114 protein-coding genes and 11 tRNA genes (1 of these 125 running past the window's edge) are annotated in these 115,343 nt (G+C 36.0%); 78 read left to right on the top strand and 47 right to left on the bottom strand.

The features are described 5' to 3' along the window. The 12 genes from sufB to ACFEMA_RS01865 form a co-directional block, all read left to right on the top strand. Nucleotides 1–780, top strand: the 3' portion of a protein-coding gene (sufB, locus tag ACFEMA_RS01920; RefSeq protein ID WP_411766269.1) for a Fe-S cluster assembly protein SufB. It extends 669 nt beyond the left edge of the window; the window shows 780 of its 1,449 coding nt (coding positions 670–1,449); its start codon lies off the left edge, out of view; it ends in the stop codon at nt 778–780. 13 nt (nt 781–793) lie between these two features. Next, on the top strand, nt 794–1,660 hold the full coding sequence (locus ACFEMA_RS01915) for an N-acyl homoserine lactonase family protein (RefSeq protein ID WP_411766268.1): 867 nt from the start codon (nt 794–796) through the stop codon (nt 1,658–1,660). 4 nt (nt 1,661–1,664) lie between these two features. Next, nucleotides 1,665–2,075, top strand: coding sequence for a hypothetical protein (locus ACFEMA_RS01910; RefSeq protein ID WP_411766267.1), 411 nt, complete (start codon nt 1,665–1,667; stop codon nt 2,073–2,075). 3 nt (nt 2,076–2,078) lie between these two features. Next, on the top strand, nt 2,079–2,831 hold the full coding sequence (gene sufC, locus ACFEMA_RS01905) for a Fe-S cluster assembly ATPase SufC (protein WP_411766266.1): 753 nt from the start codon (nt 2,079–2,081) through the stop codon (nt 2,829–2,831). A gap of 140 nt (nt 2,832–2,971) precedes the next feature. Continuing rightward, on the top strand, nt 2,972–4,285 hold the full coding sequence (gene sufD, locus ACFEMA_RS01900) for a Fe-S cluster assembly protein SufD (RefSeq protein ID WP_411766419.1): 1,314 nt from the start codon (nt 2,972–2,974) through the stop codon (nt 4,283–4,285). Beyond that, the gene (locus tag ACFEMA_RS01895) at nt 4,285–5,523 is read left to right on the top strand and encodes an aminotransferase class V-fold PLP-dependent enzyme (protein WP_411766265.1); all 1,239 of its coding nucleotides are present in this window, start codon (nt 4,285–4,287) and stop codon (nt 5,521–5,523) included. Before sufD ends, ACFEMA_RS01895 begins: the two co-directional genes overlap by 1 nt. 178 nt (nt 5,524–5,701) lie before the next feature. Next, nucleotides 5,702–6,760, top strand: a complete 1,059-nt coding sequence (locus tag ACFEMA_RS01890) for a zinc metalloprotease (RefSeq protein WP_411766264.1) — start codon at nt 5,702–5,704, stop codon at nt 6,758–6,760. Between the two features lie 117 nt (nt 6,761–6,877). Then, the gene (locus ACFEMA_RS01885; protein ID WP_411766263.1) at nt 6,878–7,357 is read left to right on the top strand and encodes a hypothetical protein; all 480 of its coding nucleotides are present in this window, start codon (nt 6,878–6,880) and stop codon (nt 7,355–7,357) included. 29 nt (nt 7,358–7,386) lie between these two features. Continuing rightward, entirely contained in the window at nt 7,387–7,809 is a 423-nt protein-coding gene (locus ACFEMA_RS01880; RefSeq protein ID WP_411766262.1) for a SufE family protein, read from the top strand. A 94-nt stretch (nt 7,810–7,903) separates the two neighbouring features. Beyond that, a complete protein-coding gene (locus tag ACFEMA_RS01875; protein ID WP_411766261.1) occupies nt 7,904–8,230 on the top strand; it encodes a DUF59 domain-containing protein in 327 nt (108 codons plus the stop codon). 3 nt (nt 8,231–8,233) lie between these two features. Next, complete coding sequence (locus tag ACFEMA_RS01870) at nt 8,234–8,740, top strand: DUF2480 family protein (RefSeq protein ID WP_411766260.1); 507 nt, start codon at nt 8,234–8,236, stop codon at nt 8,738–8,740. Nucleotides 8,741–8,912: 172 nt separating this feature from the next. Next, nucleotides 8,913–9,854, top strand: a complete 942-nt coding sequence (locus ACFEMA_RS01865; RefSeq protein WP_411766257.1) for a DUF3078 domain-containing protein — start codon at nt 8,913–8,915, stop codon at nt 9,852–9,854. Nucleotides 9,855–9,915: 61 nt separating this feature from the next. On the opposite strand, the gene ACFEMA_RS01860 is transcribed toward ACFEMA_RS01865, so the two are convergent. After that, nucleotides 9,916–12,201 (bottom strand): penicillin-binding protein 1A, encoded by a 2,286-nt coding sequence (locus tag ACFEMA_RS01860; protein WP_411766256.1) that lies wholly within the window; start codon nt 12,199–12,201, stop codon nt 9,916–9,918. A gap of 5 nt (nt 12,202–12,206) precedes the next feature. Further along, nucleotides 12,207–13,424 carry a GTPase HflX gene (hflX, locus tag ACFEMA_RS01855; protein WP_411766255.1) on the bottom strand — a complete coding sequence of 406 codons (1,218 nt, stop codon included), beginning with the start codon at nt 13,422–13,424 and terminating at the stop codon, nt 12,207–12,209. A 61-nt stretch (nt 13,425–13,485) separates the two neighbouring features. Here hflX and ACFEMA_RS01850 point away from each other — a divergent pair, with 61 nt between their 5' ends. Together ACFEMA_RS01850 and ACFEMA_RS01845 are read left to right on the top strand one after the other, a co-directional pair. Beyond that, nucleotides 13,486–14,436 carry an endonuclease gene (locus tag ACFEMA_RS01850; protein ID WP_411766254.1) on the top strand — a complete coding sequence of 317 codons (951 nt, stop codon included), beginning with the start codon at nt 13,486–13,488 and terminating at the stop codon, nt 14,434–14,436. A gap of 2 nt (nt 14,437–14,438) precedes the next feature. Further along, the gene (locus ACFEMA_RS01845; RefSeq protein ID WP_411766253.1) at nt 14,439–15,344 is read left to right on the top strand and encodes a type IX secretion system membrane protein PorP/SprF; all 906 of its coding nucleotides are present in this window, start codon (nt 14,439–14,441) and stop codon (nt 15,342–15,344) included. Between the two features lies 1 nt (nt 15,345). Here ACFEMA_RS01845 and ACFEMA_RS01840 read toward each other — a convergent pair whose 3' ends face one another. Both ACFEMA_RS01840 and ACFEMA_RS01835 read right to left on the bottom strand, forming a co-directional pair. Beyond that, nucleotides 15,346–15,816 carry a CYTH domain-containing protein gene (locus ACFEMA_RS01840; protein WP_411766252.1) on the bottom strand — a complete coding sequence of 157 codons (471 nt, stop codon included), beginning with the start codon at nt 15,814–15,816 and terminating at the stop codon, nt 15,346–15,348. After that, the gene (locus tag ACFEMA_RS01835; RefSeq protein ID WP_411766251.1) at nt 15,807–16,472 is read right to left on the bottom strand and encodes an NAD(P)H-binding protein; all 666 of its coding nucleotides are present in this window, start codon (nt 16,470–16,472) and stop codon (nt 15,807–15,809) included. The genes ACFEMA_RS01840 and ACFEMA_RS01835 overlap by 10 nt, the downstream gene beginning before the upstream one ends. A gap of 40 nt (nt 16,473–16,512) precedes the next feature. On the opposite strand from ACFEMA_RS01835, the gene dinB reads away from it, so the two are divergent. After that, on the top strand, nt 16,513–17,619 hold the full coding sequence (gene dinB, locus ACFEMA_RS01830; RefSeq protein ID WP_411766418.1) for a DNA polymerase IV: 1,107 nt from the start codon (nt 16,513–16,515) through the stop codon (nt 17,617–17,619). A 72-nt stretch (nt 17,620–17,691) separates the two neighbouring features. Next, on the top strand, nt 17,692–18,678 hold the full coding sequence (locus tag ACFEMA_RS01825; protein WP_411766250.1) for a hypothetical protein: 987 nt from the start codon (nt 17,692–17,694) through the stop codon (nt 18,676–18,678). Between the two features lie 21 nt (nt 18,679–18,699). On the opposite strand, the gene pyk is transcribed toward ACFEMA_RS01825, so the two are convergent. The 5 genes from pyk to ACFEMA_RS01800 all read right to left on the bottom strand — a co-directional run bounded on the left by pyk (nt 18,700) and on the right by ACFEMA_RS01800 (nt 23,003). Then, nucleotides 18,700–20,136 (bottom strand): pyruvate kinase, encoded by a 1,437-nt coding sequence (pyk, locus tag ACFEMA_RS01820; RefSeq protein ID WP_411766248.1) that lies wholly within the window; start codon nt 20,134–20,136, stop codon nt 18,700–18,702. Nucleotides 20,137–20,141: 5 nt separating this feature from the next. Continuing rightward, nucleotides 20,142–20,621: an IPExxxVDY family protein gene (locus ACFEMA_RS01815; RefSeq protein WP_411766247.1), complete on the bottom strand. Its 480-nt coding sequence runs from the start codon at nt 20,619–20,621 to the stop codon at nt 20,142–20,144. 133 nt (nt 20,622–20,754) lie between these two features. Beyond that, nucleotides 20,755–21,498 carry a ribonuclease III gene (gene rnc, locus ACFEMA_RS01810; RefSeq protein WP_411766246.1) on the bottom strand — a complete coding sequence of 248 codons (744 nt, stop codon included), beginning with the start codon at nt 21,496–21,498 and terminating at the stop codon, nt 20,755–20,757. Nucleotides 21,499–21,505: 7 nt separating this feature from the next. Further along, nucleotides 21,506–22,756, bottom strand: coding sequence for a beta-ketoacyl-ACP synthase II (gene fabF / locus ACFEMA_RS01805; RefSeq protein ID WP_411766245.1), 1,251 nt, complete (start codon nt 22,754–22,756; stop codon nt 21,506–21,508). Between the two features lie 13 nt (nt 22,757–22,769). Then, nucleotides 22,770–23,003 carry an acyl carrier protein gene (locus ACFEMA_RS01800; protein WP_008269813.1) on the bottom strand — a complete coding sequence of 78 codons (234 nt, stop codon included), beginning with the start codon at nt 23,001–23,003 and terminating at the stop codon, nt 22,770–22,772. 181 nt (nt 23,004–23,184) lie between these two features. Between ACFEMA_RS01800 and purN the strand changes: the two genes are divergently transcribed. Next, a complete protein-coding gene (gene purN / locus ACFEMA_RS01795) occupies nt 23,185–23,751 on the top strand; it encodes a phosphoribosylglycinamide formyltransferase (protein ID WP_411766244.1) in 567 nt (188 codons plus the stop codon). Further along, nucleotides 23,744–24,385, top strand: coding sequence for a viroplasmin family protein (locus ACFEMA_RS01790; protein ID WP_411766243.1), 642 nt, complete (start codon nt 23,744–23,746; stop codon nt 24,383–24,385). The genes purN and ACFEMA_RS01790 overlap by 8 nt, the downstream gene beginning before the upstream one ends. Nucleotide 24,386: 1 nt before the next feature. Here the strand turns inward: ACFEMA_RS01790 and ACFEMA_RS01785 are convergent, their stop codons facing one another. Together ACFEMA_RS01785 and ACFEMA_RS01780 are read right to left on the bottom strand one after the other, a co-directional pair. Continuing rightward, nucleotides 24,387–24,695, bottom strand: a complete 309-nt coding sequence (locus ACFEMA_RS01785; protein ID WP_411766242.1) for a type II toxin-antitoxin system RelE/ParE family toxin — start codon at nt 24,693–24,695, stop codon at nt 24,387–24,389. Continuing rightward, entirely contained in the window at nt 24,667–24,951 is a 285-nt protein-coding gene (locus ACFEMA_RS01780; protein ID WP_411766241.1) for a hypothetical protein, read from the bottom strand. Before ACFEMA_RS01780 ends, ACFEMA_RS01785 begins: the two co-directional genes overlap by 29 nt. A gap of 154 nt (nt 24,952–25,105) precedes the next feature. On the opposite strand from ACFEMA_RS01780, the gene ACFEMA_RS01775 reads away from it, so the two are divergent. Then, nucleotides 25,106–26,032: a PfkB family carbohydrate kinase gene (locus tag ACFEMA_RS01775; RefSeq protein WP_411766240.1), complete on the top strand. Its 927-nt coding sequence runs from the start codon at nt 25,106–25,108 to the stop codon at nt 26,030–26,032. Between the two features lie 114 nt (nt 26,033–26,146). Beyond that, nucleotides 26,147–28,045: an amidophosphoribosyltransferase gene (locus ACFEMA_RS01770; RefSeq protein ID WP_411766238.1), complete on the top strand. Its 1,899-nt coding sequence runs from the start codon at nt 26,147–26,149 to the stop codon at nt 28,043–28,045. 478 nt (nt 28,046–28,523) lie between these two features. Here the strand turns inward: ACFEMA_RS01770 and ACFEMA_RS01765 are convergent, their stop codons facing one another. Then, the gene (locus ACFEMA_RS01765) at nt 28,524–29,132 is read right to left on the bottom strand and encodes a superoxide dismutase (protein ID WP_411766237.1); all 609 of its coding nucleotides are present in this window, start codon (nt 29,130–29,132) and stop codon (nt 28,524–28,526) included. Between the two features lie 115 nt (nt 29,133–29,247). Between ACFEMA_RS01765 and ACFEMA_RS01760 the strand changes: the two genes are divergently transcribed. The 5 genes from ACFEMA_RS01760 to ACFEMA_RS01740 all read left to right on the top strand — a co-directional run bounded on the left by ACFEMA_RS01760 (nt 29,248) and on the right by ACFEMA_RS01740 (nt 38,779). Continuing rightward, nucleotides 29,248–32,379, top strand: a complete 3,132-nt coding sequence (locus ACFEMA_RS01760) for a UvrD-helicase domain-containing protein (protein ID WP_411766236.1) — start codon at nt 29,248–29,250, stop codon at nt 32,377–32,379. Between the two features lie 30 nt (nt 32,380–32,409). Beyond that, nucleotides 32,410–33,603, top strand: coding sequence for a glycine C-acetyltransferase (gene kbl / locus ACFEMA_RS01755; RefSeq protein WP_411766235.1), 1,194 nt, complete (start codon nt 32,410–32,412; stop codon nt 33,601–33,603). Nucleotides 33,604–33,728: 125 nt separating this feature from the next. Then, nucleotides 33,729–35,117 (top strand): OmpA family protein, encoded by a 1,389-nt coding sequence (locus ACFEMA_RS01750; protein WP_411766234.1) that lies wholly within the window; start codon nt 33,729–33,731, stop codon nt 35,115–35,117. 72 nt (nt 35,118–35,189) lie between these two features. Further along, a complete protein-coding gene (locus ACFEMA_RS01745; RefSeq protein WP_411766233.1) occupies nt 35,190–37,931 on the top strand; it encodes a PD-(D/E)XK nuclease family protein in 2,742 nt (913 codons plus the stop codon). Further along, nucleotides 37,931–38,779: an alpha/beta hydrolase family protein gene (locus ACFEMA_RS01740; RefSeq protein WP_411766232.1), complete on the top strand. Its 849-nt coding sequence runs from the start codon at nt 37,931–37,933 to the stop codon at nt 38,777–38,779. The genes ACFEMA_RS01745 and ACFEMA_RS01740 overlap by 1 nt, the downstream gene beginning before the upstream one ends. Here the strand turns inward: ACFEMA_RS01740 and ACFEMA_RS01735 are convergent. The 3 genes from ACFEMA_RS01735 to ACFEMA_RS01725 all read right to left on the bottom strand — a co-directional run bounded on the left by ACFEMA_RS01735 (nt 38,776) and on the right by ACFEMA_RS01725 (nt 42,142). Continuing rightward, nucleotides 38,776–41,130: a 7TM diverse intracellular signaling domain-containing protein gene (locus tag ACFEMA_RS01735; RefSeq protein WP_411766231.1), complete on the bottom strand. Its 2,355-nt coding sequence runs from the start codon at nt 41,128–41,130 to the stop codon at nt 38,776–38,778. The genes ACFEMA_RS01740 and ACFEMA_RS01735 overlap by 4 nt on opposite strands. Before the next feature lie 91 nt (nt 41,131–41,221). Next, nucleotides 41,222–41,295: transfer RNA gene (locus ACFEMA_RS01730), tRNA-Ala, on the bottom strand. Nucleotides 41,296–41,344: 49 nt separating this feature from the next. After that, the gene (locus ACFEMA_RS01725; protein ID WP_411766230.1) at nt 41,345–42,142 is read right to left on the bottom strand and encodes a universal stress protein; all 798 of its coding nucleotides are present in this window, start codon (nt 42,140–42,142) and stop codon (nt 41,345–41,347) included. A gap of 138 nt (nt 42,143–42,280) precedes the next feature. Between ACFEMA_RS01725 and ACFEMA_RS01720 the strand changes: the two genes are divergently transcribed. The 4 genes from ACFEMA_RS01720 (at nt 42,281) to ACFEMA_RS01705 (ending at nt 45,441) form a co-directional block, all read left to right on the top strand. Then, complete coding sequence (locus ACFEMA_RS01720) at nt 42,281–42,781, top strand: GNAT family N-acetyltransferase (protein ID WP_411766229.1); 501 nt, start codon at nt 42,281–42,283, stop codon at nt 42,779–42,781. After that, the gene (locus ACFEMA_RS01715; protein ID WP_411766228.1) at nt 42,778–44,109 is read left to right on the top strand and encodes an MATE family efflux transporter; all 1,332 of its coding nucleotides are present in this window, start codon (nt 42,778–42,780) and stop codon (nt 44,107–44,109) included. Before ACFEMA_RS01720 ends, ACFEMA_RS01715 begins: the two co-directional genes overlap by 4 nt. A 116-nt stretch (nt 44,110–44,225) precedes the next feature. Then, the gene (locus ACFEMA_RS01710; protein ID WP_411766227.1) at nt 44,226–44,678 is read left to right on the top strand and encodes a 6-pyruvoyl trahydropterin synthase family protein; all 453 of its coding nucleotides are present in this window, start codon (nt 44,226–44,228) and stop codon (nt 44,676–44,678) included. A gap of 10 nt (nt 44,679–44,688) precedes the next feature. After that, complete coding sequence (locus tag ACFEMA_RS01705; protein ID WP_411766417.1) at nt 44,689–45,441, top strand: UDP-2,3-diacylglucosamine diphosphatase; 753 nt, start codon at nt 44,689–44,691, stop codon at nt 45,439–45,441. Here the strand turns inward: ACFEMA_RS01705 and ACFEMA_RS01700 are convergent. Genes ACFEMA_RS01700 through ACFEMA_RS01690 form a run of 3 tightly spaced genes read right to left on the bottom strand, consistent with a single transcriptional unit; the run spans nt 45,438 to nt 48,849 of the window. Then, nucleotides 45,438–46,712 carry an MFS transporter gene (locus ACFEMA_RS01700; RefSeq protein ID WP_411766226.1) on the bottom strand — a complete coding sequence of 425 codons (1,275 nt, stop codon included), beginning with the start codon at nt 46,710–46,712 and terminating at the stop codon, nt 45,438–45,440. The two genes, ACFEMA_RS01705 and ACFEMA_RS01700, sit on opposite strands and share 4 nt — an antisense overlap. A gap of 1 nt (nt 46,713) precedes the next feature. Further along, nucleotides 46,714–48,405: a single-stranded-DNA-specific exonuclease RecJ gene (recJ, locus tag ACFEMA_RS01695; RefSeq protein ID WP_411766225.1), complete on the bottom strand. Its 1,692-nt coding sequence runs from the start codon at nt 48,403–48,405 to the stop codon at nt 46,714–46,716. A gap of 6 nt (nt 48,406–48,411) precedes the next feature. After that, the gene (locus ACFEMA_RS01690) at nt 48,412–48,849 is read right to left on the bottom strand and encodes an OsmC family protein (protein WP_411766224.1); all 438 of its coding nucleotides are present in this window, start codon (nt 48,847–48,849) and stop codon (nt 48,412–48,414) included. A 56-nt stretch (nt 48,850–48,905) separates the two neighbouring features. Between ACFEMA_RS01690 and ACFEMA_RS01685 the strand changes: the two genes are divergently transcribed. The 11 genes from ACFEMA_RS01685 (at nt 48,906) to ACFEMA_RS01635 (ending at nt 53,666) form a co-directional block, all read left to right on the top strand. Beyond that, complete coding sequence (locus tag ACFEMA_RS01685; protein ID WP_411766223.1) at nt 48,906–49,508, top strand: carboxymuconolactone decarboxylase family protein; 603 nt, start codon at nt 48,906–48,908, stop codon at nt 49,506–49,508. Nucleotides 49,509–50,304: 796 nt separating this feature from the next. Beyond that, a complete protein-coding gene (locus ACFEMA_RS01680) occupies nt 50,305–50,889 on the top strand; it encodes a tetratricopeptide repeat protein (RefSeq protein WP_411766222.1) in 585 nt (194 codons plus the stop codon). Nucleotides 50,890–51,028: 139 nt separating this feature from the next. Next, nucleotides 51,029–51,101 (top strand) — tRNA-Asp (locus tag ACFEMA_RS01675). A gap of 100 nt (nt 51,102–51,201) precedes the next feature. Further along, nucleotides 51,202–51,274 (top strand) — tRNA-Glu (locus tag ACFEMA_RS01670). Nucleotides 51,275–51,279: 5 nt separating this feature from the next. Continuing rightward, a tRNA-Lys gene (locus ACFEMA_RS01665) sits at nt 51,280–51,352 on the top strand. A 6-nt stretch (nt 51,353–51,358) separates the two neighbouring features. Next, nucleotides 51,359–51,431, top strand: a tRNA-Leu gene (locus tag ACFEMA_RS01660). Nucleotides 51,432–51,435: 4 nt separating this feature from the next. Then, a tRNA-Leu gene (locus ACFEMA_RS01655) sits at nt 51,436–51,509 on the top strand. A gap of 5 nt (nt 51,510–51,514) precedes the next feature. Beyond that, nucleotides 51,515–51,586 (top strand) — tRNA-Arg (locus ACFEMA_RS01650). 6 nt (nt 51,587–51,592) lie between these two features. Then, nucleotides 51,593–51,663 (top strand) — tRNA-Gln (locus tag ACFEMA_RS01645). A 77-nt stretch (nt 51,664–51,740) separates the two neighbouring features. Further along, nucleotides 51,741–51,813 (top strand) — tRNA-Phe (locus ACFEMA_RS01640). Between the two features lie 755 nt (nt 51,814–52,568). Then, the gene (locus ACFEMA_RS01635; RefSeq protein ID WP_411766221.1) at nt 52,569–53,666 is read left to right on the top strand and encodes a slipin family protein; all 1,098 of its coding nucleotides are present in this window, start codon (nt 52,569–52,571) and stop codon (nt 53,664–53,666) included. A 678-nt stretch (nt 53,667–54,344) separates the two neighbouring features. Here ACFEMA_RS01635 and ACFEMA_RS01630 read toward each other — a convergent pair. The 3 genes from ACFEMA_RS01630 to ACFEMA_RS01620 are packed head-to-tail and all read right to left on the bottom strand — an operon-like array spanning nt 54,345 to nt 56,350. Further along, complete coding sequence (locus tag ACFEMA_RS01630; protein WP_411766220.1) at nt 54,345–54,920, bottom strand: uracil-DNA glycosylase family protein; 576 nt, start codon at nt 54,918–54,920, stop codon at nt 54,345–54,347. Then, nucleotides 54,920–55,591, bottom strand: a complete 672-nt coding sequence (rsmI, locus tag ACFEMA_RS01625; protein WP_411766219.1) for a 16S rRNA (cytidine(1402)-2'-O)-methyltransferase — start codon at nt 55,589–55,591, stop codon at nt 54,920–54,922. Before rsmI ends, ACFEMA_RS01630 begins: the two co-directional genes overlap by 1 nt. Before the next feature lie 24 nt (nt 55,592–55,615). Next, nucleotides 55,616–56,350: a hypothetical protein gene (locus ACFEMA_RS01620; RefSeq protein WP_411766218.1), complete on the bottom strand. Its 735-nt coding sequence runs from the start codon at nt 56,348–56,350 to the stop codon at nt 55,616–55,618. Nucleotides 56,351–56,490: 140 nt separating this feature from the next. On the opposite strand from ACFEMA_RS01620, the gene ACFEMA_RS01615 reads away from it, so the two are divergent. The 6 genes from ACFEMA_RS01615 to ACFEMA_RS01590 all read left to right on the top strand — a co-directional run bounded on the left by ACFEMA_RS01615 (nt 56,491) and on the right by ACFEMA_RS01590 (nt 63,107). Then, the gene (locus ACFEMA_RS01615; RefSeq protein ID WP_411766217.1) at nt 56,491–57,138 is read left to right on the top strand and encodes a thymidine kinase; all 648 of its coding nucleotides are present in this window, start codon (nt 56,491–56,493) and stop codon (nt 57,136–57,138) included. Then, nucleotides 57,131–58,237 carry an alanine racemase gene (gene alr / locus ACFEMA_RS01610; RefSeq protein WP_411766216.1) on the top strand — a complete coding sequence of 369 codons (1,107 nt, stop codon included), beginning with the start codon at nt 57,131–57,133 and terminating at the stop codon, nt 58,235–58,237. Before ACFEMA_RS01615 ends, alr begins: the two co-directional genes overlap by 8 nt. Nucleotides 58,238–58,301: 64 nt before the next feature. Beyond that, nucleotides 58,302–58,703 (top strand): large conductance mechanosensitive channel protein MscL, encoded by a 402-nt coding sequence (mscL, locus tag ACFEMA_RS01605; RefSeq protein ID WP_411766215.1) that lies wholly within the window; start codon nt 58,302–58,304, stop codon nt 58,701–58,703. 180 nt (nt 58,704–58,883) lie between these two features. Then, nucleotides 58,884–59,873, top strand: a complete 990-nt coding sequence (locus ACFEMA_RS01600) for an aspartate-semialdehyde dehydrogenase (RefSeq protein ID WP_411766214.1) — start codon at nt 58,884–58,886, stop codon at nt 59,871–59,873. 132 nt (nt 59,874–60,005) lie between these two features. Next, a complete protein-coding gene (locus ACFEMA_RS01595) occupies nt 60,006–62,132 on the top strand; it encodes a prolyl oligopeptidase family serine peptidase (protein WP_411766416.1) in 2,127 nt (708 codons plus the stop codon). Nucleotides 62,133–62,198: 66 nt separating this feature from the next. Further along, nucleotides 62,199–63,107 carry an ABC transporter ATP-binding protein gene (locus ACFEMA_RS01590; protein WP_411766213.1) on the top strand — a complete coding sequence of 303 codons (909 nt, stop codon included), beginning with the start codon at nt 62,199–62,201 and terminating at the stop codon, nt 63,105–63,107. A 33-nt stretch (nt 63,108–63,140) separates the two neighbouring features. Here the strand turns inward: ACFEMA_RS01590 and ACFEMA_RS01585 are convergent, their stop codons facing one another. The 8 genes from ACFEMA_RS01585 to pdxA form a co-directional block, all read right to left on the bottom strand. Beyond that, nucleotides 63,141–63,593, bottom strand: coding sequence for a 3-oxoacyl-ACP synthase (locus ACFEMA_RS01585; protein ID WP_411766212.1), 453 nt, complete (start codon nt 63,591–63,593; stop codon nt 63,141–63,143). Further along, nucleotides 63,590–64,702 (bottom strand): NAD(P)/FAD-dependent oxidoreductase, encoded by a 1,113-nt coding sequence (locus tag ACFEMA_RS01580; protein ID WP_411766211.1) that lies wholly within the window; start codon nt 64,700–64,702, stop codon nt 63,590–63,592. The genes ACFEMA_RS01585 and ACFEMA_RS01580 overlap by 4 nt, the downstream gene beginning before the upstream one ends. Before the next feature lie 36 nt (nt 64,703–64,738). Continuing rightward, nucleotides 64,739–66,091 (bottom strand): acetyl-CoA carboxylase biotin carboxylase subunit, encoded by a 1,353-nt coding sequence (gene accC, locus ACFEMA_RS01575; protein WP_411766210.1) that lies wholly within the window; start codon nt 66,089–66,091, stop codon nt 64,739–64,741. 82 nt (nt 66,092–66,173) lie between these two features. After that, nucleotides 66,174–66,665 (bottom strand): acetyl-CoA carboxylase biotin carboxyl carrier protein, encoded by a 492-nt coding sequence (gene accB, locus ACFEMA_RS01570; protein WP_411766209.1) that lies wholly within the window; start codon nt 66,663–66,665, stop codon nt 66,174–66,176. Between the two features lie 30 nt (nt 66,666–66,695). Next, on the bottom strand, nt 66,696–67,691 hold the full coding sequence (locus ACFEMA_RS01565) for a beta-ketoacyl-ACP synthase III (RefSeq protein ID WP_411766208.1): 996 nt from the start codon (nt 67,689–67,691) through the stop codon (nt 66,696–66,698). 178 nt (nt 67,692–67,869) lie between these two features. Continuing rightward, on the bottom strand, nt 67,870–68,070 hold the full coding sequence (gene rpmF, locus ACFEMA_RS01560; protein WP_411766207.1) for a 50S ribosomal protein L32: 201 nt from the start codon (nt 68,068–68,070) through the stop codon (nt 67,870–67,872). An 8-nt stretch (nt 68,071–68,078) separates the two neighbouring features. Next, entirely contained in the window at nt 68,079–68,615 is a 537-nt protein-coding gene (locus ACFEMA_RS01555; protein ID WP_411766206.1) for a YceD family protein, read from the bottom strand. Between the two features lie 79 nt (nt 68,616–68,694). After that, a complete protein-coding gene (gene pdxA, locus ACFEMA_RS01550) occupies nt 68,695–69,735 on the bottom strand; it encodes a 4-hydroxythreonine-4-phosphate dehydrogenase PdxA (RefSeq protein ID WP_411766204.1) in 1,041 nt (346 codons plus the stop codon). Between the two features lie 59 nt (nt 69,736–69,794). Between pdxA and ACFEMA_RS01545 the strand changes: the two genes are divergently transcribed. Beyond that, complete coding sequence (locus ACFEMA_RS01545) at nt 69,795–70,385, top strand: riboflavin synthase (protein WP_411766203.1); 591 nt, start codon at nt 69,795–69,797, stop codon at nt 70,383–70,385. Here ACFEMA_RS01545 and ACFEMA_RS01540 read toward each other — a convergent pair. From ACFEMA_RS01540 to mce, 4 genes are all read right to left on the bottom strand, one after another. Then, nucleotides 70,374–70,610 (bottom strand): hypothetical protein, encoded by a 237-nt coding sequence (locus tag ACFEMA_RS01540; RefSeq protein ID WP_411766202.1) that lies wholly within the window; start codon nt 70,608–70,610, stop codon nt 70,374–70,376. The genes ACFEMA_RS01545 and ACFEMA_RS01540 overlap by 12 nt on opposite strands. A 368-nt stretch (nt 70,611–70,978) precedes the next feature. Beyond that, nucleotides 70,979–71,052 (bottom strand) — tRNA-Ile (locus ACFEMA_RS01535). Next, nucleotides 71,043–71,291: a GIY-YIG nuclease family protein gene (locus ACFEMA_RS01530; RefSeq protein WP_411766201.1), complete on the bottom strand. Its 249-nt coding sequence runs from the start codon at nt 71,289–71,291 to the stop codon at nt 71,043–71,045. Before ACFEMA_RS01530 ends, ACFEMA_RS01535 begins: the two co-directional genes overlap by 10 nt. Before the next feature lie 172 nt (nt 71,292–71,463). Beyond that, the gene (gene mce, locus ACFEMA_RS01525) at nt 71,464–71,868 is read right to left on the bottom strand and encodes a methylmalonyl-CoA epimerase (RefSeq protein WP_411766199.1); all 405 of its coding nucleotides are present in this window, start codon (nt 71,866–71,868) and stop codon (nt 71,464–71,466) included. A gap of 86 nt (nt 71,869–71,954) precedes the next feature. Here mce and rbfA point away from each other — a divergent pair, with 86 nt between their 5' ends. Both rbfA and ACFEMA_RS01515 read left to right on the top strand, forming a co-directional pair. After that, nucleotides 71,955–72,347, top strand: a complete 393-nt coding sequence (rbfA, locus tag ACFEMA_RS01520; RefSeq protein ID WP_411766197.1) for a 30S ribosome-binding factor RbfA — start codon at nt 71,955–71,957, stop codon at nt 72,345–72,347. A 62-nt stretch (nt 72,348–72,409) separates the two neighbouring features. Continuing rightward, a complete protein-coding gene (locus ACFEMA_RS01515; RefSeq protein WP_411766196.1) occupies nt 72,410–73,612 on the top strand; it encodes an ABC transporter permease in 1,203 nt (400 codons plus the stop codon). Here ACFEMA_RS01515 and dusB read toward each other — a convergent pair. Continuing rightward, entirely contained in the window at nt 73,609–74,601 is a 993-nt protein-coding gene (dusB, locus tag ACFEMA_RS01510) for a tRNA dihydrouridine synthase DusB (RefSeq protein ID WP_411766195.1), read from the bottom strand. The genes ACFEMA_RS01515 and dusB overlap by 4 nt on opposite strands. Nucleotides 74,602–74,652: 51 nt before the next feature. On the opposite strand from dusB, the gene ACFEMA_RS01505 reads away from it, so the two are divergent. Further along, nucleotides 74,653–75,210, top strand: a complete 558-nt coding sequence (locus tag ACFEMA_RS01505) for a hypothetical protein (protein WP_411766194.1) — start codon at nt 74,653–74,655, stop codon at nt 75,208–75,210. 141 nt (nt 75,211–75,351) lie between these two features. Here the strand turns inward: ACFEMA_RS01505 and ACFEMA_RS01500 are convergent, their stop codons facing one another. Then, nucleotides 75,352–76,593: a M28 family peptidase gene (locus tag ACFEMA_RS01500; RefSeq protein WP_411766193.1), complete on the bottom strand. Its 1,242-nt coding sequence runs from the start codon at nt 76,591–76,593 to the stop codon at nt 75,352–75,354. Nucleotides 76,594–76,648: 55 nt separating this feature from the next. Between ACFEMA_RS01500 and ACFEMA_RS01495 the strand changes: the two genes are divergently transcribed. Further along, nucleotides 76,649–77,755 (top strand): TolB family protein, encoded by a 1,107-nt coding sequence (locus ACFEMA_RS01495; RefSeq protein WP_411766192.1) that lies wholly within the window; start codon nt 76,649–76,651, stop codon nt 77,753–77,755. On the opposite strand, the gene ACFEMA_RS01490 is transcribed toward ACFEMA_RS01495, so the two are convergent. After that, nucleotides 77,752–80,169 (bottom strand): TonB-dependent receptor domain-containing protein, encoded by a 2,418-nt coding sequence (locus ACFEMA_RS01490; protein WP_411766191.1) that lies wholly within the window; start codon nt 80,167–80,169, stop codon nt 77,752–77,754. The two genes, ACFEMA_RS01495 and ACFEMA_RS01490, sit on opposite strands and share 4 nt — an antisense overlap. Nucleotides 80,170–80,313: 144 nt before the next feature. On the opposite strand from ACFEMA_RS01490, the gene lepA reads away from it, so the two are divergent. Beyond that, entirely contained in the window at nt 80,314–82,110 is a 1,797-nt protein-coding gene (lepA, locus tag ACFEMA_RS01485; RefSeq protein WP_411766190.1) for a translation elongation factor 4, read from the top strand. Here lepA and ACFEMA_RS01480 read toward each other — a convergent pair. The 3 genes from ACFEMA_RS01480 to ACFEMA_RS01470 all read right to left on the bottom strand — a co-directional run bounded on the left by ACFEMA_RS01480 (nt 82,100) and on the right by ACFEMA_RS01470 (nt 86,351). Then, a complete protein-coding gene (locus ACFEMA_RS01480) occupies nt 82,100–83,980 on the bottom strand; it encodes a cation:proton antiporter (RefSeq protein WP_411766189.1) in 1,881 nt (626 codons plus the stop codon). The genes lepA and ACFEMA_RS01480 overlap by 11 nt on opposite strands. Nucleotides 83,981–84,197: 217 nt before the next feature. After that, nucleotides 84,198–85,982 (bottom strand): SLC13 family permease, encoded by a 1,785-nt coding sequence (locus tag ACFEMA_RS01475; RefSeq protein ID WP_411766188.1) that lies wholly within the window; start codon nt 85,980–85,982, stop codon nt 84,198–84,200. Nucleotides 85,983–85,994: 12 nt separating this feature from the next. Continuing rightward, entirely contained in the window at nt 85,995–86,351 is a 357-nt protein-coding gene (locus tag ACFEMA_RS01470; RefSeq protein ID WP_411766186.1) for a DUF202 domain-containing protein, read from the bottom strand. Between the two features lie 186 nt (nt 86,352–86,537). On the opposite strand from ACFEMA_RS01470, the gene ACFEMA_RS01465 reads away from it, so the two are divergent. The 6 genes from ACFEMA_RS01465 to ACFEMA_RS01440 all read left to right on the top strand — a co-directional run bounded on the left by ACFEMA_RS01465 (nt 86,538) and on the right by ACFEMA_RS01440 (nt 93,805). Next, nucleotides 86,538–87,398 (top strand): MBL fold metallo-hydrolase, encoded by an 861-nt coding sequence (locus ACFEMA_RS01465; RefSeq protein WP_411766185.1) that lies wholly within the window; start codon nt 86,538–86,540, stop codon nt 87,396–87,398. A 9-nt stretch (nt 87,399–87,407) separates the two neighbouring features. Then, nucleotides 87,408–89,015, top strand: a complete 1,608-nt coding sequence (locus tag ACFEMA_RS01460; protein WP_411766184.1) for a S8 family peptidase — start codon at nt 87,408–87,410, stop codon at nt 89,013–89,015. Between the two features lie 6 nt (nt 89,016–89,021). After that, nucleotides 89,022–90,845, top strand: a complete 1,824-nt coding sequence (locus ACFEMA_RS01455; protein ID WP_411766182.1) for a M1 family metallopeptidase — start codon at nt 89,022–89,024, stop codon at nt 90,843–90,845. A gap of 57 nt (nt 90,846–90,902) precedes the next feature. Next, nucleotides 90,903–91,271 (top strand): ribonuclease P protein component, encoded by a 369-nt coding sequence (gene rnpA, locus ACFEMA_RS01450; RefSeq protein WP_411766181.1) that lies wholly within the window; start codon nt 90,903–90,905, stop codon nt 91,269–91,271. Between the two features lie 9 nt (nt 91,272–91,280). After that, nucleotides 91,281–92,915, top strand: coding sequence for a S41 family peptidase (locus ACFEMA_RS01445; protein ID WP_411766180.1), 1,635 nt, complete (start codon nt 91,281–91,283; stop codon nt 92,913–92,915). Between the two features lie 62 nt (nt 92,916–92,977). Next, on the top strand, nt 92,978–93,805 hold the full coding sequence (locus ACFEMA_RS01440) for an OmpA family protein (protein WP_411766179.1): 828 nt from the start codon (nt 92,978–92,980) through the stop codon (nt 93,803–93,805). 6 nt (nt 93,806–93,811) lie between these two features. Here ACFEMA_RS01440 and ACFEMA_RS01435 read toward each other — a convergent pair whose 3' ends face one another. Genes ACFEMA_RS01435 through rpiB form a run of 3 tightly spaced genes read right to left on the bottom strand, consistent with a single transcriptional unit; the run spans nt 93,812 to nt 95,608 of the window. Then, complete coding sequence (locus ACFEMA_RS01435; protein ID WP_411766177.1) at nt 93,812–94,258, bottom strand: GNAT family N-acetyltransferase; 447 nt, start codon at nt 94,256–94,258, stop codon at nt 93,812–93,814. 3 nt (nt 94,259–94,261) lie between these two features. Further along, nucleotides 94,262–95,173, bottom strand: coding sequence for a cation diffusion facilitator family transporter (locus ACFEMA_RS01430; RefSeq protein ID WP_411766175.1), 912 nt, complete (start codon nt 95,171–95,173; stop codon nt 94,262–94,264). Then, the gene (rpiB, locus tag ACFEMA_RS01425; RefSeq protein ID WP_411766174.1) at nt 95,174–95,608 is read right to left on the bottom strand and encodes a ribose 5-phosphate isomerase B; all 435 of its coding nucleotides are present in this window, start codon (nt 95,606–95,608) and stop codon (nt 95,174–95,176) included. Nucleotides 95,609–96,330: 722 nt separating this feature from the next. Between rpiB and ACFEMA_RS01420 the strand changes: the two genes are divergently transcribed. The 17 genes from ACFEMA_RS01420 (at nt 96,331) to ACFEMA_RS01340 (ending at nt 109,986) form a co-directional block, all read left to right on the top strand. Further along, nucleotides 96,331–98,562, top strand: coding sequence for a ribonuclease R family protein (locus ACFEMA_RS01420; protein WP_411766173.1), 2,232 nt, complete (start codon nt 96,331–96,333; stop codon nt 98,560–98,562). Nucleotides 98,563–98,719: 157 nt separating this feature from the next. Next, nucleotides 98,720–98,971 carry a hypothetical protein gene (locus ACFEMA_RS01415; RefSeq protein WP_411766172.1) on the top strand — a complete coding sequence of 84 codons (252 nt, stop codon included), beginning with the start codon at nt 98,720–98,722 and terminating at the stop codon, nt 98,969–98,971. Further along, the gene (locus ACFEMA_RS01410) at nt 98,968–99,267 is read left to right on the top strand and encodes a YbjQ family protein (RefSeq protein WP_411766171.1); all 300 of its coding nucleotides are present in this window, start codon (nt 98,968–98,970) and stop codon (nt 99,265–99,267) included. The genes ACFEMA_RS01415 and ACFEMA_RS01410 overlap by 4 nt, the downstream gene beginning before the upstream one ends. Nucleotides 99,268–99,565: 298 nt before the next feature. After that, on the top strand, nt 99,566–100,252 hold the full coding sequence (locus tag ACFEMA_RS01405) for a LysE family translocator (RefSeq protein WP_411766170.1): 687 nt from the start codon (nt 99,566–99,568) through the stop codon (nt 100,250–100,252). A gap of 94 nt (nt 100,253–100,346) precedes the next feature. Next, nucleotides 100,347–101,015, top strand: coding sequence for a DUF4304 domain-containing protein (locus tag ACFEMA_RS01400; RefSeq protein WP_411766169.1), 669 nt, complete (start codon nt 100,347–100,349; stop codon nt 101,013–101,015). Nucleotides 101,016–101,151: 136 nt separating this feature from the next. Beyond that, entirely contained in the window at nt 101,152–102,054 is a 903-nt protein-coding gene (locus tag ACFEMA_RS01395) for a nuclear transport factor 2 family protein (RefSeq protein ID WP_411766168.1), read from the top strand. Between the two features lie 15 nt (nt 102,055–102,069). After that, complete coding sequence (locus tag ACFEMA_RS01390; protein ID WP_411766167.1) at nt 102,070–102,609, top strand: pyridoxamine 5'-phosphate oxidase family protein; 540 nt, start codon at nt 102,070–102,072, stop codon at nt 102,607–102,609. Between the two features lie 90 nt (nt 102,610–102,699). Continuing rightward, nucleotides 102,700–103,491: a hypothetical protein gene (locus ACFEMA_RS01385; protein ID WP_411766166.1), complete on the top strand. Its 792-nt coding sequence runs from the start codon at nt 102,700–102,702 to the stop codon at nt 103,489–103,491. Nucleotides 103,492–103,549: 58 nt separating this feature from the next. Continuing rightward, entirely contained in the window at nt 103,550–103,966 is a 417-nt protein-coding gene (locus ACFEMA_RS01380; protein WP_411766165.1) for a RidA family protein, read from the top strand. 32 nt (nt 103,967–103,998) lie between these two features. Then, a complete protein-coding gene (locus tag ACFEMA_RS01375; protein ID WP_411766164.1) occupies nt 103,999–104,754 on the top strand; it encodes a DUF6090 family protein in 756 nt (251 codons plus the stop codon). Nucleotides 104,755–104,896: 142 nt separating this feature from the next. Next, nucleotides 104,897–105,283, top strand: coding sequence for a VOC family protein (locus tag ACFEMA_RS01370; protein WP_411766163.1), 387 nt, complete (start codon nt 104,897–104,899; stop codon nt 105,281–105,283). 200 nt (nt 105,284–105,483) lie between these two features. Continuing rightward, the gene (locus tag ACFEMA_RS01365; RefSeq protein ID WP_411766162.1) at nt 105,484–105,888 is read left to right on the top strand and encodes a helix-turn-helix domain-containing protein; all 405 of its coding nucleotides are present in this window, start codon (nt 105,484–105,486) and stop codon (nt 105,886–105,888) included. 32 nt (nt 105,889–105,920) lie between these two features. Next, nucleotides 105,921–106,316 carry a VOC family protein gene (locus tag ACFEMA_RS01360; RefSeq protein ID WP_411766161.1) on the top strand — a complete coding sequence of 132 codons (396 nt, stop codon included), beginning with the start codon at nt 105,921–105,923 and terminating at the stop codon, nt 106,314–106,316. A gap of 12 nt (nt 106,317–106,328) precedes the next feature. After that, nucleotides 106,329–106,877 carry a VOC family protein gene (locus ACFEMA_RS01355; protein ID WP_411766160.1) on the top strand — a complete coding sequence of 183 codons (549 nt, stop codon included), beginning with the start codon at nt 106,329–106,331 and terminating at the stop codon, nt 106,875–106,877. A 34-nt stretch (nt 106,878–106,911) separates the two neighbouring features. Then, nucleotides 106,912–107,667, top strand: a complete 756-nt coding sequence (locus ACFEMA_RS01350) for a DUF6090 family protein (RefSeq protein WP_411766159.1) — start codon at nt 106,912–106,914, stop codon at nt 107,665–107,667. Nucleotides 107,668–107,729: 62 nt separating this feature from the next. After that, the gene (gene chrA, locus ACFEMA_RS01345; RefSeq protein WP_411766158.1) at nt 107,730–108,851 is read left to right on the top strand and encodes a chromate efflux transporter; all 1,122 of its coding nucleotides are present in this window, start codon (nt 107,730–107,732) and stop codon (nt 108,849–108,851) included. A gap of 148 nt (nt 108,852–108,999) precedes the next feature. Further along, nucleotides 109,000–109,986 carry an amidohydrolase family protein gene (locus ACFEMA_RS01340; protein WP_411766157.1) on the top strand — a complete coding sequence of 329 codons (987 nt, stop codon included), beginning with the start codon at nt 109,000–109,002 and terminating at the stop codon, nt 109,984–109,986. A 137-nt stretch (nt 109,987–110,123) separates the two neighbouring features. Here the strand turns inward: ACFEMA_RS01340 and ACFEMA_RS01335 are convergent. From ACFEMA_RS01335 to ACFEMA_RS01320, 4 genes are all read right to left on the bottom strand, one after another. Next, nucleotides 110,124–110,194, bottom strand: a tRNA-Cys gene (locus ACFEMA_RS01335). A gap of 51 nt (nt 110,195–110,245) precedes the next feature. Next, nucleotides 110,246–110,608, bottom strand: a complete 363-nt coding sequence (gene folB, locus ACFEMA_RS01330) for a dihydroneopterin aldolase (protein ID WP_411766156.1) — start codon at nt 110,606–110,608, stop codon at nt 110,246–110,248. Further along, the gene (locus tag ACFEMA_RS01325; RefSeq protein ID WP_411766155.1) at nt 110,609–110,818 is read right to left on the bottom strand and encodes a zinc ribbon domain-containing protein; all 210 of its coding nucleotides are present in this window, start codon (nt 110,816–110,818) and stop codon (nt 110,609–110,611) included. It abuts the gene before it with no gap. A gap of 53 nt (nt 110,819–110,871) precedes the next feature. Beyond that, on the bottom strand, nt 110,872–111,273 hold the full coding sequence (locus tag ACFEMA_RS01320; RefSeq protein WP_411766154.1) for a DoxX family membrane protein: 402 nt from the start codon (nt 111,271–111,273) through the stop codon (nt 110,872–110,874). A 78-nt stretch (nt 111,274–111,351) separates the two neighbouring features. Between ACFEMA_RS01320 and ACFEMA_RS01315 the strand changes: the two genes are divergently transcribed. The 3 genes from ACFEMA_RS01315 to ACFEMA_RS01305 all read left to right on the top strand — a co-directional run bounded on the left by ACFEMA_RS01315 (nt 111,352) and on the right by ACFEMA_RS01305 (nt 114,256). Further along, the gene (locus ACFEMA_RS01315; protein WP_411766153.1) at nt 111,352–113,355 is read left to right on the top strand and encodes a glutamine--tRNA ligase/YqeY domain fusion protein; all 2,004 of its coding nucleotides are present in this window, start codon (nt 111,352–111,354) and stop codon (nt 113,353–113,355) included. A gap of 55 nt (nt 113,356–113,410) precedes the next feature. After that, nucleotides 113,411–113,905 (top strand): DUF1761 domain-containing protein, encoded by a 495-nt coding sequence (locus ACFEMA_RS01310; protein WP_411766152.1) that lies wholly within the window; start codon nt 113,411–113,413, stop codon nt 113,903–113,905. A 147-nt stretch (nt 113,906–114,052) separates the two neighbouring features. Next, nucleotides 114,053–114,256, top strand: coding sequence for a hypothetical protein (locus ACFEMA_RS01305; RefSeq protein WP_411766151.1), 204 nt, complete (start codon nt 114,053–114,055; stop codon nt 114,254–114,256). Nucleotides 114,257–114,289: 33 nt separating this feature from the next. Here ACFEMA_RS01305 and ACFEMA_RS01300 read toward each other — a convergent pair whose 3' ends face one another. Continuing rightward, on the bottom strand, nt 114,290–115,213 hold the full coding sequence (locus tag ACFEMA_RS01300; protein ID WP_411766150.1) for an SPFH domain-containing protein: 924 nt from the start codon (nt 115,211–115,213) through the stop codon (nt 114,290–114,292). Between the last annotated feature and the right edge of the window lie 130 nt (nt 115,214–115,343).

Here is a 115,343-nt window from a genome sequence, read left to right as displayed (position 1 = left end):
AGAACCTTAGTTATTGCTGATGAAGGTAGCTATGTCAGTTATTTAGAAGGTTGTACAGCACCTAGTAGAGATGAAAACCAACTGCATGCAGCAGTAGTAGAGCTTATTGCTTTGGACGATGCTGAGATAAAATATTCAACCGTCCAAAACTGGTACCCAGGAAATGCTGAAGGAAAAGGCGGTGTTTTTAATTTTGTGACCAAAAGAGGGATTTGTGAAAAAAACGCGAAGATTTCTTGGACTCAGGTAGAAACAGGAAGTGCTGTCACATGGAAATATCCTTCATGCGTTTTAAAAGGTGATAATTCAGTTGGTGAATTTTACTCTATTGCTGTTACTAACAACTACCAACAGGCAGATACAGGTACTAAAATGATTCATTTGGGTAAAAACACCAGATCTACCATAATCTCTAAAGGAATTTCTGCTGGTAAATCACAAAATTCATATCGTGGATTAGTTCAGATAAACTCTAGAGCTGAGAATGCTCGTAATTTTTCACAATGCGATAGTTTACTGATGGGTAACGAATGTGGTGCACACACCTTCCCGTACATAGAAGCTAAGAATAAAACAGCGCAGATAGAACACGAAGCTACAACCAGTAAAATAGGTGAAGATCAAATTTTCTATTGTAACCAACGTGGTATCGATACCGAAAAGGCCATCGCGCTTATTGTTAATGGATTTAGCAAAGAAGTATTAAACAAACTCCCTATGGAATTTGCCGTTGAAGCCCAAAAATTATTAGAAATCAGCTTAGAGGGTTCAGTAGGATAAAAACTAGCATACAATGAAACATATAATTTACGTATTCGCACTTTTATTGGTACTAAGTTCTTGTAAGAATAACAAATCACAAGAAGAAGTTACAGAGGAGGTAGAAGAAATTCAAAAAGAAGGAGTAAAGCTTTATGCATTGGATGGCGGGACGGTGAAAGCCAATATGCTTGAGCTTTTTTCGCAAGATACGACCTACCAAGGTCAGTCAAAAACATTTGCTGATGCCTTCTATATTATTGAACACCATGAAGGAAGATTACTTTGGGATGCAGGTTTAGCAGAAGGATTAGTGGGGCAAGAGCCTTTTACAACTCCAAACGGAGCTTTTACTGTATCCAGAAAAGATTCCGTAGTTTCTCAATTGGCTGAATTAAAATTAGCACCCGCCGATTTTGATTACATCGCGGTATCGCACACGCATTTTGATCACACCGGCTCAGCTTCAAAATTCGCTGATGCCACATGGTTAGTTCAACAAACCGAATATGATTTTATCACTAGTGAAGAGCAGAAAGAAGGTGATAACTATAAAGCTATTGCGGGTCTCACAAATGTAAAAACTTTAAATGGGGATTTTGATGTATTTGGAGATGGTACTGTAGTCATAAAATCAATGCCAGGACATACTCCGGGACATCAAGTATTGGCATTAGAACTAGAAAATGCAGGGACAATATTGCTGACAGGTGACTTATATCACTTTCAAGAAAACAGAGACAGTAAAGGTGTGCCAAGTTTTAATTACGATGTTGAAGCTACTTTAAAAAGTATGGAGGCTTTCGAGGCTTATGCTAAAGAGAATAATGCAGATGTCTATATTCAGCATAGTCCAGCTGATTTTAACCGTTTACCGAAATACCCAGCATATTTAGATTAAAACCATGAAAAAGCTTTTAATTTTTTGTCTTTGCTTAGTCAGTATCGTGTCGTGTAAAAATGATTCAAAATCTGACAGTGACATTGACTCAAGTTCAAAATCTTATGACCAAAACGACGGGCTAATTACGATGCGTGGTGATTTTATTTTTGATGAAAACCAAAATGCTGCAGTATTAAAAACACAAAATGATATTTACGGAGTAGTACTTGACGATGTGATGCATCAATTAAACGAAAAGGTAAAGCCCTTAAAAAAAGAATATACCGATATGGTGCCAGTAACTGTTAGAGTTAGACGTTTTGAAAAAGACACTAATGAAGAAGGCTGGCAATACAAAGTTGAAATAAAAGAAATACTAAAAATAGAAGCACCTGATCCCAATCAGGACGATGTTATAAAATTAGAAAATTAAGATATGTTAAAGATAAATAACCTTCATGCAAGTGTAGAAGATAAGCAGATTTTAAGAGGTATAAACCTTGAAGTCAACCCTGGTGAGGTGCACGCCATCATGGGGCCCAATGGCTCAGGAAAAAGTACTTTGGCTGCTGTAATTGCTGGCAAGGAAGAATATGAGGTTGAAAAAGGAGAAATCCTTTTTGAAGGCGAAGATATTGATGAATTAGCTGCCGAAGAACGTGCACACAAAGGCATTTTTATGTCCTTTCAATATCCTGTGGAAATTCCTGGGGTTAGTGTTACCAACTTTATGAAAACGGCCATCAACGAAACTCGAAAAGCAAAAGGTCTTGAGGATATGCCCGCCAACGAGATGTTAAAGCTAATTCGTGAAAAGTCCGAGATGTTAGAAATTGATAGAAAATTTTTATCACGTTCGCTTAACGAGGGCTTTTCTGGTGGAGAGAAAAAACGTAATGAGATTTTTCAATTGGCCATGATAGACCCAAAACTTGCCATCTTGGATGAAACGGATTCTGGGCTTGATATTGATGCCCTTAGAATTGTAGCAAACGGTGTTAATAAATTAAAAAGCAAAGACAATGCTGTTATTGTTATTACGCACTATCAAAGATTGTTAGATCATATTGTACCGGATTTTGTCCATGTGTTACATCAGGGACGTATTGTAAAGTCTGGCACTAAAGAATTAGCTCACGAGTTAGAGGCCAAAGGATACGATTGGATTAAGGAAGAGATTGAGGCATAGTTAGTCATTGTTTTGGTCATTGAGGTCTTACACTGAGTTTATCGAAGTGCTCTCGAAATGACCATTTAGATTTGATTACCATTTAAAAAATAATGAACGGACACTTCGAGAACCTCAGTTCAGTGTCCAAAGACAGAAATATGAATTTAAAAGAAAAATTAGTAGCGTCGTTTATGGCATTTGAGGAAATGGTGGATATAGATTCACCAGTCCACGATATACGTAGTGATGCTTTTAAAATATTTGAAGACGAAGGGTTTCCTACCAAAAAGCAAGAGGCTTGGAAATACACGTCCTTAAATTCTTTGCTAAAAACGGATTACAGTGTTTTTCCAAAAAAAGATGAAGTTTTAGAATTTAGAGATGTAAAACCTTACTTTATCCATGATATAGATGCTTATAAAATTGTGTTTGTAGATGGTAAGTATGCGTCTCATTTGTCTCAAACCACACACGATGGTATAGATGTTTGCTTAATGTCTTCAGCTTTAAGTAAGCCGAAGTATCGTCCAATTATTGAAAACTATTTCAACAAAGCAACTCAAGGAGATAGCCTTTCATCATTAAACACAGCGTTTTCTAGAGAGGGAGCCTATATCCATATACCAAAGAACAAATTGGTGGATAAGCCAATTCAGATTTTACATTTTGCAACAGGTAAAGAGTCTGCTTTAATGCTTCAACCACGTAATTTGGTTGTTGTAGATGAAAATTCACATGTTCAGATTATTGAGCGTCACCAAAGTTTAACGGAAAACCCTGTGTTGACTAATAGTGTGACCGAAATTTTCACAAATAAACGTGCTATTGTCGATTACTACAAAATTCAAAATGACAAACAAACGTCATCTTTAATAGACAACACATTTATAAAACAAAAGGACGAAAGTATTGCCAAGGTCCACACCTTTTCTTTTGGAGGAAAGTTAACCCGAAACAACCTCAACTTCTTTCAGCATGGTGAGCGTATCGACTCTACGCTAAAGGGAATTACCATTATTGGTGATAAGCAGCATGTGGATCATAACACATTAGTACACCATATTGAGCCGAATTGCGAAAGCCACCAAGATTATAAAGGCATTTTTGGAGACAATGCAACAGGCGTGTTCAATGGAAAGGTTGTTGTGGAAAAAGAAGCCCAGAAAACCAATGCGTTTCAGGCCAATAACAATGTCCTTTTAAATGACAAAGCGACCATTAATACCAAGCCTCAACTCGAGATCTTTGCGGATGATGTAAAATGTTCTCATGGTTGTACTATTGGTCAATTAGATGAAAGCGCCATGTTTTATTTACGCTCTAGAGGTATTCCGGAAAAAGAAGCTCGTGGTCTTTTAATGTTTGCGTTTAGTAATAATGTTTTAGATTCTGTAAAGATTCCTGAAATTAAACAACGTATTACCAAGCTTATTGCCAAAAAATTAGGAGTAAATATTGGATTTGAATTGTAATGGGCACATCCAAAACACATATTGAATTCGATGTTAAAAGCATAAGAAAGGACTTTCCTATATTAAAAAGAGAAGTTAGCGGTAAACCACTCATATATTTTGATAACGCCGCAACGTCTCAAACCCCACAGCAAGTTATTGATGTCATTGTCGATTATTACAGTAATTACAATGCCAATATTCACAGAGGGGTTCATAGTTTAAGTCAGGAGGCTACGGACAAATACGAGCAAGCTCGTAAAAAAATTCAAAGCCACTTTAACGCAAAACATGTCCATGAGATTATTTTCACTTCTGGGACAACCCATGGCATCAATCTTGTCGCCAATGGCTTTTCTAGCCTATTGAAAAAAGGAGATGAAATTATTGTTTCTGCGCTAGAACACCACAGCAATATTGTGCCTTGGCAGATGCTTTGTGAACGGACAGGTGCTACATTGAGAGTCCTTCCGATGAATGAGGATGGAGAATTAATACTTTCTGAATTTGACAACATTCTCAATGACAATACAAAACTAGTTTTTGTCAACCATATTTCGAATGCCTTAGGAACAATCAACCCTATAGAAACTATCATTGAAAAAGCACACAAGGTCGGTGCTGCTGTATTAGTTGACGGAGCGCAATCTTGTCCACATATAAAGCCAGACCTGCAAAAGCTTGATGTAGATTTTTACGTCTGTTCTGCTCACAAAATGTGTGGACCTACTGGTGTTGGGATGTTGTATGGGAAGCAAGAATGGTTAGAAAAATTACCCCCATATCAAGGTGGTGGAGAAATGATTGCAGAAGTCAGTTTTGAAAAAACAACATACGCGGGCTTACCACATAAGTTTGAAGCTGGCACGCCAAACATTTGTGGAGGCATCGCTTTTGGAGCAGCTATAGATTATATGAATTCCATTGGGTTCGAAAACATAGCGGCTTACGAAAACGAATTGCTAGGCTATGCCACTCAAAAACTCTTAGACATTGATGGTGTTAAGATTTATGGCACTTCAAAACATAAGACTTCAGTAATTTCTTTTAATGTTGGGAATATCCACCCTTATGATATCGGAACACTATTGGATAAGATGGGCATTGCCGTAAGAACGGGTCACCATTGTGCACAACCAATTATGGATTTTTATGGCATTCCCGGAACCATAAGAGCATCTTTTATGTTTTACAATACAAAAGAAGAAATTGACAATTTTATATCAGGTTTAAGAAAAACTATAGCTATGTTAAGCTAAGAGTTTCACTCACAAAATATTACAGAAAAGCACCTTTAAAAGGTGCTTTTTTTTGCTCTATGCAGTTCGTCGAAAACTTTAGGGTTTTCTTAAAATTTCGTTAATATTTTAAATAAATAATAATATATTCGGCAAGATTTAACCCAAAAATATATTAATAACCCAAAAATATATTAAAATGAAAAGAACCTTATTAGGAATGGCTGCAATGGCTCTTCTATTAACAGGCTGTAATGAAGACAGTACTGAATTACAAGAGCAACAGGCAAAAGTGGACATGAGTGATTTTTACCTCTATACTGATGCTGACGACAATGGCTCAACAAGCAGAGCAGCATTGGATAAGTCTTGTGCTTCTATGGCTGTTTTAAACAGACAGTTAGATGAAAACCCTGGACTCTATAAAAAGATGTTCGATATAGAAGCTACATCCAGACGATTTATCAATGGTAAAAAACCCGATGGTGCCGGAAATGGAAATGGCAATGGAAACGGTGGCGGAGGTAACGACGGAGGTGGCGGAGATCCACCTGTAGATGACGGACTAGGTATACTAAATATTCCTGTATATATCTATGTTGTTTACTCTAACAGTTCTCAGAACATTAGTGATCAACAAATCAATTCACAGATGACTGTGTTAAATAACGATTTCAATGATACGTCTTCAAGTAACACCTTGTATGGTGACCAAACTGCTGATATCGATATTACATTTGATTTACAAGTTGTAGATAGACAAGCTAACAGCACCTCTTCTTGGGGTACTAGTAATGCACTTAAAAATGCCTACCCAGCGCAACCAGGTTACTTAACCATGTGGGTTGCCAATATTGGGGGTGGTATTTTAGGTTATGCACAATTCCCTGGTGGAAATGCTTCTACTGATGGTGTCGTTATGTCTCCTCAGTACTTTGGTACAACAGGTACAGCTACTGCTCCTTTTGATGGCGGTCGCACCACAACTCACGAAGTTGGTCATTGGATGAACCTTCGCCACATATGGGGAGATGGAAGGTGTCGTCAAGACGACTTTGTATCTGACACACCAGATTCTGACCGTCCAAATTACGGTTGCCCAGGAAACCCTACACATTGTAAGTCTCCTGATATGACGGAAAATTATATGGACTATACAAATGATGACTGTATGCACCTGTTTACAGAAGGACAAAAAGCTAGAATGCGTGCTGTATTTGCTCCTAGTGGACCTAGAGCTGCTTTGGTAGGAAACTAACTCTTACACAACACAAACATAAATCTTAAAGAGCACTTAAATAAGGTGCTCTTTATGTTTATGGCATTATTATAGATAGTCTCTAAAATGTAATATCTTTACTAGAAACCTATTGTTATGAAAATTCTATTCAGTTTACTTACCCTCATTCTCATCACTAAAGAATGCAATGACTCAAAAAACAATTCTCTTACTGAAGAATCTCAAAACGCTAGCAAAATTGAACAAAACGATGATATGTTGATTACATACACCATCCAAAGTCGAGGTCTGTTTGAAGAAGTTGTAATTGCAAATAATACCATAAAAACTAAAAACGGAAGAGATGCTTCAAATGAAAGTACTGAAGCATTAGACTCAAAAGATTGGGAGGCACTTCAAAAAGAAATTAGTACTGTTAACCTTCAAAAATTACCAGAACTTAAAGCACCAACCGATAAACGCCTTTATGATGGCGCCGCCATGGCAACTTTAAAAATAAATAAGGGTGGTAAAGAAATTACGACTCCTACCTTTGACCATGGCTATCCTCCAAAGGCTATAGAATCACTTGTGAATAAAGTGTTAAGTCTTAAAGAAAGTGCTTCAAAAGACTAGATATTCGTACTTTTGTATAAAATTAAAGTATGAAGATTGAGGACATCCAGAACGATATTATAGACGAATTTTCAATGTTCGATAATTGGGAAGACCGCTATCAATATATGATAGATTTAGGGAAGTCTTTGCCGCTAATCGATGAGCGCTATAAAACCGAAGATAATATTATAAAAGGGTGTCAAAGCAAAGTTTGGGTACATGCCGAAATGGAAGATGACAAAGTCGTTTTTACAGCAGATAGTGATGCTATTATTACCAAAGGTATTATTGCGATTTTAATTCGTGTATTTTCTAATCAACACCCTAAGGATATTTTAGATGCTGATACAGAATTTATAGATCAAATAGGGCTTAAAGAACATTTGTCACCCACAAGAGCTAACGGATTGGTAAGTATGGTAAAACAACTTAAGATGTATGCCATTGCATACCAAACACAATTGAGTTAATTAAAAATTATAGGTCGGTGATTGAGGCACTCGAAATGACCTATTTAATTAAATACAACGGACACTTCGAGAGCCTCAGTGTCCAAGAAATAAAATGAGCGAAACAACAATAGACACTAACGCCTTGGGCGAAAAAATAGTACGGGTTTTAAAAACGATATACGACCCTGAAATTCCTGTGGACATTTATGAACTGGGATTGATATATGATGTATTCGTCAATGAGGATTACGAAGTAAAAATTTTAATGACCTTAACGACACCAAATTGCCCGGTTGCTGAAACTTTGCCTTTGGAGGTTGAGGAAAAAGTAAAATCACTAAACGATGTAAAGGATGCTGAGGTTGAAATAACCTTTGATCCACCCTGGTCTCAAGACTTAATGAGCGAAGAAGCAAAATTAGAATTAGGAATGCTATAACCAATGGCAGAAGAAATAATAAATAGAGTTGCTAACAGCAAACTTAAGGTTTTGGATCTGGAACAATGCTATCCTGAAGGGGAGCGTGTTCTTTTCGATGTAAAAGACTGGCTTTATGAGGGCTTTGTTTTAAGGGAAAAAGAGTTTAGAGCTGCAATAAAAGAACATGATTGGTCTCAATACAAAGATGTTTACGTTGCTTTATATTGCTCTACAGATGCCATTGTGCCAGATTGGGCTTTTATGTTATTGACCATACAGTTAGAGCCGTATGCAAAGGTGGTGGTTCATGGAGACTTAACACAGTTAGAAACACAGATTTTCAATAAAATTATTGCAGATTTAGATATCGAGGCCTACCGTGATGCTCCAGTTATCATTAAAGGCTGTGCCACCAAACCCATTCCGTTAAATGCAATCTTGTCCATAACCCAAAAGCTAAAACCCATTGTAAAATCGATTATGTTTGGCGAAGCTTGTTCTTCAGTTCCGTTATACAAGAAAAAATAATATATTTAACCGTTAGTAATGAAATTGACATGTCACATTGAGCGTAGTCGAAATGCATAAAATTCACAATTTCAATTGTTTTCGACTACGCTCAAACTGACATTTTGCAGTTTTTAGACATTAAATTTTAATTTCACTCAACGTTAATCTTTAATCACTAATAATCAACAGTATGAAAAACCTATGTCGTATCCTTTGTTTGTTATTTGTAACAAGCACTGTTAGTTTTGCCCAAACCAAAGAAGAACTTCAAGAAGAAAAGAAAGAAAAACAGGCTCAAGCTGATAAGTTTCAAGCAGAAGCTGATGCTCTCCAAAAACAAATTGATGCCTTACCAGGGTGGCGAGTTGGAGCTTTCGGTGTTATTGGCGGAAGTATTTCAGAATTTAATAATTGGTATGCTCAAGGCGCACCAAATAACAGTTCGGGGAATATTGGTTTTACATTAAATGCTTATGCAAACAAAATTGAAGAAGGCTATTTTTGGCGAAATGCATTAAACCTCAACCTTAAATGGGTAAAGTTAGATGACAAGGACGACCCAACGGACAATGATAGTTTTGAGCCACCCACAGATGTCTTTAACATCACTTCCTTATACGGTAAAAATATCACCCCTAAAATTGCCGCTTCTGCATTAATGGAGTACAGAACAACGATTTTAAATAATTTTAATGACCCTGGGTATTTAGATCTTGGTGTTGGTTTTACATGGACACCGATTGACAACCTTATTGTTGTGGTACATCCATTAAACTACAACTTTGTATTTAGTGACGAGGATGCTGTTTTTGAATCCTCACTTGGTGCTAAAATTTTAGCGGATTACACCCGGAAAATTGGTGCCATTAACTTTAAGTCTAATCTATCGATGTTTCAGAGTTATGAGTCTTCTAACTATTCTAACTGGACGTGGATAAACTCATTTTCTTACACCCTATGGAAAGCCATTGGTGTTGGTTTTGAATTCGGATTACGAAACAACAGACAAGAAGCCTTAAGCTATATTTTAGATTTGCCAGTTGAAGATGGTGGTGACCCTAATGCAACGTTTGATAGTGTTGACAATGACTTACAAACCTATTGGACTTTAGGGTTAGCTTATAGTTTCTAAAATAATTAAATACCTTTGTAAAAGGCCAACAAGATTTTTTTGTTGGTCTTTTATATTTCTGCTAATTAAACTCCTTTTCCTTATCCCGCTTTTTAAACAAGCGCTTAAAAAATCCATCACGGGTTTCTGGTTCGCAATCCAAATCCTCTAAAACGGTTTCACTTGTTCTCCCGAAATTTGCAGAGGTTATTTCTTTAAAAGTCCTATCTCTGTTCAGCTTTTGATAAAACTTTGCAAAAATAGGAAGTGCTGAATTTGCGCCTTGGCCTTGACCTGTTGTCCTAAACCCTATTTGGTGGTTGTCATTACCAACCCAAGTTACCGTCACTAAATTAGGCGTCAATACCACAAACCAGCCATCTTTATTGTCTTGTGTGGTGCCTGTTTTTCCAGCGATAGCGTTTTGTAAACCATAGGTACTTCTCAATCGTGTGGCAGTACCTTCGTTAACTGTGGTTTTCATAAATTCAATAAGCACCTCACGTGTATAATCACTGAATGCTTTAACACTCGCAATCTTAGGTTCAAATTCTGCAATGATGTTACCTTCTTTATCTTCTATTTTAGTGATTCCAAACGGTTTTACGGCAACCCCATTATTAACAAAACTCGAGTATGCCGATGCCAAATCCGCAACACTTAATTCTGCCGTACCCAAGGCTAATGAAGGTTCGTTGGGCAAATCTTTTGTAATGCCCATTTTCTTTGCTTGCTCTATAACGCTTGGCAATCCTGTTTTATCCAACACCTTTACCGAAATAGTATTAACCGATTTACTCAATGCTTTCTCAAGTGAATAATTAATATGCGGATCTTCTTCATCTTCTCCCGAATTACTTGGCGTCCAATCTTCATAATTGGTGTATGTTACCTCTGAAGGTGAAAAATTCGTGCAGGGTTTCATGCCGTTTTCTATAGCAGCAGCATAAACGATAGGCTTAAATGTTGAACCGACTTGTCTTTCACTCTGTGATACATGGTCGTACTTAAAAAACCGATAATCAATACCTCCGATATACGTTCTTATAGCACCAGAAGATGGATCAATCGACAACATCCCAGCATTTAAAAATTTTAAATAGTGCTGTAAGCTGTCTGCTACTGTAATGGATTGTATGGTATCCCCTTCCCAATTGAATAATTCAACATTCCGCTTCACATTTAAGGAGTCCTGAATCTGCTCTTCTGATAGTCCCTGCGATTTTAAGTTTTTATATTGAGGCAATTGTTTCAACATGTTCTTTACCATGTCTTTACTTTTTAGCCACGGTGCTGAATTACCATAAGCAGCTTCAAATGCTTTTTGAAGTTTTGTGATATGCTCTTTCATGGATGTCTCAGCGTATTGCTGCATCTTATAGTCTAATGTGGTATGGACCACCAAACCGTCTTTATACAAGTTATAACTGCCGCCTTCAGGATTTTTTAAAGTATCTAAAATAGATACTAACTGCTTTTTTATAGCTTCCCTAAAATAAGGAGCAATACCTTGGTCGTGGCTATAAGGCTTGTAATCCAATATAATCTCCTGCGCTTTATAAACACTCACGGAATCTTTTTCTAAATAGCCATAATTTGCCATTTGTTCTAAGACCACGTTTCGGCGCCCAATACTTCTCTCTAAATGTAATCTTGGGTTATAATACGTGTTAGCCTTTAAGGTGCCCACTAAAAGTGCTGCTTCGGACACTGTTAGGTCTTTGGCCGATGTATTGAAAAATTTTTGGGACGCACTTTCAATCCCATAGGTATTATCTGAAAACGGAACAGTGTTGAGATAAAGTGTCAATATCTCTTCCTTTGAATAGATATTTTCGATTCGTTTTGCTGTAATGGATTCCTTTATTTTATTGATTGGGGTACTTAGTAACCAATAGTTTTTACGTCCGAATAAATTCTTGGCTAATTGTAAGGTAATTGTGCTTCCGCCACCTGCAGATTTATCTTGTAGAATGAGATTCTTAATAAAGACTCTCAGCAAGCTCATGTTATCGACACCATCATGTTCATAAAAACGGGCATCCTCAGTTGCTACAAGGGCATCGATGAGATGTTGTGGGAAGTCGTCATAGTCTATAGGTTGCCGATCGTAAATAAAATACTTACCGATGAGTTCCTCGTTTCTATCTAAAAGTTGTGTTGATTCTTCCTGGCTTATAGAGCTCAGTTCTTCAGTCGTAGGCAATTTACCAAATGCTCCAAAATATATGCTTAGGTAAAATAGAATTCCGAAAAGCAAACAAGATGCAACACCAATAGATGTCCATCGAATCCATTTGTTTTGCATTCGTTTAGTAACCCAAACAAAAGCAGGATGATTTTTTAGCTGTTTTAGAAATGGATTCATCCGTTTTAAATTGAATCTATCTCTTCAACGTCTGGATATAAAAAGTTGTTGTACGGAAAGCGTGTGACATGGATTTCTCGAACTTCTTTATAAACGCGCTTTCTAAATTCGTCCATGTTTTCCTTATTGATTGCAGAAATGAACAAGGCATTATCCCCTAATCTACCCATCCACGTTTTTCTCCATTCTTCTAACGAATAATTGGCCTTGGTGCGTACTTCGATTAAATCATCTTCGTCGTAAGGTTCTGGTTCGTAAGCATCTATTTTATTGAATACCATGATCGTTGGCTTATCCTTACTTTCAATATCATCCAAGATTTGATTCACGGATTCGATATGTTCTTCAAAATTGGAGTGTGAAATATCCACCACATGAAGCAACAAATCTGCTTCTCTAACCTCATCCAACGTACTTTTAAAAGATTCAACTAGCTGTGTCGGTAATTTTCTAATAAACCCAACCGTATCACTGACTAAAAATGGAAGGTTACCAATAACCACTTTACGTACAGTTGTATCTAATGTTGCAAAAAGTTTATTCTCTGCAAACACATCACTTTTCGAAATGACATTCATTAACGTCGATTTCCCAACATTGGTATAACCGACAAGTGCTACTCTCACCAATTTACCACGATTACCACGCTGTACGGCCATTTGCTTATCAATAGTCTTTATCTTGGCTTTTAGCAAGGCTATTTTATCACGTACAATCCGTCTATCGGTTTCTATCTCAGTCTCACCAGGACCACGCATACCAATACCACCTTTTTGTCGCTCAAGGTGCGTCCACATCCCTTTTAATCGTGGCAACAAATATTCACATTGCGCTAACTCTACTTGTGTGCGTGCATAACTAGTTTGTGCCCGTTGAGCAAAAATATCGAGGATGAGATTGGTACGGTCTAGTATTTTACAATTTAAGATCTTGCTGATGTTCCGTTCTTGTGCGGGTGAAAGTTCATCATCAAAAATAACAGTGCCGACCTCGTGTTCATCCACAAACTCTTTTACTTGGTTCATCTTACCAGACCCTATAAAAGTCTTAGGGTTTGGCATATCTACTTTCTGTGTAAATCGTTTTAAAACTTCTCCACCTGCGGTATAGGTTAGAAACTCTAACTCATCAAGATATTCTTTCGACGTTTCCTCATCCTGTTCCTGCGTAATCACTCCGACCAATACGGCTTTCTCTAAATTAATATCCTTTTTTTCTAACATGCTACAAAGTTAAACAATTAGCTAAACTCAAATTAACGCATAATGACTTATATTTAACCTTATGACTGATTATAACCACTACACCATCGCTTTTTACAACATAGAAAACCTTTTTGATACTGTTGATGACGTTCATACAAATGACGACGATTTTTTGCCTTATTCTGCTAAACGCTGGACGGACAAACGCTATCAGAAAAAATTACGAAAGCTAGGGCAGGTTATTTCGCAAATTGGAAACGATGATGTCGATCTACCGCCTGTAATTGTTGGGTTAGCCGAGGTTGAAAATGAAAAAGTTGTTTCAGATTTAATACAAAGCAAATATCTGAAACATTACGACTACGGTATTGTTCATTACGATTCCTCCGACGAACGAGGCATTGATGTGGCTTTTATTTACGATAAAAATCGATTTAAAGTGCTTACATCAGAACCTTATACCATTCATTTAGAAAATGAGTTAGGAGAACGAGATTTTACAAGAGATGTGCTTTTAGTGACAGGTGAATTGGATGGTTCATTGGTTCATATTATCGTTAACCATTGGTCTTCTCGTCGCGAAGGGGTTCTAGAAACAGAATACAAGCGCTTGGCTGGTGCCGAAGTGGTAAATAGCATTATTGCCCAACTACAAAATACATACTCAAACCCTCAAGTTATTGTCATGGGTGACTTTAATGACAACCCGGATAATAACAGTGTGTTACGCATAGAGCAAACATCGAGCCTTTATAATCCTTTTAAAACCTTATGGACAGAAGAACGGGGAAGTCAGGCCCACTATTCGGAATGGAATCTTTTTGATCAAATCTTATTTTCAGTCAATTTTTTTGATGCTAATGATTCACCACTGGACTTTAAAAAGGCCAATATATTCGATTCAAAATTTTTGACACAGTATCATGGTAAATACAAAGGAGAACCGTTTAGGACTTACGTTGGCAAACGCTATAAAGGTGGTTATAGTGACCATTTCCCTGTGTATATTGAAGTGAAACAAAAATCTTAAACATGCTTTGGCGTTGTTTTATTTTTATTCTATTACCACTCGCCGTTTTTGGACAGCAAGATCCGCAATACACCAATTATATGTATGCCATGCAAGTGGTTAATCCTGCCTATGTAGGTTTAAACGAAAGCCTTTCTGTAGGGGTTTTATACAGAAACCAATGGACAGGCTTTGACGGAGCACCAGAAACAGGAACACTTTTTGGACATTCGCCTCTTAGTTCAAAAATAAGCGTTGGGTTATCAGTAATCGCAGATCAAATTGGGCCCGTTAAGGAAACCAATCTTTATACTGATTTGTCCTACACTATTGAACTTAACGAAACGCACAACCTAGCTTTCGGCATAAAAGCCGGGGCGACATTTCATAATATTGGCACAAATACACTAACGGTTTTCGATCCTAATGACCCCTTTTTTAATGAAAGGGTTAATAGCACAACACCCAATTTTGGGGCGGGTTTATTTTTTTATTCTGATAACTATTACGCAGGATTTTCAATCCCTAATTTTTTGAATGCAGTTCACCTCAACGCAAACAACAACCGATTAGGAACCGAAACACAACATTTTTTCTTTACTGGGGGTTATGTGTTTTCACTATCCGAAACCGTAAAATTGAAACCTTCTTTTTTGGTGAAATCTGCTTTTGAAGCCTCTACATCATTTGATTTAAATCTAAATACACTCCTTTACGACACATTAGAACTTGGCGCATCTTACCGTTATGATGATTCTTTTTCTGCGTTGGTAAATTTTGCAGTTCAGCCAAACCTGAAGATTGGTTATGCTTACGATGCCATTGTTTCGGACATCCAACCTTTTGCACCCTCATCTCATGAGGTCTTTATTTTATATCAGTTCGATACATCAGATGACAGAAGAATTAAATCGCCACGGTTTTTTTAAACTACCAACTTTTAAAAGGCTTTTTACTCAATTGAGAATTGTAATATTTTGTATCCCCAGTCACTTCGTTACCTAACCAAGATGGTTTTTCAAAAGACTCATTTTCGGTCTGTAACTCTACTTCTGCTAAAATCAAACCTTCATTATCCCCATAAAATACATCCACTTCGTAGATATGTTTACCCACTGGGATTTCATAACGCTTTTTGTCAATGATCCCCTTTTCGCATCGCAACAATAAGCCTTCCGCGTCTTCTTTTTTAAGTGGCGTTTCCCATTCAAATCGAGATAATCCATTTTCTGAAGATTTCCCTTTTATGGTTAAAATTCCTTCGTCATCTTTTAAACGAATCCTCACAGTACGTTCTGGATCTCGATTTAAAAACCCCTGTTTGATAGTATAAGATCTTACAGCCTGAGCCATAAAATCATTGGATGTTACTAAAAATTTTCGTTCAATTTCTATTGCCATGAATTAGACCAGGTTTTAAGAACATCAGATTTATAGATTCCTGAAGCAGGTGTGGCATTTGCCAAACTTATTATGGCTTTTGCAATCGTTTGTGGGTGAATGATTCGGTATTTTTTAAGTGGCCCAAATAAGAATGGGCGAATGACCTTCATGAGTATTTTGCCTATAGATTCCCCGATTCGTTTTTCTTCCCGTTCACCACCAATTAGTGAAGGTTGAACAATATAAGTGTTTTCAATATCCTGTTTTAACACATCATCTTCCATTTTTCCTTTTGTCCGATTATAAAATACAGAACTCTTTGGGTTTGCCCCCAAGGAAGACATGACTACAAACGTCTTAATTTTATTAGCCTTGCACAATTTTGAAGCGGTAACAGGTATACCGTAGTCTATTTTTGTATAAAGTTCTTTATCAGGTGTTTTGGTTTTAGTGGTACCAATACAGCAAAAAACTTCGTCAGCTTCAAAAGTGTCTTTATGCGACTCTAAATCCATCAGGTCTACAATATATTCTGTAATCTTTGGATGTGAGATTTCAATGCTGTTTCTATTAAACAATCTAATTTCAGAATATCTTGCATCGTTCAATAACAGTTTTAACAACCAACCGCCCGTTAAACCTGTAGAACCTAAAATTAGTGCCGTTTTACCCATAGATACATTGGTTTATATAAAGATATTATAAATTTGAATGATGGACGAACCTATTAACATTAGAAAGATCATCCATGTGGATATGGATGCATTTTATGCGTCCGTAGCACAAATGGATAACCCCGAACTTAGAGGTAAACCCATTGCTGTTGGTGGCGGTGGAAAACGGGGTGTAATTAGTGCAGCAAGTTACGAAGCGCGTAAGTTTGGTGTAAAAAGTGCCATGTCTGGTCGCTTAGCGGAAAAGCTTTGTCCTAATCTTATTTTTGTACGAACGGATTTTGAACGCTATAAAGAGATTTCAAATAAGATTCGAGCAATTTTTTTCGATTATACAGATCTGGTCGAACCGCTTTCCTTAGATGAAGCTTATTTAGACGTTACGGAAAACAAAAAAGGTCACCCAAGTGCATCACTTATTGCAAAAGAGATTAGGCATCGTATTTTTAATGAAGTTGGTTTAACAGCCTCAGCAGGTATTTCTATCAATAAATTTATCGCCAAAGTTGCCAGTGATTATAATAAGCCTAATGGACAAAAAACAGTTAATCCCGAAGAGGTTTTACAGTTTTTAGAAGATTTAGATATTCGTAAGTTTTATGGTGTTGGCAAAGTCACGGCTGAAAAGATGTACCAACTTGGCATATTTACCGGTAAGGACTTAAAATCAAAATCATTAGAATTTCTTGATGAAAAATTCGGAAAATCAGGAAGTTACTATTACCATGTGGTTAGGGGTGTTCATAACAGCCCTGTAAAGCCTAATCGAATTAGAAAATCCCTGGCAGCCGAACGCACCTTTAGTGAAAACTTATCGTCCGAAATTTTTATGCTCGAGAAATTAGAGCATATTGCAGCCGAAGTTTCAAGACGACTTAAAAAGGGTAATGTTGCTGGTAAAACCATTACTTTAAAGATTAAGTATAGTGACTTTACACTTCAAACACGTAGTAAAACCATAGCGCATTTTATAAATGATAGTGCTCTTATTCTTGAATATGCTAAAGAGCTTTTATACCAAGACAGCTTAAAAAATTCTGTACGGCTCTTAGGAATTTCACTCTCTAACTTAAATACTGAAGACAAAAAAAACGTCGAAAAGCCTCAAGAAAAATCAATTAGTGTTCAGTTAAGGTTTGATTTTTAATCACTAACTGGTCACAAGCAAAAGAATTGAATTTAAATTCTTAATTTTAAGTCACTCATCAATCTTCTAAACATGAAGCTCATAAAATTTCTTTTCCTAATCATTTTAGTATCATCCTGTAATAATTCAAAAAATGAAGGACTGACAACGGAAGAACCACAAGATCTGATTATTAACGATACTATTCAGCCAGTAGCTCCAGAAATTTTTTCAAAATTCAAAAGTATTAGAGATTTTACAATCAATTCTACAGAGGATGAAGCTTATTTTACATTACAAACCCCTTTAAGCGAAGTCTCTGTTATCATGAAACTTTTAAAGGACAATAGTAAATGGTCATCCCCAGAGATTACTACATTTTCTGGTCGTTACTCAGATTTAGAGGCTTACTTTTCTCCAGATAACTTAAGGTTATACTTTTCATCAAATCGTCCTGTTTCTCAAGATAGTACCAGCACTAAAGATTTTGATATTTGGTATGTTGAACGAAAGTCTACAAGCGATTCGTGGTCAAAACCCATTAATGTTGGTGCTCCAGTAAATACAAACGCTGATGAATTTTATCCCGCAATTACCAACTCCAAAAATCTATACTTTACAGCAATTACTGAAGAAACAGGACCTGGTGATGATATATTTATTAGCAAATGGGAAAATAATACGTACTCCAATCCAGAACAATTAAGTGATTCTATAAACACTAAAGGTGCGGAATTTAATGCGTACGTTTCGCCAGACGAATCCTTTATTTTATTTAGTGGATGGCGTCGACCAGATGGAATTGGTAGTGGAGACATTTATCTAAGTAAAAAAGTAAATGGCCAATGGCAAGGGGCTGAAAATTTAGGAAAGGCCGTAAATTCTAAGCAAATCGACTTTTGCCCCTACGTAAATTTGGAGACTCAAACGTTGTACTTTACAAGCCGCCGTTCGGGTTTGCAAAAACCAGATTCAGGATTTGTTAAAACGCAGGATTTAATGAAAGAGCTCAACAGATACGATGACGGATCAAGCAAAATATACAAAGTCGATTTTCAACTTGTCTTGAGCAACCTTTAGAAAAACAAAAAAGACTGGTCTTTATTTAACGTTGGTGATTTCCCTTACCCTTAGTGTATTAACCATCCCCTTTTCTGAAATTGGCATTGATGCTAAACTTATTGCCATATCCCCCTTTTTGAGAAAGCCTTCTTTTATAGCAATTCTATTGATATCTCCAACGGTTTCATCAGTGCTTACAAACTTATCATAATGAAAAGCTTGTACACCCCAAAGCAAACTTAACTGAGTTAATATTCTTTTGTTTGATGTAAACACTAAAATATACGCGGAAGGTCTCCATGCAGATATTTGAAATGCTGTATAACCACTATTGGTCAAGGTTGATATAACCTTAGCGTTGATTTCATTTGCCATATTTGCTGCATGGTAGCATATCGATTTTGTAATATATCGCTTTGTTCTAATGTGTGGTGGAGCGTGAGGCACTTCAATTAAAGAGGAGTCCTCAACACTTCTAATAATATTGGCCATTTGTCGGATGACTTGTACCGGATACTGACCTACAGACGTTTCTCCAGAAAGCATTACCGCATCTGCACCATCCATAACCGAATTAGCGACATCATTAACCTCTGCTCTTGTCGGAGTTAAACTCGTAATCATGGTTTCCATCATCTGAGTTGCAATAATGACAGGGATACGTGCTTTTTTAGCTTTAAGAACCAGTTGTTTTTGAATCAACGGCACTTCCTCTGCTGGTATCTCAACACCTAAATCTCCACGCGCCACCATTAATCCATCACAATACGCCACAATTTTATCTATGTTTTCTACAGCTTCGGGTTTTTCGATTTTAGCAATAATCGGAATTTTATGATCGCTATTGCCACTAATTAACTTCTCGAGCTGCATTAAGTCTTCGGCATGTCTAACGAAAGACAACGCAATCCAATCCACTTGCTGTTCAATAGCAAACAAGGCATCTTCAATATCTTTTTCGGTTAATGCTGGCTGTGAAATATTGGTGTTCGGCAGGTTTACTCCTTTTTTTGATTTTAAAGGGCCGCCTTGTATAACTTTTGCTTTGACTTCAGATTTTCTGTCTGTAGACACCACTTCAAAAATCAGTTTTCCATCATCCAACAAAATTCGCTCACCAGGATTGGCATCTTGAGGAAAGTTGTCATAGGTCATATAAACCCTATCTTTTGTGCCTTCAAAACGTTTGCCGGTAGCAAAAATAATTTCATCTCCTTCGTCAACGACCACTTCGCCCTTCATTACACCAACCCTTAACTTTGGGCCTTGTAAATCTCCTAAAATAGCAGCATTATACCCAAACTCATCGTTGAGCTCTCTAATCATTTTTATGCGCTCCTTAACGCCATCATAATCCGCATGTGAAAAATTAATTCTAAACACATTTGCTCCTTCATCGAGCATGGCTTTCAATATCTCTTTTTTACTTGTAGCTGGTCCTAAAGTGGCTACTATTTTGGTCTTTTTGTTGATCATTAACTTTAAAAAATTAAATATTCTTTATGTTTTACTGTAGATAAATCTACTTTATAACTTGTAATTATTTGGGGGATAGCCTGTAGTTTGCTCAGAATTTTTTTTTCACTGATATTCTGAATTTCATTAGAAATCTTGATAAAATAATCGACCTTTTTAAGCTCTGGGATAAGGTGATACGTTTTTACCGTTCTATCATTTTCTCCAAACAAAATACCAGAACTGTACAGACCATCTTTTTCTTTTTTACAAACATTTGCCACAAGGTTCCATGTGATGTAATCTGCTTTGTTTTCCCATTCGTAAATCACATATGACGATGAAAAATAATTGAAGTCTAAGTCGTGCTTATTTCGTTCTAATTTTATATTAAGACTTTGATTAAGTAAATACGCCAATCGATAATCTTCTAAACGGCAATGAATAGCAAAAAGCACATAATCTGCATCATAAAATTCATCCATCAATAGTTTGTGCAATGCCATATTTACATCTTATCGCCAGCGTAAATATAGTACATAAATAGCGTTATAAAGTTAAGATTTTATGAAACTTATGATCGTAAAATCACGAAAACGTTTTCGTAGAAGTGTTGGTTTTAGGTAATAAAACCCGTTCTTAAATCAGCTTGGTAATCTGTCTCTGAAATGCAAAAAAAGCGCGTTTTGAAGCTTTTTCTTCCGCCTTCTTTTTTGAAGTGGCTCTTGCTTTAGAAACGACTTTATCGTTAATACTTAGTTTAACGGAAAAATGCTTTAGTTGGTCATTGCCAGTATCCTCATATACCTCATAATCAAATGTGTTTTTCTCCTTTTGGCACCACTCAATAAGCAAACTTTTATAGCTAATTACCTTACCCTCTAGTTTTTCAATGTCCACATAAGGTTCAATCACATTTTTATGGATAAATTTTTCACAATACTTATACCCTCGGTCTAGATAAATAGCACCCACCAATGCTTCAAATAAATTGCCATGAATATTATTGCCAAAACTAGAATTAGGAATTCTACTTACCAATAGATTAATAAGATTTAAGTCTTTTCCTAATTCATTAAGGTGTTCTCTACTCACAACTTTAGATCGCATTTTAGTAAGGTAACCTTCATCACCATGAGGAACCTGACTAAATAAATAAGCAGCAATTACTGCACTTAACATGGCATCTCCAACAAACTCAAGTCGTTCGTAATTAATAGCATTACCCTTATTGTCTTTAATATTCATAGACCTATGGGTAAACGCCTTAATGTAAAGCGACTTCTTCTTTGGCTTAAAGCCTAATATCTTTCTTAATTGTAAAAAAAAATCCCCATCTTCTGAAGATCGGGACTTTAGTATGTTTAGTATTTCGAAACCCATTCGGGACTTAATCTATTTTTTTGAATAAAACACAAGCATTGTGACCGCCAAAACCAAAAGTATTACTCATGGCAACTTTAATATCTCGTTTTTCAGGAGTATTTAAGACCAAATTTAATTCTGGGTCAATATTTTCATCCACCGTTTCGTGATTGATAGTTGGTGGAACTACTCCATTTTCCATTGCCAAAATTGAAGCAATGGCTTCAATAGCACCAGCGGCACCTAATAAGTGGCCTGTCATGGATTTGGTAGAATTGATACTGATATTTTTTGCGTGATCCCCAAATACTTCTGAAATCGCCTTCAACTCAGCAACATCACCAAGTGGTGTAGATGTTCCATGGGTATTAATATGATCTACATCCTCTGGATTTAGACCCGCATTTTCTAAGCAATTTCGCATAACAGCCATAACACCTATTCCATCAGGATGAGGAGCTGTCATGTGGTAAGCATCAGAAGATAAACCTCCGCCTACAACCTCAGCATAAATTTTTGCTCCACGCGCTTTGGCGTGTTCGTATTCTTCTAAGACAATGGCACCTGCACCTTCACCAAGAACAAAACCATCCCGGTTAGCGTCAAAAGGTCTCGAAGCAGTCTCAGGACTATCGTTACGTGTTGACATAGCATGCATGGCATTAAATCCACCCATACCAGCAATAGTTACGGCAGCTTCGCTCCCTCCTGTGATAATCACATCACAATGTCCTAACCGAATTGTATTTAAAGCATCAATCATCGAATTCGCTGACGATGCACATGCAGAAACAGTTGTGTAATTCGGCCCCATAAATCCATATTTAATAGAAATATTTCCTGGAGCAATATCTGCAATCATTTTAGGTATAAAGAACGGGTTGAATCTTGGTGTGCCATCACCTTTAGCGTAGTTTAACACTTCATCTTGAAATGTTTCCAGCCCGCCAATTCCAGCTCCCCAAATTACACCTACTCTTAATTTATTTAGCTTATCAACGTCTAATTTCGCATCTATGATAGCTTCATCCGAAGCTACCATAGCGTATTGCGAAAATTTATCCATTCTTTTAGCTAACTTTCTGTCGATGAAGTCAGTGACTTCAAAGTTTTTTACTTCACAAGCAAACTGTGTCTTGAACTTTTCAGTATCAAAATATGTTATTGGTGCAGCACCACTTTTTCCGTTGACAAGACCATTCCAATAATCGTCCTTAGTATTGCCAATTGGTGTAAGTGCACCTAAACCAGTAACTACAACTCGCTTTAATTCCATAAAAATAAAGTTCTTATTTTGCTTCTTCTATATAAGAAATAGCTTGACCAACTGTTGCAATGTTTTCAGCTTGATCATCTGGGATTTGAATGTCGAATTCCTTTTCGAACTCCATGATTAATTCTACTGTGTCCAATGAATCTGCTCCTAAATCGTTAGTGAAGCTAGCTTCAGTAACAACTTCGTTTTCATCAACACCTAATTTGTCCACGATAATCGCTTTTACTCTTGATGCAATGTCTGACATAATCTTTTAATTTTAAGTTTTAATTAGACCGCAAAAATAAAAAACTTTATTTTAAAAAGTAGTTTTACTAATAAAATAAGCGTTTTTAATAATGCCTTATAAATATAAGTAATTCTTAATTGAGACCTAATTGTAATTAATTATTCTTTTTTTTGTTTGAATAACTAACCTTTGTCTGTACATGAAACGAATTGTAATCTTTGCGTCCGGATCTGGAACCAATGCTGAAAATTTAATAAAGTTTTTTCACAACAGAGAAACTGCTTCTGTTATTCAGGTATTGACTAACAATCCTTATGCCAAAGTTTTAGAACGTTGTAAAAATTTGAATGTTAGTGCTTTGTCATTTAATCGTGTGGCATTTTCAAAATCAGAGGATGTTTTAAATATTTTAAAGTCTACTAAACCAGACCTTATAGTTTTAGCTGGATTTTTATGGAAGTTTCCAGAATTTATTTTGAAAGAATTTTCTAATAAAGTAATTAATATCCATCCTGCGTTATTGCCAAAATATGGAGGCAAAGGGATGTACGGCATGCATGTGCATAAAGCTGTTGTGGCAAATAAAGAAAGTGAAACAGGGATAACTATTCATTATGTGAATGAAAATTATGATGAAGGAGCAATAATATTTCAGGCAAAATGTATTGTTTTACCATCGGATACTTCTGAAGACGTTGCTTCAAAAATCCATAAATTGGAAATGGAACATTTTCCAAAAGTTGTTGAAAAAACACTAAGTGAGTAAAAAAAAGAAAAAATATTATACCGTTTGGAAAGGCCATCACACTGGTGTTTTTGATTCCTGGGACGATTGCAAGGCCCAAATTAAAGATTTTAAAGGTGCGCAATACAAATCCTTTTCAACATTTGAAGCTGCAAAAAAAGCCCTTAAAGACAACTACAAAGATTACGTAGGCAAGACCAAGTCTTTTAAAAGTGAACTAACTGAAGAACAGCTTAAAAAAATCGGTAAACCAAACTTAAACTCCATTTCAGTTGATGCAGCTTCCTCAGGTAACCCAGGGAAAATGGAATATCGCGGTGTCGATACTAAAACGAAAAAACAACTATTTATTCAAGGCCCTTTTGAGGAAGGTACCAACAATATTGGTGAGTTTTTAGCTATTGTACATGGGTTGGCATTATTAAAACAAAAAAATAGTGATCGTATCATTTACACCGATTCCAAAACAGCTATGAGTTGGGTGCGAAAAAAAACCTGTAACACAAAACTTGAAAGAACTAAAAAAAACAAACCGGTTTTTGAGTTGGTTGACCGAGCCGTTAATTGGCTAAAAAACAATAGTTATAAAACAACTATCGTAAAATGGGAAACCAAAGCATGGGGAGAAATACCTGCTGATTTTGGGAGGAAGTAATTCAACTATTTTTTACCGATTTCTTTAAATCCTCAGGGTTACGATAATTGTTCCAAAAATATTCAATTTCAATAATCGTTTTATTAAGTTCCCTATAAAACATACTTGTGTGCTTGGTAATTACCGCTTCTCTACTTTCGTTATCAAATATTGAAACTTTAAACATTTTTGGGTTTGATTTAATTTGTGCAATGATTGCGTCTACCAATTCTATAAAGTTCATCGCATCTTTAGGTGTCCAAACCTCTAGCAAATAGCCTATTGTTGAATTGAATGAATCCTCAGCTTGCTTTGTCCACACTACTTTCATTCACTCTCTTTTTTGCGGCATTTATGACATTCTCGTGGCTTTTAACAAGTCCTTTGTCGCTTTGTGATTTACTAATTCTTAGAGCTTTTTTTATTTCCAAAGCTTTGGGCTCTGATAAAATATCGTTTGCTTTTTCTGTCAAAACATATTCCATATAGTTCTTCAGATTTCTACCTTGCTTTTTAGCTTTTTCTTCAAGCATCATAATGGTTTCTTCATCCAAAAGGACCTCTTTTCGTTTTTTATTAGCTTTCATTATGTATAATTTACGATAAATATACGTATAAATTACGATAAAACGCAAAATTTCAAATCCAGATTACTCATTGCAAATGGTTAATTTTTGATTTTTTAAGAAGATTCAAATCAAAAAAATCATGTACTTTTGCACCTTAATTCAAAGTGACTTAATGAGTAAATTAGTGATTGTCGGAACCGTAGCTTTTGATGCTATAGAAACACCTTTCGGGAAGACCGACAAAATCTTAGGAGGAGCTGGCACATTTATAGGGTTGGCAGCTTCACAGTTTAATGTTGATGCCTCAGTGGTTTCTATTGTTGGTGGGGATTTCCCTCAGGAATACCTCGACTTACTAGCTGATAGAAATATTGATATTTCTGGTATTGAAATCGTTAAAGACGGAAAAACATTTTTTTGGAGCGGAAAGTATCATAATGATATGAATTCCCGCGATACTCTAGTCACTCAATTAAATGTTTTAGAGCACTTTAATCCTATTGTACCTGAAGATTATAAGAATGCCGATGTTGTAATGTTAGGTAATCTTCACCCAATGGTTCAAATGAGCGTGCTAAAACAAATGTCCAAAAAACCCGAATTGGTCATTTTAGATACTATGAATTTTTGGATGGATTGCGCCCTTGTTGATTTACACGAAGTCATTAAGCATATTGATGTCATTACCATTAATGATGAAGAGGCCCGACAATTAACAGGAGAGTATTCATTAGTCGTAGCGGCAAGAAAAATCCACGCAATGGGACCAAAATATGTGGTTATCAAAAAAGGAGAGCACGGTGCTTTGCTTTTCAGTAACGATAATGTTTTTTATGCCCCAGCTTTACCTTTAGAGGAAGTTTTTGATCCAACAGGTGCTGGTGATACATTTGCCGGGGGCTTTGCAGGTTATTTGGCAAAAATGAATGACTTTTCATTTAAGAATATGAAAAAAGCAGTCATCTACGGATCGACATTAGCTTCCTTTTGTGTTGAAAAGTTTGGAACAGAGCGAATGATCCATTTAAAAAAAGATGAAGTTCATAAGCGATTAAATGAATTTAAACAATTAACGCAATTTGACATTGAACTCACATAACAAACTAACGCGCCAAATTTTGAGCGCGTTTTTTATTGACCATGTAAGTTTAATAGCAAACAGAAGACTAAGTGAGGCTATTAATAGAATATTTATAAAACTCAACACAACAACATGAGTGATGCTTTAAAACATGAGTGCGGTATAGCACTTATCAGACTTTTAAAACCACTAGAATATTATAAAGAAAAGTACGGTAGTGCTTTTTATGGGGTCAATAAAATGTACCTCATGATGGAAAAACAGCATAATAGAGGGCAAGATGGTGCTGGATTTGCAAGTATAAAGCTAGACACTCAACCAGGCGAGCGTTATATTAGTAGGGTGCGATCAGTTGCACAGCAACCCATTCAAGATATTTTTGCGCAAATTAACGACCGCATTAATGACGAGCTTACGGCACATCCTGAGTACCAAAATAATGTACAAGCACAGAAAAGACATATCCCTTATGTTGGCGAGTTATTATTGGGCCATGTCCGTTATGGTACTTTTGGAAAAAACAGTGTAGAGAGTGTACATCCATTTTTGAGACAGAATAATTGGATGCACCGTAATTTAATTGTCGCTGGTAATTTTAACATGACAAATGTTACCGAGCTATTCAACAATCTCATTAATATAGGTCAACACCCAAAAGAAAAGGCAGATACCATTACCATAATGGAGAAAATTGGCCATTTTTTAGATGATGCTGTTTCCAAGATATATAAAAACCTCAAAAAAGAAGGCTACAGTAAAGTTGAATGTTCTCCCTTAATTGCAGAGCGACTTAAAGTTGCTAAAATATTAAGGAAAGCTGCTAAAAACTGGGATGGAGGTTATGCTATGGCTGGTTTGTTAGGGCATGGAGACTCCTTTGTCCTTAGAGATCCTGCTGGTATTCGCCCAGCATATTACTACAAGGATGATGAAGTTGTTGTTGTGGCGTCAGAGCGGCCCGTAATACAAACTGTTTTTAATGTAAAGTTTGAAGACGTTATTGAATTAGATCCTGGACATGCTATTATTACTAAAAAATCTGGCGAGACCTCAATTAAAAAAATCCTGAATCCATTAGAACGAAAAGCATGCTCTTTTGAGCGTATTTATTTCTCTAGAGGTAGCGATGCTGAAATTTATCAGGAACGTAAAATGTTAGGAAGACTCTTAATGCCAGAAGTTTTAAAGGCCATTGATAATGATACCGAAAATACGGTTTTCTCATATATCCCTAACACCGCAGAAACGTCATTCTATGGAATGATTGAAACTGTAGAGGAACATTTAAACCAACGTAAAACTCAGGCCATACTTAATGGTGGTGGTAAATTATCGGCAGACAGGGTTAGACAGATTCTAAAAGAGAGACCCCGCATTGAAAAAATAGCAATAAAGGATGTAAAATTAAGAACCTTCATAACCGAAGATAGTAGTAGAGACGATTTAGTAGCACACGTTTATGATGTTACCTATGGAGTTATTGAACCAAAAGATAACCTTGTTATTATAGATGATAGTATTGTAAGAGGAACAACTCTGAAGAAGAGTATCATTAAAATGATGGATCGATTGCACCCTAAGAAAATTGTTGTTGTCTCCTCAGCACCCCAAATTCGCTATCCAGATTGCTATGGTATTGATATGGCAAATCTCGAAGGCCTAGTCGCTTTTAGAGCAGCATTAGAACTATTAAAAGACACCAACAAATATCAAGTGGTAGAAGACGTTTATAAAAAATGTAAAGCCCAAATTAACCTAGATGATAAAGATGTTCAGAATTTTGTAAAGGAAATCTATGAGCCCTTTACAAATGAAGAAATCTCAGATAAGATATCAGAACTACTTAGTGATGATGAGGTTAAAGCGGAAGTGAAAATTATATTTCAGCCTGTAGAAAATCTCCATAAAGCATGTCCAAAAAATCTAGGGGATTGGTACTTTACAGGTGACTACCCAACTGTTGGAGGTAACCGTGTTGTTAACAAGGCATTTATCAATTTCTACGAAGGCAATAAGGAACGGGCTTATTAATTGATTTTGTTAAGGTTATCGAAGAATTTTGCTTTTTATCTGAAAATTATGCGTTTCGTCTAATATTTAGTTTCCTATTCAAGAAATACATTTACATTGGTTCCACCATAACATAAGTAGGTTAAGTTCATGGTAGATTTGGGGCAAAAAAAGGTGATCACTTGATCACCTTTTTTTATTTGTAGTAATCCAAAAATTCATCAATTTCTATTAAGGCTCTGATTTTCAAATTGTCAAATATTAGTGTTATATCAAGTGCTTTTCTTCTTTTAGGCTAATTTCTAAGTATTTTGTCCAATATATTTCGCTTTTAATGCAAGGTCATAGTATATTCGCATTCACCATAACATAAGTAGGTTAAGTTTATGGTAGATTTGGGGCAAAAAGGGTGAACATCTGTTCGCCCTTTTTCATTTTACAACACTGCACAAAAAAACCAGACTCTCCGTCTGGTTCTTTATTCTCTATATCTTAAAATTTATTTTGCTTCTGCGTAGCGTCGCTCAACTTCATTCCAGTTAATCACTTTAAAGAATGCGTCGATATAGTCTGGACGACGGTTTTGATAATTTAAATAATAGGCGTGCTCCCAAACATCAATTCCTAAGATTGGGTAACCACCACAACCAACACCTGGCATTACAGGGTTATCTTGATTTGGTGTAGAGCAAACCTCTACTTTCCCACCTTTATGAACGCACAACCAGGCCCAACCAGACCCAAACTGTGTGGCAGCTGCTTTAGAAAAAGCATCCATAAAAGCTTCCTTTGAACCAAACTCAGCTTCAATAGCATCTTTAAGTTCGCCAGATAAATATCCTTTGTCTTCAGGATTCATCACCTCCCAAAAAAGAGCATGGTTAAAGAATCCACCACCGTTATTTCTAACAGCTGAATTATTCATGTCTAAATTCCGAAGTATATTGTCTATAGATTTACCATCAAGATCTGTACCTTCAATAGCTGCGTTCAATTTAGTTGTATATCCATTGTGATGTTTGGAATGGTGTATTTCCATTGTTCTTGCATCTATATGGGGTTCTAAAGCATCGTACGCATATTTTAATTTTGGTAATTCAAAAGCCATAATTATTTTCGATTTTTATTGGTTAATATTTCAATTCTATCAAATTTACGATTTTGAGGCTTATAAAGTGTAAATAAAATATTAAGATTCCCTATTTTGGTATAAAAATAATCTCTTGGCCAAACCTAACTTTACCATATACAATGCATCTGCCGGAAGCGGTAAAACCTATACTCTTGCAAAATCTTATTTAAAAATTTTACTGAGCTCGCCTCAACCAAATGCCTTTAGACATATTTTGGCAATCACATTTACCAATAAGGCTGTTAACGAAATGAAACAGCGTATCATCAGTATGCTTAAAGCATTTTCTTCTGAAGAAAGCCTTAGTAACCCCAATTCCATGTTTAAGGATATTTGCAAGGAATTAAATTTATCCCCAGAGCAACTTCACTCTAAGTCAGAGGCGATTCTGAATCAAATTATTCATAATTATGCGGCTTTTGATATTTCAACAATAGATGGGTTTACTCATAGGGTCATCCGAACCTTTGCCTTTGACCTTAAACTACCGGTTAATTTTGAAGTGGTCTTAGAACAAGACGACCTTCTAAATAAAGCAGTAGATAATTTAATTGCAAAAGCTGGAAGCAACCCTGAGCTTACTAAGGTTTTAGTGGATTTTGCCATTGAGAAAGCTGATGATGATAAAAGTTGGGATATTGCTTACGATTTTAAAGCGATATCCAAGTTGTTGGTTCAAGAGAATGATTTAAAGCACGTAAAAACTCTAAAAGATAAAACACTTGAAGATTTTAAGGCCTTAAAAAACAACCTGAGAAAGCAAATAAAAGCGTCTGAAAAAAATACAAAATCAGAAGCCGAGTCTGTCTTAACCTCAATATCAGAAGCGGGTCTTGAGCATAATGATTTTAAATCTGGTTGGCTGCCTAAGTATTTTTTAAAGTTAACGGAAGGTAATTTTAGTCCAGGATATACTGCTGGCTGGCAAAACGATTTAGTAGACGGCAATGAACTCTACCCAAAACGTGTTTCCGAAACCATTGCTGAGACAATTAATACCATTCAGCCTCAAATTGCTGAGTCATTTTTAAAAACAAAACACTTCGTTTTTAATCTTAAATTTTTAAAGGCCGTCCTTAAAAATATTACACCGCTCTCTGTCTTAAACGCTATTCAAAAAGAACTCGAAGCCATTAAGGTTGAAGAGAATAAATTATTGATTTCAGAATTTAATGCCTTAATCAGTGATGAAATTAAAGATCAACCCACACCTTTTATTTATGAACGTTTAGGCGAGAAGTTTCAGCATTATTTTATTGATGAGTTTCAAGACACCTCAACAATGCAGTGGCAAAATTTAGTACCACTAATCAGTAACAAATTAGAAGCTACTGACGGATCTTTAATGCTATTGGGTGATGCAAAACAATCTATCTACAGATGGCGCGGTGGAGAAGCTGAGCAGTTCATAGACCTTTATCAAGGTAAAAGCAATCCTTTTCAAATTGAAGCAACTGTTAAGCCATTAGATAAAAACTTTAGGAGTACAAGCACCATAGTAGAATTTAATAATGTTTTTTTTGATTATATCTCCGGTCATTTTTTTGAACATGAAGACTACATTCAACTGTATAAGGATTCTAGACAAACCGTTCAATTAGAGAATGAGGGCTATGTGAATTTATCATTTCTAAATATTGAAAAAGATGATGACAGGGAGCTGCTTTATTGCCAAGAAACATTGACTACAATAAACGAATGTCTTAAGGATAGCTTTGAACTAGGAGAAATTTGTGTCTTGGTAAGAAAGAAAAAAGAAGGTATTGCTATTGCAGAATATTTAAGTCAAAACGATGTCCCCATAGTTTCATCAGAAACCTTATTGCTCAATAACTCACCAAAGGTTAGGTTTTTGGTTTCTGTTTTAGAAGTATTGAACAACCCTAATGACGAGATGCGAAGAATTGAGTGTTTGCATTTTATGGCAGACTTACTTCAAATTGAAAACACCCATCTATTTTTTGAACGTTTTGTAAAGCTTCCTATCGATTCCTTTTTCAGTAAGCTAGAAGATTTTGGAATTACTCTATCATTTTCAGAACTCTTACAAATGCCACTTTACGAAACTGCAGAAACACTTATTAGGGCATTTAATTTAGTTGACCTTGAAAATGCTTACATGCAATTTTTCTTGGACCTGGTTTTTGATTTCGCACAAAAAAAGTCATCAGACTTGCAAGAATTCCTACACCATTTTGATGACAAAAAAGAAAAGTTGAGCATAGCTGTACCACTGCAGACCAATGCGGTACAAATTATGACCATTCATAAAGCTAAGGGCTTAGAATTCCCAATAGTTATTTTCCCGTTTGCCGATCTGGATTTTTACAGGGAAAAAGAGGCCAAAGAATGGTTTCCTTTAGACGCAAACTCTTTTAATGGTTTTGAAACAGCTCTCTTAAACTATAATCAAGATTTTGAAAATTATGGTGCTATTGGTGAGGATATTTACAATCGTCACCAATCCCAGTTAAAGTTGGATGCCATTAATTTACTCTATGTAACATTTACTAGGGCTGCAGAACGATTATACATCATCTCTAAAAAGGATTTAAAATCTAATGGCGAGGTTAATAAGCGAAGCTACGCAGGCCTTTTGATTGAGTATCTTCAACATGAAAATTTATGGAACGACAATCAAGATTGTTATGATTTTGGAAAAAAAGCAATGTTTAAAAAAACAAATGCAAGTCATTCAATTGAACTCGCCCCTACTCGGTTTATATCTACCCCTAAAGAATCCCACAATTTAAATATAATAACACAATCTGGTTATCTATGGGATACAGATCAAGGAGACGCCATAGAAAAGGGCAATCTGATTCACCTTATACTTTCAAAAATTAAAACTCAAGACGACTTCGACCTCGCTTTTGATGAATTGATTAATAATGGAACAATAAAGCATTCTGCCATTGAAGATCTAAAAAAACTAGTCACTTCAGTGATTACAAATGACACTATCTCAGAATATTATTCAGATGAGTACACTATTTATAATGAAAAGGATATTATTACCAGGGACGGTGGTATTTTTAGGCCAGACAGAATTGCTATTAGAGAAAATAATGCAATTGTTATCGATTATAAAACAGGAGCGGAAAGTGAGGCTCATAAATCACAAATTGAGTCCTATGCAAATCAAATAAAAGACATGGGGTATACTGTATCGAAAAAAATATTAGTATATACTAATGATGCGCTTAAAATTGTCAATGTATAATAGTAAATTTGTTTTTATAAAACATAGTTTATGTACGGATCGATACAACAACACTTACAGAAAGAATTAGAAAACATTAAAGAGGCGGGCTTATACAAAGAAGAACGAATCATTACTTCACCTCAAGGAGCAGAAATAACATTAAGTACAGGTCAAAAAGTACTAAACTTTTGCGCCAATAATTATTTAGGCTTATCATCACACCCAGATGTGATTAAAGCAGCTCAGGAGACCATGGAAACTCATGGTTTTGGAATGTCTTCTGTTCGCTTCATCTGTGGGACACAAGACATACATAAAGAGCTCGAACAAAAAATTGCGGATTTTTATTGTACCGAGGACACTATCCTCTATGCCGCAGCATTTGATGCTAACGGCGGTGTTTTTGAGCCTCTCCTTGGCTCTGAAGATGCTATAATATCGGATTCTTTAAACCACGCCTCTATAATTGATGGAGTTAGGTTGTGTAAAGCCTCTCGATATCGTTATCAAAATAATGATATGGCAGATTTAGAAAAACAGCTTATTGAAGCCAATGAAAAAGGAGCTAGACATAAAATTATAGTTACCGATGGGGTTTTCTCCATGGACGGCTTAGTGGCTCCGTTAGATGAAATATGCGATTTGGCTGACAAATATGATTCCTTAGTAATGATAGACGAGTGTCATGCTACAGGCTTTATCGGGGAAACGGGAATAGGTACTTTAGAAGCTAAAGGGGTTTTAGGAAGAATAGATATTATTACAGGAACATTAGGCAAAGCCATGGGAGGAGCCATGGGTGGTTATACAACAGCAAAAAAAGAAATTATTGAAATTTTAAGACAACGATCTAGACCATATTTGTTTTCAAACTCATTAGCGCCAGCAATAGTGGGGGCTTCTATCAAGGTTTTCGATATGCTTAAAAATGATACGTCTTTAAGAGATAAACTCGAGGCTAACACATCGTATTTTAAAAACAAAATGATTGCAGCTGGTTTTGACATCATTGATGGTGATTCAGCAATAGTTCCCGTTATGTTATATGATGCAAAATTGTCTCAGAAGATGGCTAACTTATTATTAGATAAAGGGATTTACGTTATCGGATTTTTCTTCCCTGTTGTTCCAAAAGAAAAAGCAAGAATCCGTGTCCAATTATCAGCTGCTCATACCAAGGAACATTTGGATAAAGCAATTTCTGCCTTCATAGAGGTTGGCAAGACTTTAAAAATTTTATAAAAATTTGCTCAAATCCGCAAAAATAGTGACTTATATCATTATTTTTTTATATTTGTCTTTGTTAATACTTTTTAACAACTTACTTTTGCTAACAATTAACACTTAAAATTTAAATTAATTAGAATATGAAAAATCTTAGCAGATTATTTTTTGTAATGGTGCTTCTCGCAAGCTTCAGTAATGCAAATGCTCAGGATAAAAACAACCCTTGGGCTTTTAGTCTTGGAACAAACGCTGTCGATGTCTACCCTGTTGGTGAAGATTTACCACAAGGTGAATGGTTCGATGAATATTTTAACGCAAACGATCACTGGAATGTTATGCCATTTCTGTCTCGCATAGCTATTTCACGCTATTTGAGTGATGGATTTACCTTTACAGCTGCTGGGTCTTTAAATAGAATTAGCAAATTTGGTGACGTTCTTGATGTTAACGGAGACGAATTAGTTAATAATGTAGATGATTTAACTTATTTTGCTGTAGACGGTACTGTTAGTTATAGTTTTAAAGATGTCTTTAACTCAAATATCATTGATCCTTATTTAGGAGTTGGTGGTGGTTACACTTGGGTTGATGAAATTGGAGCTGGTACTTTAAATGGAACTTTAGGCATTAAATTTTGGCTTTCTGAAAGTGTAGCTATTGACTTACAGTCTGCATACAAGCATTCTTTCGAGGATTATTTAGTAAAACATTTCCAGCACTCTGCAGGTATTACATTTAAGTTTGGTGGTGTTGACACAGATGGTGATGGTATTTACGATAATGAAGATGCCTGCCCAGAAGAAGCTGGATTAGAAATTTTTAACGGATGTCCTGATTCTGATAACGATGGTATTCAAGATTCTAAAGATGACTGTCCAAACACTGCTGGTTTAGCTGAGTTTAATGGTTGTCCTGATTCTGATGGTGATGGCGTTGTTGATGGAGATGACAAATGTCCTACTGTTGCTGGATTAAAATCTTTAATGGGTTGTCCAGATGCTGATGGTGATGGTATCGCTGACGGAGATGACAAGTGTCCAAACGAAGCAGGTCCTTCTGCAAACGGTGGATGCCCTTGGCCAGATACTGACGGAGATGGTGTTTTAGATAAAGACGATCAATGTCCAGATGTTGCTGGTACTGTTGCTAACAACGGATGCCCAGAAGTAACTCAAGAAGTACAAGATACTTTAAATGAGTACGCTAAAACTATCTTATTTGATTTAGGTAAGTCGACGATCAAAGAAGAGTCTGAAGAAGTATTAGCTGATATCATATCAATACTGAACAAATACCCAACTGCTAAATTTACAGTTGAAGGTCATACAGATAGTACTGGTTCAGAAAAGTTGAATCAAAATCTTTCTGAGTCAAGAGCATTATCTGTAAAAGAATATTTAGTGGACAATGGTGTTGACGCTTTCAGATTATCCTCAAAAGGGTTTGGTGAAGCTAAGCCAATTGCTACCAATAATACTAAAGCTGGTAGAGCACAAAACAGACGTGTTGAAATTAACTTAGCTAACTAAGATTAGTTAAACACTAAGTTTAATATATAGAAAAACGCTTCGGAAATCCGAAGCGTTTTTTATTTTTATCTAATGGTAACTTTTATAGAGGATGTCCTTAATGATTTAGACAAAAAAAGTCATAAATTACACCAAATACTGTTTATTCTTCCAAGTAGACGAGCTGGTACTTTTCTTAAGTACCAAATTGCTTCAAGGTCAAAAAGTACATTCTTTTCACCTAGAATATTAAGTATAGAGGATTTTGTTTCAGAATTATCAAACCTAACACCACTCAATAATTCTGAAGCTCTATTTCGTTTCTATAGTGTCTATAAAGGCTTAACAGATAAAGATCAATTAGAGTCTTTTGAGGCATTTTCAAAATGGGGGCAAATTGTACTTCAAGATTTTAATGAGATTGATCGCTTTCTTATTAAAGAAGAACACATCTTTGACTACTTAAAGGCTATTCAGGAAATAAAACATTGGTCTGTAGAACCCAATCAAACTGAGTTTACAAAGCGCTATCTAAGTTTTTGGAATAAGTTAAAACAGTACTACTCGGAATACGGATCCACTCTTAAAGACGATGGTGTTGGCTATCAAGGGTTAATTTACAAGGAAGCTGTGAATAATCTTGAGCCTTATATGAACTCATCTCACCTACATCATGTTTTCTTAGGGTTTAATGCGCTTAATAGAGCCGAAGAACAGATTATACAAGGATTACTACAAAATGATTTAGCTGATATTTACTGGGACATTGACGTTTCCTTTATAAAAAACACTATTCACGACGCTGGTCATTTTTTAAGAGACTACAAGAGCAAGTGGCCCTATTTTCAAAAAAATAAATTCAATTGGGAAACCAAACAATATCAAAACGAAAAATATATTGAAGTTTTAGGTTGCCCTAAACAAATTGGCCAGGCCAAATACGCTGGTCAACTACTATCTAAGTTAATTAGTGAAAAAACTCATAATTTCGAAAGCACAGCTTTGGTCTTGGGTGATGAATCTTTACTGACACCAATTCTTAATTCTTTACCTAAAGAAGTTTCTGCTGCAAACGTAACTATGGGCTTGCCTTTAAGTTCAATTCCATTAGCGTCTTTTTTTAATAAGCTTTTTAGTGTTCATAAAAAAAGTCCTTTAAAATTTTATTATAAAGATGTTTTAGAGCTCTTAGGTCATCCGATGTTGCAGTTTTTAATTTCATTTGAAGCGCTAAAAACCCACATACAATCACATAATATTGTTTATATATCCTCGGAGGAACTTAAAAGTATAGCTCCTCAGTATAAATCATTACTGACACTGCTTTTTGGGAGTTGGGATAACGATACAAGCAAATCTATTGAGAACTCTATTGCACTTATCTACAAAATTAAGGAGAGTCTTAATGCAAAAGAACAAAATGCTCGCTTAGAGCTAGAGTATCTATATCGATTTTACAGATTGTTCAATGAGCTATCAAGCATAAATTCAAAATATCCTTTTTTAGATTCAATTTCAGCTTTGCAAAGTGTGTATAAAGAACTTCTAGATACTGAGAAATTAGACTTTAAAGGAGAGCCCTTAAAAGGACTTCAGATTATGGGGATGTTAGAATCTCGAGTGTTAGATTTTGAAACTGTCATTATCACCTCGGTCAATGAAGGCATTTTACCTGCCGGAAAATCTAATAATTCCTTTATTCCTTTTGACGTTAAGAAGGAAAATGGGTTGCCAACCTACAAGGAAAAAGATGCTGTTTATACCTATCATTTTTACCATTTGTTACAGCGCGCCAAAAACATCTATATTCTTTACAATACAGAGGTTGATGCTTTAAACTCTGGTGAAAAAAGCCGATTTATTACGCAGTTAGAAGTAGAAGGTCTTCACAAAATTCATCACAAAATTGCTTCTCCTTCCATTCCAGTAATTGAGCATAACCCAATAGCAATTAATAAAAATGATGACATTATAAAGACACTGAAAGTTGTTGCTCAAAAAGGCTTTTCACCATCATCACTTACAAGTTATATCAGAAATCCTATTGATTTTTACCATAAAAAAGTACTCGGCATTAAGGATACAGAAGACGTAGAAGAAACTGTTGCTGCAAACACTTTGGGCTCGGTAATTCATAACACTTTGGAAGATTTATATAAGCCTTTAGTAAATACATTTTTATCTGTAGAGGATTTACTAAAAATGAAGGGGCAAATAAATGATCTTGTAAGTTTACATTTTAATGACATCTATAAATCTGACGCTATAAAACAAGGTAAAAACCTTATCATTTTTGAAATTGCTAAGCGTTATGTGTCTAATTTTATTGAAACTGAACTTGCACAAATAAAAAACGGTAACCGTATTAAACTGCTGGCAGTTGAGTTAGATGCTAAAATTGAAGTTCCGATTAAGGAACTCAACTTTTCTGTAAACCTAACAGGAAAAGTAGATAGGGTTGATGAGTATAACGGTGTTACTAGAATTATAGATTATAAGTCTGGCAAGGTAGAGCGACGCCATTTAGAAATCTATGATTGGCGAGAGATTATAAGAGATTATGATGCTTATAGCAAAGCGTTTCAGGTCTTGTGCTATGCCTATATAATGTTTAAAGACGGAACGATATCATTACCTGTCGAAGCGGGAATTATCTCTTTTAAAAATTTACAATCCGGATTCTTAAAGTTTGCAGAAAAAGAGGCTTCAAATTCAAGGTCAAAAAATTCTGATATTACGTCTGACACCTTAACTGCATTTGAAGAGCAACTAAAATCTCTAATTCTAGAGATTTGTGACCCACAAGTTGCGTTTGTTGAAAAAGAAATTAAGTAATGGAGCTCAAAAACTACATTTTAGACCGAAAGGATGAAAAACCCATTTTAATTGATGTTTTAAACACCTCATCAAAGCAACATAAACCTATTATTATATTCTGTCATGGGTATAAAGGTTACAAAGACTGGGGTGCTTGGCATTTAATGGCCAATTACTTTGATAAGGCTGGTTATTGCTTCATTAAGTTTAACTTTTCTTATAATGGAGGCACAATGACCCAGCCCATTGATTTCCCAGACTTAAAAGCATTCGGCGAGAATAATTATACCCAAGAATTGTCCGACCTAAAAGACATCATTGATTGGTCTGTATCTAAATTTGAAAATAATCCGTCTGTAGATCATAAAAATATAATTTTGATAGGGCATAGTCGTGGAGGTGGTATCTCTCTTATAAAAGCTGAGGAAGACACAAGAATTAAAGGATTAGTTTCTTTAGCAAGTGTATCGGATTATAAATCGAGATTTCCAAAAGGTGAAGCCTTTCAGCAATGGAAAAAAAGTGGTGTTTATTATATTGAGAATGGTAGAACTAAGCAGAAAATGCCTCATTATTTTCAATACTACAGAGATTTTGTGGAAAATGAAAAGCGCCTCACTATAAAGCGAGCAGCAAAAAAATTAACCATCCCTCATTTAATAATTCATGGAGAGAATGATACTTCCGTAAAGTTAAGCGAGTCCATAAATCTGCATCAATGGCACCCAAAAAGTCAGTTAGAAATAATTGAAAAAGCGGATCACGTATTTAATACCAAACAACCTTGGGATAAGCCTGAAATGTCAAAAGAATTAAATCTGGCTAGCAATTTAATTGTTGGTTTTTTAAATTCTCATTTTAATTAAGCAATTTTTAAAACAGCCTCCTTGTAACAATTTTCAATTTTTTGGAAAAGCAAGTCCCTATTCACAGGTTTGGTCATATAATCATTCATCCCAATATCCAAAACGCGTTGTCTTGTGGCTTCCATGGCGTCAGCAGTTACAGCAATTATTGGAATATCGTTTTTATTATCCCCAATATATCCTGAGCGAATTTTTTCTGTAGCCTCATAACCATCCATTACTGGCATCTGTAAATCCATAAGGATAATATCATAAACCCCTTTATTTAGCGTATCAAGGGCTTCCTGTCCATTATTAGCGACAGCAAACGTTACGTTGGGGAAGCTGTTCAGTAACTTACGCATTACCAGTTGATTCATTTTATTGTCCTCTACTATTAATATATGGTAAGCCTGTTCGCTTTTAGGGCTTGTTTCTATAGGCTCATCAGCTTTCTTTGTGAATTTAAGCGGTATTTCAATAAAGACATCTGTCCCTTTATTTAACTCACTCTCAATGGTAATATCCCCGTCAAAAAGTTTTACCAAGTGCTTTACAATGGTTAGCCCTAAACCAATACCTCCAAATTGTCGCCTATTGTCTAAACGCATTTGATTAAAGCTATCAAAAACCTGACGTTTATTGTTTTCATCCATACCGACTCCGGTATCCGACACTTGGAATGAGAATTTGCAGACCTCATTAGGCTTAACCAAACACTTCAGTTTAAATTTAATTTGCCCCTGGTTAGTGTACTTTATGGCATTAGACAACACATTATTGATAATTTGAATGAATCTAGCGGCATCCCCCTCAACCTCTACTGGTATTTCATGATCCATTTCAAAAACATACTTTAATCCTTTCTTTTCTGCTTCTGACTTCCAGTTATTACTGATTTGATTCAATAAAATTGATGGGTTAAATCTTTCGTGTCTTAGCTTAAGCTCATCCTTTTCAATACGCTCAAAATCTAATACGTCATTGACATTACTTAACAAACTAATTGAGGCATTTTTAATAATCTCGTACGTTTTTCGTTGCTCAGTGTTATTGTCTTTACTAGCCAATTCCGTTTCAACAACACCCATAATGGCATTAATTGGTGTTCTTAACTCATGACTAATATTGGACATAAAAAACGTTTTAAGCTCACTGATTTCTTCAGATTTTTGTAGGGCCAACTCTTGGGATTCCTCGTGTTCTAATCGTAGTTTTCTGATTAGGTTGGTCATTGACAACGATAGGAAAATAACCTCAAAACCTGAGCCGAATTTAGCGCTGTTTAAAGTGTAGAAATTATTTGGCAATAAGCTTAGGTTATTCATCACAAAACCCAATAAGCCAATGACCAAAAAGAAAATTCCGATTGAAAAATACTTGTCTACAGGCATCTTTTTATACCGAAGCGTGAATAACGATGCTAAAATTAATAATAAACTGTACAGCCCATTAAGGTTACTGATAGGGTATACCATCTCTAAGGCACTTGGACTTATAAAAACCATTGTGAACAAGGTGAATATAATACCATAAGCAATATTATATCCTTTTTTCAATGACTTTAGGTTACTGTCTATTTTTAAGAAGTATTCGCAATATTTTAAAAGGAAAAAATTAGAGAACAATGCTGTTATCAATACCATTCGACTATTTAAAAAGCCACCGTCAGGCAGAAGGTACTCATATATTAAACCGTCTAGTGCAGCTTGCAGAAAGCCTATAGAAAATACATAAAGCCCATAGTATAAAAATGTCTTCTCCCTAAGACTCGTATAGAAGAATAGATAAATAAGCCCCGCAAGACACAATATGCCATAAAAAAGACCTAAAAATAATTGCTGGCTATAATTAGTGCGCAGGTATTCTTCCTCTGTATATAGATCTAAGGGTAGGTTTATGGTTTCCCCATCGCTAGTGACAAATAAATAATATTCTTGAACTGAATCAGCAGGTAAATTTATTCTAAAGACCGTCTGCCTATGTTTGACTTGTCGCTCTTTAAAAGGAATTTGATCGCCACTTTTAAACGTTTTGATAGTATCATTAGCAATTTCATAAAGGTGTGCAACATCTGTTATCGGTCTAGCTGTCTCTAAATAATACGTCTTTAATTGGGGTGAGCTATTATGAAGCTTAAACCTTACCCAGTAATTATCAGATGTAAAACCAAGTGTGTGATTTTCAGACTCTAAAGGCATATACTTTAAGTCTGATGTTAGAATCTCATTTATCTCTAAATTAGATTTTGAAACTTTGGTGAATTCGGCGTATTCATATAATTGTCCTTTACTTTCATCGGGGTTAAAAGCAGGGTTTTGCGCAGGTAGAAATTGCGCAAATAAGTAGGTCACAATGAGTAGGGTTCTCATGGGAAATTAGTGATTTGGGACACTAAACCTACGAAAAAAATAATGAAGCGGTTTTTTAAACTAAAAAAACGACCTCAAAAGGTCGTTTTAGTGGAGCATATCGGATTCGAACCGATGACCTCTACGCTGCCAGCGTAGCGCTCTAGCCAACTGAGCTAATGCCCCAAATTAAATCTGCCTTTAGGGCTAATGCCCCGATTTGGGCGTAAATATATTATTTTAATCCACGTAAAACCAATACTGGTAAAGTAGAGCTGTGAAAATCTTTCTTAAGAATGGTGTTTTCTTCCCAAAGCTTAGTAAAAAACCCTCTTTTGCGGCGTACCACACATAACATGTCTGGGTTAATTGATTGGTAATGCTCCAATAAGCCTTGAAAAGTAGTAGCATTTTCAGATTCTTTAACTTCAGAGACTAGGCTCTTCAATTGGTCATTCAAATCAAAATCACCTTTATTATAAAAGGGAGTTTTCACTAACAACAAGTCTACTTGCACTTTAAACCTGGATGAGATATCTATAAGGGGTTTTAGCGCATTTTCTTTCTTAATGATTGCTGATTTCACAGCCATTAAAATTTTTCTAGGAGATTTATAGGTGTAACCTTCTGGAACAATTAATGCAGGGATTTGCGTTTGCTTTACAATTTTACCAGATGTTTTACCTAAATATACTTCGTCTTTAATGGAGTTCGTTCTTGGTTCAAGTATAATTAAGTCTACATTCAGTTGCTCACAAACAAACTCTAATGTGTCTATTAACTTCCCCTTAAATACTTTAGTTATGACCTCCACACCTTTAGTATCTATCGAAGCGACATGAGACTCCAAGAATGATTTACTTTCGCGCTCAAGGATATGGTCGACTTGTATCATTGTGCCCGCCTTGGTATATACATTGTATATTTGAACAACATAAACCTTAGCTCCGAATTCTTTTGCAAAATCAACTGCGTACTGCAAGTGACTTTGTGCATTTTTTGAGGATCCAACAGGGACAAGTATATTCTTCATTATTTAAAATTTGTAATTATTATCTTTTAATAACCGATTATAAAACTGGTTAAGGAATTTGAATTCATAAGTCTTTTATTGACTTTTATATATCCAAAAATTACATCTAAATTTACCGCACAAAAGTAAGCATAATTAATGATTAGATTAGCAACACCTGCTGACATCCCAAGAATATTGGAAATAACTAAGGCCTGTGCAAGTTATATGATTTCAATAGGTATTTATCAATGGAACTCGCATTATCCAACAAAAGCTGCTTTTCAAAATGATGTTGCTAAAAAAGAACTTTATGTAACTATTGAAAACAATCAAATTGTTGGTTGTGTCGTTATTTCAACCTTTATGGATGAAGAATATATCCCTATAAAATGGTTGACACCTAATAACAACAATATATACATTCATCGTCTTGCCATTCACCCTAGTTGCCAAGGCCAAGGAAAGGCTCAAGAGTTAATGACTTTTGCTGAAAATTTTGCCAAACAAGAAGGTTTTACTTCTGTCCGGTTGGATACATTTTCAAAAAACGAAAGAAACCAGAGGTTCTACGAACAAAGAGGGTATAAAAAGTTGGGTAATATTTATTTCCCCAAACAAAGTGAATTTGCTTTTTATTGTTATGAGCTAGTACTATGAGTATTATTTCCTCGAAGAATATAAACCGCCTTGCTATACCTGCATTAATCTCAGGGGTTTCTGAACCTATATTGTCTTTAACGGATGCTGCAGTCATCGGAAATATTGAATTTAATGCCACCGAGTCGTTGGCTGCAGTAGGAATAGTATCCACATTTTTATCTATGCTCATCTGGGTCCTAGGTCAAACACGCAGTGCAATTTCATCTATAGTCTCGCAATATTTAGGGGCAGGGAAAATCAATGCCATTAAGAATTTGCCATCTCAGGCTATCTTCTTAATTACGTCATTAAGTGTTGTTATTATTCTTGGCACATATCCTTTTTCGGAAGCTATCTTTAAACTATACAACGCTTCAGGAATGATTTTGGATTATAGTGTGGACTACTATAGCATTCGTGTTTTTGGGTTTCCATTCACATTGTTCACCATTGCCATATTTGGAACGTTTAGAGGCTTACAAAACACCTTTTACCCCATGGTTATTGCAATAACTGGTGCCTTGGTAAATGTATTATTCGACGTTCTTTTAGTTTACGGTGTTGGCACTACAATACCTGCGTTAAATATTAAAGGTGCTGCCTACGCCAGTGTCATTGCCCAAGTCTTAATGGCCGTTTTATCCGCCTACTATTTATTGAAAAAAACAGACATTCCCTTAATGGTTAAGTTTCCTTTCAATCCTGAAATAAAACGGTTTACTTATATGATCTTAAACCTGTTTGTAAGAACACTGGCTTTAAATGTCACCTTATATTTTGCAACAAGCTTTGCAACAGCTTACGGCACAAAATATATTGCTGCCTACACCATTGCCATTAACCTTTGGTTTTTTGGTGCTTTCTTAATTGATGGGTATGCAAGTGCAGGTAATATTTTATCGGGAAAACTTCTAGGAGGCAAACACTATAAAACTCTTATCGACTTAAGCAATAAGCTTATAAGGTTTGGAATTGCAGCAGGGCTCATAATCACTGCTACTGGTTTTATTCTTTATTATCCCATAGGAAATTTATTTAGTAATGACCCTGAGGTGTTATCAGCTTTTTACGATGTCTTTTGGATTATTCTAATTATGCAACCGCTATGTGCTTTATCCTTTATTTTTGATGGAGTTTTTAAGGGCTTAGGCAAAATGAAATATCTAAGAAACCTCCTCTTGGTCGCTACGTTTATAGTCTTTGTGCCAATAGTATTGCTTACAGATTATTTGGACTTAAAACTCTATGGTATTTTTATCGCATTAACCTTTTGGATTATCGCTCGCGGCATTCCGCTAATCATAAAATTTCGAAAAACATTCATTCCACTTGCTCAAAACCCTTAAATTTACCCCATCTTAATAGATTTAATAGTGTTACTTATGATGGGAAACATGCTTTTTTTGGTACTAGCAATTATTTTGATTGTTGTATATTTTGTCAATAGAAACCGAAGACGTTAATGAGCAATATTCGTATTACAAAACAGTTTTCGTTCGAAACGGGTCACGCCCTATATGGTTACGACGGAAAGTGTAAAAACGTACATGGACACAGCTACAGATTAGATGTAACTGTTATAGGCACGCCTATTTCAGACCCTAGTAATGTTAAATATGGTATGGTGATAGACTTTGGGGATTTAAAGAAGATTGTGAAAGAAGAAATTGTAGATGTCTTTGACCACGCTACTGTTTTCAATAAAAACACACCCCATGTTGAATTGGCTAAAGAGCTTGAAGACAGAGGGCATAATGTGCTATTGGTAGATTACCAGCCTACAAGTGAAATGATGGTTATCGACTTTGCTGAAAAAATAAAGCCTCGCCTTCCAAATACTATTACGTTACATTCTTTAAAATTACAGGAAACAGCGACCAGTTTTGCAGAATGGTTTGCTAGTGAAAATGACTGATATTCCACACATATCCATTCCTGAAGGAAAAAAAATATACTTTGCTTCCGACAATCATCTTGGTGCTCCAACAGTTGAAGCTTCTAGGCCTAGGGAACAAAAATTTGTATCCTGGCTCAATGAGGTAAAAGATGACGCTGCTGCTATTTTTTTATTAGGTGATTTATTCGATTTCTGGTTTGAATATAAAACTGTGATCCCAAAAGGATTTACGAGAACTTTAGGGAAGTTAGCCGAAATCAGTGATTCTGGTGTCCCGATTTATTACTTTGTTGGTAATCACGATTTATGGATGAATGGCTATTTTGAAGAAGAATTGGGTATTCCCGTTTTTCATAAACCCAAGGAATTTAAACTCGGAAATAAAGATTTTTTCATCGGTCATGGTGATGGTTTAGGCCCTGGCGACAAGGGTTATAAGCGTATGAAAAAAGTGTTTTTAAGTCCTTTTTTTAAATGGTTATTTCGTTGGGGACATCCTGATATCGGTATGCGTATTGCCCAATATTTTTCAGTAAAAAACAAACTGATTTCTGGCGATGAAGATGCTACTTTTTTAGGTGAAGACAATGAATGGTTGGCCATTTATTGCAAAAAGAAACTAGAAGAAAAGCACAGAGATTACTTTGTGTTTGGTCATCGTCACTTGCCATTAGAAATTCAATTGAACGACAATTCTAAATACATCAACCTAGGGGATTGGATTCAATATTATACTTACGGTGTGTTTGATGGAGAGAGCTTTGAATTGAAAAAATATTAAACGATGTCTTCTAGTTCATGTTCCTCAATATCTTTTTGAAGGTCCAATTCTCTTAAAGACTCATTTTTTACACCTATAACAGCCACAACTATCAAGGTTACCATTCCGCCTAAAACCACCGCTAAAGGAGCGCCAAAAATACGCGCAGCTATACCGCTCTCAAGTGCACCAAGTTCATTAGACGACCCAACAAACATTGAATTAACTGCACCTACACGACCACGCATATCATCTGGTGTTTTAAGCTGAAGTATGGTTTGACGTACCACCATAGAAATCCCATCAAACACCCCAGAAAAAAACAACGCCAAGACACTTAGCCACATCAGTTTTGAAGCCCCAAAAATCATCATACAAACTCCGAATCCAAAAACAGAAATCAGTAACTTTTTTCCTGTATTTTTTGTAATGGGAATATAGGTAGTTGCAAGCATTGTGATAATACTTCCTGAAGAAAGGGCTGCATTTAATATACCAAACCCTTTTGGTCCCGCATCTAAGATATCTTTTGCAAAAACAGCAAAAATCGCTACAGCCCCACCAAATAATACAGCAATCATATCTAAGGTTAATGCACCTAAAATAACTTTATCGTTAAATACAAACCTAAGTCCAGATTTTAAACTATCCTTTATTGATTCATTGATTCGTTTATTCAAAATTGGTTTCTTATCTATTTTAAAAACCAATAGTAATGCCAGCATTACTAATAAAAATATAATGCCTAATGTATAATGAACACCAATCCAGGCAATTAAAAATCCACCGCATAATGCTCCAAAAACATTGGCTCCTTTCCATGTGCTACTACTCCATGTCGCTGCATTTGGATAAGCTTTCTTAGGTACTAAAAGAGCTATAAGAGAAAAAATAGTTGGACCAAAAAAAGCTCTTAAAACCCCACCAAAAAACACGAGACTATATATGCCAATTAAAATTGTATAGGTACTCCATGAGGATTCAATACGTTCTGAGGTTAGCCAGTACAATCCAAAACTTATTAAAGAAAAGAGTGCTATGCAGAGTGTAAATAAGTTTCGTTTTTCTTTTTTATCTACAATATGACCTGCAAAAGGGGCTATTAAAAATGCTGGTAAAAATTCACAAAGACCAATAAGACCTAGTGCTAATGGGTCTTCGGTTAATGCATACACTTGCCATTCTATAACCACAAATTGCATTGACCACCCAAAGACCAAAGCAAATCGAACTATTAAAAAAATATTGAACTCTTTTATTCTTAAGGCTGCGTAAGGATCGTTTTTTGCCATATTATGCTTTTACATCTTTTAGCTTCAGTTGTAAGCTAACATTTCCGTTCCAGTGGTTTTCATCAATGGTATAAGCGGCCTTAAATGGTTTTCTGTTTGCAATAACATCTAGTTTTTCTCCCAATCCAAATCCAATTGCAACAATAGGCTGAGATCCTTTTTGTGTAGCGGTAAAGCGCAAATGTTTATCATCCTCGCCAACACATTTTCCGTAGCCTGTGTCATTGATATTTTGACTCATAAAAACCGGCGTCATATTTCCTGGCCCAAAGGGAGCGAACTGGTGGATAATCCGCATCAATTTATTATCAACTTGGCTTAGTTCTATTTCTAAGTCAATTTTTAATTCGGGGGTTAATAATTTGTGGTCGATGGTTTCAGATACCACAGCTTCAAATTTCGCTTTAAATGCATCAAAATTTTCAGGTGATAAGGTCAGCCCAGCGGCATATTTATGGCCGCCAAATTGTTCAATTAAGTGAGAGCATTGTTCTAATGCATTATACACATCAAAACCCGAAACTGATCGTGCTGAAGCTGCTAATTTATCTCCGCTTTTAGTAAATACGAGGGTTGGTCGATAGTATGTTTCAATCAATCTCGAAGCCACAATACCAATAACCCCTTTATGCCAATTTTCATTATAGACCACAGTAGTAAAACCTTCCTGTTCATTATTCTTCTCAATCTGTAGCAGTGCTTCTTCTGTAATTCGTTTATCTGTTTCTCGTCTGTCCGTATTGTATTGGTCAATGTCGACTGCATATTGTGCTGCCAAATTAAAATCCGTTTCCGTCAGTAGCGTTACAGCATGGTTACCGTGTTTCATACGCCCTGCTGCATTTATCCTTGGGGCAATTATAAATACAACATCCGTAATGGTCAGTTCCTCTTTTTTGACTTCAGCAATAATGGCTTTCATCCCTGGTCGTGGTTGGCTATTAATTACCTGTAAGCCAAAATATGACAAAGCTCTATTTTCATCTACAATCGGAACAATATCAGCCCCTATGGCTGTAGCGACTAAGTCTAAATATTCTACTAAATCCTCAGCTTTCTTCCCTTCGTTTGAAGCTAAAGCTGTAATTAATTTGAATCCTACACCACAACCACATAATTCCTTAAATGGATACTCACAGTCATCGCGTTTTGGGTCTAATACGGCTACAGCATCTGGAAGAATATCACCAGGCCTGTGATGATCGCAAATAATAAAATCAATACCCTTTTCTTTGGCATATTTTACCTTTTCAACCGCTTTAATTCCACAGTCTAGAGCAATGATAAGTGAAAAATCATTATCGTGTGCAAAGTCAATACCTTTATAAGAAACTCCATAACCTTCATCGTAACGGTCTGGAATATAAGTGGCAACTTGATTTGTTTTTGTTTTTAAGTATGAAGACATTAAAGCCACAGAAGTTGTGCCATCAACATCATAATCCCCGTAAACCAAAATTTTTTCTTGATCTGAAATGGCTTTTTCAATTCGAGATACAGCCAAGTCCATGTCTTTCATTAAGAAAGGGTCGTGCAAATCTTCAAAACTAGGCCTAAAAAAAGTTTTGGCAGACTCGTAATCTTCAATACCACGTTGAAGCAATAATGTTGCAACAACTTCATCGACTCCAAGTGCTTGTTGAAGCGCTTTTAATTTTTTAGGGTCTGGTTTTGGTTTTAGAGTCCAGCGCATAAATAATCACGTATTACGCTTAGTTCCTATGTGATAAACTATGTTTGTTTTTATCTCCGCAAAGCGTCGAAACATCTCCATAACTCCACAGTACTTTTCAACAGATAACGATACAGCTCTTTCACACTTCTTTTTATTCAGGTCTGAACCATAAAAGTGGTACTCAACTTCTACTGAATGATAATACTTTGGGTGTTCATCAGTTAATTCGCCGGCAACTTCAATTCTAAAATCATCGATATCTACTTTCATTTTATTTAAAGTAGAAATGACGTCTAATGCCGAACATCCTGCCAATGAGGACAACATCATGGCTTTGGGGCTTAGCCCAAAGCGTCCATCTTGTCCCTCCACATCCGTGTCCATAATTACTGTCTTTCCACTGGGATTATCAGACTCGAAAGTAAGGTCTCCTTTCCATTCTGTTACGATTTTATGCACCATGTTTGCTGTTTTTTTTGTTTCTTGTTCTATTCAAAAATACCACTAAAAATTTAACTATGGCATTAGTAACACCACTGTCTGCAGAGCACGATTTAGAAACTAAAAAGTTAGCAGAATTCTTCAACGAAACTCTTGGTTTCTGTCCAAATTCAGTCTTAACTATGCAACGGAGGCCAGCAATTTCGAAAGCATTTATCAACTTAAATAAAGCAGTCATGGCCAATGAAGGTCGTGTGACTTCAGATTTGAAACGTATGATTGCCTGGGTAAGTAGCAACTCTACAGGCTGCCGTTATTGCCAAGCGCATGCCATCCGTGCTGCTGAACGTTATGGTGCAGAGCAAGAACAGTTAGATAATATTTGGGAATATAGAACACACCCCGCGTTTTCTGATGCTGAAAGAGCGGCATTAGATTTCAGCTTGGCGGCTAGCCAAGTACCAAATGCAGTAGATGCAGACATCAAAAAACGATTATATGAGCATTGGGACGAAGGTGAAATAGTTGAAATGCTTGGCGTCATTTCCTTATTTGGCTATTTAAACCGTTGGAACGACTCTATGGGGACAACCATGGAAGAAGGTGCTATTAAAAGTGGCAACCAATACTTAGGGAAACACGGATTTGAAGTTGGAAAGCATGATGGATCGAAGTATTAAATTTGGATATAATAACATAAAATACGCATATTTGCATCACTAATGAGAAAAACAATAGTACATAAAGCACCTAAATTACTGATGTGTCAGTGGGACTATCGAGGAAATAGTATTGAATTATTTCAACGACAAGGACGTTATGTATCTATTTTTAATCATTAATTATATATGATTTAAGCACAAAAACTATAAATAGTACGAGCGTCCAAGAAATTGGACGCTTTTTTTATGAAAAAAATTACAAAAATTTGAAACTAGACTTTAAAAAATAAAATAGGACGTATTGAAGATTAAGCAATTGGGAGACAGACGCTTGCCAAAAACCTTCAACCATCTGCATAAAGCGGACAGGAATTCCCTTGCCTTGAAACAACTTAAATAATTGAAAATCAATAAATTAAGTTGAAAATTTATTTGGAAGTTTCAAAATTTCCATTTTATATTTGCAACGCAGAATTAAACAATTCGCAATAACATAAATAATAATATTAATGCTGAATTCATTTCAGTAAAACAAAGAAGCCATGCTAAAACAAATAGTAGCATTTCAAAATTTAAGCCTGCCTGACGGCAAGGCAGGTTATGACCTCGAGTCATTTACAAGGCTTCGGTATTTTCTGCCTGCCTGTCGGCAGACTGGTAGATAATTTATTTCCCAGAGAAGAATCCGAAGCAAACAAACTGTTTCGGATTTTTTATTTCAAAAAATTTAAGAATACATCAATCTGAACAGTTTTAAGAGCAGTACATAACGCGCTGCATTTAAAACAGTAATAAACTATTGAATGAAAATATCATGGAAAATAATTTACATAACATCCACTTGTTTAGAGCTATTGAAGCCTACCCATGGGAATTAGAAAAAGCGGTTGAAGCCTTAAATTATGCTTTGTCTTACGACCCGGAAAATGTAAAGGCTTTGCATTTAATGGCTAAAGTACACTATGAGCAATTGGGTGATAATGAAACCGCAAAACTCTATTTTGAAAAAGCTTTAGCTAGCAACTTTGAAACGCCAGATATATACCCAGATTATATAAGATTGTTGATTAACAACGAGGATTTTAATGAAGCCCAAAAGTTAATTGACTTCGCTAAAACTATAAAAGGTGTTGGTAAGGCTGGTATTGCTTTGGCACAAGGACAACTATACGAAAGCATCGCTAAGTATGAAGATGCTGAAAAGGTTCTTAAAGAAGCAAAACAATTAGCATTGAACGATGATTTTATCAGTTTTGTTGACACTGTTTTATCTCGAGTAAAAAAGAAGAGAAAGGTTCAGGCAAACGAAAATAGAATCATAGAAAATCAGGCTAAAAAAGAAGCTGAAGCAGAAACTAAAAATAGTTGGTTTCAGAATAGGCTGAATAATTTATTGTAATTAAAAGAAAGGAGAATAAACAAATCGGCAAGCTACGGTTTGCCGATTTAATGGGAATGCGTCAACGTAGGAGAGTTGAGCCAGTCTGTAAAACTGGAGCATAAGCTTAATAGGTTCGAATCCTATGATTCCCACAAATAGTATCGTAGCTCAATGGCTAGAGTGCTCGGTTGTCTCCCGAGAAGTTGCGAGTTCGAATCTCGTCGGTACTGCAAAATGGAGAGTAGGCAGATATTGGTTTGTTGCGCTTACCTGCTAAGTAAGTTTACCTTTTTGGTAAAGAAGGTTCAATTCCTTTGCTCTCCGCTTAATGCTCTATTAGCATAGTGGTTTAGTGCATCCGACTTTCTATCGGAAGACAAGGGTTCGATTCCCTTATAGAGTACAAATTGAGGTATAGCTTAATTGTTAAAGCACCGAGCTTTTAACTCGGGTGATTTAGGTTCAACTCCTAATACCTCAACAAACTGCAGGAATGGCGAAACGGCAAACGCACTCGACTTAGAATCGAGAAACTGGGAGTTCGAATCTCTCTTCCTGTACAATGCTCCACTAGCCCAATTGGAAGAGGCAAAGGACTTAAAATCCTTAAAGTCCAAGTTCGAATCTTGGGTGGAGTACAAATAAGCTTATGGTGTAACGGATAGCATTCAAGGCTACGGACTTTGAGGTATGGGTTCAAATCCTATTAGGCTTACAATAATAACCTGTGGTGTAATGGTAACACTCAAGATTTTGATTCTTGTATTATAGGTTCGAATCCTATCAGGTTATCTAGTGTCTATAGTGTAGGCTCACAAGAGAGGTGCATCCTCTGGGGTCAAGTTAGTCCCCTGATAGACACTTAAACCGGAACAGTAGCAAAGTTGGTCAATGCACCAGATTGAAGATCTGGCGATATAGGTTCGAATCCTGTCTGTTCCACAATTATAATATCAAGCTAGTCTTGTTGGGTGTTTCGGTATAGCACTATTGTATTATTCGATGCAGAAATGTATTTCGTTTTATGTTCAACTAGACTTGAAGGTTTGACTGTTAACCAAAAAATAGTCTTGACTCTATAGGTCGTGGGTTCGATTCCCACTCTCAGTATGTCTGAGGTAGTTCAGTCGGTTAGAACAATAGGTTTATATGTATCGGTTCGAGTCCGATCAAGATGTTCAGAATCTTGTAACTCAATTGGTAGAGTGCTACACTGTTAATGTAGAAATGGGTTTAGAAAACCCTCCAAAGCTTATCATCTTGTAAAACTGATAGCCAAGCAGTCCGTCACACTGCTCAATAAAAATGACGAAATAGTAGATTGTAGATTGGCTTAGATTCCTGCCTTCGCAGGAATGACAAAAGGGAGCAATCTTAGAAGTACTTTGAATTGCTGATTTCTAATCTCAAAAGTGATTACTGCTTTGATTAAAAGTTAAAGAACAAAACAGAACTGTTTTCTTTTTCGACTTGCTTTCATCGCACTGATTATGGCTGAAATTACTATGAGTAATTCCGTATGGAAAAGATGATTTACAATCTGCTATTTTATTAAAAAAACGAATTGAAATAATAATAAACTTCAAGTAGGTCTGAACTCGTCAGATCTATTTCGAAGGTGGTAATCCGTCCGTTACAAGAATTGCCAAACCGCCTTAATTGGCAAACACTAATGTTTAATTTTAAAAACAAAAACAATGTTACGAGTAAGAATTAATGCAGGAAAAGTAGGTTTAGTATTCAAAAGAGGTGATTACGTTAAGGTAATTACCCAAGGAGTAGACTGGTTATGGCTAAATCAACGTGTAAAAACGTTTGATTTAAGCACTATTTTCATAGCACCAGTAGCATTAGAGATCTTGTTGAAAGATGAGGTTTTAGCTAACATGCTAGATGTTGTTGAGGTAAAGGACGGTGAAATTGTTTTGCTTTACGAAAAAGGAAACTTTAAATCTGTTCTAACTTCTGGTCGTTATGTGTACTGGAAAGGTCTAATTGAACGTGAGTACGTCCGTGTAGATTTGAGCAAAATTTACATTACAGAAAAACTTGACAAATCACTATTTAGCAAATTAGAGATCAGTAAATACATCAGAACTTTTGAAGTTGCTACGTACGAAAAAGCGGTGCTTTTAGTAGATGATGTATATACAAAAACTCTAGAAGGAGGTACATACCGTTTCTGGAGAAATGACACGTCTATTAAAATTGCTAAAGCTGATTTGCGTCAGCTACAATTAGAAATTGCAGGACAAGAATTGTTAACTAAAGATAAGGCAGCAATCCGTATTAACTTTTACACACAGTATAAAGTTACAGACGTTGAAAAAGCGCTTTTAGATAATAAGGATTACGAAAAGCAATTGTACATTACTATGCAATTGGTATTGCGTGCTTATGTTGGTGCTTACACTTTAGATGAACTGTTAGAGCGTAAAGAGAATATTGCGGAAGCTGTATTTGAAGACGTAAAGACAAGTGCAACTAAGTTAGGTGTAACCGTATTGAACTGCGGTATTAGAGATGTGATTTTAACAGGTGAAATGAAGGACATCATGAACCAGGTTTTAGTCGCTCAAAAGAAAGCACAAGCTAATGTAATTACCAGACGTGAAGAAACAGCTTCTACACGTAGCTTGCTAAATACGGCAAAGTTGATGGAGGAGAATGACATGCTGTACAAGCTAAAAGAGATGGAGTATGTTGAAAAAATCGCTGATAAAATCGGTGAGATCACCGTTTCCGGTAATGGAAATATGGTAACACAATTAAAGGAGATTTTCTCTGGAAAATAAGTGGATGATAAAATTGCGCTAGGACTTATTCTGGCGCAATTTTCTATTGTTGAATGTTTTCAAAAATAAATTTCACCGCTGATTGCAACTTAAGAACCACTAACTCCTTAAACCTAGGGTTTTTAGAATGCTAAAGCCATTATTGGTAATCAAAGTCGGTATTAGTCTTTAATAAAAGGAAGTATTCAGATTGTCATTCCTGCGTAGGCAGGAATCTAGATTATTAGACTTATAGATCTTTAGATAAAATTAGATTGAACCTCATCAGAAATGGTGAGGTTTTTTGTTTGAAATACATATGACAACAGTCTAGATTAGCATTATTTAGAATAATGTTTCTCTCTATAATCACCATAAATAAAGGCGATTTGCTTCAGTTTTATTTTCTCATTGCAAACCATGTCACAGCAAACAATAAGTGGCTAATATACTTTAGCTTAAAAATTATGTAAAATGGAAACTTATTTAATTCTTAGCACAATATTTACTTTTTTAATAGGAATATGTCAAGCTTTAAGTTTGGGTAAACTTATACGATTACGGCAACATAAAAAATTACACCCTGAAGCAACGCTAAAAGATATCGAAAGTTTTGAAAAAAACACTAAAAGTAATTACAGTTTCAATTGGAAAAAGAAAAAGAAGAAATAGATTTATTTTGTGGAACAGGTGGTTTGATCATAGCTCTAAAAGTTCACCAATCTTCTTCCGTAACACAGGCACCACCAATTCCTCAAACCAAGGGTTTTTAGCACGCCAAAATCGATTGGTTGGTGATGGATGCGGAATTGGGAAAAACTGAGGTAAATAGCTTTTATACTCTCCAACCGTTTCCGTCAAATTCCGTTTCATCTTATCTTTTAAATAATAGGTCTGTGAATAAGCACCTATTAAAATAATGAGTTCTACATTTTTCATTTTAGTAAGCAACTTTTCGTGCCATTCTGGAGCACATTCTGGGCGTGGAGGTAAGTCTCCTGTTTTTGCTTTTCCTGGATAACAGAATCCCATAGGAATAATGGCAAAGTTTTCAGTATTGTAAAATTGCTCAATTGTAACTCCCAACCACTCCGTGAGTTTCTTACCACTTTGGTCGTCCCAAGGAATTCCAGATTCGTGCACCTTTGTTCCTGGTGCTTGACCAATGATGACGATTTTAGAGTTTGGATGTGCTGTAACTACTGGTCTTGGCCCTAAAGGCAAATGGGCTTTGCAGATGGTGCACTGTTTTATCTCTTTAAGAAATTGCTTCATTACTTTTTCCCTTCAACCACTACCACGAGCTCTCCTTTAGGTGGTTTATCGGTGTAATATCCTAACACTTCTTTTGCTGTGCCTCTTACTGTTTCCTCATAGAGTTTGGTCAATTCTCTAGATACTGAGACCTGTCGGTCTTCTCCAAAATACTCGCAAAATTGACCTAGTGTCTTTATCAGCTTATGCGGGCTTTCGTAAAAAATCATCGTTCGGGATTCTTCTGCAAGAAATAACAGCCTGGTTTGTCGTCCTTTTTTAACAGGTAAAAAGCCTTCAAAGACAAATTTGTCATTCGGTAGCCCTGAGTTGACCAGTGCAGGCACAAATGCTGTTGCTCCGGGTAAACACTCCACGTCTATATCATTTTCTACACAAGCTCTAGTCAATAAAAATCCAGGGTCAGAAATGGCGGGTGTCCCAGCGTCACTAATCAAGGCAATGTTCATTCCAGATTTTAGTTTAGACACTAGATTTTCAACCGTTTTATGCTCATTGTGCATGTGGTGGCTTTGCATTGGGGTTGAAATGTCGTAATGTTTCAAGAGTTTTCCTGAGTTGCGTGTGTCTTCTGCCAATATTAAATCCACCTCTTGCAACACTTCAACCGCCCTAAAAGTCATGTCCTTAAGATTGCCAATAGGTGTAGGAACGAGAAATAATTTACTCATTAAATAGTAATCTCTTAAGTGAATTTAGCCTAGCTGATTTTCTACAATTTGCAAAAAACGCTCTTCGTACTCTTCTTTACCTTCCCAGTTGTTATAATCAGGCTTTACCATTTCGAGCAAAAATTTATGGGCTTCTTTTACTGAGTTTTGAGTGTTAATTTGCCCTACTACACGATGGTAGTCTTCGCTCTTTCCATCAAAAAGATGCTTTATAAAAGCCAATTTATCGTTTAGTCCTATATGTAATCCCTTGCCTTTTAATTTATCGTTTAAGGATCTAGATTTTTTTTCAGCCTCTCTTTTTTGGGCTTCTTCAATGGGTTCAAACTCCGGTATGTCGGCAAAGTTTTCTAAGGTAATTTCTTTAGATTTTTCGTCCGCTACAGCTAAATCGACTAAGCGATCCACGGCTTGTGATTCTTGGGGCATTTGTGCCACCATATCCTTAATCTTTTCCATCACGGGCTCCATAATGTCATCGTCTTCAACCTCATCTAGGTTGACATACGTTTTATTACCTACTTCGATATTGTCACTGACCTTATTGTTAAAAGCCGTGTCCAACATATCAAAAAACGAAGAGTCATTGCCAATTGTTGGCATGTTATCTTCAAAGTTTTCGTGCGCAAATTTTAAGACGGTTAATTTTTCGTATAATTTTCCTACTTCATCATGCATTCTGTCCACATCTTCCTTACCCTTCAGCTTTAGAATCCTGTGTGCAATACTGACTAATTCTGATTCTAATTTCTTTTTCATTTTATGTATTGATCTATTGTTGATTCCATACCTTGAAATTAATACTTCAAGGTTTCGTTTATTTTACTTTTGATTTTAATAAATTTGCTTCACCTTTATCAAAACGAAGAAGGCTACCCTTTTAGTGTTAAAATTACGAAATGTTTCTCGAAAATACGGTAAATCATAAAGAACAATTTGGATGGATTGAAGTGATCTGTGGTTCTATGTTTTCTGGAAAAACAGAGGAATTGATCCGAAGATTGAAACGTGCCAAGTTTGCTAGACAAAAAGTAGAAATCTTTAAGCCCACGGTCGATGTAAGGTATGAAGAAGATAAAGTCGTCTCCCATGATGCCAATGAAATTCGTTCAACTCCTGTGCCTGCAGCAGCAAATATTCCAATGTTAGCGGACGGTTGTGATGTTGTTGGTATCGATGAGGCTCAATTTTTTGATGATGAAATTGTCCGTGTGTGCAATGATCTTGCCAACAAAGGTGTACGCGTCATTGTTGCTGGGTTGGATATGGATTTTAAGGGCAATCCTTTTGGCCCGATGCCCAACCTCATGGCCACTGCCGAATATGTGACCAAAGTGCATGCAATTTGTACAAAAACAGGAAACTTAGCACAATACAGTTATAGAAAAGCCAAAAGTGACGATCTAGTCCTTCTTGGTGAGGTGGACGAATATGAGCCTTTAAGCAGAGCAGCATTTTATAAAAGTATGTTGCGTGATAAGGTGCGAAACATGAAAGTGAATGATGCTGAAGAGTTAACTTCAAACGAAAAAAAACGCAATGCCTAAAGCGCAAGAAACTGTTCTCCAAATTGACCTTAATGCACTAACGCATAATTTCAACTATTTAAAATCAAAATTAAAGCCCAGCACTAAATTTTTAGCTGTGGTTAAGGCATTCGCTTACGGTAGTGACTCTGTTGAAGTTGCTAAGCACCTTCAAGGTTTAGAAGTAGATTATTTTGCTGTAGCCTACAGTAGTGAAGGAGTCGTTTTACGTGATGCAGGAATTACCAAGCCTATTCTAGTATTGCACCCTCAGCCTGCTAACTTTTCAACTATTATTGACCGTTGCTTAGAACCTAGCTTATACAATGCTAAAGTCTTAAATGCGTTCATAGAGATTGCTGAAAAGCATCAACAAAGCAACTATCCCGTTCATATTAAATTTAATACAGGGCTCAATCGTCTTGGGTTTTGGGAAAATGATGTCGATTATATAGTGTCAAAATTAAAGGCAACCGAAGCAGTCCTTGCTAAGTCTATATTCTCGCATTTAGCGGCCAGTGAAGATGAAAAAGAGTTAGAATTCACTAAAACCCAAATAGAAGGTTTTAAAAAAACAGCTGAAGAATTTGAAACTAAGATAGGCTATAGTCCCTGGCTGCATTTATGTAACACTTCTGGTGTCTTAAATTTTCCTGAAGCACATTTTGATATGGTTCGGTGTGGTATAGGATTATACGGCTTTGGAAATTCGTCTAAAGAGGATAAAAATCTAAAACCGATAGCTAGTTTAAAATCAGTTATATCCCAGATTCATCGTATTGAAAAGGGGGAAAGTGTTGGTTATAATAGAGCTTACATCGCAAATGACTTTGAAAAAACTGCTACAATTCCCATTGGGCATGCCGATGGTATAGGAAGGCAGTACGGTAAAGAAAAAGCAAGTGTTTATGTTAATGGAAAGCCCGCACCAATCATTGGAAATGTCTGTATGGATATGCTTATGATTAATATTACAGACATTGATTGCAACGAGGGAGATGAAGTCGTGATTTTTGACCAAGATCATAATGCAAATGACTTTTCTAAATCTGCTAACACCATTTCTTACGAAATTTTAACTGCTATTTCTCAACGGGTTAAACGGCAAATTTTAAAGTGAATTTAATTTCTGTTAAAATTTTTAACTAAATTAGAGCCTTAATCACTAACTAATAAACAATATTATGCTTAAAGAATTCAAAGAATTTGCAATGAAAGGCAACCTTGTCGACATTGCGGTTGGTTTTGTAATGGGTGCTGCTTTTAAACAAGTAGTAACATCTTTCACTGGGGGAATTGTTTCTCCATTAATTGGTTTGGTATTTAATGCTGACTTTAAAGATTTAAAATATATTATAGAAGAAGGTACAGCTAACGACGCTGGTGAAATGGTCGGAGAAGTGGCTATCCTTTGGGGAGACTTCTTAACTAACGTTATAGACTTTATCATTGTGGCCTTTGTAATGTTTATGGTTGTAAAAGCTGTGAACAGAATGAAGAAAAAAGAGGAGCCAGCGCCAGAGGAGCCAGCAGGACCTTCGGAAATTGATTTATTGACAGAAATAAGGGATTCCCTTAAAAAATAAAAACGTTTAGCTTACCGCTATACTACTTATATTAACCAAACCCTGACTTATAATGTCAGGGTTTTTCTTTTATGTATAATAAAATTGCACATTTCGTAATTATTGGCTTTAATTTTTATCTATTTATTGGCATAACGTTTTCTTGAAAATCTATAATTTTGACGTCTTAATTAAAATAATATGAAAATAGCAGTTGTTGGTGCCACAGGTTTAGTTGGTGGCGTAATGTTAAAGGTTTTGGAAGAGCGTAACTTTCCATTAGATGAATTACTAGTTGTGGCTTCGGAACGTTCTGTAGGCAAAAAAATGGAATTCAAGGGGCAACCTATTGAGGTTATTAGTATCCCTGATGCTATTAAACAAAAACCAGATATTGCACTGTTTTCTGCTGGTGGAAGCACGTCTTTGGAGTGGGCTCCAAAATTTGCAGAAGTAGGCACAACGGTTATCGACAATTCTTCAGCTTGGAGAATGGACCATTCCAAAAAACTTGTCGTGCCAGAAATTAACGCGTCTTCACTAACAAAAGACGATAAAATAATTGCTAACCCAAATTGCTCCACCATTCAAATGGTGATGGCATTGGCACCACTTCACACAAAATATGATATAAAAAGAATCGTGGTTTCAACATATCAGTCTGTCTCTGGAACCGGAGTAAAGGCTGTTGAACAATTAGAAAATGAAATCTCTGGGGTAAAAGGTGAAATGGCCTATCCGTATCCTATCCATAAAAATGCAATTCCGCATTGTGATGTGTTTGAAGAAAACGGATATACAAAAGAAGAAATGAAATTGGTTAGGGAAACTCAAAAGATCCTTAATGATAAAACTATCGCTGTTACAGCTACTGCTGTTAGAATACCAACTGCAGGGGGCCATAGTGAGTCCGTAAACGTTGAGTTTGAAAATGATTTTGACCTAAATGACGTTCGAAAATTATTGAGTGAAACTGATGGCGTGACCGTACAAGACAATCTAGACGTTAACAACTACCCAATGCCAATCTATGCCAATGGCAAGGATGATGTTTTTGTAGGTAGAATTAGAAGAGATGGCTCTCAACCCAATACATTAAACCTATGGGTTGTTAGTGATAACTTAAGGAAAGGGGCGGCCACAAATACAGTTCAAATTGCAGAATATCTTGTTAAGAATAACCTGGTTTAGTCAATTCCTTTAAAAAATTCTTAAAAAGCACTCAATAAAACATTCTTGGGTGCTTTTTTAGTTAATTTTAGTGGATTAAACCAAAACAAAATGAAACATACACTTACGGCACTAGTTGTGCTATTAACACTTATGTCTTGTAAAAACGAAAATAAAGAAGACACTAACGTCATTGCTGTGAATTATCCAGAAACAAAAATGGTAGATACTACTACTAACTATTTTGGTACAGAGGTCAAAGACCCCTACCGATGGTTAGAAGATGACCGAAGTACAGAAACCGAAGAATGGGTAAAGTCCCAGAATGTGGTTACAGGAGATTACCTTTCAAATATTCCGTATCGTGAAGAATTAAAAGAACGTTTATCTAAACTATGGAATTACGAAAAAGTTGGTGCTCCATTCGTTGAAGGGGATTACACCTACTTCTACAAAAATGATGGTTTGCAGAACCAATATGTTATCTATCGTTACAAATCCAACGAAGACCCAAGTACTGCTGAGGTCTTTTTAGACCCTAATACGTTTAAGGAAGACGGTACTATTTCATTAGGCGGTGCTAGTTTCTCAAAAAACGGAAAGTTATTAGCATATGCTATTTCAGAAGGCGGTAGTGACTGGAGAAAAGTTCTAGTGATGGATGCCGAATCCCGAGAAATCATTGAGGACACACTGATTGATATTAAGTTTAGTGGTATGTCTTGGTACAAAAATGAAGGGTTTTACTATTCAAGTTACGACAAGCCGAAAGGAAGTGAGTTATCTGCTAAAACAGACCAACACAAGGTCTATTACCATAAATTAGGCACTAAGCAGTCTGAAGACCAACTCATTTATGGGGGCACTCCAGAACAAAAACATCGATATATCTACGGTGGTGTAACGGAAGACGATCGTTATTTAATTATATCGCCAAGAGTTTCAACGTCCGGAAATAAACTCATGATTAAAGATTTAACGAAGCCGAATTCAGAATTTACCACCATTTTAGATCATACGGATAGCGATTCAAACATCATAGAAAATGTAGGTTCTAAGCTCTACATTATGACGAACTTGGACGCCCCTAACCAGAAAATTGTTACGGTTGATGCGTCTAATCCCACTCCAGAAAATTGGGTAGATTTTATCCCAGAAACTGAAAACGTATTAAGCCCTTCAACTGGTGGTGGCTACTTTTTTGCTGAGTATATGGTGGATGCCGTGTCCAAAGTCTTACAATATGATTATAATGGCAACTTGGTAAGAGAAGTTGAGTTGCCTGGTGTCGGTTCTGCCGGTGGTTTTGGCGCTAAGAAAGAGGAAGACCATCTCTATTATTCATTTACCAATTATGTAACCCCTGGTAACATTTATAAGTACGATATTGAAGCAGGTACCTCAGAGTTATATCGTAAGCCAGATATTGATTTTAATCCAGAAAATTACGAAAGCAAGCAAGTCTTCTACACTTCTAAGGATGGTACAAAAGTGCCAATGATTATTACCCATAAAAAGGGAATTGAGCTTAATGGAAAGAATCCTACTATTCTTTATGGCTATGGTGGCTTTAATATCAGTTTAACCCCTTCATTTAGTATCGCCAATGCCGTTTGGATGGAGCAAGACGGCATCTATGCCGTACCAAACCTAAGAGGTGGTGGTGAATACGGGAAAGCCTGGCACGATGCAGGGACCAAAATGCAAAAACAAAACGTCTTTGATGATTTTATAGCCGCTGCGGAATATCTAATTGCCGAAAACTATACATCATCAGATTTTCTAGCTATTAGAGGTGGCTCTAACGGCGGATTGCTGGTTGGAGCAACAATGACGCAACGCCCTGAATTAATGAAAGTCGCTTTGCCGGCTGTAGGTGTTTTAGACATGTTGCGTTATCACACCTTTACCGCTGGTGCTGGTTGGGCTTATGACTACGGAACTGCAGAAGACAGCAAGGATATGTTTGAGTACCTTAAAGGCTATTCGCCTGTCCACAACGTTAGTGAAGGGGTTGAATATCCTGCAACTTTGGTAACTACAGGAGATCACGATGATCGTGTGGTACCTGCTCATAGTTTTAAGTTTGCTGCTGAATTGCAGAGTAAACAATCAGGGAGCAACCCAACCTTGATCCGTATTGAAACAGATGCTGGTCATGGAGCTGGTACGCCAGTAACCAAAACTATTGAGCAGTATGCCGATATTTTTGGTTTCACTTTATATAATATGGGCTATGAAGTATTACCAAGTAAAACCAATGAAAAGGTAAAAGGGTAATAAGGCTTTAAATCTTTTAAAAAGTCGTTCTATAAGGAGCGGCTTTTTTTATGGTATTTTTACACTATGCTACAGGTTAAACATCTCTCATTTGGATATTCAAAAAAAAGCGTACTAAAAGACATTAACTTTACAGCTGAAGTTGGGGAAAATATTGCCATCATTGGTGAAAGTGGTTCTGGAAAAAGTACACTACTAAAACTTATTTATGGCGAATTTGATCTAAAAGAGGGTAAAATTCTATGGAAAGACACTCAGATTTTAGGCCCAGCACATAATCTTGTGGTTGGTTATGACTTTATGAAATACGTCACCCAAGAGTTTGACCTTATGCCTTTTACTACGGTTGAAGAAAATGTTGGCAAACATCTCTCACGGTTTTATCCAGAGGAACGTCAGGATAGAGTGACTGAACTAATTAGGGTTGTGGAACTCGACGCTTTTTCTAAAACGAAGGTGAAAAATCTAAGTGGCGGACAAAAGCAACGTGTGGCTTTGGCGCGTGCTCTTGCCAATGAGCCAGAAATACTTTTACTCGACGAACCATTTAGCCATATTGATAATTTTAAAAAACAATCCTTACGACGTAATGTCTTTAATTATTTAAAAGCGAATTCTATCACATGTATTGTTGCTTCACACGACAGAAATGACGTTCTGGGTTTTGCGGACACTATGATAGTGCTTCATGAAAACAAGATTGAAGCTAAAGGCTCTCCATTGCAATTATATAAAAATCCTGAAACTCCCTTTATAGCTTCGTTCTTTGGCGAGTTCAATATAATTGATGGGGAGATTTGCTATTCGCACCAACTCAAAATTGTCGAAAATTCAAAATTAAAAGCCGTTGTAAAGCAATCCTATTTTAATGGTCGTAACTGGTTGATTGAAGCCGAATACAACTCTCAATATGTTTTTATTGAACATGTAAAAAAGCTAAAAAAAGGATCTGACGTCTATTTTCAAAAACATTGAATTTACTTTTCGTTCTTCGTAATGTGCTTCTTTTTAATGGACTGAAACGATGTCAAAAGTGTTGTCTTTAAAGGTAATCGTATCCTCTTCCGTTTTCGATAGAATTAATTTTGCGATTGGAGTCGAAGATGAGATTGCATAATACAATTCATCTTCATAATAAATTTCACCTATACTGATAGAGATAAAGTAATTGAAGTTTGTGGTTTTAACAACGCTTCCTAATGCTATTTTCTGATGCTCGTGTTTGGGACTTATTTTATTAAGTACCTGTTGTTGTTTTTGAATCTCTGCAAGTTGCTGCCCAAGCTTTTCTCGCTCTAGTTGAAGCATTGCCCGACCAGTTTCGTGTTTGTCACCAGCAGAACTCTTAGTTTCGGATTGAAGTCCGGCTTCGAGATCAGAGATATTAAGTTGTAACACCCTTATCTTGGTGTCTAAAAACTCTTGACACTGCTTACAAAGTGCTTCTTTAATCTTGATCATAAAAGCTCAGCTAGTTCTTTTCCAACCAAACTTCCTATGGCAACTCCCATGCCTCCTAATCTTACACCACAATAGACATTATCGCCCATCTGTTTAACGATTGTGCTTTTTTGATGTCCCACTCCCATAATGCCAGACCATCGGTAATCGATTTCAACATCCGTTTGAGGAAGAATTGTATCTTGTAGTAGTTCTTCAAGTTTATTTTGAATCAGTTGAGTTTGCCCAAAATCAGTCGTCTCCTCAGTTTTAAAATCTAGGTTTCGTCCACCTCCCAAAAGAATGCGATTGTCTATATTTCTGAAATAGTAATAGCCTTGATCTAAATGAAATGTGCCTTTTATCTGTAAGTTTTTAATTGGCTTAGTAATTAATACTTGAGCCCTTGCTGGTTGCACCTCTTCTTCAATTAAGGTTGAAGCAAATCCGTTGGTGGCGATTAAAAGTTTTGATGTCGTAAACTCAAAGTGATTGGTATTTACCTTAACAAAGTTCTGGTTTTCTGTAAAGCTTTCAACACACGTATTGTTTAATATTTTAACTCCTAATGCTTGAACTTTATGTAATAAGGCCTCCATCATTCTGCCAGTATCTATCTGCCCTTCAAATTGATTGAAATTTAGTTTAGATCTTACTTTCTTAAAGTGAAAAGTATTTGCTTTCCATGAAAAAACCTTAGCATTAAATATGGGGTAAAGTAGCTTATTAATATCTTCTTGTTGAGAGATGCATTTTTCATATAGTTCCTCATCAGAGTTTAAAAACAATTCATAACCACCAAAATTTTGATAGGCAATCGATTTATCTCCTAAGTTTATTCGTAATAATTGAAGTCCGTTGATGCGTTTTTCAATCAAATCCAGTACTTCTTCTTCAGAATGATTTTTTAAGTCAGAAATAATTTCGCTTAAGCTTCCAAAGCATGCAAAGCCAGCATTTTTGGTACTTGCTCCTTGTGGCAAGACACCTTTTTCTAAAATTAGAATATTGGCTTTTGGAAATTTTTGTTTTAACTGCAATGCACAATTAAGGCCAACAATTCCACTGCCTACAATAGTGAAATCAACATTTGATAACCATGATTTTATTTCCCAATAGGATAAGTTCATACAAAAAAGACCGTCATTAAGACGGCCTTATTTAAATTATTCTTCTCTTGGCTTTTCCATTTCAAAGTCTTCCATAAACTTTGTGGTATAATTACCCGCCACATAATCTGGATGATCCATTAATTGTCTATGAAATGGAATCGTGGTTTTTATACCTTCTATAACAAACTCATCTAAAGCCCTTTTCATCTTACTAATGGCCTCCTCTCTTGTTTGTGCTGTTGTAATCAGCTTAGCAATCATGGAGTCATAATTTGGTGGAATGCTGTAGCCTGCATAAACGTGAGTGTCTAAACGAACTCCGTGTCCACCAGGTGCGTGCAAAGTCGTAATTCTTCCTGGTGAAGGTCTAAACCCATTGTGTGGGTCTTCGGCATTAATTCTACATTCTATAGAGTGTAAGTTTGGTGTATAGTTTTTACCAGAAATTGGCACGCCTGCAGCTACTAATATTTGTTCTCTAATTAGGTCAAAATCAATAACCTGCTCAGTTATGGGATGCTCTACCTGAATACGTGTATTCATCTCCATAAAGTAGAAATTGCGATTCTTATCAACCAAAAACTCTACAGTTCCGGCTCCTTCATACTTAATATATTCAGCGGCTTTTACTGCTGCCTTACCCATTTTGTCGCGCAGTTTAGCAGTCATAAAAGGGGAAGGGACTTCCTCAGTTAATTTTTGATGACGTCTTTGTACTGAACAATCTCGCTCTGATAAGTGACATGCTTTTCCTTTTGAATCACCAACAATTTGAATTTCAATATGTCGAGGTTCTTCAATCAACTTTTCCATGTACATATCGTCATTTCCAAAAGCTGCTTTAGATTCTTGCCTTGCAGAATCCCATGCCGCTTTTAAATCTTCTGGTTTCCATACAGCTCGCATTCCTTTTCCACCTCCACCAGCTGTTGCTTTTAACATTACAGGATATCCTGTTTGCTTAGCAATCTTTTGGCAGGCTTCAAAATTTTCAATTATCCCATCACTACCTGGTACACATGGTACACCAGCAGCTTTCATAGTCGCTTTAGCTGTTGCCTTGTCTCCCATTTTGGCAATCATTTCTTCAGAAGCTCCGATAAACTTAATACCATGTTCCTCGCATATCTTTGAAAACTTGGCATTCTCAGAAAGGAAGCCATAACCGGGATGAATTGCGTCTGCATTTGTGATTTCTGCAGCAGCAATAATGTTGGCTATTTTAAGATAGGACTCGTTACTAGGCGGTGGGCCAATACAAACAGCTTCGTCTGCAAACTTAACGTGCAAACTATCTGCGTCAGCCGTAGAGTATACAGCCACCGTCTTAATGTCCATCTCCTTACAGGTTCTAATTACACGTAGTGCAATTTCACCTCTATTGGCTATTAATATTTTTTTAAACATAACTTTAGTTTTAAAAATTCAACTTCCAAGTACCAAATTCCAAGGATTGGGTTTGGGATTTGTGAATTGGAATTTTCAAGTGTTATGATGGGTCAACCAAAAAGAGCGGTTGATCAAATTCTACTGGTGATGAGTCGTCTACTAAAACTTTAACGATTTTTCCTGATACTTCAGATTCAATTTCGTTAAATAGTTTCATCGCTTCAATAACACATAACACATCGCCCTCTTTTATCTCAGTCCCCACCTCTACAAAAACGGGTTTGTCTGGAGAGGGTTTACGGTAAAACGTTCCTATAATAGGCGATTTAATAGTAATGTATTTTGAATTGTCATCAGTCGCTTCAGCAGGAGCTACTGGAGAAGGAGCTGCAGCTGGTGGTGGTGATGCTGGTGCAGGAGGAGCTTGTTGCTGCACTGGTTGTTGTGCCATAGGAACCTGATGTATAATTGTTGGCTCGCTATCTGATCCTGTTTTAATGGTAATTTTAACATCATCCATCTCCAACTTAACTTCACTTGCACCAGACTTGGCTACAAACTTTATTAAGTTTTGAATTTCTTTAATATCCATATTTATCAGCTTTTTGTTAGTTAGATTAATTTAAGAATTATAAGCCCATTTAAAAAATATTGAGCCCCAAGTAAAGCCACCACCAAAGGCAGCAAAAATGAGGTTGTCTCCTTTTTTTAACTGGGATTCGTAATCGTTGAGCAAAAGTGGTAAGGTTGCAGAAGTTGTATTACCGTACTTTTGAATATTCATCATTACCTTATCTTCATTAAGGTTGATTCTGTTTGCCGTAGCGTCTATAATGCGTTTATTGGCCTGGTGTGCCACTAACCATTGAATATCTTCATTGGTTAAGTTGTTTCTTGCCATAATACGTTCTGCAACATCTGCCATATTGAAAACTGCATTTTTAAACACCGTTTTTCCATCCTGAAAGACGTAATGTTTTCCTTCTTTAAATGTGTTTTCATTTATTGGGTATGAAGATCCTCCATAAGTAGCTTGTAAAAACTCCCGTCCCTCTCCATTACTTCTCAATAGCTCGTCTTGCAGACCTAAGCCTTCTTCGTTAGGCTCAAATAAAACAGCACCTGCGCCATCGCCAAAGATGATGCATGTTGCTCTGTCTTCATAATTAATGAATGAGGAATTTTTATCCGCACCAATCAGTAATACATTCTTATATTTTCCTGATTCTATATATGCTGAAGCTGTTGACATTCCGAATAAAAAGCTAGAACACGCTGCTTCCAGGTCATAGGAAAACGCATTTACTGCTCCGATTTGTGTGGCTGTATAAGCTGAAGTCGATGCAGCTTTCATGTCTGGTGTTGCTGTAGCAACTATAACCAGTTCTATATCTTTTGGATCAATTCCTCTTTTCTTAATGAGGTCTTCTGCTGCTTTGATTGCTAAAAAAGAGGTGCCTTTGCCTTCTTCTTTTAAAATACGCCGCTCCTTAATTCCTGTTCTTGTAGTAATCCATTCGTCATTCGTTTCTACCATGGTTTCTAAAACCTTATTTGTTAGAACGAACTCAGGAACATAAGCTCCGACAGCCGTAATAGCCGCTGTGATTTTACTCATTATTAGCTTTTAGATTAATTAAAAATATCGAAAAACGGTCAAAATCAAATAGTTTCGTCCATTTTTGTACAATTTTTGGCAAATAATTATGCAAATTACGTAGAAATTGGCCGATTTGAGAAATTTATATAAAAAAAACGCTCATTGCTGAGCGTTTTATTATATGCGCGCATAGTACTTATGCTGCGTTTTCTTCAGATGAATTGTCAATTAAAACCTGACCTCTGTAGTATAATTTACCTTCGTGCCAGTGTGCTCTATGGTATAAATGTGGCTCACCAGTTGTTGGGCAAGTCGCTATTTGAGGAACAGAAGCTTTATAATGAGTTCTTCTCTTGTCTCTTCTTGTTTTTGATATTTTACGCTTTGGATGTGCCATTTTAAATGTTATTTATCCGTTAATAGTTTTTTTAAAGTATCCCAACGTGGGTCTGTTTCTTCTTTTTTATCTTTTTTGTCCAGTGTTGGACTCAATTCTTCTAGTTTATCTAATATCTCCGATTTTAGAGTACCATCCTCTATTCCTGGATGTACTTTTTTAGCAGGAACTGCCAAAACCAACAATTCATAAATGTACTGAGCAATGTTTATTTCGTACTCCCCATGAGGAATTATTAAAATATCTTCATTCTCATTGTTGTATTCGTCACCAAACTTAACCACCAATGAAAAAGTATCTTGAATTTCTTGGTCATACGGTTCGTTTGTGAGATCACAATTAACATTTACAGTGCCTTCAGCCTTAAAAAAGAGCTCTAAAAAAGTTGTTTTCTTTTCAAGAATAACATCTACCTTAATATCAGCTGAATTAAAATCTTCATATTCAAAATCTAAAAAGAACGTATTATCAATCTGATAATCAAAAATATGTTTTCCTAACTTGAGCCCTACAAATTGAATTGTATACGCTTTCATTGTTTTCATTACCACACACATTTTGAGCGTGCAAATATAAAACTTTTTTGCTTATTTTAAAGCAGATATAAACAAAAATTGTTGATATCTATTTTGAAGTCTTCTCTAATGGATTTTGTGCGTATTTTAAGTAGTTGCGGCGGTGCCTAAAAATCTTAACCGCAGTAAAAATTGCTTGCTTAAATGAACTTTCGTCAGCTTCGCCCTTTCCGGCAATTTCAAAGGCTGTTCCGTGATCTGGGGAAGTTCTCACCTTCTTTAATCCTGCGGTGAAATTTACGCCTGCACCAAATGTTATGGTCTTAAAGGGGATAAGCCCTTGATCGTGATAAGACGCCAACACAGCATCGAAGTTCTTATAATTATGAGAACCAAAAAAGCTATCCGCCGAATATGGCCCAAAAATAAGGTTGTCAGCTTCCTGCAATTCTTTTATAACGGGTTTTAACTTTACATCGTCATCATCGCCTATGACACCATTGTCTCCTACATGCGGATTTATGCCTAAAACTGCAATTTTTGGCTTTTCAATGGCAAAGTCTTGTTTTAAAGATGTTGTTAAGGTGTCTATTTTCTTTTTTATAAGATCTGCATCGATGTGTTTGGGAACATCCTTAACGGGAACATGGTCAGTAAGAAGACCTACCCTTAACGAATCCGCCACCATAAACATTAGGCTATCTCCACCCAATTTCTCTGCTAAATAATCGGTGTGACCAGGAAATTTAAACTTCTCAGATTGTATATTATGCTTGTGAATCGGCGCTGTTACTAAGACATCTACATCCCCTTTGTTTAAAGCTTCCGTTGCTGCTTCGAGTGACTTAAAAGCATATTCCCCAATTTTTGGGTCTTCTGCTCCAAAGTCTACGTTCACTTGTTCCTTCCACACATTAACCACGTTAATCTTTCCTTTTGATAGTTTTTGGGCGGATTGGGTTTCATAAATTTTAGCGTTTATTCCGAAGTGCTTTCTAAAAAAATGCATCAGATGAGAAGAGGCAAACACCACAGGGGTATAGAATTCTAGCATTCGAGCATCCTCAAAAGATTTCAGAATAATTTCTGGCCCAATACCATTTAAGTCGCCTATAGAAATGCCTATTTTTATTTTTTCTTCATTTTCCATGTAATCCTATGCTTTGTCCTTAAATTTACACTGTAAAATTAACCAAATTAAATAGAACGATGTTTACAGGAATCATCGAAGACTTGGGAGAGGTGGTCGCTCTTAAAAAAGAACACACCAATCTTAATATTACCATAAAAAGTAATATAACGTCAGAATTAAAAATTGACCAAAGTGTGGCTCATAATGGCGTCTGTCTAACAGTTGTACATATTGACAAAGACACTTATACCGTTACTGCTATAAAAGAAACGCTAGATAAAACAGCATTGAGTGAAATTGAAGTTGGTGACAGTGTCAATCTTGAGCGTGCTATGAAATTAGGCGACCGTTTAGATGGCCACATTGTTCAGGGTCACGTAGACCAAACCGCAGAATGTGTTTCTGTGGAAAACAAAAATGGCAGTTGGGTTTTTACATTCGACTATGACTCCAACCTACAAAACATTACTATAGAAAAAGGGTCAATTACGGTAAACGGTGTAAGCCTTACTGTAGTCAACTCTCAAATCAATAGATTTTCAGTGGCTATTATTCCTTATACCTATGAACACACAACTTTTAGCTCCTTTAAAAAGGGATCTAAAGTCAATTTGGAGTTTGATGTTATTGGAAAATACGTGAAGCGCTTAGATGATTTACGACGCTAAACGATCTTTCATCATTTTCTGAATACGATATGCTCCATAACATAGTGCCATAGCAAATGCTACAAATACATACATATCTATATCCAAGCCAGGAGGAGGAGGAGGGCCACCACCACAGCCACCAGGAAGAGCGCAACAAGGTGCACAAGGGCTGCCTGGTAGTGGACATCCACTACAGGGACCCTGTACCAACAAAAAATTAAAAATTATTGAGGCAAAGTTCATCGTTTCATTAATAGCAACGGTAAAAGTATAAAAAAAAGTGTGTCTACAAAATTAAATTTATGTAAACTGTCTTTAAAATGCTTGTTTTTATCGTTTAAGTGCTATTTTATCGTTATTTTAATTATTTATGTAGCTTATTTATTACAAGAAGGTTTCTTTTAATTCTAAAGTTATAAAGATAGTTAGATTAGAATCATTTTTTTACTCAGCTTTAAAAAAAGCTATTAACAATTCTTAAACACTACTATTTACGAAGAAGTTGACATGATGGTTTTTAAGTTTTGAAAACTCACTTTAAAAATGGTCTCTAAAATTATTCTTAAAATCAAAAAAGCTGCTTCAAATCATTGAAACAGCTTCCTTTTTTGTGGTCCCACTTGGGCTCGAACCAAGGACCACCTGATTATGAGTCAGGTGCTCTAACCAACTGAGCTATGGGACCTTTTTATATTTATTTTTTAACCACTGCTTTCCAAATCCAGATTTTAAATACTTCTCTCTTTTTCTAGCTGCAACTCTATCTGGATAGCGTTCAATATGGATAATTGACCAAGGTCTATATCCTTTTGTGCTTTTTGTTCTACCAGAATTATGTTCTTTTAGTCTTTTCTGTACATCTTTTGACATGCCGACATAAAAGCGATGATCTAAATCACTCTTTAGAACATAAACATACATCATTATTTCAAATTAACTTAAAATTTATGCCGTTACCGCCAGGCAGGAAGCTAACCAACTGAGCCCTGCCTGACATGCTGCCAAGCAGGCAGGTATGGGACCTTTGAATTGAACTTTATTAAATTCAATCAAATTGCCTGCAATATTACTACATATTTTAAAACTCCACAAACATTTATTCCCTAATGTCTTGGCACAACTCTATCAAAACACCATTGGTGGATTTTGGGTGTAAAAAAGCAATGAGCTTATTATCGGCACCTTTTTTTGCCGTTTCATGTATCATTTTAAACCCTTCTTTTTTTAGTCTCTTTATTTCATTCTCAATATCTTCAACGGCAAAAGCGATGTGGTGAATGCCCTCTCCCTTCTTCTCTAAAAACTTTGCAATAGGGCTGTCTTCTGAGGTGGCTTGTAATAATTCAATTTTATTCGGGCCACACTTAAAAAAAGAGGTTTTCACTCCTTCACTTTCCACATCTTCAATTTTATAATGTGCTTCACCGAATAAAGACCGAAACAACTCGTTTGATGCCTCAATATCTTTTACAGCGATACCTATATGTTCAATTTTATTCATTCTTAAAGTTTATAGTTAGAGCTTTGTCTCTAACATTTATAGATTCAAAAATAAGATAATACTTAAATATCAATTACTTTTGCAAAATGGAAAGTAATAGACAAAAGAAAATTGCGGGCATTTTACAAGAAGACCTTGCTGATGTTTTACAACGCTCTGCCACTGAAGGCGGTATGCGTGGCGTAATCATTTCAGTTTCTAAAGTCAATGTTACAGTTGATTTGTCCATTGCAAAAGTGTATTTGTCTGTCTTCCCAAATAAAGAAGCTAAACCGATATTGGAAGGTGTTAGGTCTAATACTCCTTTAATTCGACATGAACTGGCAAAGCGTACAAGACATCAGTTACGACGAATGCCTGCTTTAGAGTTCTTTATTGATGATTCTCTTGAATATATTGATGGTATAGAACGCTCTTTAAAAGGTAAGGAGAATCCTTTAGACGATCCTGATCTTTTAGAAAAGCGAAAAAAATCCTAAATACACCGTATCATTTCCACACCCTTGCATTAAATCCTTATTTTTAATCTTTGGTTTAAAGCATGAACATTTCCTTATACATCGCTAAGCGTTATCTCTTTTCTAAAAGTAGTAATAATGCCATTAATATTATGACGGCCATAGCTTCTGGTGGCGTTGTCATTGCAGCTGCTGCTCTATTCATTGTGCTTTCTGTTTTTGCGGGATTAAAGGATTTTAGTCTGCAGTTTTCGACCTACGTAGATCCAGATTTAAAATTGCTGCCTACAGAAGGGAAATCTTTACTATGGGCTGAGCGAGATTCTTCAGATCTTATAAAAATTCAGGGAATTGAGGGGTTTTCAAAAAATATTGAAGAGCGTATTGTTTTAAAGTCCGAAAACAAAAACCTATTAGCAACCTTAAAAGGTGTTGACGTCAATTTTAGAAATGTTGTGACGATTGACTCGATGCTTGCTAATGGCAAATGGGTAGAACCAAAAAGTAATGAAGTTGTCTCGGGTTGGGGTATAAGTAATTCTCTGTCCTTCGGTGTTTTTGACTTTATGAGCCCCTTAACACTTTATGTGCCAAAGCCTGGTAAGGGGCAAATCACATCCATGCGAAGTGTTTACAGTTCTGCTATTGTTACCAATGTTGGTTTATTTGACATTAATGAAGAATTAAATAACGAATACATCTATTCCGATATTGATCTTGCTCGGCAACTTGTCAATTATAAACCTAATGAATATAGTGCGGTTGAAATAAAATTGAAACCAACTGCTGATGAGGCTAAAGTTAGAGAAGCTATTAATGAAGCTTTTAACGGACGCTTTATTATTAAGAATAGAGAACAACTCAATGATGCGCTTTTTAAAATGTTGAACACCGAGAATTTAGCGATTTATCTCATTTTTACTCTAGTCATCATTATCGCGTTATTTAATGTTATTGGTGCCATCATCATGATGATTTTAGACCGTAAACAATCCCTAAACACACTATTTAATCTGGGCGCAGAAACAAAAACCATAAAATCAATCTTCTTTTTACAAGGGAGCTTAATGACCATTATTAGTGGAGTAATTGGTGTTCTTCTTGGGCTTGTAATAGTTGCGTTACAATTGAAGTTTGAATTGGTAATGCTAACCCCAACCTTACCTTACCCTGTTGAAATTGAGTATGTGAATCTCGTTATTGTACTATTAACGATACTCTTTTTGGGCATTGTTGCCTCTAGGATTGCATCAGGACGAATCAACAAAAAGTTGATAAAAACTTAGGAGAACTGGTATTCTGAAAATTTTTCAAGAACCTCATCAAAAGCAGCAAAGACGTCTTTAGAGTCGTCACTTGTAACCATTTTCATTCTGTACTCTTTAAAGTTAGGAATGCCTTTAAAATAGTTGGTGTAATGTCTTCTGGTTTCGAACACACCTAGTTTTTCGCCTTTCCAATCAATAGACATCTGAAGATGACGCCTTGCGGCCTCAACACGTTCTGGCATTGAAATTGGCGCAAGATGCTCTCCAGTTTCAAAATAGTGCTTTACCTGTTTAAAAAACCATGGGTTGCCTATTGAAGCACGGCCTATCATAGCTCCATCAAGTCCATAGCTGTCCCGCATTTCAACTGCTTTTTCTGGTGTCGTCACATCCCCATTTCCAAATACAGGTATGTGCATTCTAGGGTTGTTTTTTACCTGTGCAATGGGTTTCCAATCTGCATTACCTTTATACATCTGAGCTCTTGTACGCCCATGGATAGCAATGGCTTTACAGCCTACATCCTGTAATCGTTCTGCAACCTCTAGAATTTTAATGGAGTCGTGATCCCAACCTAAGCGGGTTTTAACAGTAACGGGTAGTTTAGTCCGCTTTACCATTTCTGCAGTGAGCTTTTCCATTAGGCAAACATCCTTTAAAATCCCTGCTCCCGCACCTTTACTCACTACTTTTTTTACAGGACACCCAAAGTTGATGTCTATAATGTCTGGATTTGATTTTTCAACGATATCAATGGTTTGTAGCATACTTTCCATATTGGCTCCAAAGATTTGGATACCGACAGGACGTTCTTTTTCGTAAATGTCCAACTTCATAACGCTTTTAGCTGCGTTACGAATAAGTCCTTCGCTAGACACAAACTCTGTATAAACCACATCTGCTCCCTGCTCTTTGCACAATGCTCTAAACGGGGGGTCACTCACATCTTCCATCGGTGCCAAAAGCAAAGGGAAGTCGGGAAGCTCTATGTTGTCTATTTTAACCAAGTGTTGAAATTTGCTGCAAAATTAGGTCTTTTTAGATAAACTCATATTTATATGATTAATTTAGTGTCTATCATTTTTATATTTATGAAGAAAATCACATTGTTTCTCTTTTTGGTAAGTTTTGTTTCCTGCTCGGCACAAAAGGAAGCTACCTTTAAAACGAAAAAATTTAGCAATGAAGAATTAATATTTCAATACCCAAAAACTTGGCATAGGTTTGGCGGTAACGGTTATGTTTTCCTAAAACCTAAACTAATTTACGAGTATGGTATCGAAGATGGAAATCATTTGCTGGTAAATAAGAGTTATATTGAGGTAAAAGAGAACGATAGTATTCTTCAAATAATCGATAATTACGCCAGAATATTAAAGCGACATGAAGTTGACAAATCTTTCAAAATTATCAAATTGGGAGTTGAATCAAATTTTAATTACAAAGTTGAATACTCTATTAAATACAGCTTTAGTGATTTAATCTTCAAGAGAGAAGAGTACTTTAAAAAAGTTAACTCTCATTTAAAATTTGCATCATATCAAATGCAAGAAGATTTATTTGATCAATATCTTTTTGAGGCTAAATTTATTATTAACTCAATCGAATATAAGTGATCTTTTCAACGTTTCAATATTATTGAATTTCATAATTATCTGACATATACTGCAAAGAGTTCAATACATCTTTTTATAGGACATCTGATTTTTTACCTGAGTGAAAAGTCCTTCCTTTCGGGAAGGATTTAGGATGGGCTCTTAAAATTTTACAACAGTTTCAATTAAAGAGTCTTTTCGTTTTACTGAAATAGCCGCTTCATCTCCATTTTCAAAAACGGACAACGCTCGCATATAGCTCATCATGTCAGTAACTGTGCTGTCACCAAGTTTAATGACGACATCACCTTTTTGCAAACCAGCTTTAAAAGCTGGAGTATCTTCACGGGTGCCATCAATTCGCATGCCCTTGCCATCAAATAAATAATCTGGAACAACGCCTAGACCCACTTTAAATCGTGGCACTTCTTCACTTTCGTTTTTTGTGGTTCTAAACGGTAGTTTTCCGTTATCATCAAGGTCCATTATAATATTAAAAATATAATCGGAAATCAAATTCATACCTTCATAATTCAATTTTTCAGTGTCATCTCCTGGCTTATGGTAGTCTTCATGTTGACCCGTAAAAAAATGAAGTACGGGCAGATCAATCAAATAAAATGAGGTGTGGTCCGAAGGCCCTACTCCACTTTCGTTTTCAACTAATTTAAAGTGATTGTTATTTGACTTTAGCGTTTGCTTAAATATAGGGGATGTGCCGAGTCCATAAACTGCAAGTGTGCTATCGGCTTTCATGCGACCAACCATATCCATGTTAATCATATAGTTAAGACTATCTTTCTCGATTGTTGGGTTTTTTGAGAAATAATTAGAACCCAACAAACCCATTTCTTCCCCAGAAAATGCAATAAATAAGTAATTGTTATTGTCCTTCTTTTTAGCCTCTTTAGTCTTATGAACCAGCTTTCCTGCCAAATCAAACATAACCGCAACACCACTTGCGTTATCATCAGCTCCGTTATGTATAGCTTTATCTTCTTCTCTGTATAGCGAGCCTTCCCCACCAAAACCTAAGTGGTCGTAATGTGCTCCAATGACAACAGTATTTTCTGCTCCATTATCTAAAAAGCCAATCACATTTTTACCTGTTATACTTCCGTCCGTATTGGTGGTGAATTCAACTTCCTTATGTGGATCTGTTTTGGGTTGAAATGAAAAATCTTGAAAATATCCTGAAGTCCCTTTAGGCTGTAACTGTAATTCCTCAAAGCGTTGGCTAATATAATTTGCTGCGTCATCTGCTCCTTTGGTTCCGGTCTGGCGACCCTCTAGAGAGTCGTCAGCTAAAAATGCAACGTCCGATTTTATGTTATTTTGATATGATGCTTTTTCTCCACAAGAAAAAAATAGGCTTAATGCTATTAAAATGAACAGGCTTCTCATTTCTATCTCTTATTTTTGCACAAAATTAGGCATTAATACTTATTTGTTACAATCAATGAAACAATATATTCTATTAGCACTCAGTGCTTTTTTTATGTTTTCGTGTAAAAATGAAAACTCGACATCTGTTGAAGAATCAAAAATAGCTGAGGCTGTTAAAAAAGACACATTAATCTATCCTGAAGAAACCCATTTTAAGTCTATTACACAAATCACTTTTGGAGGCGACAACGCAGAGGCCTACTGGAGCTTTGACGACCAACAACTCATCTTTCAGTCCAATAATGAGAAATGGGGGGTGGGCTGTGACCAAATGTTTTTAATGGATGCTAATGAAACCTTTACTGACAGTATTGCCCCGCCCATGATTAGCACAGGAAAAGGAAGAACCACTTGCGCCTATTTTCTGCCAGATAACAAACATATTATTTATGCCTCAACCCATTTAGGAGATGAAGAATGTCCCGACACACCCTTGCGTAAAAACGGAAAATACATCTGGCCCATTTATGATAGCTATGATATTTTTGTTGCAGATTTAGAAGGGAATATTCTCAACCAATTAACTAATGAAGTTGGTTACGATGCGGAACCAACTGTATCACCAAAGGGAGATAAAATTGTATTTACATCAACACGAAGCGGCGATCTTGAATTATACACCATGAACCTCGACGGCACTGAAGTGAAACAAATCACTGACGAATTGGGTTATGATGGTGGTGCGTTTTTCTCGCCAGATGGCTCTAAAATTATTTTTAGATCTTCTCGCCCTAAAACCGAACAAGAAGTTAAAGATTATAAAGCACTATTAGCTGAAGGTTTGGTTGAGCCAACAGAAATGGAGCTTTACATTTGTAATGCTGATGGGTCAGAATTACGTCAATTAACAGATTTAGGCAATGCTAACTGGAGTCCATTTTTTCACCCAAGTGGCGAGAAAATATTGTTCTCTTCTAATTTTGAAGCCGAAAGAGGGTTTCCATTTAACCTATATATGATTGATATCGACGGTAAAAATCTAACTAGGATTACCCACGGCGAAACTTTTGATGCCTTCCCAGTGTTTTCTAACGACGGAAAGTATTTGGCGTTTTCTTCAAATAGAAATAATGGTGGGGGAAGAGATACCAATTTATTTATTGCTGAGTGGCAAGATTAATTGCTTTGGCCTTGTAGCCTGTTGCGCTCTTCAACGTCAGTAGTCCGCTCGTTTGTATTTAACTTGGTGTTACCAAAGTTGTAGCGAAAGCCTAATTTAACCGTTCGATTATCCACATTGTTTAATCTTGAGTTAGACTGATTCAGGTAATTGATACTAATGCTTTTATCTTGCATATTAAATAAGTCTGTAGCCGATAAAGAGATTACAGCCTTCTTATTCCATAAGCTTTTACTTATAGCTAAATCAGATTGAAAAAGATCATCAATAAAAGCAAGTCCTTGAAGATATTTTGTTGCATATAATAAACTCAAGTTAATGTTAAGGCTATTATCCTCTAATAACGATAAGCCGCCAGATAATATGGATAGGTTTGACCATTGACTCAGCTCAACAGAGTCACTGCCAAAATCAACCTCTTCTGTCATGTTATATACAGAGTTAAGGGCAAAAATATTCCAACGATTTGTACCGTAATAAAACTGTAAATCAAAGCCGTAGTCCACAACCTTGTCTAAATTAACAGGAGTATAGGCTATAATATTAGTGTCATTATCCTGTCTCGGGATTTCATTAATTGCTCCATCGTAATTGATATAATAAAACTCAAAAGCAAAGTGCTTTAAAAAATTAGTTCCAAAAATAAAGTGATCTGTAAATGTTGGCTGTAGGTTTGGGTTGCCTACTATAACTGTATTTTCATTCAGAAAGAAAGTAAATGGATTCAGAGTTGCATAATCTGGGCGTGTAATGCTGCGTTTGTAATTACCATATAAATCCAAATTTTCAGCAACCTGAAAAGATAAACTGGCGTTAGGGAACCACTCTAAATAATCTTGGGTATTGGTTTCGTTCAATGTTACTGAAACCCCCTCAACATTGGTTTGTTCTGCTCTAAGACCTAAACCAAGTTCCACCTTTTCCCAAGATTTACTATAATTAAGATACCCGGCATATACTTTTTCATCATAATCAAAAAGGTTACTATTGGCGGTATCTAGGGATTCGCTTCCATTTATAGTGTTATATCGAAATATACTGCTTTGGGTGGTGACATTGCTATATTTTAGACCCACATCAAATGATGATGTTTCACTAGGGTTCATATTATAATCTATTTTTCCGTTGATAATTTCGGTATCTTGGTCAGCATCTGTTCTAAATTCTGAATCGTTTACAAAATCATTATTGTCATCAAAAAAATTGCTCAACACACTCTGGTCTCTTTCATAATTATAGGTAGTGTAATGTCCACCAACTGAAAAACTCGACTTATCATTAATTTGATGTCTAAAGTTAATATCTGAGCCAATATTATACTTGTCGTCTCTTGATAAGTTGTCTGCCGTAAATCGAGAATCAAAATCACCATTAGCATCAAAAATCCGTGTGTTATTATTGATGGCATACCTAAAAAACGGAAGGTATAAACCTGTAGATGTTAGACTTAAAGTCGATTTGTCAGATATAAAATAATCGAAGTTAAGATTAAGGTTATGAATTTCGGAACGTGTTACTCTATTGATATCGGAATCCCAAAACTCATCGGTTGTTAAGTCTGGATTAAGGTAGTTAATCCTCTCGTCGTTTTTACGATTTATTTTTTCGTTGGTGTATGAATAGTTAAGGTTTAAATTGATTTTATTGTTCTTAAAAAAATGGCTGGTACCGCCATTGTACCTTGGAAAAACTCCTTGGGTATAATTTCCAAAAATACTACCTCGGTAGCCCGTAACTAAATTCTTACTCATTATAATATTTATAACCGACCCGCTATCTGCATCGTAACTCGCATGTGGATTGGTAATTACCTCAACAGACTGAATGGAATTTGCTGGAGCACTCTCTAAAAGCTGAATAACCTCATCCGTGGTCAATTGCACTTTTCGCTCGTTAATGTAAACTGCCGCTGGGGCACTTTTAATATTAATGCTACCGTCGGTAACAATGACTCCGGGTGTGTTTTTTAATACTTGAAGCGTACTCCCCTCTATCAATGCGGTATTAGCCACATTAAAAATGAGACGGTCAGGTTTTCTTGTTAAGCTTGGTTTTTTAGCAATAATATTGACTTCACCCAGGGTCTCAGAATCTTCAAGTAGTATAAAAGGCTTAAGTTCTGTATTGCTCGTAACATTCAGCTCTTGGGTAATGGTCTTATAACCAATAAAGGTGATGTTGAGGGTATAACTTCCTTCAGAAATAGATTCTATTTTAAAAGAGCCGTCATCATTGGTACTAGTTCCTTTGACAAAAGAGCCGCCTTCTGTTAAACTCAAAACAATATTAGCATAAGAAACTGGCTGAGAATCAACATCGACCACTTTTCCAGAAATGCTAAATTCTTGGGAATGTCCAAAAAATAGAAAAGTAAGGAAAACAAAGGTAAGGGTCGGTTTGTTATTGAAACTCATAAAAGCTGTTTAAACCGCAATATATAAATAGTTTTTTACTTAAAATTGAGGTTTTTCCGTATCTGCTTTCAAATATAGTAACGAGTAGATACAAACGCTTATAAATCCATTATATTTGCACTCTAAAATGGCTAGAAAAGAGACATGAAGCATATCAGGAATTTTTGCATAATTGCCCACATTGACCACGGTAAAAGCACCTTGGCCGATAGACTGTTGGATTTTACAGGTTCTGTTACAGATCGTGAAAAACAAGATCAGTTGTTGGATAATATGGATCTTGAACGTGAGCGTGGGATTACTATTAAATCGCATGCCATTCAAATGGAATATACGCATGAAGGCCAACACTATACTTTAAACCTTATCGACACTCCTGGGCACGTTGATTTTTCATATGAAGTTTCACGTTCTATTGCGGCGTGTGAAGGCGCTTTACTGATTGTTGATGCCGCTCAAAGTATTCAGGCGCAAACGATTTCAAATTTATATTTGGCTCTAGAAAATGATTTGGAAATCATCCCGGTGTTGAATAAAGTTGATTTACCAAGTGCAAACCCTGAGGAAGTGACGGACGATATAGTAGACTTATTAGGTTGCGACCCGTCAGAGGTTATTCCTGCAAGTGCAAAAACAGGGCTTGGTATTCAGGATATTTTAACTGCTATCATTGATAGAATTCCACATCCAAAAGGAAGCGTTGATGAGCCGCTTCAAGCTTTAATTTTTGATTCTGTTTACAACCCATTTAGAGGCGTTGAAACCTATTTTAGGGTATTGAACGGTAAAATCACTAAAGGACAAAACATAAAGTTTATTGCTACTGGTAAAGATTATTACGCCGATGAAATTGGAACTCTAAAGCTTAAGCAATTTCCTCGAAAAGAAATCCTAGCTGGTGACGTAGGTTATGTGATTACCGGGATTAAAGAAGCAAAAGAAGTAAAGGTTGGTGACACCATTACCGATGCGAAAAACCCGACTACAAATCCAATTGCTGGTTTTGAAGATGTAAAACCAATGGTCTTTGCAGGAATCTATCCGGTGGATACAGAGGATTATGAAGATTTACGGGCTTCAATGGAAAAGCTGCAACTTAACGATGCCTCTTTAGTGTTTCAACCAGAAAGCTCAGCTGCTTTAGGTTTTGGTTTCCGATGTGGATTTTTAGGAATGCTACATCTTGAAATCATTCAAGAACGCTTAGAACGTGAGTTTGACATGACGGTAATTACTACTGTGCCAAACGTAAGCTACCACGCATATTCTAATAAGGATCCTGATGAAATTATCATAGTAAATAATCCATCTGATTTACCTGAACCCTCTACCTTAAATCGTGTTGAGGAGCCTTATATAAAAGCCACCATTATTACCAAATCTGATTTTGTAGGTAATGTGATGAGCTTATGTATAGAAAAGCGAGGCCAAATTACCAATCAGACTTATTTAACGACAGAACGTGTTGAATTAAGTTTTGATATGCCTTTAGCGGAAATAGTTTTTGATTTTTATGACCGATTAAAAACGGTTTCTAAAGGTTATGCCTCTTTTGATTATGCACCTATTGGTATGCGAGCTTCAAAGCTGGTTAGGGTTGATATTTTATTAAATGCTCAAGCAGTAGATGCGCTTTCAGCATTGATCCATGCAGATAATGCTTATAGTATTGGAAAACGTATTTGTGAAAAACTCAAGGAATTGATTCCAAGGCAGCAATTCGACATTCCTATTCAAGCAGCGATTGGTGCGAAAATTATTGCACGAGAAACCATCAAAGCACTCCGTAAAGATGTTACTGCTAAATGCTACGGTGGTGATATTTCGCGTAAAAGAAAGCTATTGGAAAAGCAGAAAAAAGGAAAGAAACGTATGCGCCAAGTCGGTAATGTAGAAATTCCTCAACAGGCCTTTATGGCGGTTTTAAAGCTTAACGATTAGATTCCTGAATGTCTTTTTTAACCTGTTCTTTGGTCTCATTGGCCTCAATATCAAACGGTTTTCCTAGATAAACTAGTTGCCAACCTTCTCCGGAAATCTCAACTTCTTTATTAAAAGATGTGATAATGTGGAATTCGCCCTGATCATCTTTTACAAATAAAGGCGCAATGTCTTTGTCTTTATCTGTAATGTCAATAAAGGATCTATAGTGTTCTGCTCCCTTTAGGTCAATTTCTTGAATACTTGGGTACTTTCTCACCAAATTGGTTAAATTATTATAGTCGTCCGTTTGGGAAAAAAGACCTTCTCGGGGGTTGTTTTTATCACCTTTCATCTCGTCAACTGTCACTAATCTAAATGACCCATTTTCACCAAATTGTTTGCCAAATTTATTAATGGCATAGCGGTTAATTTCAGCATTTCCAGTAAGCGCCATTAAATACCCAACATCATTTAACTCTATGTTGTCAATTAGGTTATCTGAGTAAATATTGGTTGTTATGGCTTCTAGACCCAATTCCTTTGCTTTGGCTACATTAGACTGGTTACTGTCAATTAAAACCACATGTCTATCATGAGTTTCTAAATAATGACCTATTAAACGAGAAAGCTTTGAAGCACCTACAATTAATATACCATCTGACTTCTCTAAGAAAACACCAACCATTTTGGCAAACAACCTCGCTGTGGTAGCGTTAAGTAGTACTGTACCCAATACAACAACAAACACCAAAGGGGTTATATACTCAGCATAAGGTACGCCTTCACTTGCAAGCTTTAGTCCAAAAAGGGAAGCAATACCTGCAGCTACAATACCTCTTGGCCCTACCCAGCTTATAAAAAGCTTTTCATTGAGTTTTAGAGGGGAGCCAACAGTACTTAAAAACACCCCGGCTGGTCTAATAAGAAAGACTATGACTGCAAATAGAGCAACAGTGTTCCAGTTATATATGGAATACAATTCTGACATATTAATATTGGCTGCCAAAAGGATGAATAAAATGGAGATAAGTAAAACGCTCAAGGATTCCTTAAAGTAAAGAATGTCTTTTAAATATGGTGACTTAGAGTTTCCTAAAACCATACCCATTACAACTACTGCCAATAAGCCCGACTCGTGAGCAAAAGCATCTGACAACACAAAAACTCCAAGCACACAGGCTAGGGTAAACACATTCATAAGGTAATGTGGAACAAGTTTTTTGTTTAAAATGAGATTAAGTGCATGTGCGAATGTAAACCCAAATGTGGCTCCAAAAAGCACAATTTTTCCAAACTCAATAAAAGCGGTTTTAGTAAACTCCCCACCTGCATCGACGCTTATGAACTCAAACACCAAAACAGCAACAAGCGCTCCGATGGGATCGATTAATATACCCTCCCATTTTAATACGGCAGAAACATCTTTTTTTAAGGGAATATTTCTTAAAATAGGCGTGATTACGGTTGGTCCGGTAACTATAACCAAAGCAGAAAATAAGAATGAAATCTCCCAGGATAAACCGAAGATAAAATAGGCAGCAACCGCAGCCCCGAAAAAGGTAACTAAGGAACCTACAGATATTAATTTTGTTATTACTGGTCCCAAATTTTTGATTTCTCCTAACCGGAGGGTCAATCCACCTTCAAAAAGAATAATACTTATGGCTAGTGACACAAAATAAAACAGACTTTCTCCCGGAAAAAGCCCTTCTTCACCATTCCAAATAGGCTCAATCCATTTTGTGCCATCCTCACTTAAAAATTCGGCAGCAATTGGACCAACCAATAGACCTATTAGTATAAGTGGTAGGATTGCCGGAATTTTAAACTTCCATGCGACCCACTGTGCCAAAATACCCAAAATGATTATACCTCCAAGTTCTAACATCTCTTCTGTTTTGCGTGAAATTACTAATTTATCTCTTTTATTATGAAAATACTTTCAAAAATTATTCGTCTACATCACCTTTGCTTTTCCAACACTTCAAAAATTGAAAAATAATGGTGACTTACGAGGTTTTCAACCTAAAATCAACTATTAAATTTAAAACCATTCAAAAATAGTGGAATAGGAGTAGATTTCTCTTCAAATCTTGAAGCTAAAATTAATTTGGTTGAAATGGGAAGAAATAGGGTATCACAACTGATGCAGCCAACCAAATAATCAGGTTAAGCGGTGTACCTATTTTTAAGAAATCACTAAATCTATAGTTACCCGGTGCATAGACCATTGTGTTGGTGGGGTAGCTCATGGGCGTCATAAATGTAAGTGAGCAGGCAAACATTACAGCAACCAAAAAGGGGCGTTCGCTTATCTGCATAACTTCAGAAAGCGTAATAACAATAGGCGTCATTAGGGCTGCTGTTGCTTTACTCGAAATAAGATTGGTAGAAATAAAGGTTGCGAGATAGATGAGGCTCAAGGTCATGTGCGCGCTATAATTCCCTAGTGTATCTTGAATGAAGTTTGCTATTAATTCAGCTCCTCCATTTTTCTCCAAAGCTGTACCCATTGATAAAACACCTGCCATCATAAAAATCACCTTCCAGTCTACGGCTTTGTATGCTTCAACAGGTTTTAAAATTCCTAAAACCACCATTAAGAGTGCCCCGACCATGGCGCTAATCAAAATAGATGTCACATTCAATGATGCCACAAGCACCACACCCACTCCAATTAGTACTGCGGGAATTGCTTTTCTGTAGTTGGTTTTCTTTTTTATGTATTCGGATAGTCTTATAACAAGATCCTGAGACTCGAGGTTTTGAATGTCTTTGGGCTGACCTAAAACTAAAAGCATATCACCCTCTTTAAGGGTTGTGTGGGTCAGTTTATCGTAAATCATCTCTTCTCGTTGCCTTATGGCAATAACAGAGGAGTTGTATTGTCTTCTAAAATGCAGCCCTTTTAGTGTTCTGTTCGATAAGCTAGATCCGTACGGAATAATAACTTCATATAAGTTGAAAGACTTATACTTGTCTTCTGCCTTTTTCATTCGTTGGTTACCTTTAATGCTATAACCTTCAAAATCTAGTAAGCGCGATAGTGTTTGTGGTGGCGTCAATATTTTAAGTATGTCCCCTTCCATAATTCTGGTATCCAAACCAAAATTATGCTTTAGAACCCCATTGCGTAAAATGGATAAAATATTAACATTGAAATCTTTGACCAACTCTGAATCTCCCAATAACTTATCGATATCACCACAATTGGGTTCAACATAAAGCTCGGTGATGTATGTTTCTGCTTTTTTAGTGAGTTCGTTACTCCCTCCTCTACTCTTTGGAAGCAACAGTGGCCCTGCTATAAACATATATACAAAGCCGACAGCTAATAGACAAAGTGCAGCACCACTAAATTCAAACATTCCAAATTCTTCTACTCCATATTTTTTGGCATAACTACTCACCAAAATATTAGTAGATGTCCCAATTAAGGTACATGTTCCGCCAAAAAGTGCTGCAAATGAAATAGGTATTAACAACCTGCTGGGTGCAATTTTGGTTTCTCTACAAACGGTTAATGCAATAGGAAGCAATAAGGCTACAACCGCTGTATCATTAATAAATGCCGAGAATAGGCCAGATATTGTACAGAATACAACGAGGGCAATACTGTAGTGGGTTTTTGCTAACTTTATAATTTTATAGCTTAGCCCGTCTAGTATACCCGAACTGAAAACACCTCCACTTACGACAAAAATGCAACCCAGAGTAATTGTTGCGGGATGATTAAAACCCGAAAAACCCTCTTCTGGGCTTAAGACACCAGCTACAATAAATGTAGCCATAATTAAAATCGACGTAGTATCTATAGAAAAATAATCCCTAACAAAGAGAAATACTCCAAGCGCAATAATGGCAAAGGTTATGATTAAATCTACAGTCAATATTATATGGCATTAGTTAGTTACATTTTCTTTTTCTTCAGATTTATAAAACAAGCGCTTTAGGCTCTTTTTTAATAAGGTAAATCGGTATACACCAATCACAAAAAAAACAGCACTAAAAATTAAAGACAAAATTGCTAAATACTTAAAGTTTGGAAACTCTTTCAACTGAAAAAAGGCAATTCCCCCTAATAACAAATAAAGAGAAGACCTAATATAGGACAGTAAGGTGCGCTCATTCGCTAAGCGGGTGCGTTCTATTGCCAAGTAATCCCTTAAGATCACCTCCTCGTCGGGCTCAAAGTCGCGACCAAATCGTAACAATTTCATCTTCTTTATCTTTAATGGCGATTTAGGTTTAACCTTCATAATCTTACTTATTTTGTGTTATATAAATGTAATTATTTTTTTAGGCACTATAAAGCTTGCAGAATTATTAAATATTGTGGTTTTTGAAAACAACTATTGATATTGAATCCTTACGACTATATAGGTTCTTAATAAAACCCTAATGGGTTAATTCATTTAATACATATTTGTTATTTTGCGCATGCTATGAATTTATACCCAATCCAAGCCGGAAATTTTAAACTCGATGGTGGTGCCATGTTTGGCGTTGTGCCAAAATCATTGTGGCAAAGAACCAATCCCGCAGACTCAAACAACATGATTGATATTGCGGCAAGATGTTTGCTTATTGAAGACGGTGGTCGATTAATCCTCATTGATACTGGGATGGGGGACAAACAGAGTGATAAGTTTTTTGGATATTATTATCTATGGGGAGATGATTCCCTAGATAAATCCCTAAAGGCAAATGGGTTTCATGCAGATGACATTACCGATGTTTTTATGACACACTTACACTTTGACCATTGTGGAGGAAGTATTCAGTGGAATAAAGACAGAACAGGCTATGAGCCCGCATTTAAAAACGCAACATTTTGGAGTAATGCCAGACATTGGAAATGGGCCACAAACCCTAACAAGCGAGAGAAGGCTTCTTTCTTAAAAGAAAATTTATTGCCTATGGACGAAAGTGGGCAATTGAAGTTTATAAAAACAGAGGACGAGCAGGTTTTAAGGAATTCAATTTTAGGGTTCGATATTTTTTTTGCTGATGGCCATACGGATAAGCAGATGATTCCAATGATTCACTATAAAGACAAAACCATTTGTTTTATGGCTGACTTATTACCAACGGCTGGTCACTTACCACTACCCTTTGTTATGGGTTATGATACAAGGCCATTGCTAACTTTGGATGAAAAAGACACCTTTTTAAAGATGGCGGCAGACCAGAATTTTTATCTCTTTTTAGAGCACGACGCTCACAATGAGATTATAACTGTAAAACATGCCGAAAAAGGGGTGCGACTCAATGAAACTTTTACTTGTGGCGATATATTTAATTAAACACTATATATGATTATTAAAAACAAATTTATAATTGGACTAGCATTTTTTTCTATGCTTTTTGTTGGTTGCGGTTCTACCGCGCCAATTATTTCTACACCCGTAGAAAATGTAGATTCCTCACCTTTAAAAGTCGCTGAGCTTACTGATGCTGAAGCAAAAAACTGGGGGCATCTAGACTTGGTTAAAGACACCATTCCTGGTATGAGTGTGGACAAAGCCTATTCTGAAATTATTAAGGGCCGTAAAGGTGAAAAAGTCATCGTAGCTATTATTGACTCTGGTATTGACATTGACCACGAAGATCTCGATGATGTTATTTGGACAAATACCGACGAAATACCCAACAATGGAAAAGATGATGACAACAATGGGTATGTAGACGATATTCATGGGTGGAATTTTTTAGGAGATACCTATCATGAGCAGCTAGAATATGTGAGGCTTATAAAAAGTGGAGATACTTCAAACCCTCGCTATCAAGAAGCGGTCGCACAATATGAAGAAGACTATCAGTTATGGCTGAGCAGAAAGACTCAATATGACCAAATTTACCAACAACTGGTTGCTGCTGACGAAATTTTAGCAAAGCATCTCAACAAGACTGACTACACTAAAGAAGATGTCAATTCCATTAAAACAGATGATCAAACTGTTATGCAAGCCGTACAATTTGCAAAGTATTTGTACTCAAACGGATTAGACTCTATGGGAGATGCTAAAAAAGAAATTAAAGACGCTTTAAATGGTATTAATGAGCGGCTTAATTATAATTTAAATAAAGATTTTTCAGGAAGAAAAACAGGGGATAATCCAGATGTTTTAAATGACAGCCCTGGTTATGGTAATGCTAATGTAAAGCCAACAGTAAAAGACGAAGCCCATGGCACTCACGTAGCTGGTATAGTAGCTGCTGAGCGCAATAATGGTAAAGGTGCCAATGGAGTGGCAAATAACGTAGAGATTATGGCGCTTAGAACTGTTCCAAATGGTGATGAGTATGATAAAGATGTGGCCTTAGCCATTAGATATGCAGTGGATAATGGTGCAAAGGTCATTAACGGAAGTTTTGGAAAGTCCTTTTCACCACATAGCGACTGGGTAAGAGATGCGATAAAATATGCTGGTGATAATGATGTGGTTTTTGTTCATGCTGCAGGTAATGACAGTAAGGATGTGGACACTGAGCCTAATTTCCCAGACGACAATGTTAACTATGTTGAGGTCTCCGACAATTACATTCGGGTAGGGTCGTTAACATCAAAATATGGCTCTAATTTGGTGTCTGGTTTTTCTAACTACGGCACTAAAAATGTCGATATCTTTGCTCCTGGCTCTGAGATTTATTCTACAATGCCAGACGACGAGTACGATTTTAATAACGGAACCTCTTTTGCTGCTCCTGGCGTAGCTGGTATTGCCGCTTTAATCAGGTCGCAATACCCTAAGCTTTCTGCAAAACAAGTAAAACAGGTTATCTTAGACTCTGGTTTACCGCTTAAAACTAAAGTTGTGGTTGGTGGAGATTCTTCAGATATTAGAGACTTTTTAGTACTTTCAAAGTCTGGTAAAATTGCCAATGCATACAACGCTTTAATTTACGCTTCAAAATTATAATTCAAAATGATAAAACAGCTTTTTACATTAATTCTTGGTCTTTCTGTAGTTTACTCTTGCGGGGCTTCCAAAAACACAACAAATCCTTCTGATCCAGAAAAACCAGAAGTAACTTCAACAAACAACATACCTGCTAAGGATTACTATTGGCAACAACATGTAGATTATAAAATGGAAATTGATATGGATGTCGATTCCTATCAATACAAAGGGAAACAAAATTTGGTGTACACCAACAACTCGCCAGATGTGTTGTACCGTGTGTATTACCATCTTTATTTTAATGCCTTTCAGCCAGGAAGTGAAATGGATGTTCGGTCGAGAACTATTCAGGATCCAGATGGTCGTGTAAGAGACAGAATAAGTAAACTAACGCCAGACGAAATTGGTTTTATAAAAGTCAACTCATTAAAACAAAACGGAACAACTATTAATCACGAAACTGTAGGTACTGTTTTGGAGGTTGAATTGGCACAACCCATTCAACCTGGAGAAAAGGTGACCTTTGATATGGAATGGGATGCTCAAGTCCCTGTTCAAATTCGTCGTTCAGGACGAAATAACGCCGAGGGTGTAGCTTTGTCTATGACACAATGGTATCCTAAATTAGCCGAATATGATGACGAAGGTTGGCATGCTGACCCTTATATAGCACGTGAATTTCATGGTGTTTGGGGAGATTTCGATGTTAAACTTTCCATAGACAAAGATTATATTGTTGGCGGGACTGGTTATTTACAAGGTGAACCAACCGTTGATGGCAACAAAAAAACATTACATTTTAAGGCGCCAAGAGTTCATGATTTTACTTGGGCTGCAGACCCTGAGTATATTCACGATACCATGCAGGTACCTAATGGGCCTGTTTTAAATTTCTATTATAAAAAGACACTACCCGAAGAAAACCTCCAATATTGGAAGGACTTACAGCCAAAAACAGTCGCTTTGATGCAATACTTTTCTGAGCATATTGGTAAATACCCTTATGAGCAATACTCGGTCATCCAGGGTGGTGATGGGGGAATGGAGTACGCTATGTGTACTTTGATAACAGGGAAGCGTAGTTTTGGAAGCTTGGTTGGTGTAACCTCTCACGAGCTCGCCCATACGTGGTTTCAGTTTTTATTAGCTACTAATGAAGCTAAGCACGAGTGGATGGATGAAGGCTTTACAAGTTATATCTCTGCGGCTGCCATGAACGAAGTCATGGAAAGAAATTCGGAAAACCCGTTTTCTGGGTCATACCGCGGGTATTTAGGCTTAGCTAAGTCTGGTGTTGAACAACCATTAACCACACACGCAGACCGTTATGCCCTTAATGGAGCTTATGGAGCGGCTGCATATAGCAAAGGTGCGGTATTTATGGCGCAATTGGGTTATGTTATTGGTGAAGACAACCTTAAAAAAACGATTAAAAAGTATTTCGATGATTTTGCCTTTAAGCACCCAAAACCACACGACATTATCAGAACAGCCGAGCGTATCACTAATTTTGAATTAGATTGGTATCTCATCGATTTTGCTCAGACAACAAACACTATTGATTATGGTGTTAAAGCTATTGAAGGAAATTCTGTGACCTTAGAGCGTATTGGTTTAATGCCAATGCCTGTTGATTTAAGTGTCACTTACACTGACGGAACAACAGAAGACTATTATATTCCTCTGCAAATGATGCGTGGAGAAAAGCCTACTGAAGCGACTATTATTGGGGATTGGCCTTGGGCATACCCAACTTATACGTTTGAGGCTAAAAAACCCGTAGCGTCTGTAGAAATCGACCCATCAACACTTATGGCTGATGTAAATCGAGAAAATAATAAGATGTAACTCATTAAATAATCCTATTTTTAAAACCTCATCTCTCGATGGGGTTTTTTATTTGTTATGTCATTTACCTATTCAAAAAAAGAAAAGCTTAAAAGCAAAAAACTGATTGAACAACTATTCAATGAAGGAAAATCAGTGTCCGCCTTTCCTTTGCGTCTAGTCTATTTTAAAACGTCTTTTGAAGATAACGTCTCTTTTAAAACAGGAGTTTCTGTGAGCAAAAAACGTTTTAAAAAAGCTGTTGACAGAAACCGTATTAAACGCTTATTACGTGAAGCCTATAGGTTGAATAAACCTAAAATTAACAATAGTGAAACACAATTTGCGTTTATGATTTTATACCTTGGAAAAGAAATGCCTTCTTTTGATGATATTAATGACAAAACCCAATTGTTATTTAAGAAGTTTGAAGAAAAGGCCAATTAACTCAGAGTCATGAAGAAATTCCTCCAAAAAAAATTAATTCTACCTGTTGTAGCAGTTTTAATTTTTGTTAGCACAACAGCCTTTAAAAACGATTTCTTCGAAATCGCAAAACAAATCGAGATTTTCACCACCATGTTTAAGGAGTTAAACATGAACTACGTGGATGAAACCAACCCTGCAGATCTCATGGATACTGCCATAAAAAGTATGTTAGATGAGCTAGACCCTTACACTCAATTTTATAATGAGCAAGATGTGGAATCTTCTCGTATCAACAATGCTAATGATTATACTGGGATTGGGGCAAAAGTTTTGACCTTAAAAGACAAGTTGGTCATTGTTGAGCCCTATAAAAATTACGCTGCCGATAAAGCTGGATTAAAAGCTGGTGACGCAATAATTAAAGTGGATAATGTTGTTGTGGCAGACTTTAAAGATGATGCTGCAAACCTTCTTCAGGGATCTGCTGGTACTGAGCTTACTTTAACGTATACAAGGCAAGGCAAAACCATGACGACAACCTTAAGTAGAGAGTCTTTAGAAATACACGATGTACCACATTATTCCATGATAAATGACGATACGGGCTACGTGGTTTTAAGAAAGTTTGGAAGAAAAGCGTCAACAGAAACCATCAACGCCATTAACTCATTAAAAGCACAGGGCGCCAAACAACTAGTGTTGGATTTACGAGGAAACCCTGGCGGATTATTGTCTGAAGCTGTTAATCTCGTCAATATTTTTGTTCCTAAGGAACAATTGGTGGTCACTACTAAATCGAGAATAAAGAAGTTTAATAAAACCTATTATACACAGCGCAACCCAATAGATACTGAAATTCCGCTCGTTGTTTTAATTGACGGAAAAAGTGCTTCAGCAAGCGAAATCGTCTCTGGTGCCTTACAAGATATGGATAGAGCCGTAGTTGTTGGTGCCCGTAGTTTTGGAAAAGGCCTTGTTCAGCGTCCAAAACCATTAACCTACGGAACACAGATGAAAATTACTATTTCCAGATACTACACACCTTCAGGAAGGTGTATCCAAGCACTGGATTATTGGAATAGAGATGAAAATGGAAAGGCGACCAGAACTAAACGAGAAAATTATAACGAATTCAAAACCCGAAATGGGCGTTCCGTTTTTGATGGTGGTGGAGTGCAACCTGATCTAGAAATAGAAATCGCCAAACAAACTCCCATTTCAAAGGCAATTGAAGATGAAAACCTAATTTTTAATTTTGCTACGGACTACTATTATAAAAACTCTGTCGATGATTTAAAATCCTATCAATTCTCTGACACAGAATTTAATAGTTTTAAATCTTACTTAAAAACCAATGATTTTAGTTTTGAAACCAAAACAGAGCAGGCTTTTGAGGAGGCTCTTACCGTGGCAAAAGACGAACAACTCAATAATACCATAGCTTCAGAATATTCGAATTTGGTTTCTGCTTTAGACGATTATAAATCTTCAACCATTGATGCTAATAAGGCACAATTAAAGTCGTTATTGACTGATGAAATTATTAAGCGCTATTTCTATAGTGAAGGATTGTATGAATATTACACAGCTAACAATACAGAAATAAAGAGAGCTTTAGAAATTCTGAACAACCCTACAGAATACAGAAACATACTTAATTAGTCTAAAAATAGCTATATTTAGACATTCTTGCGCTGAAAAAACAAAAACTGATTAATAGCAAAATGAAAGCGTACGCCCTATTTTTTATGCTTGTTTTACAAGCTTCCTTTGCTCAAAAAGAAGTTAAGCATGTCGTTTATTTTGAAACTGACGAATATTCTATTGTAGAAACCGAACGGTATCGTTTACTCCTTTTTTTACAAGAAATTGAAGGTATTGACATCGAGAAAATATCCATTTATGGTTTTTGCGACGATAGAGGAAGCGATTCCTATAATTTAAAACTGTCCCAACAACGTGCAGATGCTATAAAAGAAGTCTTTTCAAATAATGAAATTACAGAATCTCTTATCACCAATGTAGACGGAAAAGGTGAGGTTTTATTGAAGATTGTTAAGGAAGATGATGTTCAGAAAATCCGTGGATTAAATCGTAAGGTTGAAATTATTGTTGCTCCTTATGATCCCCCAAGACCTAAGGTTGTTCGTAAGAACACTACTGATAAACTATTAAGTAAGCGTCTTAAAGTTGGTGATAAAATTGTACTTGAAAATTTATTGTTCCAAACGGGTTATAGTTATTTAATTGAAGACTCAAAGGGTAAATTAGACAATATTGTTGAGGCTTTACAAAAGCGCCCCGATGTTTATTTTTCAATTGAAGGCCATGTGTGTTGTACAAACGGAGATAGAGATGCAATAGATCGTAAAACCAATATCCGTAACTTGTCTTTTGCTAGAGCTAAATATATTTATGACTACTTTGTTTCAAAAGGTATTGATAAGGACAGAATGCGTTACGTAGGTTTAAGAAGACGTTATCCTTTAGGTGGCTTGCCCGAAAATGATAGGCGTGTTGAAATTAGGGTCACTAAAATTTTGGATAAGTAAGTTTTTTTATGTCTTAAGTATCATATTTATATGTGGAATACCATCTTCGAGGTACCCCTCTCCCACTTCCTTAAAATTAAGATTGTTATAAAAGCGTTTTAAATAGGTTTGTGCCGAAATACGAATCTCATCGGTTTTATAATTGTCTTTTATCGCTAAAATTGAAGCGTTCATTATCTCGTAACCATATTGATGTTGTCGTTCAGTTTGTTTTACCAATACCCTACCAATACTCGCTTCATTAAAGTAATATCCTGGTTTAAAAATTCTGGTATAAGCAACTAATTTTGAAGCTTTATAGCCCAAAACGTGTAAGGCTTTTTTATCCTTACCATCGATATCTTGATACACACAATCTTGCTCCACTACAAATACTTCGGACCTTAATTGAAGTACATCGTAAAGTTCTGTTGTGGATAATTCGTTAAATGACTTTGTTTTAATTTCTAGCATAATTCAATCTTGAACAATCACATCTTTAGCATCATCTTTATTAAATTCTGGTTGAATGTTGATGTGATTAATATCATATTTATGGAATACTAAGTCTTCAATTTTATTTAAAATACCATCAAACTGTGATAAGCTAATATCCTCTGAAAAATCAATATGCGCTTCAAAATGAACTTCATCTTCATTCAGTTGCCAAATATGTACGTGATGGACGTTTTCTATTTTTTCTATGTTGTGTAAATCATTTACAATAGCTTCAATATTGATGTCTTCTGGTGTAAACAACATTAGTACACGATATGAGTCTTTAAGTAAATCATAACCCATTACAATTAAATAAAGGGCAATAGCTAAAGTTAAAGCAGCATCTACCCAAAATATTTGATAGTACTTCATTAACAACCCTCCAAGTAATACGGCCACACTAGCCATCATATCTGTTAATAAGTGCAGATAAGCACTTTTCATATTCATATTATCCTTGGCATTTTTCTTTAAAAGCAAAACACTAAATCCATTACCTAAAATAGCAATGATAGATAACCAAATAACAAGTTGGGAATCGATCGTTGGTGGGTTTTGAAAGCGTTTTATAGCTTCAATAATCAATAAAACAGCAACAATAATTAACGTGGAGGCATTGATAAAAGCTGCTAAAATTTCCGCACGTTTATACCCGAATGTTTTTTTGAAAGACGCTTGTTTTCCTGCTAACTTATTAGCAATATAACTTACAACTAATGATAATACATCACTAAAATTATGAAGCGCATCACTTAATAAAGCTAAACTTCCGGATACAATACCACCTATAACTTGTGCAACTGTTATTAGTATATTAAGTAATATAGATATCAGCAGATTTCTGCCGTTTAGCTGCTGATGAGAGTGGGAATGGTTATGGGAATGTCCCATTTAGCAAGACATTGGTATTTTATCGACTCTGTTTTGATGACGACCTCCTTCAAATTCAGTTTCTAAAAAAATATCTACCATTTTTATAGCTTGTGGAATAGCTGTATAACGCGCAGGAATACAAATGATATTAGCATTGTTGTGCTGGCGGGTTAATTCTGTGATTTCTTTCATCCAACAAATACCAGCTCTAACATTAGGATATTTATTAGCTGTCATTGCTACGCCATTTGCGCTGCCACAAATCAGAATTCCGAAATCTACTTTTCCATCATTGACATCCTTTGCTACTGGGTGGACAAAATCTGGATAATCCACACTATCTAAAGAATCTGTTCCATAATTAGTTATTGTAATTCCTTTAGATTTAAGATGCTTTAATATAGCGGTTTTGTAATCTGGTCCGGCGTGATCGTTTCCTATTGAAATTTTCATAATTTTTTTTAATAGTGTCATTCTAAACACTGTGAAGAATCTATATAATAAATGATCAATACTTTAAACTAAAAGATTCTTAGTTTCACTTAGAATGACAGGTGTTATTTTAATCACTGTAAATTTACAAATAATTAAAATGGTTAATAGAAAGTCTGATGACATGTTAATAAGTGTTCACAACTACTTAGAACTTTAATTTTTATATCTCAATTATTTTTCCAAGCAAAAACTTACTTATATCTACCAAAAAAGTTAGTCTCTTTTTTTGGATAAGTTATGAGGTTAAATTTTAATATTACAAACATTAATAATTGTAATAGTTGTTAAGAAATAGAGGTTAATAGAGGTTATCAACAGTTGTTTATTACTACTTTAATAGTATTAATTATCAAAGGATTAAATGTATAAAATAGTGTTAATAGAAATCTGTAAGTCACATACGCAATAAGAAGCTTATAAAGTTATGCGCACTATTAACACACTATAATAACCATCATTATTTTTAAAAATTTATAAAAGAAAAAAGTATATAATGATATAATTGTGGATAACTGAAATTTAATCTTTAATTAATACTTAAATGGTACTATTAAAATTTAAAACCGTAGTTTTGTAAATAACTCAGCGTTACAGACTTCACTATTTACTGAGTATTAAAAACAAATTCCTGTTGACGATTTAACTTAAAAGCAGGATAATGAATATGATTACAATTACGAATGACAAGAAAGAAAAAAAAGAAATCTAACAGAAAGATTTCTAACCTTACCAATACAATTCTAAGTATTTTAAAAAAAGAACGAAACAAATCCTTTAACTATAAACAAATTGCTGCTAAACTTGGTGTTAACGATGCCAGTAGCCGTAACCAGATTATAAAAAAATTGCAACAACTAAAAGCAAAAGAAGAGATTGAAGAAGTAGAACGTGGGAAATTTAAAGCTGTTGTAACCGCAGACTATCATACAGGTATTGTAGATATGTCCGCAAGAGGATCAGCGTATCTAATTAGTGATGAATTTGAGGATGATGTATATATCGCTTCAAATAATATGAATAAAGCACTGCACGGTGATGAAGTAGAATTCTATGCTTACAAAAGAAGAAAACGCGGAAAGCTTGAAGGTGAAATCACCAATATCTTAAAGCGCGCTAAGAATGATTATGTAGGAGTCATCCAGATCCATAAAAATTATGCCTTTTTTGTTGCTGATAATAACAAAATGTACACTGATATCTTTATTCCAATTAATAAAACTTTAAAGGCAGAGGATGGAGACAAGGTATTAGTAAAATTAGAAGATTGGCCAGATAAAGCGGACTCCCCTTATGGAAAAGTTTTAAAGGTTTTAGGAAAGCCAGGAGAACACAGTACAGAGATACATGCCATTTTAGCGGATTATGGATTACCAGCTGAATTTCCTCACGAAGTTGAAGAGTTTGCAAATAAAATTGATACTTCAATTACAAAAGAAGAAATTGCAAAGCGACGCGATATGCGTAAAGATCTCACCTTTACCATTGACCCAAAAGATGCTAAAGATTTTGATGATGCCTTGTCTTTTAAAGTATTAGACAATGGATTGTTTGAAATAGGAATTCACATCGCAGATGTTTCGCATTATTTACAGCCAAATACTATTTTAGATGAAGAAGCTTATGAACGTGCAACATCAGTATATTTGGTAGATAGGGTAGTGCCTATGTTACCAGAAATACTATCTAACGGAGCCTGTTCGTTACGACCGCATGAAGAAAAATATACCTTTTCTGCAGTCTTTAAAATGAACGATAAGTGCGAAATTAAAGACCAATGGTTTGGTAGAACAGTGACGTATTCTGATGCACGATTTGCGTATGAAGAAGCGCAGGCAATTATCGAGAATAATCCAAAAGTCACATTGAGCAACGTAGATGATTCTCAATTAAACACAACAATCCCTAAAGAAGTTTCACTAACAGATAAACAATACAACACTAAACCAGAAATTGCAGAAGCAGTATTAGTTTTAGATAGACTCGCAAAAAAAATGCGTTCAAAACGTATGCGATCTGGAGCTATTTCGTTTGATAAGGTTGAAGTAAAATTCAATCTAGATGAAGAAGCAAATCCAACAGGAGTGTATTTCAAGACCAGTAAAGAAGCTAATAAGCTTATTGAAGAGTTTATGTTATTAGCCAATAAAAAAGTGGCTGAATTTATTGGTAAGCAAAATCCAAAGAAAACATTTGTCTATCGTGTGCATGACGAGCCAGACGACGCAAAATTAGCCGCTCTACAGAACGTTGTAAGTCGTTTTGGGTATAAGCTCAACTTTAAGGACAGAAACAGTGTGTCTGCTTCTTTAAACAATCTTTTAAAAGATGTTGTCGGTAAAAAAGAACAGAATTTGGTAGATACCTTAACGATCAGGACCATGAGTAAAGCAGAATATACCACTCAAAATATTGGACATTACGGTTTAGCGTTCGATTATTATAGCCATTTTACTTCACCAATACGGAGGTATCCAGATGTGATGGCACACCGATTATTACAGCATTATTTAGACGGAGGTGCTTCAGTTAATGAAGATATTTACGAGGAAAAATGCAAGCATTCTAGTGATATGGAATATTTAGCAACCAAGGCAGAACGCGACTCTATTAAATACATGCAGATTCGTTTTATGCAAGATCACCAGGATGAAGAATTCCTTGGTGTTATTTCTGGAGTTACTGATTGGGGAATTTATGTGGAGATTATTGATAATAAATGCGAAGGTATGGTTAGTGTAAGGGATATGAAAGACGATCATTATTACTTTGATGAAGACCATTATGCTTTAGTTGGTAAAAAGAAAAAAAAAATGTACCAGTTAGGTGATGAAGTTGTGGTTAAGGTTAAAGATACTGACTTAGTTAAAAAACATTTAGATTTTCATTTGATTGGTAAGCCCTCTAAGAATTAAAATAATAGTTTACTAGAATCTGTCATTCCTGCGTAGGCAGGAATCTTTTAAGTTTTCGGTATCATTATATTGTGGATTAATACCTACGCAGGAATGACAAAGCGTATAAATGTGTAACATTCTTATAATAGTTAGGACTGATAATTAAACACTAGTCATGAAAACGGATACTTGTAGAATTTGTGGGTCTAATAAAATAATGGACAATGTAAGAGTCGTTGACCGTGGTCACGGAGATGCTAAAAAAGACCTATCGGTCTATATTCAAAAGACGGATAAGCGTTTTTTTAATAAGTTTGAAAAAGGAGAACTCAAAGCTCAAATATGTGGTTCTTGCGGAAATGTAGATCTTTCAGTAAAAAACCCGCATGAGTTATGGGACGCTTATCTTAAAACAAAATCCTTATGATATTAACCACAACCAACACTATTGAAGGGCATAAAATTATTGACTATCTAGGTATTGTATCTGGGGTGTCAATGAATTACCAAAAAGGAACACTCACCTTTAACATGAAAAAATGGTACGATGCCCTAGAAAAAGAAGTAAGCGTAGTTAAAGAAGAGGCGTTTCAACAATTACAGAGCAATGCAGCACATTTAAAAGCCAATGCAGTCGTTGGTATTAAGGTAGATTTAGAAATAGGTTCAACAGGGTCTCTTACAGTATCAATAACAGGCACAGCAGTAAAAGTAGCTACATAACATGTCTCCCAATTCAAAATCCATATTGATGTCAATAGTATGCTTTATGGTAAGTATTATCGTAGCTAGTATTTTCTTTCAGCATCTTTTAAAATCAGATATTCAATTGTTAAAAGTGCTTCTTATTGTAGCATTTGGGTTATGTTTTACACCAATTCGTAGAGTTAAAGAATATTCAACTGGCAAAGAATATCAACTAAAATGGTGGTTTAGCTCAAGGGTTTTGATTTTTAAATAGAAGCACCTATTCTATAATAACAACACTTTTCTTACATTTGTTTGAAACCGCCTTTAGTTCATGTTCGATGATATAGTAACAGCCATACCTTTCGGAATTATTTTAGCCTTTACTATCGGTCCGGTATTTTTTGTGCTATTAGAGACCGGAGCTACCAAAGGTTTTAAGTCTGCTGTGATTTTCGATCTTGGTGTTATTTTTGCGGATATCGTTTTTATAGCCTTAGCCTTTTTTAGTACCAATAACCTTATCGGTAAAATTAAGGACGACCCTAGTTTTTTGGTTTTTGGCGGTATGTTATTAATAGTTTATGGGGTCATTTCTTTTATAAAAGCCTCAAAATCCTTTAAATCCATACTTCGCGAATACAACAAGGTAAAGATGCCGAAGAAAGACTATGGTAAACTCTTTATCAAAGGCTTTTTGCTCAATTTTGTTAATATTGGCGTGCTTTTAGGTTGGCTGGGTTTTATAGTTATCGGCAATTCGTTAACCAATTCAGATAATGGCGTATTACTGTTTATAACCACAATGCTCATCACCTATTTTATTACGGACTTAATAAAAATTGCCTTAGCAAAACGCCTTAGAAAAAAATTGACTCCCCGCCGTATTTTTAAAACCAAAAAGATTGTTGCTTTAGCAATTTTAGGTTTTGGCATTCTCTTATTAACCCAAGGACTTTTCCCAGAAATGTACAACAAAAGTAAGGAACAGATAGAGCGGATTAACCCTATATCTAATTGATAATTAAGTAATAAAGTTGCTCTTATCTCGACAATAATGTCGGATAAGCGTTATATTTATAAGCATATAGACAAGTCGTACGTAAGTTGAGAAAATGACTAACAAAATCGATTATAAAAAGACACTTGATGAAATCCAAAAATTAGTTCATTCCGAATTAAAAGTAAATGGATTTAAGAAAAAGGGACGAACCCACAATAGAATTCTTGAAAATGGAATAATTCAGGTTGTAAACTTTCAAATGGCTAAATATGAGTTTGAGAGTGTTGTTGAAATCCCTGGAATAAGAACCAATCTTTATGGAAATTTTGCAGTAAATATTGGGGTTTTTGTACCTGAATTATATCAATTAACTTTTAACCAAAAACCAAAAGCATTTATTCAGGAATATGATTGTGAAATACGAGAAAGAATAAATGACTATGCAAGCGGAAAGGAATATTGGTTTTCATTAGGAACAGATTATAAAAAAACAGCTGAATTTATAATCGAAAAATTAAAATCGGACGTGAAAAATTGGTTTGACCGATTTGATGACCGTAGAAAAATTGTGTCTGAATTGACTGAATCAAAAGAAATAAAGTTTTCGCCAAGAGAAAAACTTTGCGGTGCGATTATAGAATTGGGAATTGACCGAAAAAACGGAGAACGAATTATCAACGAATATTACGAATCGGTTGAGGATATAAAACCACACAAGAATTACGTTGCCGATTTAGCAAAACAATTGAATATAAAATTGAATAAAAAAACCAGCGCATAATAATGTATAACTACAATTACGGCGGATTCGACTATGTCCGAATCCGCTCGGAATTGCTAAAGCCTTAGGTAATCCGAAAATTAACGCATATTAACCCGTAATTGACGGTTATACGAGGCCTTTAAAACCAACCGATATGAACAAAATAACGCTAACATCAATAAGCATAATTTTTGCTTTCAATTCAATTTTCGGACAAACGAACGAAGAAAAATACGCGAAAGATGTAAAATCAATAGATGCAATAATAAATGCATATTACGATGTTGTTTCAGGGTCGAGTAGTGACCCGTGGGAATTTGAGAGGGATAAATATATTCATTCAGAAAATGCTGTAATCACAAGGCTAGACGAAAACGGAAAAACCGAATCACATACTCTAGAAGCGGAATACATACCAATCGGGCTATCACCAAAAGAGGATTTTTACGAAAAGGAACTTAAAAGAAGAGTCAGCAAATTTGGAAATATAGCACAAGTTTGGAGTGCATTTGAAATACGAACAGACCCAAAAACAGAGTCCAATAGTAAAGGACTAAATAGTATTCAACTTCATTATGAAAATGGAAGATGGTGGATAGATAGTTGGACTTGCGAAATGGAATCTAAAAAAAATGCTGTAGTGACTGAATTTATGACTAATGACGACTTAAATACATCTTCTGCGGTAGCCGAAATAAAAAAAATGGAACAACTTCAAGTACAAGGCATTCTTGAAAAAGATTCAACCATAATTAGAAAAATACTTGCCAAAGATTTAGTTGTTAATGCACCGAGCAATACTGTGGTTGACTTAAATATAGCTATGGATGCTTTAAAACTTGGATATATTGACTATACCTCTTATGAGCAGAAAATTGACGAAATAAGAATTATTGAAAATATCGGAATTGTAATGGGTTTGGAAACGGTAATGCCGACTGGTTTAACTGGTAAAGTTGGGACTACAGAAAAAAGGCGATTTACAGATATTTGGATGTATAAAAACAACCAATGGATAATGATTGCGAGACAAGCAACAAACATCTCTATTGAATAAACTAATACTCAAAAAATGAGAAACATCAATAAACCCATCTATGTAGTTTTTGCACTAGTTCTACTAATTCCTTTATTGAGTTTCAGTCAAAATAGTGAAGACTTAGATTCTCTAAGGCATAAAAGAATGAAGGCCGCAAGAGAAATAATGACCTCAACAAAGACCTGCGCACTAATTACTCTAGATGAAGAGGGGCGTCCTAGAGTCAGGGCAATGGAGCCCTTTATTCCAGAAAGTGATTTTACGGTATGGTTTGGTACAAACACCAAAAGCAGAAAGATAACTCAAATTAAAAAAGACCCTAAAGTGACGTTATATTATCTCGATAGTGATGGTTCAGGATATGTTATGATTCATGGAATAGCACAAATAGTTAACGATCAAAAAGAAAAAGATAAGAGATGGAAAGTTGGGTGGGAAAATTTCTATACAAACAAAAACGAAGATTTTATTTTACTCAAAGTTGTTCCAGAATGGATGGAGGTGTTTAGTTTTAAATATGGTCTAAAAGGTGATCCAATAACATGGGAAGTTCCTAAAGTGATTTTTGATTAAAAAAACAATATATAGCAAATTAAAACATATAAATCTTTAACAGACGATTGTAACTGACCGTTTTACACATCAACCTAAAAACCAACCAAAATGGGAAAGACCACAAGAAGAAAATTTATAGTAGGAACCTTATCCGTACTTGGACTTATTGGATTAAGCGCATGGCTAGGGAAACGCAAAATTTTAACTTGGATTGTACGTCAAGACAATGATAGCGAGCCAAAAATGACGTTAACACCTAATATCGATGATAACATTTGTGTGTTATCATCACCTATTTCAGAAGGGCCATATTACCTTAAGTCACCTTTGCGAACTGATATAAGGGACAGCAAAAAAGGAAAAACCTTAAACCTTAAATTTCAAATTGTTGATTATCCAAGCTGTAACCCAATCGAAAATGCAGTGGTGGAAATTTGGCAATGTGATGCTGATGGCAACTATAGTGGATATATAGAAGGAATAGGGCATAATATGTGGGAATCTGCAAAACAAATGGAATTTGGAAAGAAGGAACATATTGAGCCAAGTAACACATCTACCTATCTGCGCGGTTATCAAAAAACGGATCTAAATGGACATGCGGAATTTACCACCATAGTTCCTGGTTGGTACGACCCAAGAGTGCCCCACATACATTATAAAGTGCTAGTAAATAACAAAGAACATTTAACAAGCGAATTGTATTTTGACCAAGAATTTTGTAACGAATTATTTACTTCTGTTGAACCCTACAATCAATATGGAGAATCACCTTATGATTTTAGGAATGACAAGTCATTGGCGAATGTAAAAGAAGGAACAGGACTTATATTACATCCTGAAAAGAAATCTGATGACACAGTTTTTGCAACTGCAAAAATCGGAATTAAACTATCATAAAAGGCAGTTGTAACACCGTTGAGCATAATTCTATTACCAAATAATAAAACAAATGATTATGAAAAGACAAGCAATTAATCCAACAAATGACTGGGGAGCTGGTTTTGAAATGAACCAAGCTGAAATTATTTCTGAATTTAATAAGATTATTAAATTTTCTGGTCAAACCTCTTTGGTTTCAGATGACAGCTCTGAAATGGGCTTAAGTGTTAAATTTCCAGGTGACCAAAGAAAACAAATGGAATTTATTCTCGATGCAATTGACAAATTGCTTACGCAAGCAGGCATGACTAGAAAGAATATTGTGCACATTAACTTTTTTACCACTGAAATGGAAGGGTTTTTAGAAAGTTATGAAGTCTATGCCAATTGGATAAAGGAAGCGAAAATTCGTCCAACCCAATCGGCAATTGGCATCAATCAATTAGTAATGCCAGAAATGAAGTTAGAAATCGAAATAACTGGAGCACAATAGTTGAATGAAAAACTATTCCAAACGGCTAACCAATGATAAAATTCTTTAGAAAGATTCGACACCGGTTCTTATCTGAAAATAAATTCAGAAAATATCTCCTATATGCCATTGGTGAAATAGTACTTGTTGTAATTGGGATTCTAATCGCTTTGTCTATTAATAATTGGAATGGGCACCGAAAACAAAAGGCTTATGAAATTACCATTTTAGAAGAAATAAAAGAAAACCTTATAAAGTCAAAGAAAGAAGTAAGGATAGCAATTGAGGATGATAAACGATGGCAAGCGTGTATCTTTAAGATCTTAGATTTTTTAGATAATAGAAAAGACTACAATCCTAGTCTTGATCAGTGTTTAGGATCTTATTACTGGTCATCAACAGTACAGTTTTCTTCCTCTGCCTATGAAGAACTAAAAGCTAAGGGAGTTGAAATCATATCCAATAAAAAGTTACGCAGAGAAATAACAACCATGTATGACTTAAAGTTTGATGTAATTGAGTCTGAAGTAGAGGTTTGGGACTCTCAATTATTGAGTTCAGCGATATACCCCTTGCATACAAGCTTATTTAGAAAGTACTTTCCTGAAAATTGGAGTGTTTTCGAAGATGAATATGCTAAGCCCACTAATTATCAAAACCTTTTGGACAATGATACATTTAGGAACTTGCTTTCAGAATTAATATCTTTAAGAAATTATAGCATCGTCATAAACGAATCACTCGAAAAAGATTTGGAGAGTTTAATAAAGGAAATAGAAAATGAATTAATTACGTTAAAAAAACAATAAGCCCATAACAATTAATTAACCATCCCGATAAATCGTTCTGACGGGCTATTCGTTACCCAATGCTTGCGAAAAACCCTTTTGGATATTTTATTGGTTTGTACTTGCCTGCCTGCTGCCAGGTTTGCTAAATTAGTTACTTAAAATGCGCACTTTTTTATTCAACCATATTGCACTTTCTGTAAAAGATGTTGACGAATCTTTTGAGTTTTATCAAAGAGTGTTTCAATTCAGAGAAATTAAGAATACTGCTTCAGATTCTAAAACCAGATGGTTGTCCATTGGTGAGGGTAAACAGCTTCACCTCATTCCTCGTCCAAATTCTGAAGTAAAGATTAATAAAGCTGTTCATTTTGCGTTGTCAACGCCTGACTTTAATTCTTTTATTGGGTCTTTAAAAGAATTAGGCATTTCCTACTCTGATTGGCTAGACACACCAAACAAAGATTATATTCGAAAAGACGGCATTAAACAAGTTTACTTTAAAGACCCTGACGGATATTGGATTGAAATAAATGATGATTACCAATAAGGTTAATTTATATTAGAAAATTGCTTTACAACATACTCTACAACTGAATTGCTAATGCGAGTTCACTTTGCTCATGTCCTAATCGGATTCATTACAATTTACTATCTTTCAGTTAGAATAGAAAATCATTATCAATTTTCTGTAGCAAATCTCGGAAACAAGACACTAGTAAAGCTTGATGACGATTTGAAACTATCTAAATGACATACTATCAATCAAAAATAAAACAAATAAGAAGCACTTGTTTTTCAAATGACGGTCAAATAGAGACTGTGATTGCTACAAAAAGGTGTATTGATAATAATTTTGATACAAAACTCAATTTAGATTTTCTATCCCATATTCGATTTACATCAAAATATCATTTACTAAGGCTATTTAAGAGGTATTATGGACTAACGCCAAGACAATACTTAATGGACAAACGCATTGAGAAGTCAAAAGAAAATTTAGCAAAAGGAATGTCGGTAACCGAAACTTGTTTTGCTGTTGGGTTTGAAAGTTTAGGATCGTTCAGTAAATTGTTCAAATCTAAAACAGGCCTATCGCCAAGTGTATTTAAAAAAGAGCAACTTTCGAGAAGCAAATTAGGTTCAAAGTTCTGAACTTTGGAAAGAGAATTAAAAACAAACCGAACATGAAAGTCACACTTATTAGCATACCAGTCAGAGATCAAGAAAAAGCACTACAGTTTTATACCGAAAAACTAGGCTTCTTAAAAAAGAAAGATGCGCCATTAGGAGGAGGAAACCGATGGTTAACCTTGGTTTCAGCAGAATGGCAAGATGGCCCCGAATTATTATTAGAGCCAGCACCAAACCATTTTGAGCCATGTAAGGTTTATCAAGACGCGTTGATGGAGGCCGGGTTTCCATACACACAATTTGATGTTGACAATGTTGATGCCGAATATGAAAGATTAACAAAACTTGGTGTTGCCTTTAGTGTAAAACCTACTGAAATGGGAACCGTAAAGTTTGCAGTTTTTAACGACACTTGTGGAAATAATATTCAAATTGTCGAAACACTATAAAAACCTTAGAAAATGAATAGAATTATACAGTTACTTATCATAACCTTTGTTGTATCGAGCTGTTCCGAGGTTAAAACCAACAATGATACTAATGAAGAACTAAATACTTTACGAGCTGAACTTGATAGCTTAAAAAATTCAATAATAGAACCATCAAAAGACACAAAAGAAGACATTGCGACATTTTTGACATTTCAGGATAATAATGCAGAAAACGCCATGAATTTTTATGTGGAGATATTCGAAAACTCAAGGATTTTAAACTTACAGCGATGGGGAAAAGAAGGGCCTGGTGAAGAAGGAAGAATTATGCATGCTACATTTAATTTAAACGGAAGCCAGTTTATGTGTAGCGATAGCCCACCGATACACCAATGGGGTTTTACTCCCGCCGTTTCTAACTTCGTTGAGTGTAAAAGCCTAAGTGAACTTGAAATACTGTTCTCAAAATTATCTAAAAACGGTACTATAACCATGCCACTAAATAACTATGGTTTCAGCCAAAGGTTTGGTTGGATAATTGACCAATTTGGGGTGTCTTGGCAATTGAATTTAAAGTGAAAGCTAAGACCTATGCATACTACACCAGAGAACAATGATAAAATTCTTTCGTAAAATCCGCCAAAATATGATTAAAGAAAATCGGTTTTCGAAATATTCTCTTTACGCTGTAGGAGAAATTATCCTAGTCGTTATAGGGATTTTAATCGCATTACAAATCAACAATGCCAATGAAAGCCGAAAATCTGCCAAGCAAGAAACCCTATATTTAAAGCGCCTTTTATCTGAAAACAAAGAAGATATCAACACGTTTAAGACCAATATTGCTGATTTAGAAAAAGGAATTGAAACTATAGAAAACCTTTCTAACGCATTAAATACCGCCCATACAAATGACAGTACCCTTTTAAAATCGGCCAATGAATATTTTAAATATGGAAGCATATACCCAATTTTTGTGTCATCGACATCAACGTTTGATGATCTTTCGAGCACAGGCAATTTAAAGGACATCCAAAACACGTCCTTGCGTGACGAATTGGTTAAACATTACGCTAAACATAAGCAAGTTGCAGAATGGATAAGTATCGGTACAGAATGGGCGCTTCCTAATGATGCACCATTTACATATAATAACAGTATTATGAGATTTGAACCAACATCATCATTTCTTTTTGGAGACCAACACCTATCGGACCAAGTTAATCACCTACGAGACAAAAAAACAGAATACATAAATAATGCAGCTGTTCATTATTGGATTAATATAGACGCTATCGATAAACTTCAAATCCTTATCAATGACACCAACACAATTATTAGTTTAATCGAAGAGGAATTAAAAAAGTAACTCTGGTTTAAATTTTATATTTACTTTACGTTGGAATGTTGTGCTCATACAAATGAATTAAAATGTCCCAAAACACTAAGCTAAAAGAAATTGCTAAATTATTTTTCAAGCTAGGAAGCATAGCCTTTGGTGGGCCCGCAGCCCATATAGCAATGATGGAAGATGAGGTCGTCAAAAAAAGAAAGTGGATGACACAAGAACACTTTCTCGACCTCGTGGGAGCAACCAATCTAATTCCAGGCCCCAATTCAACAGAAATGACCATGCATTGCGGGCACGAGCGTGCTGGCTGGAAAGGTCTTTTTGTAGCGGGCATTTGTTTTATTTTCCCAGCAGTGGTTATCACGTCTGTTTTTGCGTGGCTTTACCAACAGTACGGCCAATTACCAGATGTAGAACCGTTTATTTATGGGATAAAACCTGCAGTCATTTCTATAATTGTAATGGCAGCATTTCGATTGGGTAAAAAAGCTATAAAAACCACCGAACTTGCTATTTTAGGGATAATTACCTTAGCAGCTTGTTTACTTGGAATCAATGAAATTATTGCGCTTTTTGGTTGTGGCACGCTCGGATTAGCACTTTATTTTTTTAAAAAACAAACAGGCACTTTAAAAAGCATTATACCCCTGTTGTTTTTCCAAGTTGTTGACCCCTCAAAAATAGGAACGTTAAAAATATTTCTCACCTTCCTAAAAGTTGGTGCAATCCTCTATGGAAGTGGTTATGTGTTGTTTGCATTCCTCGATACAGAATTGGTTGCAAACGGATGGCTGACCCGACAAGCATTAATCGATGCAGTTGCTGTTGGACAAATAACTCCAGGACCCGTCTTATCTACTGCAACTTTCATTGGTTGGCAGATGAACGGTATTTCTGGCGCAATAGCAGCTACTCTTGGTATTTTTCTTCCTTCGTTTTTATTTGTATTACTATTAAATCCATTAATACCTAAAATGCGAAAATCAAAAATTATCGGCGCTATCTTAGACGCTGTAAATGTCGCTGCAGTGGCTTTAATCGTAGCTGTTTGTGTTGAGATGGCAAAAGATACATTAACGGATTGGAGGACAATTGTAATTGCGTTAATAAGTCTAATTGTAGTGTTTGCTTTCAAAAAATTGAATAGTGCATTTATCGTTTTAGGTGGAGCAATTGCTGGGTATATTTTGACGTTTATTTAACGGCACGCCCCATAAACACATAGTATAGTACCTTTTAGGTTTAAGAATAGCTGAATTTAATCGTCTAAATTTAATGCCTTTTCACTATCTTTAGTACTCAATCGGAAATTCACCATTGTTTTTCCGTATCGAATTTACACACAACAAATTGGGTAGTAAAAACCATACTATAGAAAAATTAACATTAGGGCTTTTAGCTTTACTAATAGTTTCTTGCATTCAGCAAGGTGAAAAGAACAAAGGCACTGCTAAAGAAAAGGCAACTACCACATATTCTGGTCCGATAATAGATATGCATAGCCACGCTTTTGATAAAAACAGTCCATTCAGTAGTATGTTAGGACAGGAAATGGACCTTGCTATGACAGGCAAAGTTTACATGGCCTCTGCTACTATGGATCAACTTAAGGAAGAAACTTTTGAGAAGTTCGAAGAGCACAATATTGTTAAAGCAATGGTGTCTCAGGGAGAGCTTTGGGAGGATTTTGCCCCCAATAAAGTAATAATAGGAAACAACCATTACCTAACTATTGATGAGCTAAAACAAAAGCACAATGAAGGAAAGTTGGATGTATTGGGAGAAGTAGCTCCAAGCTATCAAGGCATGTTGCCAACTGACGAACATTTAATAAAGTATTTTGATTTGGCTGAAGAATTAGGAATTCCAATAGGCTACCACATGTTTCCAGGTGGTCCTCCAGGAGGAGCTTATTTTATGTATCCTAAAATAAGGGCATTCCAAGGCAAACCTTTACAGCTAGAAGAAATTCTGATATCACATCCCAAAATGAGGATTTATATAATGCACGCCGGATGGCCTTATTTGGACGATATGAAAGCTCTTATGTACGCTCACCCACAGGTTTATGTTGAGTTGGGTGCTATTGATTGGGTTTTGCCTAGAAAAGAATTTCACCACTTCTTAAAAGGTCTTGTTGACGCAGGCTTTGGAAAAAGAATAATGTTTGGGACGGACCAAATGATTTGGGTTGAAACCATAGATGATGCAATTGATGCTGTTAACTCAGCAGACTTTCTAACATTAGAACAAAAAGAAGATATATTTTACAATAATGCGGCACATTTTTTAGAGCTTTCTAAAGAAGAGATTAAAATGCATAAAAAATCACAATAAAAAAGAGATGCCCTTCAGCTTCGTTTATGTCGAGATTCGAGCGGATTCGAACTGAAATAACATTACTCTAAATTTTCTTAAAATTTTAAAATAAAAAAAGCCCTTGAAATAAAAAACAAAGGCTTTCTGTTAAGTTGAGGTGTCGAGCGGATTCGAACCGCTGTAGATGGTGTTGCAGACCACTGCCTAGCCACTCGGCCACGACACCTTATCATCGTTGGCAAATATATAAATTATATAGTTTTTATACCCAAAAGCCTTAAATTTTTCGGTCTTCACTCATTTTAATGGTCACCATTTCCACATCACCACCAATTGGAGGGTTTATTTTACTGACCCATACGGTAGTTTGAGTTACCATGGTGTCTTCTTTAAAAATACGGTTAATGATATTTTTTGCTACTGTTTCTAACAAATAGGAAGGCTTAGCCATTTCTTCTCGTACCACTCTGTTTAAAAACACATAATCTACGGTGTCTTTTAGGTTATCAGACTTTGCAGAAGGTTCTAAGTCTGCTTCTACTTCTAAATCGACCCTGTAGTCACTACCGATCTTGGTTTCCTCAGTAAGGCAACCATGATTGGCAAAAACCCGGATGTTTTCTAGTTTAATCTGTCCCATCTAAGTTGTAAATAAATCGAATATATTACTTAAAGCACTTGTCTTTGCTTTAAAAAACTCAGTGTATGAACACTTTGTACAAGTAACGGATGTAAACTTTTTGTTCTGTACGTCAAATATTTTGGAAAGCGTTCCTCCAGTAGCTCTCATCTGTCCGACTTCATAATCTCTGTTGTTACACTTTGGGCATTTATAGTTAATGTTACTCATGCTTTCTTTTTATTTATTGGTGTCAAAAATTAGTTAAAAGTTACGGTTTTACTTTACTTTTTCAAGTATACATCTAATGCGAAAGAATCTTTATCTAATGTCATTAAGAGAAAGATAAGGAAGGCACTTCTAACAAAAACATGTTGTAAATCCCAAATAGGGGTTTGTACACCATGGCCAAAGGTGACTATCAAAAGAATTAAGCCCAACCCATAGTAACTCTTTTTTCTGAATAGTCCCAGAATAAGCAAAAATCCAAAAATCAGTTCCCCATAAGACGTAAAATACGCTGTAAATTTTACCAAAAATGTTGGTAAAAAAGTGTCTTCATAGGATTTAAAGCCGTTTTCATAAAGAGTGGCCACACCAATGGTAAATACCTTGCCAAAGCCCTGCCAAAAGAAAATCAAACCGAGTAAAAGTCTGGCAAAAAGGGTTGCTATAGTGGTATTCATAATGATTGTTAGTTTCAGTAAAAATATGAATTAAAAATTATCTAATTTTGCACCTCCCAACAGAGGTTATAAAGCATTATGTCAGAAGAGAATAAATCACTCAATTTTATTGAGCACATTATAGAAGAGGATCTAAAAAATGAAATGGCAAAAGAAGATTTGCGGTTTCGTTTTCCACCAGAACCTAACGGTTATTTACATATCGGTCATACTAAAGCCATAGGCATCAGTTTTGGTTTGGGTGAAGATTACAATGCCCCTGTCAATTTACGTTTCGACGACACCAATCCATCAAAAGAGGAGCAAGAGTATGTGGACGCCATAAAACGAGACATTGCTTGGTTGGGTTATAAGTGGGACAAGGAACTATACTCTTCCGATTACTTTCAAACGCTTTACAATTGGGCCATACAAATGATTAAAGACGGCTTGGCTTACGTGGATAGTCAGTCTTCTGAAGCTATGGCAGAGCAGAAGGGCACACCGACTCAGGTAGGGACCAACAGTCCATATCGTGATCGCTCAGTTGAGGAAAATCTCGATTTGTTCCAACGTATGAAAAACGGGGAGTTTCCAGCTGGGACACATGTACTACGTGCAAAAATAGACATGGAAGATCCCAATATGCTGATGCGCGACCCTATTATGTACAGAATTATGTACGCTAAGCATCACAGAACAGGTGATGATTGGTGTATTTACCCAATGTATGATTGGACGCACGGTGAAAGCGATTATATAGAACAGGTATCACATTCATTGTGTTCTTTAGAGTTTAAACCCCATAGAAAACTGTACGATTGGTTTAAGAAGCATGTCTATAGCTATGCCAAAGACGAATTGCCTTTAATGCCAAAACAGCGTGAATTTGCCCGATTGAATCTCAGTTATACCATTATGAGCAAGCGAAAATTATTGCGTTTGGTAGAAGAAGGTATTGTAAACGGTTGGGACGACCCTAGAATGCCGACTATTTCTGGATTAAGACGGCGCGGTTACACACCAGCATCCATTAAAATGTTTACCGATAAGGTCGGTGTGGCTAAGCGCGAAAATATTATTGACGTGTCTCTGTTAGAATTTTGTATCCGTGAGGATTTAAACAAATCAGCAAATCGGGTGATGGCCGTTCTCGATCCCGTAAAAGTGATCATTACTAATTATCCTGAAGGAAAGGAAGAATGGCTTGAAGCTGAAAATAACCAGGAAGATGAAAGTGCGGGTTATAGAAAGGTGCCTTTTTCAAGAGAAATTTATATCGAAAGAGAGGACTTTAAGGAAGAGGCTGGCAAAAAGTTTTTCAGATTAACACTCGGGGGCGAAGTTCGATTAAAAAACGCTTACATCATCAAAGCAAATGATGTGGTTAAGGATGCTCAAGGAAACATACAAGAAATTCATTGCACCTACTCAACAGACACGGATAAGAAAGTTAAAGGAACATTGCATTGGGTCTCTATACCACATGCCATAAAGGCCGAAATTAGAGAGTATGACCGCTTGTTTATGGACGAAGCTCCAGACAGCCATAAAGACAAGGACTACATGGAATTCTTGAATCCGGATTCATTAAGAATTAAAACAGGCTACCTAGAACCAAGCCTTGCTGATGTTGAAGTGGGAGATCGATTCCAGTTTCAGCGTATAGGCTATTTTAACGTTGATAATGATTCTAAACGCGACGCTTTAGTCTTTAACAAAACAGTTGGACTGCGAGACAGTTGGGCAAAACAAAAGCCTAAACAAACGCAACAAAATCCACAAAAAAAGCAACAGGCACAACGTCCAGCAATTAGCGTCATACAGCAGTTGGGGAAGAAGTACACCAATTACCCAGAAGAAAAACAGGCTAAAGTTAAATCCGAAATATTAAAACTTGCTGAAAAGGTCTCTTATGAAGAATTAGAACCGTTATTTGGAACTGCTGTTAAAAAAACAGGAACACGTATTGCGGTCACATTAGTGTTGGGAGTTTTGCTTAAAAATGGACTCGAACGTAACGAGGCTATAAACGCATTTATTGAAAAGGCTTTGCAAGACACTAATAAACTTCTTGTTAGTGAAGCAGAGGCGTTACAGTAACCAATTTGGATTTTTTCGTACATTAGTGTACTACTAACTAAAAAATCTTATAATTATGGAAGTTCTTCCAATTAATCCAATAGCAATACCCGTTGCTGCTATTGCTGCGTTACTTATTGGTTCAGTTTGGTACAATCCAAAAATCGGTTTTGGCAACCTCTGGATGCGAGAATCTGGTATGACCGAAGAAAAAATGAAAGGCGGAAAAATGGGAATCATTTTTGGCCTTTCTCTTGTTTTTGCTGCTTTGTTAGCCGTTTTATTGATGCAATTTACAAACCACCAGTGGGGAGCATTAGGTATGGTTGGAGGTGATCCTGCGACTGCTAAACCATCATTTGACGCCTTTATGAATGACTATGGCATGGCCTATAGAACCTTTAAGCATGGAGCTTTCCATGGCACCTTATTTGGTCTTTTTGGAGCTTTACCAATTATTGGAACTATAGCCTTGTTTGAGCGAAAAAGCGCCAAATATATTTTTGTAAACGCAGGCTATTGGATTGTAACATTAGCTGTTATGGGCGGGATTCTTTGTGCTTGGCACTAAAAGAAAGCAATTTTTAAGACATTAATATCAAAAGCTGTAGTCGATTAAGATTACAGCTTTTTTGTTACACACAGCCAAATTTTAATCCGCTGTGCTTTCAAATGAGCGGAAAATATGGTATTTTAGAAATAGTCAATATCATAAATTATGAAATCAGCACAAGAGATACTTACGGAAATATCGAGCTTAACCCGAAAGATTGAAAATGAATACCCTGAGCTATACAAGCATTTAGACGAAAACCCAACGACACTAGCAAAGACTTCAAGCCCGACGGTAGATACCAAAAGCCTTGAGAACTACCTTCAGACGCTAAGGGATATGGTTGACAGATACAAAAAAGAATCCTAAAAAAAGAGGTTAAAAAAACTGTCTTAACCAGCACTAGCCGTTATTCTTTTTTTTAGAATTTTTCATGGCTTCACCAATTTGGTTACTTGCCGTAAAACTAGCCACCATGTCGTTTAACATATTGCTCCCTGCTTGTGGAGCATTAGGTAACAATATAAGATTACTATTGGTCTCTTCTCCTAAAGACTGTAGTGTATCATAATGTTGGGTTACAACAATAAGGGCAGAGGCCTCTTGCGAGTTAATCCCAACACGATTTAAAACCTCTACAGACTCTTCAAGCCCACGAGCAATTTCACGACGTTGATCTGCGATACCCTGACCTTGTAAACGTTTACTTTCTGCTTCTGCTTTTGCTTTTTCAACAATTAAAATACGAGCAGCGTCCCCTTCAAACTGAGCGGCAATTTTTTCACGCTCAGAAGCATTAATTCGATTCATAGCGGATTTTACCTGTGCATCCGGGTCAATATCTGTGACTAAGGTTTTAATAATATCGAAGCCATAATCAGACATAGCATCATTTAACTCTGCTTTTACGGCTAAGGCGATATCGTCTTTTTTTACAAATACGTCATCTAATTTCATTTTTGGAACCTCGGCACGGACGACATCAAACACGTAGGAGGTAATCTGGTCATGTGGATAATCTAGCTTATAGAAAGCGTCATAGACCTTATCTCTAATCACCATATACTGTACAGAAACCTTTAAGCGCACAAAAACATCATCAAGGGTTTTGGTCTCTATAATAACATCTAATTGCTGGATTTTAAGGCTTAAACGACCCGCAATGCGATCTACTAAAGGGATTTTCATTTGTAGACCAGATTGACGGATGCTCAAAAATTTCCCGAAGCGCTCAATAACTGCCGCTGATTGTTGTTTTACAACAAAAAACGAAGACAATAATATCAAGGCTCCAATAACTAGAAGTGGTATATAAAAGTAAGGCATAGTAAATTGTTTAATGGTTATTAAAAAGTGTTATAAAGTTAAGTTTAAATTTTAGGATTGACATTAAATCTGAGAAAAGCTTTGAGATTTTGGTATAGAGACAAAATCAAATTTTTTACTTAGGTTTGTG

This window comes from Winogradskyella sp. A3E31 (assembly GCF_046720935.1).
Lineage (GTDB): Bacteria > Bacteroidota > Bacteroidia > Flavobacteriales > Flavobacteriaceae > Winogradskyella.
This window is presented reverse-complemented; position numbering and strand designations above follow the sequence as displayed.

Excerpts from the sequence above, each read along its gene's own strand:
- ACFEMA_RS01555 (WP_411766206.1), bottom strand. The coding sequence starts at position 68,615 with ATGAAAACAATGAAAGCGTATACAATTCAATTTGTAGGGCTCAAGTTA.
- mce (WP_411766199.1), bottom strand. The coding sequence starts at position 71,868 with ATGAATAAAATTGAACATATAGGTATCGCTGTAAAAGATATTGAGGCA.
- folB (WP_411766156.1), bottom strand. The coding sequence starts at position 110,608 with ATGGGACAGATTAAACTAGAAAACATCCGGGTTTTTGCCAATCATGGT.
- dinB (WP_411766418.1), top strand. The coding sequence starts at position 16,513 with ATGGACGAACCTATTAACATTAGAAAGATCATCCATGTGGATATGGAT.
- ACFEMA_RS01445 (WP_411766180.1), top strand. The coding sequence starts at position 91,281 with ATGAAGAAATTCCTCCAAAAAAAATTAATTCTACCTGTTGTAGCAGTT.
- ACFEMA_RS01455 (WP_411766182.1), top strand. The coding sequence starts at position 89,022 with ATGATAAAACAGCTTTTTACATTAATTCTTGGTCTTTCTGTAGTTTAC.
- ACFEMA_RS01515 (WP_411766196.1), top strand. The coding sequence starts at position 72,410 with ATGAACATTTCCTTATACATCGCTAAGCGTTATCTCTTTTCTAAAAGT.
- ACFEMA_RS01895 (WP_411766265.1), top strand. The coding sequence starts at position 4,285 with ATGGGCACATCCAAAACACATATTGAATTCGATGTTAAAAGCATAAGA.
- ACFEMA_RS01770 (WP_411766238.1), top strand. The coding sequence starts at position 26,147 with ATGAGTGATGCTTTAAAACATGAGTGCGGTATAGCACTTATCAGACTT.
- ACFEMA_RS01355 (WP_411766160.1), top strand. The coding sequence starts at position 106,329 with ATGAATAGAATTATACAGTTACTTATCATAACCTTTGTTGTATCGAGC.
- ACFEMA_RS01620 (WP_411766218.1), bottom strand. The coding sequence starts at position 56,350 with ATGAAAAAGAAATTAGAATCAGAATTAGTCAGTATTGCACACAGGATT.
- ACFEMA_RS01500 (WP_411766193.1), bottom strand. The coding sequence starts at position 76,593 with ATGAGAAGCCTGTTCATTTTAATAGCATTAAGCCTATTTTTTTCTTGT.
- mscL (WP_411766215.1), top strand. The coding sequence starts at position 58,302 with ATGCTTAAAGAATTCAAAGAATTTGCAATGAAAGGCAACCTTGTCGAC.
- ACFEMA_RS01680 (WP_411766222.1), top strand. The coding sequence starts at position 50,305 with ATGGAAAATAATTTACATAACATCCACTTGTTTAGAGCTATTGAAGCC.
- ACFEMA_RS01800 (WP_008269813.1), bottom strand. The coding sequence starts at position 23,003 with ATGTCAGACATTGCATCAAGAGTAAAAGCGATTATCGTGGACAAATTA.
- ACFEMA_RS01460 (WP_411766184.1), top strand. The coding sequence starts at position 87,408 with ATGATTATTAAAAACAAATTTATAATTGGACTAGCATTTTTTTCTATG.
- ACFEMA_RS01825 (WP_411766250.1), top strand. The coding sequence starts at position 17,692 with ATGAAGCTCATAAAATTTCTTTTCCTAATCATTTTAGTATCATCCTGT.
- ACFEMA_RS01540 (WP_411766202.1), bottom strand. The coding sequence starts at position 70,610 with ATGAACTTTGCCTCAATAATTTTTAATTTTTTGTTGGTACAGGGTCCC.
- ACFEMA_RS01750 (WP_411766234.1), top strand. The coding sequence starts at position 33,729 with ATGAAAAATCTTAGCAGATTATTTTTTGTAATGGTGCTTCTCGCAAGC.
- ACFEMA_RS01710 (WP_411766227.1), top strand. The coding sequence starts at position 44,226 with ATGAGCAATATTCGTATTACAAAACAGTTTTCGTTCGAAACGGGTCAC.
- ACFEMA_RS01580 (WP_411766211.1), bottom strand. The coding sequence starts at position 64,702 with ATGAACTTATCCTATTGGGAAATAAAATCATGGTTATCAAATGTTGAT.
- sufC (WP_411766266.1), top strand. The coding sequence starts at position 2,079 with ATGTTAAAGATAAATAACCTTCATGCAAGTGTAGAAGATAAGCAGATT.
- ACFEMA_RS01315 (WP_411766153.1), top strand. The coding sequence starts at position 111,352 with ATGTCAGAAGAGAATAAATCACTCAATTTTATTGAGCACATTATAGAA.
- ACFEMA_RS01385 (WP_411766166.1), top strand. The coding sequence starts at position 102,700 with ATGGGAAAGACCACAAGAAGAAAATTTATAGTAGGAACCTTATCCGTA.
- purN (WP_411766244.1), top strand. The coding sequence starts at position 23,185 with ATGAAACGAATTGTAATCTTTGCGTCCGGATCTGGAACCAATGCTGAA.
- ACFEMA_RS01410 (WP_411766171.1), top strand. The coding sequence starts at position 98,968 with ATGATATTAACCACAACCAACACTATTGAAGGGCATAAAATTATTGAC.
- ACFEMA_RS01865 (WP_411766257.1), top strand. The coding sequence starts at position 8,913 with ATGAAAAACCTATGTCGTATCCTTTGTTTGTTATTTGTAACAAGCACT.
- ACFEMA_RS01490 (WP_411766191.1), bottom strand. The coding sequence starts at position 80,169 with ATGAGTTTCAATAACAAACCGACCCTTACCTTTGTTTTCCTTACTTTT.
- ACFEMA_RS01420 (WP_411766173.1), top strand. The coding sequence starts at position 96,331 with ATGACAAGAAAGAAAAAAAAGAAATCTAACAGAAAGATTTCTAACCTT.
- ACFEMA_RS01545 (WP_411766203.1), top strand. The coding sequence starts at position 69,795 with ATGTTTACAGGAATCATCGAAGACTTGGGAGAGGTGGTCGCTCTTAAA.
- ACFEMA_RS01910 (WP_411766267.1), top strand. The coding sequence starts at position 1,665 with ATGAAAAAGCTTTTAATTTTTTGTCTTTGCTTAGTCAGTATCGTGTCG.
- ACFEMA_RS01530 (WP_411766201.1), bottom strand. The coding sequence starts at position 71,291 with ATGATGTATGTTTATGTTCTAAAGAGTGATTTAGATCATCGCTTTTAT.
- ACFEMA_RS01735 (WP_411766231.1), bottom strand. The coding sequence starts at position 41,130 with ATGAGAACCCTACTCATTGTGACCTACTTATTTGCGCAATTTCTACCT.
- ACFEMA_RS01635 (WP_411766221.1), top strand. The coding sequence starts at position 52,569 with ATGTTACGAGTAAGAATTAATGCAGGAAAAGTAGGTTTAGTATTCAAA.
- ACFEMA_RS01780 (WP_411766241.1), bottom strand. The coding sequence starts at position 24,951 with ATGAAAGCTAATAAAAAACGAAAAGAGGTCCTTTTGGATGAAGAAACC.
- ACFEMA_RS01700 (WP_411766226.1), bottom strand. The coding sequence starts at position 46,712 with ATGGCAAAAAACGATCCTTACGCAGCCTTAAGAATAAAAGAGTTCAAT.
- ACFEMA_RS01630 (WP_411766220.1), bottom strand. The coding sequence starts at position 54,920 with ATGAAGCAATTTCTTAAAGAGATAAAACAGTGCACCATCTGCAAAGCC.
- ACFEMA_RS01470 (WP_411766186.1), bottom strand. The coding sequence starts at position 86,351 with ATGAAGGTTAAACCTAAATCGCCATTAAAGATAAAGAAGATGAAATTG.
- accC (WP_411766210.1), bottom strand. The coding sequence starts at position 66,091 with ATGTTTAAAAAAATATTAATAGCCAATAGAGGTGAAATTGCACTACGT.
- ACFEMA_RS01495 (WP_411766192.1), top strand. The coding sequence starts at position 76,649 with ATGAAACAATATATTCTATTAGCACTCAGTGCTTTTTTTATGTTTTCG.
- ACFEMA_RS01465 (WP_411766185.1), top strand. The coding sequence starts at position 86,538 with ATGAATTTATACCCAATCCAAGCCGGAAATTTTAAACTCGATGGTGGT.
- ACFEMA_RS01300 (WP_411766150.1), bottom strand. The coding sequence starts at position 115,213 with ATGCCTTACTTTTATATACCACTTCTAGTTATTGGAGCCTTGATATTA.
- ACFEMA_RS01350 (WP_411766159.1), top strand. The coding sequence starts at position 106,912 with ATGATAAAATTCTTTCGTAAAATCCGCCAAAATATGATTAAAGAAAAT.
- ACFEMA_RS01405 (WP_411766170.1), top strand. The coding sequence starts at position 99,566 with ATGTTCGATGATATAGTAACAGCCATACCTTTCGGAATTATTTTAGCC.
- ACFEMA_RS01390 (WP_411766167.1), top strand. The coding sequence starts at position 102,070 with ATGAGAAACATCAATAAACCCATCTATGTAGTTTTTGCACTAGTTCTA.
- rbfA (WP_411766197.1), top strand. The coding sequence starts at position 71,955 with ATGGAAAGTAATAGACAAAAGAAAATTGCGGGCATTTTACAAGAAGAC.
- ACFEMA_RS01875 (WP_411766261.1), top strand. The coding sequence starts at position 7,904 with ATGAGCGAAACAACAATAGACACTAACGCCTTGGGCGAAAAAATAGTA.
- ACFEMA_RS01845 (WP_411766253.1), top strand. The coding sequence starts at position 14,439 with ATGCTTTGGCGTTGTTTTATTTTTATTCTATTACCACTCGCCGTTTTT.
- ACFEMA_RS01585 (WP_411766212.1), bottom strand. The coding sequence starts at position 63,593 with ATGATCAAGATTAAAGAAGCACTTTGTAAGCAGTGTCAAGAGTTTTTA.
- pyk (WP_411766248.1), bottom strand. The coding sequence starts at position 20,136 with ATGATCAACAAAAAGACCAAAATAGTAGCCACTTTAGGACCAGCTACA.
- sufD (WP_411766419.1), top strand. The coding sequence starts at position 2,972 with ATGAATTTAAAAGAAAAATTAGTAGCGTCGTTTATGGCATTTGAGGAA.
- rpiB (WP_411766174.1), bottom strand. The coding sequence starts at position 95,608 with ATGAAAATTTCAATAGGAAACGATCACGCCGGACCAGATTACAAAACC.
- ACFEMA_RS01360 (WP_411766161.1), top strand. The coding sequence starts at position 105,921 with ATGAAAGTCACACTTATTAGCATACCAGTCAGAGATCAAGAAAAAGCA.
- ACFEMA_RS01860 (WP_411766256.1), bottom strand. The coding sequence starts at position 12,201 with ATGAATCCATTTCTAAAACAGCTAAAAAATCATCCTGCTTTTGTTTGG.
- hflX (WP_411766255.1), bottom strand. The coding sequence starts at position 13,424 with ATGTTAGAAAAAAAGGATATTAATTTAGAGAAAGCCGTATTGGTCGGA.
- ACFEMA_RS01690 (WP_411766224.1), bottom strand. The coding sequence starts at position 48,849 with ATGGTGCATAAAATCGTAACAGAATGGAAAGGAGACCTTACTTTCGAG.
- ACFEMA_RS01380 (WP_411766165.1), top strand. The coding sequence starts at position 103,550 with ATGAAAAGACAAGCAATTAATCCAACAAATGACTGGGGAGCTGGTTTT.
- ACFEMA_RS01870 (WP_411766260.1), top strand. The coding sequence starts at position 8,234 with ATGGCAGAAGAAATAATAAATAGAGTTGCTAACAGCAAACTTAAGGTT.
- kbl (WP_411766235.1), top strand. The coding sequence starts at position 32,410 with ATGTACGGATCGATACAACAACACTTACAGAAAGAATTAGAAAACATT.
- ACFEMA_RS01565 (WP_411766208.1), bottom strand. The coding sequence starts at position 67,691 with ATGAGTAAAATCACAGCGGCTATTACGGCTGTCGGAGCTTATGTTCCT.
- ACFEMA_RS01745 (WP_411766233.1), top strand. The coding sequence starts at position 35,190 with ATGGTAACTTTTATAGAGGATGTCCTTAATGATTTAGACAAAAAAAGT.
- ACFEMA_RS01325 (WP_411766155.1), bottom strand. The coding sequence starts at position 110,818 with ATGAGTAACATTAACTATAAATGCCCAAAGTGTAACAACAGAGATTAT.
- ACFEMA_RS01415 (WP_411766172.1), top strand. The coding sequence starts at position 98,720 with ATGAAAACGGATACTTGTAGAATTTGTGGGTCTAATAAAATAATGGAC.
- ACFEMA_RS01400 (WP_411766169.1), top strand. The coding sequence starts at position 100,347 with ATGACTAACAAAATCGATTATAAAAAGACACTTGATGAAATCCAAAAA.
- ACFEMA_RS01890 (WP_411766264.1), top strand. The coding sequence starts at position 5,702 with ATGAAAAGAACCTTATTAGGAATGGCTGCAATGGCTCTTCTATTAACA.
- ACFEMA_RS01785 (WP_411766242.1), bottom strand. The coding sequence starts at position 24,695 with ATGAAAGTAGTGTGGACAAAGCAAGCTGAGGATTCATTCAATTCAACA.
- ACFEMA_RS01850 (WP_411766254.1), top strand. The coding sequence starts at position 13,486 with ATGACTGATTATAACCACTACACCATCGCTTTTTACAACATAGAAAAC.
- ACFEMA_RS01720 (WP_411766229.1), top strand. The coding sequence starts at position 42,281 with ATGATTAGATTAGCAACACCTGCTGACATCCCAAGAATATTGGAAATA.
- ACFEMA_RS01590 (WP_411766213.1), top strand. The coding sequence starts at position 62,199 with ATGCTACAGGTTAAACATCTCTCATTTGGATATTCAAAAAAAAGCGTA.
- pdxA (WP_411766204.1), bottom strand. The coding sequence starts at position 69,735 with ATGGAAAATGAAGAAAAAATAAAAATAGGCATTTCTATAGGCGACTTA.
- ACFEMA_RS01370 (WP_411766163.1), top strand. The coding sequence starts at position 104,897 with ATGCGCACTTTTTTATTCAACCATATTGCACTTTCTGTAAAAGATGTT.
- accB (WP_411766209.1), bottom strand. The coding sequence starts at position 66,665 with ATGGATATTAAAGAAATTCAAAACTTAATAAAGTTTGTAGCCAAGTCT.
- ACFEMA_RS01915 (WP_411766268.1), top strand. The coding sequence starts at position 794 with ATGAAACATATAATTTACGTATTCGCACTTTTATTGGTACTAAGTTCT.
- alr (WP_411766216.1), top strand. The coding sequence starts at position 57,131 with ATGCCTAAAGCGCAAGAAACTGTTCTCCAAATTGACCTTAATGCACTA.
- rsmI (WP_411766219.1), bottom strand. The coding sequence starts at position 55,591 with ATGAGTAAATTATTTCTCGTTCCTACACCTATTGGCAATCTTAAGGAC.
- chrA (WP_411766158.1), top strand. The coding sequence starts at position 107,730 with ATGTCCCAAAACACTAAGCTAAAAGAAATTGCTAAATTATTTTTCAAG.
- ACFEMA_RS01320 (WP_411766154.1), bottom strand. The coding sequence starts at position 111,273 with ATGAATACCACTATAGCAACCCTTTTTGCCAGACTTTTACTCGGTTTG.
- fabF (WP_411766245.1), bottom strand. The coding sequence starts at position 22,756 with ATGGAATTAAAGCGAGTTGTAGTTACTGGTTTAGGTGCACTTACACCA.
- ACFEMA_RS01725 (WP_411766230.1), bottom strand. The coding sequence starts at position 42,142 with ATGAAGAATATACTTGTCCCTGTTGGATCCTCAAAAAATGCACAAAGT.
- ACFEMA_RS01430 (WP_411766175.1), bottom strand. The coding sequence starts at position 95,173 with ATGGGACATTCCCATAACCATTCCCACTCTCATCAGCAGCTAAACGGC.
- ACFEMA_RS01715 (WP_411766228.1), top strand. The coding sequence starts at position 42,778 with ATGAGTATTATTTCCTCGAAGAATATAAACCGCCTTGCTATACCTGCA.
- rnpA (WP_411766181.1), top strand. The coding sequence starts at position 90,903 with ATGTCATTTACCTATTCAAAAAAAGAAAAGCTTAAAAGCAAAAAACTG.
- ACFEMA_RS01305 (WP_411766151.1), top strand. The coding sequence starts at position 114,053 with ATGAAATCAGCACAAGAGATACTTACGGAAATATCGAGCTTAACCCGA.
- ACFEMA_RS01765 (WP_411766237.1), bottom strand. The coding sequence starts at position 29,132 with ATGGCTTTTGAATTACCAAAATTAAAATATGCGTACGATGCTTTAGAA.
- ACFEMA_RS01310 (WP_411766152.1), top strand. The coding sequence starts at position 113,411 with ATGGAAGTTCTTCCAATTAATCCAATAGCAATACCCGTTGCTGCTATT.
- ACFEMA_RS01835 (WP_411766251.1), bottom strand. The coding sequence starts at position 16,472 with ATGGGTAAAACGGCACTAATTTTAGGTTCTACAGGTTTAACGGGCGGT.
- ACFEMA_RS01880 (WP_411766262.1), top strand. The coding sequence starts at position 7,387 with ATGAAGATTGAGGACATCCAGAACGATATTATAGACGAATTTTCAATG.
- ACFEMA_RS01480 (WP_411766189.1), bottom strand. The coding sequence starts at position 83,980 with ATGTTAGAACTTGGAGGTATAATCATTTTGGGTATTTTGGCACAGTGG.
- ACFEMA_RS01615 (WP_411766217.1), top strand. The coding sequence starts at position 56,491 with ATGTTTCTCGAAAATACGGTAAATCATAAAGAACAATTTGGATGGATT.
- ACFEMA_RS01775 (WP_411766240.1), top strand. The coding sequence starts at position 25,106 with ATGAGTAAATTAGTGATTGTCGGAACCGTAGCTTTTGATGCTATAGAA.
- rnc (WP_411766246.1), bottom strand. The coding sequence starts at position 21,498 with ATGGGTTTCGAAATACTAAACATACTAAAGTCCCGATCTTCAGAAGAT.
- rpmF (WP_411766207.1), bottom strand. The coding sequence starts at position 68,070 with ATGGCACATCCAAAGCGTAAAATATCAAAAACAAGAAGAGACAAGAGA.
- ACFEMA_RS01365 (WP_411766162.1), top strand. The coding sequence starts at position 105,484 with ATGACATACTATCAATCAAAAATAAAACAAATAAGAAGCACTTGTTTT.
- lepA (WP_411766190.1), top strand. The coding sequence starts at position 80,314 with ATGAAGCATATCAGGAATTTTTGCATAATTGCCCACATTGACCACGGT.
- ACFEMA_RS01840 (WP_411766252.1), bottom strand. The coding sequence starts at position 15,816 with ATGGCAATAGAAATTGAACGAAAATTTTTAGTAACATCCAATGATTTT.
- recJ (WP_411766225.1), bottom strand. The coding sequence starts at position 48,405 with ATGCGCTGGACTCTAAAACCAAAACCAGACCCTAAAAAATTAAAAGCG.
- ACFEMA_RS01395 (WP_411766168.1), top strand. The coding sequence starts at position 101,152 with ATGAACAAAATAACGCTAACATCAATAAGCATAATTTTTGCTTTCAAT.
- ACFEMA_RS01815 (WP_411766247.1), bottom strand. The coding sequence starts at position 20,621 with ATGGCATTGCACAAACTATTGATGGATGAATTTTATGATGCAGATTAT.
- ACFEMA_RS01375 (WP_411766164.1), top strand. The coding sequence starts at position 103,999 with ATGATAAAATTCTTTAGAAAGATTCGACACCGGTTCTTATCTGAAAAT.
- ACFEMA_RS01685 (WP_411766223.1), top strand. The coding sequence starts at position 48,906 with ATGGCATTAGTAACACCACTGTCTGCAGAGCACGATTTAGAAACTAAA.
- ACFEMA_RS01440 (WP_411766179.1), top strand. The coding sequence starts at position 92,978 with ATGAAAGCGTACGCCCTATTTTTTATGCTTGTTTTACAAGCTTCCTTT.
- ACFEMA_RS01740 (WP_411766232.1), top strand. The coding sequence starts at position 37,931 with ATGGAGCTCAAAAACTACATTTTAGACCGAAAGGATGAAAAACCCATT.
- ACFEMA_RS01505 (WP_411766194.1), top strand. The coding sequence starts at position 74,653 with ATGATTAATTTAGTGTCTATCATTTTTATATTTATGAAGAAAATCACA.
- ACFEMA_RS01885 (WP_411766263.1), top strand. The coding sequence starts at position 6,878 with ATGAAAATTCTATTCAGTTTACTTACCCTCATTCTCATCACTAAAGAA.
- ACFEMA_RS01595 (WP_411766416.1), top strand. The coding sequence starts at position 60,006 with ATGTCTTGTAAAAACGAAAATAAAGAAGACACTAACGTCATTGCTGTG.
- ACFEMA_RS01435 (WP_411766177.1), bottom strand. The coding sequence starts at position 94,258 with ATGCTAGAAATTAAAACAAAGTCATTTAACGAATTATCCACAACAGAA.
- ACFEMA_RS01600 (WP_411766214.1), top strand. The coding sequence starts at position 58,884 with ATGAAAATAGCAGTTGTTGGTGCCACAGGTTTAGTTGGTGGCGTAATG.